The sequence below is a fragment of the Azospirillum argentinense genome (assembly GCF_000632475.1).
Lineage (GTDB): Bacteria > Pseudomonadota > Alphaproteobacteria > Azospirillales > Azospirillaceae > Azospirillum > Azospirillum baldaniorum.
Genome location: NZ_CP007794.1, coordinates 1090165 through 1202685 on the forward strand (window position 1 = coordinate 1090165; position 112521 = coordinate 1202685).

Annotated in this window: 102 protein-coding genes and 1 riboswitch (2 of these 103 cut by a window edge); of the genes, 52 read left to right on the plus strand and 50 right to left on the minus strand. The window is 69.6% G+C overall.

The features are described from left to right. Positions 1 to 1535, minus strand: partial view of a Ppx/GppA family phosphatase gene (locus ABAZ39_RS19130; RefSeq protein WP_081863165.1) — the 5' portion only. It extends 31 nt beyond the left edge of the window; 1535 of the gene's 1566 nt are visible here — the first part of the coding sequence; the start codon lies at positions 1533 to 1535; the stop codon falls past the left edge of the window. A gap of 19 nt (positions 1536 to 1554) precedes the next feature. Further along, positions 1555 to 3702, minus strand: a complete 2148-nt coding sequence (locus ABAZ39_RS19135) for an RNA degradosome polyphosphate kinase (RefSeq protein WP_040134397.1) — start codon at positions 3700 to 3702, stop codon at positions 1555 to 1557. 216 nt (positions 3703 to 3918) lie between these two features. Here ABAZ39_RS19135 and ABAZ39_RS19140 point away from each other — a divergent pair, with 216 nt between their 5' ends. Together ABAZ39_RS19140 and ABAZ39_RS19145 are read left to right on the plus strand one after the other, a co-directional pair. Next, positions 3919 to 4437 carry a SixA phosphatase family protein gene (locus tag ABAZ39_RS19140; protein ID WP_040134398.1) on the plus strand — a complete coding sequence of 173 codons (519 nt, stop codon included), beginning with the start codon at positions 3919 to 3921 and terminating at the stop codon, positions 4435 to 4437. Positions 4438 to 4508: 71 nt separating this feature from the next. Beyond that, complete coding sequence (locus ABAZ39_RS19145; protein WP_040134399.1) at positions 4509 to 6107, plus strand: CYTH and CHAD domain-containing protein; 1599 nt, start codon at positions 4509 to 4511, stop codon at positions 6105 to 6107. 75 nt (positions 6108 to 6182) lie between these two features. On the opposite strand, the gene ABAZ39_RS19150 is transcribed toward ABAZ39_RS19145, so the two are convergent. After that, positions 6183 to 7088 (minus strand): LysR substrate-binding domain-containing protein, encoded by a 906-nt coding sequence (locus tag ABAZ39_RS19150; RefSeq protein WP_040135586.1) that lies wholly within the window; start codon positions 7086 to 7088, stop codon positions 6183 to 6185. 81 nt (positions 7089 to 7169) lie between these two features. Here ABAZ39_RS19150 and ABAZ39_RS19155 point away from each other — a divergent pair, with 81 nt between their 5' ends. Next, complete coding sequence (locus tag ABAZ39_RS19155; RefSeq protein ID WP_040134400.1) at positions 7170 to 7652, plus strand: DMT family transporter; 483 nt, start codon at positions 7170 to 7172, stop codon at positions 7650 to 7652. A gap of 40 nt (positions 7653 to 7692) precedes the next feature. Next, positions 7693 to 8292, plus strand: a complete 600-nt coding sequence (locus ABAZ39_RS19160; protein WP_040134401.1) for an FMN-dependent NADH-azoreductase — start codon at positions 7693 to 7695, stop codon at positions 8290 to 8292. 78 nt (positions 8293 to 8370) lie between these two features. Here the strand turns inward: ABAZ39_RS19160 and ABAZ39_RS19165 are convergent, their stop codons facing one another. From ABAZ39_RS19165 to ABAZ39_RS19185, 5 genes are all read right to left on the minus strand, one after another. Beyond that, positions 8371 to 9150, minus strand: coding sequence for an SDR family oxidoreductase (locus ABAZ39_RS19165; RefSeq protein ID WP_040134402.1), 780 nt, complete (start codon positions 9148 to 9150; stop codon positions 8371 to 8373). Next, the gene (locus tag ABAZ39_RS19170) at positions 9089 to 9853 is read right to left on the minus strand and encodes an HdaA/DnaA family protein (RefSeq protein WP_051658264.1); all 765 of its coding nucleotides are present in this window, start codon (positions 9851 to 9853) and stop codon (positions 9089 to 9091) included. Before ABAZ39_RS19170 ends, ABAZ39_RS19165 begins: the two co-directional genes overlap by 62 nt. After that, the gene (locus tag ABAZ39_RS19175; RefSeq protein ID WP_040134403.1) at positions 9850 to 10914 is read right to left on the minus strand and encodes an AI-2E family transporter; all 1065 of its coding nucleotides are present in this window, start codon (positions 10912 to 10914) and stop codon (positions 9850 to 9852) included. Before ABAZ39_RS19175 ends, ABAZ39_RS19170 begins: the two co-directional genes overlap by 4 nt. Beyond that, complete coding sequence (locus tag ABAZ39_RS19180) at positions 10911 to 11471, minus strand: CDP-alcohol phosphatidyltransferase family protein (RefSeq protein ID WP_040134404.1); 561 nt, start codon at positions 11469 to 11471, stop codon at positions 10911 to 10913. Before ABAZ39_RS19180 ends, ABAZ39_RS19175 begins: the two co-directional genes overlap by 4 nt. 103 nt (positions 11472 to 11574) lie before the next feature. After that, entirely contained in the window at positions 11575 to 13014 is a 1440-nt protein-coding gene (locus ABAZ39_RS19185; protein ID WP_040134405.1) for a DUF2066 domain-containing protein, read from the minus strand. A gap of 156 nt (positions 13015 to 13170) precedes the next feature. Between ABAZ39_RS19185 and purM the strand changes: the two genes are divergently transcribed. The 3 genes from purM (at position 13171) to ABAZ39_RS34470 (ending at position 15110) form a co-directional block, all read left to right on the plus strand. After that, a complete protein-coding gene (purM, locus tag ABAZ39_RS19190; protein WP_372684160.1) occupies positions 13171 to 14205 on the plus strand; it encodes a phosphoribosylformylglycinamidine cyclo-ligase in 1035 nt (344 codons plus the stop codon). Further along, positions 14193 to 14861, plus strand: coding sequence for a phosphoribosylglycinamide formyltransferase (gene purN / locus ABAZ39_RS19195; protein WP_040134407.1), 669 nt, complete (start codon positions 14193 to 14195; stop codon positions 14859 to 14861). The genes purM and purN overlap by 13 nt, the downstream gene beginning before the upstream one ends. Positions 14862 to 14960: 99 nt before the next feature. Next, positions 14961 to 15110: an aa3-type cytochrome c oxidase subunit IV gene (locus tag ABAZ39_RS34470; RefSeq protein WP_081863166.1), complete on the plus strand. Its 150-nt coding sequence runs from the start codon at positions 14961 to 14963 to the stop codon at positions 15108 to 15110. A gap of 57 nt (positions 15111 to 15167) precedes the next feature. On the opposite strand, the gene ABAZ39_RS19200 is transcribed toward ABAZ39_RS34470, so the two are convergent. Further along, entirely contained in the window at positions 15168 to 15647 is a 480-nt protein-coding gene (locus ABAZ39_RS19200; protein ID WP_040134408.1) for a hypothetical protein, read from the minus strand. Between the two features lie 183 nt (positions 15648 to 15830). Next, a complete protein-coding gene (ndk, locus tag ABAZ39_RS19205) occupies positions 15831 to 16253 on the minus strand; it encodes a nucleoside-diphosphate kinase (protein ID WP_014197473.1) in 423 nt (140 codons plus the stop codon). Positions 16254 to 16455: 202 nt separating this feature from the next. On the opposite strand from ndk, the gene ABAZ39_RS19210 reads away from it, so the two are divergent. From ABAZ39_RS19210 to ABAZ39_RS19220, 3 genes are all read left to right on the plus strand, one after another. Next, positions 16456 to 18351 carry an ABC-F family ATP-binding cassette domain-containing protein gene (locus tag ABAZ39_RS19210; protein ID WP_040134409.1) on the plus strand — a complete coding sequence of 632 codons (1896 nt, stop codon included), beginning with the start codon at positions 16456 to 16458 and terminating at the stop codon, positions 18349 to 18351. Continuing rightward, complete coding sequence (locus ABAZ39_RS19215; protein ID WP_040134410.1) at positions 18348 to 19049, plus strand: exopolysaccharide biosynthesis protein; 702 nt, start codon at positions 18348 to 18350, stop codon at positions 19047 to 19049. The genes ABAZ39_RS19210 and ABAZ39_RS19215 overlap by 4 nt, the downstream gene beginning before the upstream one ends. A 143-nt stretch (positions 19050 to 19192) precedes the next feature. Further along, positions 19193 to 19807, plus strand: coding sequence for a class I SAM-dependent methyltransferase (locus ABAZ39_RS19220; protein ID WP_014197477.1), 615 nt, complete (start codon positions 19193 to 19195; stop codon positions 19805 to 19807). A gap of 10 nt (positions 19808 to 19817) precedes the next feature. Here ABAZ39_RS19220 and ABAZ39_RS19225 read toward each other — a convergent pair whose 3' ends face one another. Then, on the minus strand, positions 19818 to 20579 hold the full coding sequence (locus ABAZ39_RS19225; protein WP_040134411.1) for an SDR family NAD(P)-dependent oxidoreductase: 762 nt from the start codon (positions 20577 to 20579) through the stop codon (positions 19818 to 19820). A 124-nt stretch (positions 20580 to 20703) separates the two neighbouring features. Here ABAZ39_RS19225 and ABAZ39_RS19230 point away from each other — a divergent pair, with 124 nt between their 5' ends. Next, positions 20704 to 21570 (plus strand): YicC/YloC family endoribonuclease, encoded by an 867-nt coding sequence (locus ABAZ39_RS19230; RefSeq protein WP_040135591.1) that lies wholly within the window; start codon positions 20704 to 20706, stop codon positions 21568 to 21570. A 36-nt stretch (positions 21571 to 21606) separates the two neighbouring features. Beyond that, entirely contained in the window at positions 21607 to 22242 is a 636-nt protein-coding gene (gmk, locus tag ABAZ39_RS19235) for a guanylate kinase (RefSeq protein WP_040135593.1), read from the plus strand. Positions 22243 to 22371: 129 nt separating this feature from the next. Here the strand turns inward: gmk and rsmA are convergent, their stop codons facing one another. The 5 genes from rsmA to ABAZ39_RS19260 form a co-directional block, all read right to left on the minus strand. Beyond that, entirely contained in the window at positions 22372 to 23220 is an 849-nt protein-coding gene (gene rsmA / locus ABAZ39_RS19240) for a 16S rRNA (adenine(1518)-N(6)/adenine(1519)-N(6))-dimethyltransferase RsmA (RefSeq protein ID WP_040135596.1), read from the minus strand. An 82-nt stretch (positions 23221 to 23302) separates the two neighbouring features. Next, the gene (locus ABAZ39_RS19245) at positions 23303 to 23869 is read right to left on the minus strand and encodes a hypothetical protein (RefSeq protein WP_040134412.1); all 567 of its coding nucleotides are present in this window, start codon (positions 23867 to 23869) and stop codon (positions 23303 to 23305) included. A gap of 119 nt (positions 23870 to 23988) precedes the next feature. Then, positions 23989 to 24834 (minus strand): alpha/beta fold hydrolase, encoded by an 846-nt coding sequence (locus ABAZ39_RS19250; RefSeq protein WP_040134413.1) that lies wholly within the window; start codon positions 24832 to 24834, stop codon positions 23989 to 23991. A gap of 35 nt (positions 24835 to 24869) precedes the next feature. Further along, complete coding sequence (locus ABAZ39_RS19255; protein WP_040134414.1) at positions 24870 to 25679, minus strand: lytic transglycosylase domain-containing protein; 810 nt, start codon at positions 25677 to 25679, stop codon at positions 24870 to 24872. 76 nt (positions 25680 to 25755) lie between these two features. Next, on the minus strand, positions 25756 to 26313 hold the full coding sequence (locus ABAZ39_RS19260; protein WP_051658265.1) for a hypothetical protein: 558 nt from the start codon (positions 26311 to 26313) through the stop codon (positions 25756 to 25758). A 168-nt stretch (positions 26314 to 26481) separates the two neighbouring features. On the opposite strand from ABAZ39_RS19260, the gene ABAZ39_RS19265 reads away from it, so the two are divergent. Both ABAZ39_RS19265 and ABAZ39_RS37410 read left to right on the plus strand, forming a co-directional pair. Beyond that, positions 26482 to 28785: a hybrid sensor histidine kinase/response regulator gene (locus ABAZ39_RS19265; protein WP_040135600.1), complete on the plus strand. Its 2304-nt coding sequence runs from the start codon at positions 26482 to 26484 to the stop codon at positions 28783 to 28785. Positions 28786 to 28918: 133 nt separating this feature from the next. Continuing rightward, the gene (locus ABAZ39_RS37410) at positions 28919 to 29041 is read left to right on the plus strand and encodes a hypothetical protein (protein ID WP_257722160.1); all 123 of its coding nucleotides are present in this window, start codon (positions 28919 to 28921) and stop codon (positions 29039 to 29041) included. Positions 29042 to 29059: 18 nt separating this feature from the next. Here the strand turns inward: ABAZ39_RS37410 and pdxA are convergent, their stop codons facing one another. The 3 genes from pdxA to lptG form a co-directional block, all read right to left on the minus strand. Then, entirely contained in the window at positions 29060 to 30097 is a 1038-nt protein-coding gene (gene pdxA / locus ABAZ39_RS19270) for a 4-hydroxythreonine-4-phosphate dehydrogenase PdxA (protein WP_040134415.1), read from the minus strand. Then, a complete protein-coding gene (locus ABAZ39_RS19275) occupies positions 30097 to 31542 on the minus strand; it encodes a peptidylprolyl isomerase (protein ID WP_040134416.1) in 1446 nt (481 codons plus the stop codon). Before ABAZ39_RS19275 ends, pdxA begins: the two co-directional genes overlap by 1 nt. A 139-nt stretch (positions 31543 to 31681) precedes the next feature. Then, the gene (gene lptG, locus ABAZ39_RS19280; RefSeq protein ID WP_040134417.1) at positions 31682 to 32776 is read right to left on the minus strand and encodes an LPS export ABC transporter permease LptG; all 1095 of its coding nucleotides are present in this window, start codon (positions 32774 to 32776) and stop codon (positions 31682 to 31684) included. A 226-nt stretch (positions 32777 to 33002) separates the two neighbouring features. Here lptG and ABAZ39_RS19285 point away from each other — a divergent pair, with 226 nt between their 5' ends. The 3 genes from ABAZ39_RS19285 (at position 33003) to ABAZ39_RS19295 (ending at position 36452) form a co-directional block, all read left to right on the plus strand. Further along, positions 33003 to 34505 carry a leucyl aminopeptidase gene (locus ABAZ39_RS19285; RefSeq protein ID WP_040134418.1) on the plus strand — a complete coding sequence of 501 codons (1503 nt, stop codon included), beginning with the start codon at positions 33003 to 33005 and terminating at the stop codon, positions 34503 to 34505. A gap of 48 nt (positions 34506 to 34553) precedes the next feature. Further along, complete coding sequence (locus tag ABAZ39_RS19290) at positions 34554 to 35003, plus strand: DNA polymerase III subunit chi (protein WP_035676752.1); 450 nt, start codon at positions 34554 to 34556, stop codon at positions 35001 to 35003. Positions 35004 to 35204: 201 nt separating this feature from the next. Then, positions 35205 to 36452, plus strand: coding sequence for an ATP-binding response regulator (locus ABAZ39_RS19295; protein WP_040135602.1), 1248 nt, complete (start codon positions 35205 to 35207; stop codon positions 36450 to 36452). A 48-nt stretch (positions 36453 to 36500) separates the two neighbouring features. Here ABAZ39_RS19295 and ABAZ39_RS19300 read toward each other — a convergent pair whose 3' ends face one another. The 5 genes from ABAZ39_RS19300 to ABAZ39_RS19320 all read right to left on the minus strand — a co-directional run bounded on the left by ABAZ39_RS19300 (position 36501) and on the right by ABAZ39_RS19320 (position 43416). Beyond that, positions 36501 to 37817: an MFS transporter gene (locus ABAZ39_RS19300; protein WP_040134419.1), complete on the minus strand. Its 1317-nt coding sequence runs from the start codon at positions 37815 to 37817 to the stop codon at positions 36501 to 36503. Positions 37818 to 38035: 218 nt separating this feature from the next. Then, the gene (gene spbR, locus ABAZ39_RS19305) at positions 38036 to 39151 is read right to left on the minus strand and encodes a SpbR family protein (protein ID WP_040134420.1); all 1116 of its coding nucleotides are present in this window, start codon (positions 39149 to 39151) and stop codon (positions 38036 to 38038) included. Between the two features lie 164 nt (positions 39152 to 39315). Further along, on the minus strand, positions 39316 to 39579 hold the full coding sequence (locus tag ABAZ39_RS19310; RefSeq protein WP_051658266.1) for a hypothetical protein: 264 nt from the start codon (positions 39577 to 39579) through the stop codon (positions 39316 to 39318). 618 nt (positions 39580 to 40197) lie between these two features. Beyond that, entirely contained in the window at positions 40198 to 42336 is a 2139-nt protein-coding gene (uvrB, locus tag ABAZ39_RS19315; RefSeq protein WP_040134421.1) for an excinuclease ABC subunit UvrB, read from the minus strand. 207 nt (positions 42337 to 42543) lie between these two features. Further along, positions 42544 to 43416: a branched-chain amino acid aminotransferase gene (locus ABAZ39_RS19320; RefSeq protein WP_040134422.1), complete on the minus strand. Its 873-nt coding sequence runs from the start codon at positions 43414 to 43416 to the stop codon at positions 42544 to 42546. Positions 43417 to 43556: 140 nt separating this feature from the next. Here ABAZ39_RS19320 and ABAZ39_RS19325 point away from each other — a divergent pair, with 140 nt between their 5' ends. Next, positions 43557 to 44069, plus strand: a complete 513-nt coding sequence (locus tag ABAZ39_RS19325) for a MarR family winged helix-turn-helix transcriptional regulator (RefSeq protein ID WP_035676767.1) — start codon at positions 43557 to 43559, stop codon at positions 44067 to 44069. 56 nt (positions 44070 to 44125) lie between these two features. Here the strand turns inward: ABAZ39_RS19325 and ABAZ39_RS34480 are convergent, their stop codons facing one another. Both ABAZ39_RS34480 and ABAZ39_RS19330 read right to left on the minus strand, forming a co-directional pair. Continuing rightward, positions 44126 to 44380, minus strand: a complete 255-nt coding sequence (locus ABAZ39_RS34480) for a hypothetical protein (RefSeq protein WP_081863168.1) — start codon at positions 44378 to 44380, stop codon at positions 44126 to 44128. Between the two features lie 153 nt (positions 44381 to 44533). Beyond that, positions 44534 to 44740 carry a cold-shock protein gene (locus ABAZ39_RS19330; RefSeq protein WP_014197503.1) on the minus strand — a complete coding sequence of 69 codons (207 nt, stop codon included), beginning with the start codon at positions 44738 to 44740 and terminating at the stop codon, positions 44534 to 44536. 324 nt (positions 44741 to 45064) lie between these two features. Here ABAZ39_RS19330 and ABAZ39_RS33180 point away from each other — a divergent pair, with 324 nt between their 5' ends. The 7 genes from ABAZ39_RS33180 to ABAZ39_RS19360 all read left to right on the plus strand — a co-directional run bounded on the left by ABAZ39_RS33180 (position 45065) and on the right by ABAZ39_RS19360 (position 51683). Beyond that, positions 45065 to 47254, plus strand: a complete 2190-nt coding sequence (locus tag ABAZ39_RS33180) for an ATP-binding protein (protein WP_051658267.1) — start codon at positions 45065 to 45067, stop codon at positions 47252 to 47254. Between the two features lie 99 nt (positions 47255 to 47353). Continuing rightward, a complete protein-coding gene (locus ABAZ39_RS19340; protein ID WP_035676932.1) occupies positions 47354 to 48052 on the plus strand; it encodes a response regulator in 699 nt (232 codons plus the stop codon). A gap of 30 nt (positions 48053 to 48082) precedes the next feature. Then, positions 48083 to 49444, plus strand: coding sequence for an ATP-binding protein (locus ABAZ39_RS19345; protein ID WP_081863169.1), 1362 nt, complete (start codon positions 48083 to 48085; stop codon positions 49442 to 49444). A gap of 35 nt (positions 49445 to 49479) precedes the next feature. Continuing rightward, positions 49480 to 49812 (plus strand): HNH endonuclease, encoded by a 333-nt coding sequence (locus tag ABAZ39_RS19350; RefSeq protein ID WP_040134423.1) that lies wholly within the window; start codon positions 49480 to 49482, stop codon positions 49810 to 49812. 117 nt (positions 49813 to 49929) lie between these two features. Continuing rightward, complete coding sequence (locus tag ABAZ39_RS19355) at positions 49930 to 51108, plus strand: NAD(P)/FAD-dependent oxidoreductase (protein WP_040134424.1); 1179 nt, start codon at positions 49930 to 49932, stop codon at positions 51106 to 51108. A gap of 65 nt (positions 51109 to 51173) precedes the next feature. Then, positions 51174 to 51329 (plus strand): hypothetical protein, encoded by a 156-nt coding sequence (locus tag ABAZ39_RS36565; RefSeq protein ID WP_167555917.1) that lies wholly within the window; start codon positions 51174 to 51176, stop codon positions 51327 to 51329. A gap of 102 nt (positions 51330 to 51431) precedes the next feature. After that, positions 51432 to 51683 carry a hypothetical protein gene (locus tag ABAZ39_RS19360; protein WP_040134425.1) on the plus strand — a complete coding sequence of 84 codons (252 nt, stop codon included), beginning with the start codon at positions 51432 to 51434 and terminating at the stop codon, positions 51681 to 51683. A 47-nt stretch (positions 51684 to 51730) separates the two neighbouring features. Here ABAZ39_RS19360 and ABAZ39_RS36570 read toward each other — a convergent pair whose 3' ends face one another. Both ABAZ39_RS36570 and ABAZ39_RS19365 read right to left on the minus strand, forming a co-directional pair. Continuing rightward, positions 51731 to 51871, minus strand: coding sequence for a hypothetical protein (locus tag ABAZ39_RS36570; protein ID WP_175428789.1), 141 nt, complete (start codon positions 51869 to 51871; stop codon positions 51731 to 51733). Positions 51872 to 51925: 54 nt separating this feature from the next. Further along, positions 51926 to 52360 (minus strand): DUF983 domain-containing protein, encoded by a 435-nt coding sequence (locus tag ABAZ39_RS19365; protein WP_040134426.1) that lies wholly within the window; start codon positions 52358 to 52360, stop codon positions 51926 to 51928. A gap of 352 nt (positions 52361 to 52712) precedes the next feature. Here ABAZ39_RS19365 and ABAZ39_RS19370 point away from each other — a divergent pair, with 352 nt between their 5' ends. The 5 genes from ABAZ39_RS19370 to ABAZ39_RS36575 all read left to right on the plus strand — a co-directional run bounded on the left by ABAZ39_RS19370 (position 52713) and on the right by ABAZ39_RS36575 (position 62447). Next, on the plus strand, positions 52713 to 53027 hold the full coding sequence (locus ABAZ39_RS19370; protein WP_040134427.1) for a hypothetical protein: 315 nt from the start codon (positions 52713 to 52715) through the stop codon (positions 53025 to 53027). 80 nt (positions 53028 to 53107) lie between these two features. After that, positions 53108 to 58759 carry a malto-oligosyltrehalose trehalohydrolase gene (gene treZ / locus ABAZ39_RS33185; protein ID WP_051658268.1) on the plus strand — a complete coding sequence of 1884 codons (5652 nt, stop codon included), beginning with the start codon at positions 53108 to 53110 and terminating at the stop codon, positions 58757 to 58759. Positions 58760 to 58856: 97 nt separating this feature from the next. Then, positions 58857 to 61625 carry a malto-oligosyltrehalose synthase gene (treY, locus tag ABAZ39_RS19380; RefSeq protein WP_040134428.1) on the plus strand — a complete coding sequence of 923 codons (2769 nt, stop codon included), beginning with the start codon at positions 58857 to 58859 and terminating at the stop codon, positions 61623 to 61625. Between the two features lie 5 nt (positions 61626 to 61630). Next, positions 61631 to 62110, plus strand: coding sequence for a cupin domain-containing protein (locus ABAZ39_RS19385; RefSeq protein WP_207197870.1), 480 nt, complete (start codon positions 61631 to 61633; stop codon positions 62108 to 62110). Positions 62111 to 62288: 178 nt separating this feature from the next. Beyond that, positions 62289 to 62447 carry a hypothetical protein gene (locus tag ABAZ39_RS36575; RefSeq protein ID WP_176025325.1) on the plus strand — a complete coding sequence of 53 codons (159 nt, stop codon included), beginning with the start codon at positions 62289 to 62291 and terminating at the stop codon, positions 62445 to 62447. Between the two features lie 66 nt (positions 62448 to 62513). On the opposite strand, the gene ABAZ39_RS19390 is transcribed toward ABAZ39_RS36575, so the two are convergent. Next, entirely contained in the window at positions 62514 to 62999 is a 486-nt protein-coding gene (locus tag ABAZ39_RS19390; protein WP_040134430.1) for a response regulator, read from the minus strand. A 214-nt stretch (positions 63000 to 63213) separates the two neighbouring features. On the opposite strand from ABAZ39_RS19390, the gene ABAZ39_RS19395 reads away from it, so the two are divergent. Next, positions 63214 to 63432: a hypothetical protein gene (locus ABAZ39_RS19395; protein WP_040134431.1), complete on the plus strand. Its 219-nt coding sequence runs from the start codon at positions 63214 to 63216 to the stop codon at positions 63430 to 63432. 24 nt (positions 63433 to 63456) lie between these two features. Here the strand turns inward: ABAZ39_RS19395 and ABAZ39_RS36225 are convergent, their stop codons facing one another. Further along, entirely contained in the window at positions 63457 to 63633 is a 177-nt protein-coding gene (locus tag ABAZ39_RS36225; protein ID WP_014197549.1) for a hypothetical protein, read from the minus strand. Between the two features lie 168 nt (positions 63634 to 63801). Between ABAZ39_RS36225 and ABAZ39_RS19400 the strand changes: the two genes are divergently transcribed. Further along, positions 63802 to 64503 carry a glutathione binding-like protein gene (locus ABAZ39_RS19400; RefSeq protein WP_014197550.1) on the plus strand — a complete coding sequence of 234 codons (702 nt, stop codon included), beginning with the start codon at positions 63802 to 63804 and terminating at the stop codon, positions 64501 to 64503. A gap of 157 nt (positions 64504 to 64660) precedes the next feature. On the opposite strand, the gene ABAZ39_RS19405 is transcribed toward ABAZ39_RS19400, so the two are convergent. From ABAZ39_RS19405 to ABAZ39_RS19435, 7 genes are all read right to left on the minus strand, one after another. Further along, the gene (locus tag ABAZ39_RS19405) at positions 64661 to 65446 is read right to left on the minus strand and encodes a 3-hydroxybutyrate dehydrogenase (RefSeq protein WP_040134432.1); all 786 of its coding nucleotides are present in this window, start codon (positions 65444 to 65446) and stop codon (positions 64661 to 64663) included. Positions 65447 to 65514: 68 nt separating this feature from the next. Further along, positions 65515 to 67494 carry an acetoacetate--CoA ligase gene (locus ABAZ39_RS19410; protein WP_040134433.1) on the minus strand — a complete coding sequence of 660 codons (1980 nt, stop codon included), beginning with the start codon at positions 67492 to 67494 and terminating at the stop codon, positions 65515 to 65517. A gap of 47 nt (positions 67495 to 67541) precedes the next feature. Further along, entirely contained in the window at positions 67542 to 68528 is a 987-nt protein-coding gene (locus ABAZ39_RS19415) for a branched-chain amino acid ABC transporter permease (protein WP_040134434.1), read from the minus strand. 3 nt (positions 68529 to 68531) lie between these two features. Beyond that, positions 68532 to 69419, minus strand: a complete 888-nt coding sequence (locus tag ABAZ39_RS19420) for a branched-chain amino acid ABC transporter permease (protein WP_040134435.1) — start codon at positions 69417 to 69419, stop codon at positions 68532 to 68534. Between the two features lie 126 nt (positions 69420 to 69545). After that, a complete protein-coding gene (locus ABAZ39_RS19425) occupies positions 69546 to 70748 on the minus strand; it encodes an ABC transporter substrate-binding protein (protein ID WP_040134436.1) in 1203 nt (400 codons plus the stop codon). 58 nt (positions 70749 to 70806) lie between these two features. Beyond that, positions 70807 to 71529, minus strand: a complete 723-nt coding sequence (locus ABAZ39_RS19430; RefSeq protein ID WP_040134437.1) for an ABC transporter ATP-binding protein — start codon at positions 71527 to 71529, stop codon at positions 70807 to 70809. After that, on the minus strand, positions 71522 to 72286 hold the full coding sequence (locus ABAZ39_RS19435) for an ABC transporter ATP-binding protein (RefSeq protein WP_040134438.1): 765 nt from the start codon (positions 72284 to 72286) through the stop codon (positions 71522 to 71524). The genes ABAZ39_RS19430 and ABAZ39_RS19435 overlap by 8 nt, the downstream gene beginning before the upstream one ends. A gap of 290 nt (positions 72287 to 72576) precedes the next feature. Then, positions 72577 to 72792: riboswitch (cobalamin riboswitch) on the plus strand. 39 nt (positions 72793 to 72831) lie between these two features. Here ABAZ39_RS19435 and cobW point away from each other — a divergent pair. The 6 genes from cobW (at position 72832) to cobJ (ending at position 80968) form a co-directional block, all read left to right on the plus strand. Beyond that, entirely contained in the window at positions 72832 to 73905 is a 1074-nt protein-coding gene (cobW, locus tag ABAZ39_RS19440) for a cobalamin biosynthesis protein CobW (RefSeq protein ID WP_040134439.1), read from the plus strand. Between the two features lie 156 nt (positions 73906 to 74061). Beyond that, positions 74062 to 77448, plus strand: a complete 3387-nt coding sequence (cobN, locus tag ABAZ39_RS19445; protein ID WP_040134440.1) for a cobaltochelatase subunit CobN — start codon at positions 74062 to 74064, stop codon at positions 77446 to 77448. Beyond that, positions 77445 to 78821, plus strand: coding sequence for a precorrin-3B synthase (cobG, locus tag ABAZ39_RS19450; RefSeq protein ID WP_040134441.1), 1377 nt, complete (start codon positions 77445 to 77447; stop codon positions 78819 to 78821). Before cobN ends, cobG begins: the two co-directional genes overlap by 4 nt. Continuing rightward, positions 78811 to 79452, plus strand: coding sequence for a precorrin-8X methylmutase (locus tag ABAZ39_RS19455; protein ID WP_040134442.1), 642 nt, complete (start codon positions 78811 to 78813; stop codon positions 79450 to 79452). The genes cobG and ABAZ39_RS19455 overlap by 11 nt, the downstream gene beginning before the upstream one ends. Next, entirely contained in the window at positions 79452 to 80192 is a 741-nt protein-coding gene (locus ABAZ39_RS19460) for a precorrin-2 C(20)-methyltransferase (protein ID WP_040134443.1), read from the plus strand. Before ABAZ39_RS19455 ends, ABAZ39_RS19460 begins: the two co-directional genes overlap by 1 nt. Then, entirely contained in the window at positions 80189 to 80968 is a 780-nt protein-coding gene (cobJ, locus tag ABAZ39_RS19465; RefSeq protein ID WP_040134444.1) for a precorrin-3B C(17)-methyltransferase, read from the plus strand. The genes ABAZ39_RS19460 and cobJ overlap by 4 nt, the downstream gene beginning before the upstream one ends. A gap of 104 nt (positions 80969 to 81072) precedes the next feature. On the opposite strand, the gene ABAZ39_RS19470 is transcribed toward cobJ, so the two are convergent. After that, entirely contained in the window at positions 81073 to 81807 is a 735-nt protein-coding gene (locus tag ABAZ39_RS19470) for a cobalt-precorrin-6A reductase (protein ID WP_040134445.1), read from the minus strand. A gap of 23 nt (positions 81808 to 81830) precedes the next feature. Between ABAZ39_RS19470 and ABAZ39_RS19475 the strand changes: the two genes are divergently transcribed. Genes ABAZ39_RS19475 through cobM form a run of 3 tightly spaced genes read left to right on the plus strand, consistent with a single transcriptional unit; the run spans position 81831 to position 84222 of the window. Next, positions 81831 to 83057, plus strand: coding sequence for a bifunctional cobalt-precorrin-7 (C(5))-methyltransferase/cobalt-precorrin-6B (C(15))-methyltransferase (locus ABAZ39_RS19475; RefSeq protein ID WP_051658269.1), 1227 nt, complete (start codon positions 81831 to 81833; stop codon positions 83055 to 83057). Further along, positions 83054 to 83464, plus strand: coding sequence for a cobalamin biosynthesis protein (locus tag ABAZ39_RS19480; protein ID WP_040134447.1), 411 nt, complete (start codon positions 83054 to 83056; stop codon positions 83462 to 83464). The genes ABAZ39_RS19475 and ABAZ39_RS19480 overlap by 4 nt, the downstream gene beginning before the upstream one ends. After that, complete coding sequence (gene cobM, locus ABAZ39_RS19485) at positions 83461 to 84222, plus strand: precorrin-4 C(11)-methyltransferase (RefSeq protein WP_040134448.1); 762 nt, start codon at positions 83461 to 83463, stop codon at positions 84220 to 84222. Before ABAZ39_RS19480 ends, cobM begins: the two co-directional genes overlap by 4 nt. Before the next feature lie 185 nt (positions 84223 to 84407). On the opposite strand, the gene ABAZ39_RS19490 is transcribed toward cobM, so the two are convergent. After that, positions 84408 to 85559 (minus strand): cobalt-precorrin-5B (C(1))-methyltransferase, encoded by a 1152-nt coding sequence (locus ABAZ39_RS19490; protein ID WP_201043547.1) that lies wholly within the window; start codon positions 85557 to 85559, stop codon positions 84408 to 84410. Here ABAZ39_RS19490 and cobA point away from each other — a divergent pair. Genes cobA through bluB form a run of 3 tightly spaced genes read left to right on the plus strand, consistent with a single transcriptional unit; the run spans position 85558 to position 88359 of the window. After that, positions 85558 to 86364: a uroporphyrinogen-III C-methyltransferase gene (gene cobA / locus ABAZ39_RS19495; protein WP_051658271.1), complete on the plus strand. Its 807-nt coding sequence runs from the start codon at positions 85558 to 85560 to the stop codon at positions 86362 to 86364. The genes ABAZ39_RS19490 and cobA overlap by 2 nt on opposite strands. Continuing rightward, positions 86357 to 87703: a cobyrinic acid a,c-diamide synthase CobB gene (locus tag ABAZ39_RS19500; RefSeq protein ID WP_247874833.1), complete on the plus strand. Its 1347-nt coding sequence runs from the start codon at positions 86357 to 86359 to the stop codon at positions 87701 to 87703. Before cobA ends, ABAZ39_RS19500 begins: the two co-directional genes overlap by 8 nt. Beyond that, positions 87700 to 88359 (plus strand): 5,6-dimethylbenzimidazole synthase, encoded by a 660-nt coding sequence (gene bluB / locus ABAZ39_RS19505; protein ID WP_040134449.1) that lies wholly within the window; start codon positions 87700 to 87702, stop codon positions 88357 to 88359. The genes ABAZ39_RS19500 and bluB overlap by 4 nt, the downstream gene beginning before the upstream one ends. 10 nt (positions 88360 to 88369) lie before the next feature. Here bluB and bdcA read toward each other — a convergent pair whose 3' ends face one another. After that, positions 88370 to 89083, minus strand: a complete 714-nt coding sequence (gene bdcA, locus ABAZ39_RS19510; RefSeq protein ID WP_040134450.1) for an SDR family oxidoreductase — start codon at positions 89081 to 89083, stop codon at positions 88370 to 88372. Positions 89084 to 89156: 73 nt separating this feature from the next. On the opposite strand from bdcA, the gene ABAZ39_RS19515 reads away from it, so the two are divergent. Both ABAZ39_RS19515 and ABAZ39_RS19520 read left to right on the plus strand, forming a co-directional pair. After that, the gene (locus tag ABAZ39_RS19515; RefSeq protein WP_040134451.1) at positions 89157 to 89756 is read left to right on the plus strand and encodes a TetR/AcrR family transcriptional regulator; all 600 of its coding nucleotides are present in this window, start codon (positions 89157 to 89159) and stop codon (positions 89754 to 89756) included. 126 nt (positions 89757 to 89882) lie between these two features. Further along, positions 89883 to 90332 carry a carboxymuconolactone decarboxylase family protein gene (locus tag ABAZ39_RS19520; RefSeq protein WP_040134452.1) on the plus strand — a complete coding sequence of 150 codons (450 nt, stop codon included), beginning with the start codon at positions 89883 to 89885 and terminating at the stop codon, positions 90330 to 90332. A gap of 15 nt (positions 90333 to 90347) precedes the next feature. Here ABAZ39_RS19520 and pdxR read toward each other — a convergent pair whose 3' ends face one another. Then, positions 90348 to 91793: a MocR-like pyridoxine biosynthesis transcription factor PdxR gene (pdxR, locus tag ABAZ39_RS19525; protein ID WP_040134453.1), complete on the minus strand. Its 1446-nt coding sequence runs from the start codon at positions 91791 to 91793 to the stop codon at positions 90348 to 90350. Between the two features lie 441 nt (positions 91794 to 92234). Here pdxR and ABAZ39_RS19530 point away from each other — a divergent pair, with 441 nt between their 5' ends. Beyond that, a complete protein-coding gene (locus tag ABAZ39_RS19530) occupies positions 92235 to 93770 on the plus strand; it encodes a bifunctional metallophosphatase/5'-nucleotidase (RefSeq protein WP_040134454.1) in 1536 nt (511 codons plus the stop codon). A 7-nt stretch (positions 93771 to 93777) separates the two neighbouring features. Continuing rightward, the gene (locus ABAZ39_RS19535; protein ID WP_040134455.1) at positions 93778 to 96249 is read left to right on the plus strand and encodes an ATP-binding protein; all 2472 of its coding nucleotides are present in this window, start codon (positions 93778 to 93780) and stop codon (positions 96247 to 96249) included. Positions 96250 to 96274: 25 nt separating this feature from the next. On the opposite strand, the gene ABAZ39_RS19540 is transcribed toward ABAZ39_RS19535, so the two are convergent. Beyond that, on the minus strand, positions 96275 to 96607 hold the full coding sequence (locus tag ABAZ39_RS19540) for a DUF1491 family protein (protein ID WP_014197577.1): 333 nt from the start codon (positions 96605 to 96607) through the stop codon (positions 96275 to 96277). 66 nt (positions 96608 to 96673) lie between these two features. Between ABAZ39_RS19540 and ABAZ39_RS19545 the strand changes: the two genes are divergently transcribed. Continuing rightward, entirely contained in the window at positions 96674 to 98128 is a 1455-nt protein-coding gene (locus ABAZ39_RS19545) for a tetratricopeptide repeat-containing glycosyltransferase family protein (RefSeq protein WP_040134456.1), read from the plus strand. On the opposite strand, the gene ABAZ39_RS19550 is transcribed toward ABAZ39_RS19545, so the two are convergent. Continuing rightward, complete coding sequence (locus ABAZ39_RS19550) at positions 98101 to 98319, minus strand: hypothetical protein (RefSeq protein WP_247881659.1); 219 nt, start codon at positions 98317 to 98319, stop codon at positions 98101 to 98103. The genes ABAZ39_RS19545 and ABAZ39_RS19550 overlap by 28 nt on opposite strands. Before the next feature lie 328 nt (positions 98320 to 98647). On the opposite strand from ABAZ39_RS19550, the gene ABAZ39_RS33190 reads away from it, so the two are divergent. The 3 genes from ABAZ39_RS33190 to ABAZ39_RS19565 all read left to right on the plus strand — a co-directional run bounded on the left by ABAZ39_RS33190 (position 98648) and on the right by ABAZ39_RS19565 (position 105636). Continuing rightward, positions 98648 to 102076: a flagellar hook-basal body complex protein gene (locus tag ABAZ39_RS33190; protein WP_051658272.1), complete on the plus strand. Its 3429-nt coding sequence runs from the start codon at positions 98648 to 98650 to the stop codon at positions 102074 to 102076. Positions 102077 to 102154: 78 nt separating this feature from the next. Continuing rightward, positions 102155 to 103561 (plus strand): flagellar hook-associated protein FlgK, encoded by a 1407-nt coding sequence (gene flgK / locus ABAZ39_RS19560; RefSeq protein WP_040134458.1) that lies wholly within the window; start codon positions 102155 to 102157, stop codon positions 103559 to 103561. Then, on the plus strand, positions 103558 to 105636 hold the full coding sequence (locus tag ABAZ39_RS19565) for a flagellin N-terminal helical domain-containing protein (RefSeq protein ID WP_040134459.1): 2079 nt from the start codon (positions 103558 to 103560) through the stop codon (positions 105634 to 105636). The genes flgK and ABAZ39_RS19565 overlap by 4 nt, the downstream gene beginning before the upstream one ends. 103 nt (positions 105637 to 105739) lie before the next feature. Here the strand turns inward: ABAZ39_RS19565 and ABAZ39_RS19570 are convergent, their stop codons facing one another. From ABAZ39_RS19570 to ABAZ39_RS19600, 7 genes are all read right to left on the minus strand, one after another. Then, a complete protein-coding gene (locus ABAZ39_RS19570; RefSeq protein WP_040134460.1) occupies positions 105740 to 106216 on the minus strand; it encodes a flagellar biosynthesis regulator FlaF in 477 nt (158 codons plus the stop codon). A 92-nt stretch (positions 106217 to 106308) separates the two neighbouring features. Continuing rightward, complete coding sequence (locus tag ABAZ39_RS19575) at positions 106309 to 107307, minus strand: glycosyltransferase family 9 protein (protein WP_040135623.1); 999 nt, start codon at positions 107305 to 107307, stop codon at positions 106309 to 106311. Between the two features lie 16 nt (positions 107308 to 107323). Continuing rightward, positions 107324 to 108445: an LPS export ABC transporter permease LptF gene (gene lptF, locus ABAZ39_RS19580; protein WP_040135625.1), complete on the minus strand. Its 1122-nt coding sequence runs from the start codon at positions 108443 to 108445 to the stop codon at positions 107324 to 107326. Positions 108446 to 108579: 134 nt separating this feature from the next. Further along, a complete protein-coding gene (locus ABAZ39_RS19585; protein ID WP_051658273.1) occupies positions 108580 to 110292 on the minus strand; it encodes a methyl-accepting chemotaxis protein in 1713 nt (570 codons plus the stop codon). Positions 110293 to 110444: 152 nt separating this feature from the next. Then, complete coding sequence (locus ABAZ39_RS19590) at positions 110445 to 111170, minus strand: ABC transporter ATP-binding protein (RefSeq protein WP_040134461.1); 726 nt, start codon at positions 111168 to 111170, stop codon at positions 110445 to 110447. Further along, a complete protein-coding gene (locus ABAZ39_RS19595) occupies positions 111170 to 112159 on the minus strand; it encodes a branched-chain amino acid ABC transporter permease (protein ID WP_040134462.1) in 990 nt (329 codons plus the stop codon). Before ABAZ39_RS19595 ends, ABAZ39_RS19590 begins: the two co-directional genes overlap by 1 nt. Next, on the minus strand, positions 112156 to 112521 hold the final stretch of the coding sequence (locus ABAZ39_RS19600) for a branched-chain amino acid ABC transporter permease (RefSeq protein ID WP_040134463.1). The gene runs 504 nt beyond the window's last position; only the last 366 of its 870 coding nucleotides appear in the window; the start codon falls outside the window, past its right edge; the stop codon is at positions 112156 to 112158. The genes ABAZ39_RS19595 and ABAZ39_RS19600 overlap by 4 nt, the downstream gene beginning before the upstream one ends.

The following is a 112521-nucleotide window of genomic DNA, read 5'->3' on the forward strand; positions in this document are numbered from 1 at the left end:
ACAATCTCGCCCTTGCGGTTCAGCGCCTTCGCCAGCGCGTCCAGGCGCCGCTGCACCGTCTCGCCGGCCGGCACGCTGAAATCGTCCGGCAGGGTCAGCACCAGCCGCTCCCCCGACACCTTCAGCGCCGTGCGCTGCAGCAGCGCGGTGGCCCCGCCGGTCAGCGTGTGGGCCAGCCGCAGCGCCAGCCCCAGAACCAGCGCCTTGCGCGCCTGGGCGTCGCTGAGCAGCGACCGCGGCCCCGCGGTGACCGCGTTGGGCGTGCCCGGACCGTCGATGGAACCGGCGTAGCGGGCGTAGACGGCCAGCGCCAGGAAGGCCCGCTCGTCATGGTCGATGCCGGGGAAGGGATAACGCAGGATGCGCAGGCAGGCGTGCTCCGCCCGGTAATCGGGATGCTCGGCCCAGCCCACGTCGCTCAACAGGCAGGCGGCTTGCCGCAGCCGCAGGGCCGCGTCGTCCTCCCCGGCGAAGAGGTTGCCGGTCCAGGACACCAGAAGGGCCGGGTCGCCGATGCGGACGAAGCGCTGCGCCCAATCCTCCACCGCGGCGATCAGCGGGTCCTGCCGCTGCGCCTCGGGATCGAGCAGCGCGTACAGATGCCCTTCCCGCAACCCGAAGGCCGAGAACACCACGCTGGACGGCTGGACCATCCGCAACAGCCGTTCGAACACCAGCGCCGCGTAGGGCAGCGTGTCGATGCGGCGGCGGGAGCCGGACATCTTCTCCAGCGAGGAGCGGCTCTGCTTGGCGATCAACGCGGCGAAGTCCCGCGCCTCGGCGAAGGGCACCGTGTAGTGATGGATGATGTGCAGCGGGTGCTTCACATGCTCCATGTGCAGCTTGGCCAGGGCCCGCCAGCCGCCGCCCACCGGGTAGAAGGGCTTCCCGCGCATCTGGGCCAGCCAGTCCAGCTTCTCCAGATGCTGGTCGATGGCGCGGACCAGCCCGTTCGGCTTGGCGGGGTTCAGTTCCATCAGGCGCAACGGCCCCAGCGGCATCGTCAGATGCTCGCCGATCACGCCGCGTTCCAGCCGCACCAGTTCCAGGCTGCCGCCGCCGAGGTCGCCGACCAGTCCATCGGCGGCGGGGGTGCCGGACAGCACGCCCATGGCGGACAGCCGCGCCTCCTCCTCGCCGCTGATGACGCTGACGTCGAGGCCGGTGCGGTCCTTCACCCGCTGGATGAAGGCCGGGCCGTCCGTGGCGTCGCGCACCGCCGCCGTGGCGATGACGTCCAGCCGCCCGACGCGCATGCCCGCGACGAGCAGGGCGAAGCGTTCCAGGGCCTCCAGGCCCTGGATCACGCCGTCCGGGTTCAGGCAGCCGGCCTTCTCCACCCCGCGGCCGAGCCCGCACAGGACCTTTTCGTTGAAGACCGGCAGGGGCGACCGCTTCAGAGCGTCATAGACGACGAGCCGGATCGAGTTGGACCCGATGTCGATGACCGCGATCCGCTCGCCCCTGTCGGCGACCTTCTCGATGGCCTTCTCGACGGCCTTGGTGGCAACCGTGTGTTCCTGCGCCGGCGTCATAAGCAACCGATGTCCTCAATCAGATGACCGTACGCAGCTTCAACCGCGGCGGCGTCTTTTTGCTGCTGAGCGCGCTGCCGCGGCCCGACAGGCTGGGGTTCGTCATGAAATAGTTATGGGCGCTGAACGCGTCCGGACCAGCCTCCACCCGATGATAAACGCCATCCGGGCCCAGTTTCCAGGTGTTCGCCTCGTCCTTCAGGTTGGCGACCATGATCTGGTCCAAAACCTGCTCGTGCACCGTCGGGTTCTCGATGGGCACCAGCGTCTCGATGCGGCGGTCCAGGTTGCGCGTCATCCAGTCGGCGGAGGAGATGAAGACCTTGGCCTGCGGGCTGGGCAGCGCTTGGCCGTTGGCGAAGCAGATCACGCGCCCGTGCTCCAGGAAGCGCCCGACGATGCTGCGCACCCGGATGTTCTCCGACAGGCCCTTGACGCCGGGGCGCAGGCAGCAGATGCCGCGGATCACCATGTCGATCTGCACGCCCTTCTGCGACGCCTTGTAGAGCCGGTCGATGATCTCCGAATCGACCAGGGAGTTCAGCTTCACCCAGATGTGGGCGGGCTTGCCGGCGGCGGCGTTGGCGACCTCCGCGTCGATCAGCTGGCCCAGCTTCTGGCGCAGCGTGATCGGGGCGATGGCGATCTTCTCCAACAGCTTCGGCGTGGCGTAGCCGGTCATGTAGTTGAACATCACCGCCGCGTCGTGGCAGAGCGCCGGGTCGCAGGTGAAGAAGGACAGGTCGGTGTAGACCTTCGCCGTGATCGGGTGGTAGTTGCCCGTCCCGAAATGGACGTAGCTGCGCAGCGCCTTGTTCTCGCGCCGCACCACCAGCGACACCTTGGCGTGCGTCTTCAGATCGACGAAGCCGTAGACGACCTGGGCGCCGGCGCGCTCCAGGTCGCGCGCCCAGCGGATGTTGGCCTCCTCGTCGAAGCGGGCCTTCAGCTCGACCAAGGCGGTCACCGACTTGCCGGCCTCCGCCGCCTCGATCAGCGCGGCGACGATCGGGCTGTCCTTGCTGGTGCGGTAGAGCGTCTGCTTGATGGCGACCACCTGCGGGTCGCGCGCCGCCTGCCGGATGAACTGCACCACCACGTCGAAGCTCTCGTACGGGTGGTGGACGACGATGTCCTTGTCGCGGATGGCCGCGAAGCAGTCGCCGCCGAAGTCGCGGATGCGCTCCGGGAAGCGGGCGTTGAAGGGGCGGAAGACCAGATCGGGCCGCTCGTCGACGATCAGCTGGCGGGTGTCCGACAAGCCGATCAGCCCGTCCAGGACGAACACGTCGTCGTTCGACACGCGCAGCTCGTGGCGCAGGAACTCGCGCAGGTCGGCGGCCATGCCGGCGTCGGTGGCCAGCCGGATGACGCTGCCGCGGCGGCGGCGCTTCAGCGCGCTCTCGAAGGTGCGGACCAGATCCTCCGCCTCCTCCTCGATCTCCATCTCGCTGTCGCGCAGGACGCGGAAGACGCCGTGCGCCTTGACCTGGAACGGCGGGAAGAGGCGGTCGATGAACAGCATCACCAGCTTTTCCAGCTGGATGAAGCGGATTTCCGATCCCGGCAGGCGGATGAAGCGGTCGAGCTGCGCCGGCAGCGGGACCAGCGCGTCGAGATGCCGCCCCTTCACCGGCTCATGCAGTTGCAGCGCCAGCGAGAAGCCCAGGTTGGGCAGGAAGGGGAACGGGTGCGCCGGGTCCACGGCGATGGGGGTCAGTATCGGGAAGATGTCGTCGAGGAACTTGGCCTCCAGCCAGTCCTTCTCCCCCTCGGTCAGGTCCTCGGCGTCGACCACCATGATGCCGGCCTCACGCAGATCCTGCTTCAGGCTGCGCCACATGGTCTGCTGCGCGTTCATCAGCTCGACGATGCGCTGGTTCACCGCGGTGAGCTGCTGGGCCGGGGTCAGGTTCTCGGCGCTGGGGGTCTTCACCCCCGCGGCCACCTGCCCCTTCAGGCCGGCGACGCGGACCATGTAGAATTCGTCGAGGTTGCTGGAGGAGATCGACAGGAACCTCAGCCGCTCGAGCAGCGGGTGGTTCGGGTTGGACGCCTCATCCAGGACGCGCTGGTTGAAGGCCAGCCACGACAGTTCGCGGTTGATGAAGCGCTCCGGCGCGTCCGCTTCGATGCAGGTCGCTTCCAAGTCCTGAAGTTCGGTCACAGCAGCCTCGGGCTTTTGCGTGATGGGTGGTGCCGCTACAGTCCGGTCGGGCCGGACCGCCCGCCGCGGTCGGCGGGCCAAGCAACCTACCCCAACTACGTTACGGTTTTGAGTCAGACAGCATAATACTGCCGTCACGATAATACCGCTGCGAAAACAGTCGCACCCCCGGCGCATCCCGCCGGACCGCGATCCGGACAGGAAGGGACCGCCTCGATGAAGACCCTGTATCTCATGCGCCACGGCAAGTCCGCGTGGGACGATCCCTCCCTGGACGACCACGACCGCCCGCTGGCGCCGCGGGGCAGGAAGGCGGCCCGGCTGGTCGGGCACGAGCTGAAGGACCGGGGCGCGCGCATTGGGCTGGTGCTGTGCTCGACCGCCCGGCGCGCGGCGGACACCGCCGACCGTCTGCTGGAGGTGATGGACGCGCCGGACATCCCGGTGGAGCGCGAGCGCGGCCTCTACCTGTGCGGCGCCGGGGTGCTTCTGGAACGGCTGCGCGACGCGCCCGACTCCGCGTCGTCGCTGATGCTGGTCGCCCACAACCCGGACCTCCACGACCTCGCCCGCGAGCTGACCGGCAGCGGCGACGAGCGGCACCGCGCGGCGCTGGCGGAGAAGTTTCCGACCGGTGCCTGCGCCGTCATTCTGTTCGAAGCGGCCCGCTGGGCCGACCTGGACAGCGGGGCGGGACGGCTGGCCGATTTCATCCTGCCGCGGAAACTCTCTTAACGCCCTTTTGCCAAATGGGGTATTTCAACCCTTAACAGAGCAGGCCCGGAACCGAGCAGGAGTCGCCCCCCGTGTCTTCCGCGCCCCAGAATGCCGCACCCACCGCGGTCTCCGCCGTGCGCGAGGTGGAGATGAAGCTCCATCTCGATCCGCGCGATCTGTCCCGCGTTGCCGACCTGCCCGCGCTGAAGGAGAAGGCGGAGGGCGCGCCGGCCGTCCGCGACCTGCGCACCGTCTATTATGACACGCCGGACCGGCGGCTGTTCCTGGGGGGCGTGGCCCTGCGGGTGCGGCAGGACGGCGACCGCTTCGTCCAGACGCTGAAGACCATCAACGCCGCCACCCCCGGCGATTCGGCCGCGGTGGCCATCCGCAAGAAATGGGACTGGACCATCCCCACGGCCGCCCCCGACATGACGCCCCTCGACGCCGAGGGCGTGGCCGCCCTGGTGCCGGAGAACGCGCGGGCGGCGCTGGTTCCGCAGTTCACGACGGAGTTCCGGCGCACCACCCTGCTCGTCCGCCCGGACGCCCTGACCTCCATCGAGGTGGCGGTGGACGACGGCCAGATCACCGCCGGCAACGCCTGCGCCCGGATCAGCGAGGTCGAGCTTGAGCTGAAGTCGGGCCGCATCGGCCGCCTGTTCGACATCGCGCTGACGCTCCAGCGCCGGGTGCCGGTGCGCATCGGGACGGAGAGCAAGGCGGAGATCGGCGACCGTCTCGTCACCGGGCGCCTGCCCGCTCCCGTCCTGCCGGAGCCGCTGGGCCTCACCCCGGTCACCACGGTGGCCGAGGCCTACCGCCACATCCTGCGGCACGGTCTGCGCCTGCTGCTCGCCAACGAAGCCTGCGCCCTGGCCGGTGGCGACGTCGAGGGGCTGCATCAGATGCGCGTCGCGCTGCGCCGCCTGCGCACCGCGATCCGCCTGTTTCGCCCCCTCGCCGGGGCGCCGGACGCCTGCCGAGCCGGGAACGACATCCGCTGGTTCTCCCGTCAACTTGGCCCGGCGCGCGATTGGGACGTGCTGCTGTCCCATGGGATCATGCCCTTCGCCGCGACGGAGAAAGCCCCCGCTGACGGAATCGCCGCGCTGACCGCTGCGGTTCGGGAAGCCCGTCGTGCACCCGCGCTGGCGGCGGTGGAAGCGATCCAGTCGCCGCGCTGCACTGGGCTGATCCTGGCCCTCGGCGCCTGGCTGGAGGACGGGGCGTGGCAGTCCGGCGCCGCGCCGGAGGTCCGCGCCCAGCTCGACCGCCCGATGGCCGAGCTGTCCGGCCCCTGGCTGGCCGCCCAGCACGCCAAGGCCCTGAGGGCCGGAGCATTGAAGGCGGGGCGCGACCTGGACGGTGCCGACGCCGCGGCGCGCGACCGGCTGCGCCGCCGCCTGCGCAAACTGCGCCACACGGCGGAGTTTTTCCGTGGCCTCTACGCCGAAACCGCAACGGTGCCCTTCATCGCCGCGCTGGACGCCCTGTTGGGCGCGTTGGACGCCGAGCACGACGCCGCGGTGGCCGGCGATCGTCTGCGCGGCCTGTCGGCGGACCGGCCGGAGCAGCGGCCCGCTGCCGAAGGGACCACCCGCTGGCTCGCCAAGCAGGCCGACAAGCGCCGCAAGGCACTGCCGGGGTTGTGGAAGGCGTTCCGCGACAAGCCGGTGTTCTGGTGACGGTCTTGCCCCCACCCTAGCCCTCCCCCGCTTCGCACACGTGCGTGGGCAGCCCCGACGTTGGATAGCTACCGACTACACGGCCATCGACACGCCCGCGACCGCGTTGCGCAGCCACAGGTGCGCGGGATCGCCGCCGCGCCGTTCATGCCAAACCTGAACGAAGGGAAATGGCGGTATCGGAAACGGCGGCTCGAAGACGACGACGGCCGGGTCATGCTCGCAGAGCGCAAGGGCTTTCCGGGCCACGGTCAGAACGAGGTCTGTCCCTTGGATCAGCCGTGGCGCATTTCCCCAATGCGGCAGCGTGACAGCGATGCGGCGCGTGTGGCCGACGGCGCGCAAGGCCGCGTCGATCTCGGTGTTTGCTTCGTCCTTCAGCGCGACGAGCATGTGTGGCCGGGCAAGGTAGGCTCCAATATCCAGACGGTCATGGCTCGCCATCCTCTCCCGATCCGCAAGGCACGCAAAGTGCTCGACGAAAAGCTGCTCCGCTCCGATCCGCTCGGGAAGATCGGGAAACACGCCGACCGCCAGATCGCAGTCCCCATCCAACACCTGCCGAAGCATCGTTTCTCGGCTCGATTGGGTTATCACCACGTCGATTCCCGGCGCTTCGAGGCGCAACATCTTCAGCAAACCGGGGAGGACGACAGCGGAGCCGTAATCCGACATCGCAAGGCGAAACGTCCGTTTTTCCTTGGCTGGGTCGAAGCCTCCCGGCCCTAGAACCTCCCGCACCTGCCGCAGGGCTTCGGTCAACACCGGAGCCATTTCAAGCGCCCTTGCGCTCAGCACGAGCTGCCCGTCGCGGCGTATCAACAGGGGGTCATCGAACAGATGCCGCAGACGCCCGAGCGCGTGGCTGACCGCCGGCTGGCTCATGTTCAGCCGGGATGCCGTGCGCGACACATGCCGCTCGGCCAGCAGTGCATCGAGGACCACCAGCAGGTTGAGGTCGATGCCACGAAGAGTATTCATGTCGTGCATGAGCAAGATACTACATAAGAATTTCCATCCATGAAGTCAATGCGTCATCTGGTGATGCATGGAGGCTCAACCATGCAAACCAATGCGCTGTTTCTCATCCTGGCCGCGGTCATCACTGGTGCGGTTGTACCGTTTCAGGCCGGAGCCAACGCCGTCCTGGGACGGACGCTCGGTCATCCCCTATGGGGGACGGTCGTATCCCTGTGCGTCAGCTTCGCCTGCATCCTGCCCGTTCTGGCGTTGGCGAAGGTGGAAGCGCCGACCCTCTCGACTCTGGCGCAAGCCCCCCGCTGGGTATGGATCGGCGGTGTTGTCGGCGTCGCCTACATTACCGGCGCGCTCATGCTTGCGCCGAAACTTGGCGCCGCCGGCTTCATCATGGCGGCCATCGCCGGGCAAATGCTGGCGTCGATCATCATCGACCACTGGGGTCTTGTCGGCCTGCCTCGAAAGCCCGTCGCCCTGTCGCGTCTTGCCGGTCTTGGCCTGATTTTTCTCGGGCTGATCGTGATGCAGTTGCCGGGGCTCGGTGTGAAGCCGCCCGCCGGTTCATGACGGCACGACGCTCTCGCCAACATTTCAAGAAAGATCACCCATGAAACTGCTTCATATCGACTCCAGCATTCTCGGTGAGCAATCCGTAAGCCGCATGCTGTCCAGAGCCACCGTCCAACGACTGAAGGAACACAATCCGGCGATCGACATCATCCATCGTGATCTGGTCGCTGTTCCCGTTCCACATCTGACCGGCGATCATCTGGCGGCGTCCCCGGCCGTGATGGACGAGATCGCGTTTGGTGAAAAGCTTTTGGACGAGTTCATCAATGCCGATGTCATCGTCATCGGCGTCGCGCTCTACAACCTGACCATTTCCAGCCAGCTCAAGGCGTGGATCGACCGGATCGTCATAGCGGGGAAGACGTTCCGCTACACGGAGAACGGCTCGGAAGGATTGGCGCAGGACAAGCGGGTGATCCTTGCCGTGGCGCGGGGCGGTCAGTATCGACAGGTCATGTCCCTGGCGTCGTCCGAACACGCCGAAGCCTACCTTCGGTCGATGTTCGCGTTCATCGGCGTGACGAGGCTCGATGTGATCGTCGCGGAAGGTCTTGCCATCAGCGAAGCGCACCGGGAAAGCGGCATGCAGGCCGCGTTCGAGGCCCTATCGGCCCTCGATCCGTGTTGCGATTTCTAACGGGCGCTTTGCCGGGGCCTGTCCGACGGCCCTGGGATGGCAGTCGGACAGAACCCATCGGAATCCTCGACCCGTCGCCTACAGCGTCCCCGCGTAGGCACCCCCGTCCAGCAGGACGTTCTGCCCGGTCATGAAGCCGGCGTGAGCCGAGCAGAGGAAGGCGCAGGCCGCACCGAACTCCGCCGGGTCGCCGAACCGGCCCGACGGGTTGTCGGCACGGCGAAGGTCCATCTCCTCGTCCAGGCTGCGGTTGTTGGCCTTAGCCCCGCCCTCCATGGTGGTGCGCAGGCGGTCGGTCTCGAAGGGGCCCGGCAACAGGTTGTTGATCGTCACGTTGTGACGCACGGTCTGGCGCGACAGCCCGGCGACGAAGCCGGTCAGCCCCGCCCGCGCCCCGTTGGACAGGCCGAGGATCGGAATCGGCGCCTTCACCGCCGCCGAGGTGACGTTGACGATCCGCCCGAAGCGGCGGCCGATCATGCCGTCCACCGTCGCCTTGATGAGGAAGATCGGGGCCAGCATGTTGGCCTCGACGGCGCGGACCCAGTCATCGCGTTCCCAGTTGCGGAAATCGCCCGGCGGCGGGCCGCCCGCGTTGTTGACAAGGATGTCCGGCTCCGGACAGGCGGCCAGCGCGGCGGCGCGCCCCTCCTCCGTAGCGATATCGCCGACGGCGGTGGTCACGGTGGCGCCGGTCTCCTTGCGGATCTCCTCGGCGGCAGCCTCCAGCAGGTCGCGGCCGCGGGCGGTGATGGTGACCGCCACCCCCTCGCGCGCCAGCGCCAGGGCGCAGGCCTTACCCAGTCCCTTGCTGGCTGCGCACACGATGGCGCGGCGTCCGGCGATTCCCAGATCCATCCTCGTCTCCTCCCTTCCCGGCCTCCAGACCGGCCAGCACCTCGCGGGCCAGCGGCACGGTCAGAGGACGGTGCGCGGCCAGCGAGGCGCGGTCAAGCGCCGCGACCACCCGCCCCGCCGCCTCCAGCGACCGTTCCATCCGGGTCAGCAGGTAGGTGATGAGGTCCATGCCCGGCCGCAACTGCCGGTCGGCGAACAGCTTGACCAGCACGGCGGCGAGCAGGGCGTCGTCCGGCGCCTCCACCCCCACCGCGGGAGCCGCCTTGATGCGGGAGCGCAGGTCGGCCAGCTTCATCCGCCAGCGCGACGGCGGGCGGCGCGACAGCAGGAGCAGATGCCCGCCCGAGTCGCGGGCGAGGTTGTAGAGATGGAACAGCGCCTCCTCCCGCGCCGGGGCGCCGGCCACCCGGTCCGCGTCCTCCACCACCACGGCGTTGGCGCGGGCCAGCAGGGCGTGCGGGTCGATCTGGTCGAGCGCCTCGCCCAGGGCGATGGGAGCGTGGCTGCGCGCCCGCCAGACATGGCCCAGATGCGTCTTGCCGCAACCGTCCGGCCCGTACAGCGTCAGGGCCGGCGCCGGCCAGGACGGCCAGCGGTCGAGCCACGCCACCGCCTCGCCGTTGCTGGGCGCCACGAGGAAATCCTCGCAGCCCATGGCGGCGCGGTGTCCGAGGTCGAGCGGTATCTGGGCCGCCAGTGTCATGAAGAGGGGGTACCACGGTAGTAGGGGCTCTCAAGATAGCGCCCCAACGCGAAGCGTGTCAGCACCCCGATCACAGCCGCCACCGGAACCGCCAGCAGGACGCCGACGAAGCCGAACAGCGACCCGCCGGCCAGCAGGGCGAAGATCACCCAGACCGCATGCAGCCCGACCTTGTCGCCCACCAGCTTCGGAGTCAGGACGTTGCCCTCCACCGCCTGCCCGAACAGAAAGATCGCAATGACGATGGCGACTCGCCATGGGTCGTCGAACTGCAGCAGGGCCAGCCCGGTGCTCGACACGAATCCAAAGAGCGAGCCGACATAGGGGATGAAGGACAAAAGCCCCGCCATCAGCCCGATCACCAGCCCGAAGTCCAGCCCCGCCAGCGACAGCGCCACCGCGTAGAACACGCCCAGTACGAGGCAGACCAGCGCCTGCCCGCGGACGAATCCGGCCAGCGTCTCGTCGACCTCGCGCGCCTGCTCCCGAATCGTCGCGGCGTGGTGCAGGGGCAGCCAGCCGTTCACCTTGGCGACCAGGATGTCCCAGTCGCGCATCAGGTAGAAGGCGACGATGGGCGTGATGAACATCACCGACAACACGTCGAACAGCGCCAGCCCGCTGGACAGGATGTGCTTCAGCACCTTGCCGACCCAGCCGACGACGTCCCCGGCGTAGTTGCCGGCAGCACCACGCAGCCGCTCGACATCCTCCGGCGACAGGCGGTGGATCAGCCGGTCGAGCATCGGCAGCAGCCGGTCCCGCGCGGCGTTGGCGTAATTGGGAAGCACCTCGATCAGGTGGGACACCTGCGACTGCACCAGCGGCAGCAGCAGCAGGACCATCAGCACCAGAACCAGGACGAAGGACAGCAGCACCAGAGTCGTCGCCAGCCAGCGCGGCAGGCGCCAGCGCTCCACCCGGTCGACCACCGGATCGAGCAGATAGGCGACCGCCAACCCCACCACGAAGGGCAGCAGCATGCCGGACAGAAGCCACAGAACCAGGACGAACAGGCCAAGGCCGATCAGCCAGAAGCGGATCTGCTTGCCCGCCGTCACGGCACCCCTCCGTGCCGGCTGAACAGAAGGCCGCCGCGGTAGACGTAGGCCAGCCCCGACAGCACCGTGGTTCCGGCGCAGACCCAGATCAGCAGGGGCACCAGCTCCCGCCCGAACAGGTGGAAGTCGGGCAGGCCCAGCCCCGCCGGGGCCAGCACCGCCGCCGCCAGCGCAAGCTGCACCGCCGTGTTGATCTTGCTGACATAGAGCGGCTGCATCGCCAGCGACTCCTTCAGCGTGTAGAGCAGCATCACCCCACCGACGATCATCAGGTCGCGGAACACGACCAGGATGACCAGCCACAACGGCAGCACGCCGATGTGGCCCAGCGAGACGTAGACGCTGACCAGCAGCGCCTTGTCGGCGATCGGGTCAAGATAGGCGCCGAGCACCGTGCGGGCGCGAAACATGCGGGCCACGGCGCCATCCACGGCGTCGGACACCCCCGCCCCGACGAACAGCCAGAAGGCGACCCCCAGCTCCCCGGCCAGGATGAAGTAGACGGCGACCGGCACCACCAGGATGCGGCCGAAGGTGATGATGTTCGGGATGCTCACCGCGGTGCCTTCTGCCGTTGTCCCTTGCGCCGACGCCCCGTCAAGGGCCGGTTCCGGCCCGTCTGTAACGCCGTCACGCCTTCTACCGTCACGCCTTCAGCTGTCACTGGCGCGCCGTGCCAGCCGGCAGCGTGCCCAGAATGCGCGGCGGCGCCCCCGGTGCCGCCTGCGGTGCGCCGACCGGAGCCGGCGCCACGCCGGGATAGGCCGACGGCACGGCGGTGGCCGGCGAGAAGGCGGACGGAGTCACCGGGACGGATGCCGGAGACGCCGCGGCGGGCTGCGCCAGGGACGACGCCCCGGCGCCCTTCGCCAACACCTGGAGCTGCCATTCCGGCGTGGGCGCGACCGGCGGAAGCGGCTGGCCCGGAACAGGAGCCGGCATCGGTGCTGCGACCGCCCCGGTGCGGGCGAGGCCGAGGTCGCGGCGGGCCAGCGCCTGGCGCAGCCGCTCGACGTCGCCGCGGTGGGTCAGCGCGACCAGCGCCTCGTAACGGCTGATCGACAGCACGTCGGTGCGGGTGACGGCGTTGACCATGCCCAGCCGCTTGCGCGTCTCCACCCAGTCGTTGAGGCTGGCCAGCGGCACGCGCACCAGCGTCGACTGCTCCGGCCCGCTCGCCACGGTGTTGTCGCGGCGGTAGGATTCGTCGATGGCGGCCGACACGAAGGTCGTCGCGCGGGTCAGGAAGTCGCCGGCCCGGTCGGCCATGTCGGCCTTCACGTTGACCGTCTGCTGGTCCCGCGCGCCGTCGGGGGTGTAGTGGGTCACCTCGACCGCCAGCGGACGGCCAAGATCCAGCCCGCCCGCCGGCAGGTCGGTCTTGGCGACGACCACGCCGCCGGCGTTGTAGCGCTGGGCGATGCGGGCCAGCGCCTCGGGATCGCCGGACAGCGCCTCGTTCACGCCGATGGCGGAGATGTCGGCCAACTCGCCGTCCGGAACGACCAGCGGCACCAGCGAGGCGCCGGTTTGCCGGCCCTCCCAAGCCTCGCGCCAGTCGGTGCGGTCCTCCCACAGGACGGGGCGCCCGTCCACGACGGTGACCGGCAGGATCACGTAGGGCCGGGCCGGCGGCTCGACATACTGCTGGCCACCGCCGGCCAGCGTCTCGCGCACCGGGTTGGGGCGGAAGCGCACGGTGATGCTGCCCACATAGCGCGTGGCCGACACCTTCTCGTCGTCGATCTCGAAGCCCTGGACCAGCCGGGCGAGTTCGATGTCCGACACCCGCGGCACGCTGCTGGCGGTGGGGACGAGGCGCTTGTACAGCTCCGCCCAGGCCTTCACCTGCGCGTCGCGGATCGCCTGATCGCGGGCGGCGTTGGCGTTGGCGGCGCTGACGTCCACCTTCACGCCCGACACGGTGAAGGGGTCCGCCGCCGGAACCGTTGCGGGAGCCGTCCCAGGCGTTACCGGGGCCGCCACCGCGGGTGGAGCGGCGCCGGTCACCTGCGCGTCCACGGGGCCGGCCGGAACGGCCAGGGCCACGGTGATGGCGGCGAAGCCCGCAAACAGCGGCGCATGGCGGCGGTGGAGCATTGCAAAGCCTTCCGATTCGAGTATGTTCGGCCCGTTCCCTTATGACCCGGCCCAAAATGACCCGGTTCAGGTGGCCCAGGTATATAGCTCAGCCCAAGCGAGGATACCATCAGCACCCAGTCTAATAACACGTCCGACGCCTACAAGCAGGCCGGCGTGGACATTGATGCGGGCAACGCGCTCGTTGACGCGATCAAGCCGCTCGCCCGTTCCACCGCGCGCCCGGGCTCCGACGCCGGGCTGGGCGGGTTCGGCGCCCTGTTCGACCTGCGCGCGGCCGGGTATCACGACCCGCTGCTGGTCGCCACCACGGACGGCGTCGGCACCAAGCTGAAGGTCGCCATCCTGGCGAACCGGCACGACACGGTGGGCATCGACCTCGTGGCGATGTGCGTGAACGACCTCGTCGTTCAGGGCGCGGAGCCGCTGCTGTTCCTCGACTATTACGCCACGGGCAAGCTGGACGTCGCCGCGGGCCGCGCCATCGTCGCCGGCATCGCGGAGGGCTGCCGTCAGGCCGGCTGCGCGCTGGTCGGCGGCGAGACGGCGGAGATGCCGGGCATGTACGCCGAAGGCGACTACGACCTCGCCGGCTTCTCGGTCGGTGCCGTCGAGCGCAAGGACGCGCTGACCGGCGCCACCGTGCAGGACGGCGACGTCGTGCTCGGCCTCGCCTCCTCCGGCGTGCACTCCAACGGCTACTCGCTGGTCCGCAAGCTGGTCGAGACGTCCGGCCTCGGCTACGACTCGCCCTGCCCCTGGGACGCCGGGAAGACGCTGGGTGAGGCCCTGCTGACCCCGACCCGCATCTATGTGAAGAGCACGCTGGCCGCGGTGCGCGCCGGCACGGTGCGGGCGATGGCCCACATCACCGGCGGCGGCCTGATCGAGAACATCCCGCGCGTCCTGCCGGACGGGCTGGGCGTCACGCTCGACGCGTCCAAGTGGCCGCTGCCGCCGGTGTTCAATTGGCTGATGAAGACGGGCGGGCTGACGCCGCTGGACATGGCGCGCACCTTCAACACCGGCCTCGGCATGGTCGTCGTGGTCCCGGCGGACAAGGCGCAGCAGGCGACCGAGATCCTGGCCCAGGGCGGCGAGACGGTCTTCACCGTCGGCATCGTGCATGCGGTCAAGGACGGTGACGCCCGCGTCACCGTCACCGGCATGGACACGGCATGGTCGGCCTGACGCCCACCGCTCTGAAGGTTGGAGTCCTGATCTCCGGGCGCGGCAGCAATCTGCAGGCGTTGATCGACGCCTGCGCCGCCCCGGACTTTCCGGCGGAGATCGCTCTGGTGCTCTCCAACAAGGCCGACGCCTACGGGTTGGAGCGCGCCACCGCCGCCGGGGTCCCGGTCGCCGTGGTCAGCCATCGCGACTTCCCCGGCGACAAGCGCGCCTTCGAAGAGGCCATGGACGCGCGCCTGCGCGAGGCGGGGGTCGAGCTGGTCTGTCTGGCCGGCTTCATGCGGCTGCTGTCGCCCTGGTTCGTCGAGCGCTGGCACGACCGGATGATCAACATCCACCCGTCGCTGCTGCCGTCCTTCAAGGGGCTGGACACCCACCAGCGGGCGCTGGACGCCGGGGTGCGCTTCCACGGCTGCACCGTCCATTACGTGCGCACGGAGATGGACGAAGGGCCAATCATCGCCCAGGCCGCGGTCCCGGTCCTGCCCGGCGACAACGCCGACCGGCTGTCCGCCCGCGTGCTGGAGGCCGAGCACCGGCTCTACCCCCAGGCGCTGCGCCTGATCGCCGAGGGCCGCGCCCGTGTCGAGAATGGCCGTGTGACCCTGTCAGGCCCGGCGGCGGACCTGCCGACGCTCATCAACCCGCCGGCCTGAGCGCCCCAAAGGCGCCCATCGGCCAAGCGGGACCCTTGCCGCAACCGTCTGCGCTCCCCACATTCTCCGCCGGAACCATAACAGGGGAGGCAGAGGGCGATGGCGGTTACGGAACACGGCCACAATCCGGTCAGCGAGGATGTCGTCCGCCGCCACGAGGCGGGCTGGCACGCCTTCACCCGCTTCTTGACGCTGGCGACCGCGGGCGTGATCGCCGTGCTGGTCTTCATGGCGATCTTCCTGGCCTGACGGCCCATTCAGGCGGCCAGCCGGAAGCCTGCCAACCAAAACGCCGTGGCGGGGCGCTTACGCCCCGTCCGGCAGACGGCCGAGCAGCAGGTCGCGCATTTCGCCGACCAGCGCGTCAACCTGCTGCTCCCACGCCTCGGTGCCGCCCTGGATGGCGTGCATGACGTGGGTGGCGAGGTGGATCAGGGCGGCGCGCACGCAATCCTCCGCCGGGAAATCCAACCCCACCGTGTCCTGAAGGAACTGGCCGAGCTGATCGGCGGCGTTCCAGGGATGGACGACCACCGTGTCGAATCCGCTGGTCCCCAGAAACACCGCGTTCAGGGCGGTGGCCTGCGCGTTGATCGCGTCGATGGCCGCGTCCTGTTCGACGTTGCCGCGCAGCACCTCCTGGAAGGCCGCCAGGCATTGGTCGACGTAGCCGCGCACCAGCAGTTCCACCACGCCCGGATCGCTCAGGTCGTTCCTGCCCTTCACGAGAGGCGGCAGCGGTTCCAGCAGGGCCGCGACGATCGGCTTGACGTCCGGATTTTCCATGGCGGGGGTACTCCTAGCGGTAGAATCCCCGAATACTCGACTTCGCCACGCCTGTCCACGACGCCGTGACCCGGCGCGGGCGACAAGTTGCGGGCGGAAGCCCCTGAGAAGCCCCTGAATCGAAAAGGGCCGCCCCGGTCGGGACGGCCCTTCGCGCAAGACTGCGAAGCGGACGGGCCGCGATCAGCCAACCAGCTCGATGCCGGCGAAGAAGAAGGCGATCTCCTGGGCGGCGGTCTCCGGAGCGTCCGAGCCGTGCACCGAGTTGGCTTCGATCGACTCGGCGAACTCCTTGCGGATGGTGCCCTCGGCGGCGTTGGCCGGGTTGGTGGCGCCCATGATCTCGCGGTTGCGGGCGATGGCGTTCTCGCCTTCCAGAACCTGAAGCACGACCGGGCCGGAGATCATGAAGGAGACGAGGTCGTTGAAGAACGGACGCTCGCGATGCACGCCGTAGAACTGCTCGGCCTGGGCCTTGGACAGCTGGACGCGCTTCTGCGCGACGATGCGCAGGCCACCGTCCTCGAACTTGGCGTTGATCTTGCCGGTCAGGTTGCGGCGGGTGGCATCGGGCTTGATGATCGAGAGGGTGCGTTCGACGGCCATGGCGGTGGGCTCCTGCTGGAAATGCGTTATGGGCGCCGCTGGTTTGGCCGGGGCGCCGATTGCGCGGGGTTATATAGGCGCTTTTCGGCCACGGCAACCGCTTCGTGAGGCCGCTTCGCCCGCCTTCGCGCGGCTGCCATGAAGGGTTGCCCCGCGGGTCCCGCTTCAAATCGCGGTTTCCCCGTGGTAAACCGGCGCCGATATGCTGCACATCAACGACCTGACGTTCCGCTACGGCGGACGTGTGCTGTTCGACCGCGCCACCGCGGTCGTGTCGAAGGGCCACCGCGTGGCGCTGGTCGGCCGCAACGGCACCGGAAAATCCACTCTCCTCAAGCTCATCGCCGGCCAGCTCCAGACGGACGCCGGAGCCATCGGCGTGCCGACCGGCACCAAGATCGGCATGGTGGCGCAGGAGGCCCCGAGCGGCGCCACCACCCTGATCGACGCCGTCCTGGCCGCCGACACGGAGCGCACCGCCCTGCTGGCCGAGGCCGAAACGGCCACCGACCCCATGCGCATCGGCGAGATCCACGCCCGGCTGGCCGACATCGAGGCGCATTCGGCGCCGTCGCGCGCCGCCCAGGTGCTGTCCGGACTGGGCTTCGACGCCGACGCGCAGTCCCGGCCCTGCTCCGACTTCTCGGGCGGCTGGCGGATGCGCGTGGCGCTGGCCGGCGTGCTGTTCGCCCGGCCCGACCTGCTGCTGCTCGACGAGCCGACCAACCACCTCGATCTGGAGGCGACCATCTGGCTTGAGGGGTACCTCAAGAACTACCCCCACACGATCCTGCTGGTCAGCCACGACCGCGACCTCTTGAACTCGGTCCCCACGACGACCATCCATGTGGACCAGGGCAAGCTGGTGACCTACGCCGGCAACTACGATCAGTTCCTCAAGCAGCGCCGCGCCAACATGGAGCGGCTGCAGGCCATGGCGACCAAGCAGGAGGCCAAGCGCAAGCACATGATGGCCTTCGTCGAACGCTTCCGCTACAAGGCGACCAAGGCCCGGCAGGCGCAGAGCCGCCTGAAGGCCCTGGAGAAGCTGGAGACCATCACGCTGATGGAGGACGACGCCGAGGTCGTCTTCAACTTCCCCCAGCCGGACGAGATGGCCCCGCCGCTGATCGCGCTGGACGGGGTGACCATCGGCTACGGCGACCGCGCCATCCTGCGCCGCGTCAACCTGCGCATCGATATGGACGACCGCATCGCCCTGCTCGGCGCCAACGGCAACGGCAAATCGACGCTGGTGAAGCTGCTGGCCGGGCGGCTGGAGGCGATGGCCGGCGAGGTGAAGCGCCCGACCAAGCTGCGCGTCGGCTATTTCGCCCAGCACCAGCAGGACGAGCTGGACCTGTCGCTGACCCCCATCCAGCAGACCCAGCGCATCATGCCGCTGGCGCCGGAGGAGAAGGTGCGCGCCCATCTCGGCCGCTTCGGCTTCCAGCAGAGCAAGGCGGAAACCCGCATCTCCGACCTGTCCGGCGGCGAGAAGGCCCGGCTGCTGCTGGCGCTGATGAGCCGCGAGACGCCGCACATCCTGATGCTCGACGAACCGACCAACCATCTCGACGTGGACAGCCGCGAGGCGCTGATCGAGGCGATCAACGGGTTCGAGGGCGCCGTCATCCTCATCAGCCACGACCCGCACCTGATCGAGCTGACCGCCGACCGGCTGCTGCTGGTCGCCGATGGCACGGTGCAGCCCTACGACGGCGACCTCGACGACTACCGCCGCTTCCTGCTGGACCGCGCGCGGGCCGAGCGCGCCGCCGCCAAGGGCGGCGAGGCGACGGACGCCGGGGCCAGCCGCAAGGACCAGCGCCGCGCCGCGGCGGAGGCCCGCGCCACCCTGGCCCCGCTGAAGAAGAAGGCCACCGACGCGGAGTCGCAGGTCAACAAGCTGACCGAGGAAAAGCGCAAGATCGAAACAAAGCTGGCCGATCCCGCCCTCTACAGCGGTCCCAGCGACAAGCTGCAGAAGCTCCAGATCGACCTCGGCGTCGTGGACAAGAAGCTGTCCGCCGCCGAGGAGGCGTGGCTGGAGCATCTCGAAGCCTATGAGTCGGCGGCGGCGGAGGCCGGCGTATGAGCGTGCCGCGCAACGTGGCCTTCACCGGAGCGGCCTCGCTCCCCGCGACCGTCGCCCGACGTGGGCGGCAGGAGCATGGGGAGGAGCGGACCTCCGACGTCCTGGCCGCCTTCCGCGCCAACCTGCCGGAGGGGCGGGTGTCGCTGGGTGACCTGATCCAGGCGCTGGGCGACCGCTCGCTGGGCACCATTCTGCTGGCCCTGTCGCTGCCCACCATCGCGCCGGTGCCGCTGGGCGTGTCCTGCCTGTTCGACCTGCCGATCCTCCTCTTCTCCGCCCAGATGGCTTTCGGCAAGCGCGGCGCTGCCCTGCCCGGCTGGATTCTGCGCCGCTCGGTCAGCCGGTCGCTTGCCGCCCGGATGATCGACAAGGCGATGCCGCGGCTGACCGCCATCGAGAAAATGCTGAAGCCGCGCCACAGCCGCTTCGCCAGCATCGACGGGGAACGCTGGTTCGGCGTGCTGGTGCTGCTCCTGTCGCTGACCTGCGTGGTCCCGCTGCCGCTGACCGGCTGGCTGCCCGGCTTCGCCCTGGTCCTGCTGTCCCTCGGGCTGATCGAGCGCGACGGGGCCGCCGTCGCGGTCAGCCTCGCCCTCACCGTGGCCGCCCTGGTCTTCTTCGCGCTGGTCGCCAGCAGCCTGTCCTACGCCGGCCAGACCCTGCTGGCCGCCACGTCATATCCCGCGTTTATGGCATAGCTCCCGCCGCTTCGGCCGGTTGCGGGGGAACCCGGGATGCGACATAAGTGCGCTCTGGGATTGTTAGGTTCGGGACCCCCTGAGGCTCCAGCTTGTTTAGCCCCGGGGTAAAACGCTCAACAGCCAACGGCGAAAGGCCGATCATGACACCAACGGAAATCACCGTCGCGGAGAAGCAGAAAAGCGGCAAGACGCCGCCGGCCGCGTGGCTTTTCTTCCAGCGTTGGTTGGCAAATCCCCTTTCCATGGGTTCCGTTACCCCATCCTCGGGCGCGCTCTGCCGGCTGATCGGAGAGCAGGTGCTGTGCGGGCCGGATCAGGTCGTCGTGGAGTTCGGCGGCGGCACCGGCGCCATCACCAAGGCCCTGCTTCAGCGCGGCATCCCGGGCAACCGCATCTTCACCTTTGAGATCGACGACCATCTGTCGCGCTTCCTGCGCGGCCATTACCCGGACGTCAACGTCGTCCATGACGACTGCCGCAAGGCCGCCGACATCCTCGGTCCGGAGCTGGTCGGCAAGGTCGGCACGGTGGTGATCGGCATCCCCATGCTGAACCTGCCGATGCGCGCCCAGAAGGAGGTCGTCGAGGCCTGCTTCCGCATCCTGCCCGAAGGCGGGCGTTTCGTTCTCTACACCTACGGCCTCGTGTCGCCGCTGAACCAGCGCGCGCTGGGCGTCAAGGGCAAGCGGCTGGGCTTCACCCCGCTGAACGTCCCGCCCGCCTCCGTCTGGGGCTATTGGAAAGCCAAGCCCTAATCCTCCCACCTCATTCCTTGCGCGGCGCCTGCCGCAGCAGGACATCGGTCAAGGCCACCGGCAGAGCCGCCAGCAGCCACACGGTGGCGGCCATTGGCCAAGGGAAGGCGATGCGCGCCTTGTTGCGGGCAAGCCCGCTCTTGATGACCTGGGCGGCGCGGTCCGTCTCCATCAGGAAGGGCATGGGGAAGCGGTTCACCGCGGTCATCCGGCTTTTCACGAAGCCCGGACAGATCACCGTCACGCCGATCCCCTGCCCCGCCAGATCGCCGCGCAGCGACTCGCCGTAGACCCGCACCGCCGCCTTGCTGGCGCAATAGGCGGGCGCGCCGGGCATGCCGCGGAAGCCGGCCAGCGAGGCCATCAGGGCGATCTGCCCGCGCCGCCGCGCCTGCATGCCGGGCAGCAGCGGATGAACGCTGTTCAGCACGCCGTCGACATTCACCTGGAAGATGCGCCGCGCCTGCTCGGCGCTCTCCACCCCGCCCCCGGTGCCGGCGGAGATTCCGGCGTTGGCGATGACCAGATCGACCGGCGCGCGAGCGTCCAGCGCGCTCAGCCACCCCGTCATCGCCGCGCGGTCGGCCGCGTCGACGAGCGCCGTTTCCACCGCCGCCCCGGCGGCGCGGCAGCGCTCCGCCACCGCCTCCAGCCTTGCGGAGTCGCGCCCGCTCAGGGCCAGCGCGACTCCGGGGGCGGCGTAGGCGCGGGCCAGTTCCTCCCCGATGCCGCTGGACGCCCCGGTGATGACGATCGAGCGCGGATCGCGCATGCCCCTTTCCCCCTTGTCCCTGACGCTTGTTGCCTTGGCCGCCCGACGCTATAACGTGAGCCTCCCGATCCCACAAATACTCGTCGAGGCCGCTTTGCCCGCCAAACGCTCCGCCGTTTCCAGCATGACCGGTTTCGCACGCGTGGATGGGCATGCCGACGGCTACAGTTGGACCTTCGAGGTGAAGAGCGTCAACGGGCGCAACCTCGACATCCGCTGCCGCCAGCCCGCCGGCTTCGACACGCTGGAGGCCGCCGCCCGCGCCGAAATCCCCAAGCGGCTGGCACGCGGCAGCGTCAACCTGAACCTGACCGTCACCCGCAGCCAGTCGGTGTCGCAGCTCCGCATCAACCGCGAGCTTCTGACCCAGGTGCTGGAGCTGGCGCGCGAGATCGAGGGCGCCGGGGCCGCCGCGCCGCGGCTCGACTCGCTGCTGTCCGTCCGCGGCATCATCGAACCGGTGGAGGAGGACGAGGGCGACGCGCGGGAGCGGGTGGAAGCCGCGCTGAAGGCCGACCTCGGCCGGCTGATCGGCGAGCTGGTCACCGCCCGCCTGTCGGAAGGGGCGCGTCTGGTCACCGTTCTGAACGGCCATCTCGACGAGATCGAGCGGCTGATCACCGCCGCCGCCGCCTGCGCCAGCACCCAGCCAGAGGCTTTGCGCGAACGGCTGCGCAGCCAGGTCGCCGCCCTGCTCGACGCCGCCCCGGCCCTGCCGGAGGAGCGGCTCGCCCAGGAGGCCGCCATCCTGATCGCCAAGGCCGACGTGCGCGAGGAGATGGACCGGCTGCGCGCCCACATCCAGGCCGCCCGCGACATGCTGGCGGAGGGGGGCGCCATCGGCCGCCGCTTCGATTTCCTGTGCCAGGAATTCAACCGCGAAGCCAACACCCTGTGCTCCAAGTCCGCGGACGTGGAGCTGACCCGCATCGGCCTGTCGCTGAAAGCCTCCATCGAGCAGCTCCGCGAGCAGGTCCAGAACATCGAGTGATACCCGCCCCATGCCCGAGACCATATGCCTGAGACCATGAACACGAAGATCGCCCGGCGTGGCCTGATGCTCGTGCTGTCCTCCCCCTCCGGGGCGGGCAAGACCACCATTTCGCGCCGCCTGCTGGACCGCGACCCCGGCATCACCCTGTCGGTGTCCGTCACCACCCGGCCGATGCGCCCCGGCGAGCAGCCGGGCGTCCATTACTACTTCGTCGACATGCCAGAGTTCGACCGCATGGCCGGCCAGGGCGAGCTGCTGGAGCACGCCCGCGTGTTCGGCAACTGCTACGGCACGCCGCGCCACGCCGTGGAGACGGCGCTGAGCGCCGGGCGCGACGTGCTGTTCGACATCGACTGGCAGGGCATGCAGCAGCTGGCGGCCAACGCCCGCGCCGATCTGGTCAGCGTCTTCGTCCTGCCACCCTCGGGCACCGAGCTGGAGCGCCGCCTGCACTCCCGCGGCCAGGACTCGGCGGAGGTGATCGCCCAGCGCATGGCCAAGGCGTCGGACGAGATCAGCCACTGGGGCGAATACGATTACGTGATCGTCAACAACGACGTGGACGAGAGCGTCACCGCGGTTCAGGCCATCCTGCGCGCCGAGCGGCTGCGCCGGACGCGGCAGGTCGGGATGCCGGCGTTTGTGGAGAGCGTGCAGGCGGCGCTGTAAGGCGGCGGCGCACTGCCCCCACCCTTCCCACGACTTCGCCGCGGGCCCCTTCCCTCCCCCGCTTCGCAAGGGAGGGAGTTCAATCCCCTCCCCTGCGAAGCGGGGGAGGGTCAGGGAGGGGGAAAGAACCTATCGCGCCCTGAACGCCCGCGCCAGCGCCGCGAACCCCGCCACATCCACCTCCTCCGCCCGCGCGGTCGGCTCGATGCCGGCGGCGGCCAGCAGCGCCTCCGCGTTCCCCAGGCTCTTCAGGCTCTGGCGCAGCATCTTGCGGCGCTGGCCGAAGGCGGCGGCGGTCACCTGCTCCAGAGCCTTCCACTCCGCCGGCTCCGGGTTGGCGCGCGGGGTCAGGTGGACGATGGTGGACTCCACCTTGGGCGGCGGGGTGAAGGCCTTGGCCGGCAGGTTGAACAACACCCGCGCGTCCGACCGCCACTGCGTGATCACCGACAGGCGGCCGTAGGCCTTGCTGCCCGGCTTGGCGACCAGACGGTCGGCGACCTCCTTCTGGAACATCAGCGTCAGGCTGACGAACTCCTCGATCCGCCCCAGCCAGCCAATCAGCAACGGCGTCGCCACGTTGTAGGGCAGGTTCGCCACGATGGCCCGCGGGGCCGGGGCGATCTGGATGGGATCGACCTCCAGCGCGTCGCCCTCGACGATGGACAGCCGCCCGTCCGCCGCCTGGATCACGTCCTGCAACGCCTCGATGAAGCGGTGGTCGCGCTCGATGGCGATGACCTGCTTCGCCTTGGTCGCCAGAAGCGCACGGGTCAGCCCGCCCGGACCGGGGCCGATCTCCACGACCGTCACGCCGGTCATGTCGCCCGCCGAGCGCGCGATGCGGCCCGTCAGGTTGAGGTCGAGCAGAAAGTTCTGCCCCAGCGCCTTGCGGGCATCCAGCCCAAAGCGGGCGATCACCTCGCGCAGCGGCGGCAGGGCCTGCGGGTCGAAAGCGGTGGGCATGGGGCCAGACATGGGGGCGGGATCGGGCGTGGCGTCGGTCATGGGCGCACTTATAGGACGGCGCAGGCCCGCCGTCATCTGCCGCGCGTCACCGTCACCCTTCGCTTTTGAGCGCAATGTTCTCCGGCGTGGCGTCGAGACGGCCCGTGCAGGTGATGCGGCGCCCATCGTCGAAGGCCTGGGACGGCTTCGGCCCGATGGTCACCTGCAGGACAACCGTGTCGGCCAGTTGGTCGCCGAGATCCTGGGGCCGGTCGCCGCCCTGGGAGTCGTGGCTGAACACGCTCTCCAGATACCACGCCGCCCCGCCCGCCCCCTGAGGCCCGCCGCGGACCAGCGCGCCGGCCAGCCGGGTGTAGACGTCCTTGCACACCTCCTCGGTCCGGTTGCGCGGCAGATCGACGAAGTTGGCGTAGGCGACGATCCGCCGGTCCTGGAAGCGGTAGAAGACGCCGCTGCGCGACACCTCCGTCCGCAGATCGCGGGACAGCCCGTCCACCGTGTCGTGCAGGTCGCCGCGCAGCCGGGTCATGCCCCAGTCGAGCAGGGTCACCGGCTCCCGCGCCAGCCAGTCCAGCGCGTCGCGGGCCTGGGCCGGACCAGAGGCCAAGGACAGAAACATGAAGGACGGCAACAGGACGAGCGCGGCGAAACCCCTCATGGCGTCGGGCCTCCGGACCATCGTTGCGGCGCAACCGTATCGGCGATGCTAAGCCAGGAGCACGGCCATAGCCAGCCGGATTCCGGGCCGCATGCCGGACCCAAGCCGGGGTACCCCCGTCAGTCCTCCAGCAGAAAGTCGCGCACCGCGGCGATCTGGTCCGCCGTCATCAGCGCCGGGGCGTGGCCGGTGTGGGCGAACTCCACCAGACGGGCCTCGGGGCCGCGGCGGGTCATCTCCTCCGCCGTCTCCGCCGAAAGGATGTCGGAGGTGGCGCCGCGCAGCACCAGAACCGGGCAGCGGATGCCGTCCCAGACGGCCCACAGGTCCACGTCCTCCATCGGCTGCGCCTTGAAGGCCTCGGCGATGGCCGGGTCATAGGCAAGGCCGTAGCAGCCGTCCGGACGCAGCCGCGCGCTGTGCTCGGCCATGTGGCGCCACGCCTCGTCGGAAAGCTGCCCGAAGCCCATCAGGACGAAGCGCAGGTAGGACTCGACCGCCGCCAGATCCTCGAACACCGGGTCCTTGCCGACGTAATCGGCGATGCGCTGCAAGCCCGCCTTCGGGATGAAGGGACCGATGTCGTTGATCACCAGACGGCGGATCGGGCTGTCCGGCTGGGCGGCCAGCAGCATGCCGATCAGCCCGCCCATGGAGGTGCCGACCCAATCCACCGACTCCACCCCCAGCCGGGCGATCAGCGCCGCCATGTCGGCGCAGTATTGCGGGTAGCCGTAGAGCGTCGGGTTGGCCAGCCGGCCGCTCTTGCCGCGCCCCACCACATCCGGGCAGGCAACGCGGTAGCGGTCGGCCAGATCGAGGGCCAGCGCGTCGAAGTCGCGGCTGTTGCGGGTCAGGCCATGCACACAGACGGCGGTACGGGCCGCGTCCTCGCGCCCCCACTGGGTGTAGGCGACGCGGTGGAACCCCGCCGCGCTGAGGCCGAGAAAGCTGCGTTCGGACATCGGCACGGGTGGCCCCTCCCCTTGTTGGTTCGTCCTCAGCCCTTGCCGGGCTTCGCCAGTTCCGCCGCCTGCCGGACGACCATGGGCGACGGGTCCGCCGCCGCCGCGTCGAAAGGATGCCGCGGCGCGTCGTACAAGCGGCGGATGGCGCGCACGTAGTTCCGCGTCTCCTCGTAGGGCGGAACGCCCCGGTAGCGGTCTACGGCCCGCTCCCCCGCGTTGTAGCCGGCAAGGGCCAGCGTAACGTCCCCCTGGAAATAGGCCAAGAGCCAGCGCAGATAGCGCACCCCGCCGCGGATGTTCTGGGCGGGGTCGAAGACGTCGGACACGCCGAACCGCTCCGCCGTGTCGGGGATGAGCTGCATCAGCCCGGCCGCCTCCTTGGGCGACACCGCGTCGGAGCGGAAGGCGCTCTCCACCCGGATCACCGCCATCACCAGCGCGGGGTCCAGCCCGTACTGAGGCGCGGTCTTGTGGACCAGCGCGATGATTTCCGGCGGCGGGGGCGACGCCTCGCGCAGCGGAGCCGCGCCGGGGCGGCACCAGGGGCGGACATGGCCCATGCGGCCCGGCACATAGGCGACCAGCCGCCGCGCCTCCTTGTGGCCGCGCGACGCCGCGGCGCGCAGCCACGCCGTGCCGACCCGCTGGTCGCGCTTCACCCCGACGCCGAACAGGAAGCGCCGCGCCATGCGGTAGGACGCCTCCGGATCGCCCTTCTCCGCGGCCTCGCAGTCGGCCATGCGCGACTCGCGCGAGGAGACGGAACCGGACTTGCCCGCGGCGAGGGCGGGGGGGGGCGCCAAGGCGACGAAAAGGGCGAAGGTCAGGGGGAGGAAACGCACGGGTTGGCCTTGGAACGGTCTGCAAAACCGCATTGATATGAGGCTGCCCGCAGGACACGGCAAGCGCAGGGCAGGGTTACCCTCTTTTCGACACAGCGCGCAGGCGGTCGTGCAGCGACCGCGCCCAGCCGCGGACCACCGTCAGCGCCGGGCGAATCGCCGCGCGCACCCGCCCCACCACCCGCTTGGCGGCCTGCCAGGGCGGCAGGGCGGTCAGCCAGGCCAGCCAGCGCACCACCCGGACGTAGCACCAGGCGAAGGCCGGGATGGTCAGCAGCTTGTCCTTGCCGATGTGGAACAGCCGCTCCACCAGCGTGACCTTGACCAGTTCCACGGCCCCCAGCAGCAGCGCGCCCTGGACCGCGTGCCCGGTCCCCATCAGGTACAGGCCGACCGGCTTCAGCGGCTCCAGAATCACCAGCGGAATCACGAACAGCGCCAAGGTCGGATAAGGGCCGAGCCGGCGGATGCGCGCGGCCAGCCGCTCGGCGAAGCGCTGCCGCCCGATCCAGGCGGCCAACGGGCGCAACGCCTCCAGCGCCACCGCGTCGATCAGGAAATAGACCAGCGCCGCGACGGTCAGCAGGGGGCGCAGCACGAAGCGGCGCAGCAGCCCCGCCAGCCTCCGCCCCAAGCTCCGGTCCAAAGTCCGAGAGGAGGAATTTCCGTTCGAGGTAGCCATTAGGTCTTTCGTCAGGCGTACAGGGGCGTTTCGCCGGCTTGGGTTCGCTGCGGATTTCCACTATCTAACGTTTCTGCCATTGCGCGTCCGTCCCCTCGTCCACTCTCGGTGCGCCCCATCGTGCTCGGCCATTACGATCCTTACCTCGTTGCGCTGTCCGTTGTCGTGGCCTCTTTCGGCGGCTATGTGGCTCTGGACCTCGCCTCCCACGCGCGGGATGCCGGGCGGGGACGGAACGGCTGGCTGGGCGCCGCGGCGCTCGCGCTCGGGGCGGGGATCTGGTCGATGCATTTCATCGGCATGATGGCGATGCGCATGCCCGTGCCGGTGTCCTACGACATCCTGCTGACCGCGTTATCCTTTCTCCTGGCGGTCGGGGTGTCGGGGACCGGCCTCTTCGCCGTGGCGCACGGCGGGGGCGGCCGGACGACCCTGGCGGCGGCGGGTCTGCTGACCGGTTTCGGAATCGTCTCCATGCATTACGTCGGCATGGCCGGCATGCGGCTGCCGGTGCCGCTGGTCTACGACACGCTTCTGGTCGTTGCGTCGGTGGTCATCGCCGTCGCCGCCTCCACCGCCGCGCTCTGGCTCGCCTTCCGCACGGCCAGCCCCCTGCAGCGCCTGTCCGGCGCGCTGGTGCTCGGCGCCGCGGTGGTCAGCATGCATTACGTCGGCATGGCCGCCGCCAGCGGCGCCGAGAACGCTGTTGGGCATACCGCCGGTCCGAACGCCGCAGCCGGCGACGACCTCGGCTTCGTGCTGTCCACCCCGTCCCTGGCGGTGGGGACGGGCATCGGGACGCTGCTGATCCTCTCGCTGGGGCTGCTCTCTGTCCTGATCGACCGGCGCCGCTCGGCGGAGCGTGCGGCAGGGCAGGAGGCGCGCTACCGCGCCGTCGTCGACTCCGCCGTGGACCCCATCGTGGTGATCGACGAGACCGGCACCATCCAGTCCTTCAACCGGGCGGCCGAGACGACCTTCGGCTACGGCGCGGAAGAGGCCGTCGGCGCCAACGTCCGCATCCTGATGGCGGAGCCGCACCACTCCGCTCATGACGGCTACATGGCGCATTTCCGCGAGACCGGCGAGCGGCGGATCATCGGCGTCGGCCGCGAGGTCGAGGGCCGGCGGAAGGACGGCTCCCTCTTCCCTCTGGAGCTGTCGGTGGCCGAATGGCACGACGGGCGGCAGCGCCTGTTCACCGGCATCATGCGCGACATCACCGCCCGCAAGGCGGCGGAGGACGCCCTGCACCGCGCCAAGGCGGAGGCGGAGCGCGCCCGCGAGGAGGCCCTGGCCGCCCGCGACAACGCCGAGCGGGCCGACATGGCGAAGACCAAGTTCCTCGCCGCGGCCAGCCACGACCTGCGCCAGCCCGTGCAGTCGCTGTTCTTCTTCGCCCACGCCCTGTCCGACCGGCTCGACGGCCATCCCGCCTCGCCCCTGCTGGCGAGCATGAGCGAGTCGCTGAACGGCCTGCGCACGCTGCTGGACAGTCTGCTGGACGTGTCGCGGCTCGATGCCGGGGTGGTCACCCCCGCGGTGACGGAGTTCGCGCTGGGTCCCCTGCTGCAGCGTCTGGCCGACGAGTACCGGGGCCGCGCGGCGGAGGTGGGGATCGCCTTGCGCTACGTCCCCACCGAAGGCTGGACGCGTAGCGATCCGGCGTTGGTCGAGCGCATCCTGCGCAATCTCGTGGAGAACGCCATCCGCTACACGGAGAGCGGGCGGATCCTGATCGGCTGCCGCCGCACCGGCAACAGCCTGCGGGTCGAGGTGCTCGACACCGGCATCGGCATCCCCGAAGACAAGCATGACGAGGTGTTCGTGGAGTTCGCCCAGCTCGCCAACCCCGAGCGCGACCGGCGCAAGGGGCTGGGGCTGGGGCTCGCCATCGTGCGGCGGCTGGCCGGGCTGCTCGGCCATGAGGTGACGCTGCGCTCCCGGCCGGGACGGGGCAGCGCCTTCGGCCTGACCGTGCCGTCGGTCGCGCCGCGCCAGGTGATGAAGACCTGCCGACCGGCCCCCCAGTCCGGCGCTCAGTCCCCCGCCAACGGCGGCAAGGGTTTGGTCGTGGTGGTGGACGACGACGCCATCATCCTGCTCTCCATGCGGACCATGCTGGAGGAGTGGGGGTACGAGGTGGTGGCTGCCGTCTCCGCCGACGAGGCGGTGGGCACGCTGACCAGCCTCGGCCAGCGCCCCGACATGATCGTCGCCGACTACCGCCTGCGCGAAGGACGGACGGGGCTTCAGGCCATCCGCGACATCTACGGCGTCTGCGGGGTGCGCGTGCCCGCGCTGGTGCTGACCGGCGACACCGACCCCGCGCGCATCGCCGAGGTCCAACAGAGCGGCCACCGCCTGCTGCACAAGCCGGTGGCCCCCGAGGTGCTGCGCAGCGCCTTGACCTCCGCGGCTTAGGGGCGTTTTCCCCGGCCGCTCCCGGTCGAGTCCCAAGTGTGGTTGAAAGCGCGCTCCGCCCCGCTTATGGTCTTGGAAAAAAGCGCGTTTGCGCCAAAACCACGACCAGAATCCGGTTCCAGGAGCGCCCCCCATGAAAGCCATGCTGCTCGGCTTCGCCGCCGCCATCGTCATCGCCGTCGGCGCGTCGGTCGCGCTGACCTCCATCGACCACAGCTCGGCCAGCCGCTTCTCCAGCAGCTCGGTCCGCCTCTGACGCCTACGCCGGCGAAGGTCAGGCGCGGCGGCTGGCGGCCATGGCCGCCGCCGTCGTCAGGGCGGCGATCAGGCTCGACGCGCCGGCCTTGCCCGTACCGGCGATGTCCAGCGCCGTCCCATGGTCGGGCGAGGTGCGGACGAAGGGCAGCCCCAGCGTGATGTTGACCCCCGTGTCGAAGTCGATGGTCTTCAGCGGGATCAGCGCCTGATCGTGGTACATGCACAGCGCCGCGTCGTAGCCGCGCCGCGCCGCCGCGTGGAACAGCGTGTCGGCGGGCTTCGGCCCCACCGCGTCGATGCCCTCCGCCCGCAGGTCGGCGACCGCCGGGGCGATGATGTCGATCTCCTCCCGTCCCATGGCGCCGCCCTCCCCCGCGTGGGGGTTCAGCGCGGCGACGGCCAGCCGGGGCCGGGCGATGCCGAAATCGCGGACCAGCGCCGCCGCGGTGACCCGCCCGGCATGGAGGATCGCCTCGCGCGTCACCAGCGGCACGGCGTCGCGGACGGAGACATGGATGGTCACCGGCACGACGCGCAGATCCTGCGCGGCCAGCATCATCACCGGCTCTTCGGTGAGCCCGGCCAGATGGGCCAGATACTCGGTGTGCCCGGGATGGCGGAAGCCGGCGGCGTAGAGCGCCGACTTCTGGATCGGGTTGGTGACGACCGCCGACGCCTCGCCACGGCGAACCAACTCGACCGCCCGGTCGATGCTGGCGATCACCGCCGCCCCGTTGGCCGGGTCGGGCCGGCCCGGCGTGACCGGCGCCGCCAGTGGCTGGGGCAGCACCGGCAAAGCCGCGCCGAACAGCGCAGCCCCCTCGGCCATGCTGCCCACCGCCTTCACCGGAACCGGCAGGCCGAGCCGGGCGGCGAGCGCCTCCAGGCGGGCGGGATCGTCCAGAAGGACAAAGGGCGGCACCGCGCCGTCCGCGCGGGCCGCCCCGGCCTTCGCCCGAGCTTCCGCCCAGGCCTTCAGTGCGATCTCCCCGCCGATCCCCGCCGGCTCGCCCATGGTCAGGGCGAGCGGCGGACGGACGCCGGACTCGGTCATCAGTTGCGGATCTCCACGAAGGCGGTGCGGCGCAGGTCGCGCAGGTAGCGGCGGGCCAGCAGGTCGGCGCGCTCGTTGATCAGGTCGCGCTCGATCTCCTCGCGCGGCGGCATCTTGATGTCCTTCGGGTCGATCGGCGGCGGGGCCGGGGCGGCCACCGGCTGCGGCTCGGCTTCCGGCGGCGGCTCGATCATCGGCACGTCGCGCTTGCAGACGATCAGGATCACGGCGCCGCCCGGGCTCATCAGCACCGGGCTCGGCTGGCCGAGCGGAATGCCGACGGCGAGCTGCTGAAGGCCCGGCGCGAGGTCCTTGACCCGCAGTGTGCCCATGTCGCCCGATTCCGGAATACCCATGGCGCGGGCCTTCTCGTCGAAGTCGCCGCAGCTCTTGATCGACTTGCGCAGCTTCTCCGCCTGGGCCTGGACCGCCTTCAGCTCCTCCTTCGAGGGGGCCGGGATGACGATCTGCTTCATGTTGACCTTGGCCTTGGCCAGATCGGGCTTCGGCTGGGCGCGCGGGCGCGGCGGCGGGGCCGGCGGCGGAGCGGTGGAGGCGGTGCTGCCGAAGGGCCGCTGGTCGCGCACCAGCAGGACGTGATAGCCGGTCGCCGTGCGGACCGGCGAGGAGAGCTGGCCGGCGCGCATGGTGGACAGGGTCTTGTCCAGCTCCGCGTTCAGCTCGCCCGTACGGACCCAGCCCATGTCGCCGCCCGAGGCGGCCCCGGCGGACTGCGAGAACTGGCGGGCCAAGGCGGCGAAGTTGCCGCCGCGGCGCACCTCCTCGACCAGCCGGTCGGCGTTGCGCCGCACCTCCTCATCCTGGTCGGGGCTGTCGACGGCCAGGAAGATCTCGGCCACCAGATACTCCGGCTTGCCGATGTTGGCCTTGATGCGCTGCATCACGGCGTCGATCTCCTCGTCGCCGATCACCACCTCCTGGCGGATGCGGCGCTGCATCACGCGCTGCCAGGACAGCAGCGCCCGCACCTGCTCGCGCAGGGTGGAGAGCGGGACGTTCTGGGTCTTCAGCAGGGCTTCGAGCTGCGGGCGGCCCATGCGGTTCTGTTCGGCGATGCGCCCGATGGCCTCGTCGATCTCCTTCGACGGGATCGAGACGCCGAGACGCTTGGCCTCCTGAAGCTGGAGCCGCTCGTCGACCAGCTGGCGGAGCACCTGCGGGGTCAGGCGCTGGCGCGTCTCCGCGCTGTCCTGGGCACCGGCGTTCAGCAGGGCGAGGCGGATGCGCGCGTGCACGTCGGACAGCGAGATGACCTCGTCGTTGACGACGGCGGCGATGCGTTCCGCGGGGCCTTGCGTGCCCGCAGCAGGGCTGTTTGGAGCGTTGGGAGCCCGCGTCTGGGCCGCGGCGGGCGCGCCGGCGGCAAGAAGGGCGCAGGCGGTCGCCACGGCGAAGGCAGACCGGACGGCTCGCAAACTCTGCATGGTGCTCCAGACTCCAGAGGTGGTTGCCGTTTAATACGGCCCCCCCGGGCGCGTGTAAACGGAATCGTGGACCGCATCCTGGAACGGAATTGTGTCCAAAGACCGGGCGGTCGATGTCGGCCCTGCTCCGGATCCGGCGTCAGCCGTCTTCCAGATGCAGCAGCGCCGCGGTGCCCAGCAGCACGCTGACGCAGGCCGGACTCCAGGCCGCCATGGCCAGCGGGATGGTTTCGGAGATGCCGAAGGTTCGGATCACGTCGGTCATCACAAACAGCACGAAGCCGGTCAGCACGCCGCCCGACACCATCGTCATCGTGCCGCCGCGCCGCGGCAGCCGCAGCGAGAAGGCCGCGGCGAACAGCACCATCGCCACATAGAGCAGCGGCTGCGACAGCAGCGACTGGTAGTGCAGACGGTGCCGGACCGCCGGGAAGCCGGTGGCCTCCAGCGTGCGGATGAACTGCGGCAGCTCCCAGAAGGAGATCGTCTCCGGCGCGGCGAAGCTCTCCTCGATGGTGGTCCGGTTCAGCTCCGTCGGGATGACGTAGGCCGGGACCGTCTCCGATTCCTTCTTGCCGAGGTTGATCGTCGCGTCCTGCAACTCCCACTTCCGGTCGCGCAGCACGGCGCGCGGCGCGTCCACCCGGCCGATGTAGGTCATGTCGGTGTCGAAGCGCAGGACGATGACCTGCGACATCTCGAAGGACAGCGGATTCACCCCGTCGGCGTGGATGAAATACTGCTCCCCCGCCTCCTGCTGGCGCAGCCAGAGGCCGCTGCGCGAGACGTCGAAGCTGCTCGACTTCAGTTTGAGGTACCGGTCCTGAAGCTGGTTGTACTTGGCGATGAAGACGGCGCCGACCGGGTTGATCATCGTCACCTTCACCGCGCCGATCATCAGTGCTGCGATCAGCACCGGGGTCAGGAACTGCCACGCCGAGACGCCGACCGCGCGGGCCACCACCAGTTCCGCGCTGCGCGTCAGCCGCCAGAAGGTGAACATGCCGCTGAACAGGATCACGAAGGGGAAGATCTGCTGACCGATCTCCGGCAGCTTCAGCAGGGCCATGCGCAGGACCAGCCAGAAAGTGATGTCCGGCTTGGTTCCGGCGCGGCGCAGCAGCTCCACGACGTCGAGCAGCAAAATGATCGACAGCAGGATGCCGAGCAGCAGCAGGAACCAGGTGACGAACTGGCGCCCGATGTAGCGCGACAGCGTGGCGGATGAATACATGGGCTCCGGCCTCCCCGGCCGATCGACGGGCGGTACGCGGCGCGCCGGGGGTTTCCACCACGGCGTGCCGGGGCTATGTACTGCGGACGGGCGCGGGAAACAACCGGTCCGCGCCTTGACAGGGCGCACGGGAAGGTCTTTATCCCAGGGTGGTTGCGGATCGATCCCACCCGCCCCGGCGCCCGCGCGCCGGCCGTCCCAGCCGAGAGGAGCCCGAGAGGAGCCGATGAAGTTCGCCTTTGCGAAGCCCGCGCTGCCCAAGTCCGGCACCGTCGCCGTCACCGTCGCCACCGATCGCGCGCTCGGCGCCGCGGGGCGGGATCTCGACCAGAAGACGGGCGGCACGCTGTCCCGCGCCATGAAGGCCAGCCGCTTCACCGGCAAGAAGGAGGAGACGCTGGCCATCCTCGCCCCCGCCGGGGTCGAGTTCGACCGCATCCTCCTGGTCGGCATCGGCAAGGGCGAGGATCTGTCCGAGGCCACCCTCCAGGCCGTCGGCGGCGCCATCGTCGCCGCCCTGGACAAGTCCGGCGAAACGGAGGTCTCCGTCCTGCTCGACCTGCCGGACGGCGGCACCGTGTCCCCCGACGCCGCGGCGGCGGAACTGGCCTTCGGCGCGCAGCTCCGCTCCTACCGCTTCGACAAGTACCGGACGACCGAGAAGAAGGAGACCAAGCCCTCCCTCAAGAAGATCATCGTCCTGACCGCGGAGCCGGACACCGCCAAGCGCGCCTACGGCCGTCTGGAGCCGCTGGCCGAGTCCGTCGCCTACACCCGCGACCTCGTGTCGGAGCCGGCCAACGTCCTGAACCCGGAGAGCCTGGCCGACCGCTGCCGGGACCTGACCGACGTCGGCCTGCAGGTCGAGGTGCTGGACCTCAAGAAGCTCAGGAAGCTCGGCATGGGCGCGCTGATCGGCGTCGCCCAGGGCAGCGCCTTCGAGCCACGCGTCGTCGTGATGCGCTGGGATGGCGCCCCCGACGCCGAGGACCGCCGCCCGCTCGCCTTCATCGGCAAGGGCGTGACCTTCGACACCGGCGGCATCTCCATCAAGCCCGCCGCCGGGATGGAGGACATGAAGTGGGACATGGGCGGCGCCGCGGTGGTCATCGGCACCATGCGCGCGCTCGCCGCCCGCAAGGCGAAGGTCAACGCCGTCGGCATCGTCGGTCTGGTCGAGAACATGCCGTCCGGCACCGCGCAGCGGCCCGGCGACGTGGTGACCTCGCTGTCCGGCCAGACCATCGAGGTGATCAACACCGACGCCGAAGGCCGCCTCGTCCTGGCCGACTGCCTGACCTACGCGCAGGAGACCTTCAAGCCGCGTCTGCTGGTCGACCTCGCCACCCTGACCGGTGCGGTCATCATCGCTCTGGGCCATGAGCACGCCGGCCTGTTCGCCAACGACGACTGGCTGGCCGAGAACCTGCTGGCCGCCGGCCGGTCGGTGGGCGAGCCGCTGTGGCGGCTGCCGATGGGCGACGCCTACGACAAGGACATCAACTCCGACATCGCCGACATGAAGAACGTCGGATCGGGCCGCGGCGCCGGCAGCATCGTCGGCGCGCAGTTCCTCAAGCGCTTCGTCGAGGATCTGCCCTGGGCGCACATCGACATCGCCGGCGTCGCTTGGTCGAAGAAGGACACGGCCACCGTCCCGAAGGGCGGCACCGCCTTCGGCGTCCGTCTGCTCGACCGCTTCGTCGCGAGCTATCACGAGGGCAAGTAAGCTCCAGCCCTCTCCCCTCCAGGGAGAGGGCCATCTCGACGAGGGGCCATGACCGAGGTCCGTTTCTATCACCTCCAGCGGCGCACGCTCGAACAGGCGTTGCCGAAGATCCTGGAAAAGGTTCTGGAGCGCGGCTGGCGCGCCGTCGTCCTGGCCGGCTCGCCAGAGCGGGTGGACGCGCTCAATCAGCATTTGTGGACCTACGACCCCTCCTCCTTCCTGCCGCATGGCGCGGCGCGTGACGGCTTCGCCGCGGAACAGCCGGTCTGGCTGACCGCCGAGGAGGAGAACCCCAACGGGGCCACCGTCCTGGTTCTGGTGGACGGGGTGACCAGCGACGCGATGGGGTCCTTCGACCTCGTCTGCGACCTGTTCGACGGCAACGATGGGGAGGCGGTGCTGGCCGCGCGCGACCGTTGGAAAGTCTGCAAGGCCGCCGGGCATTCCCTTACCTACTGGCAACAAAACGACCGCGGCGGCTGGGAAAAGCGCGCCTAAAACCGACTAATTTTATATGCTTTGAAGCATTCTCCGAGTGATACCGCTAACGCGGCACAATAATGCATTCATTTGTCTCAACCGTTCTTGACGGGCCTCCTGTGCACAAGGTTAATCTAAAACCCGTAAAATCCCGCGGGGCGGCGCACAGGTGGAGGGCAGTATGCAATGGTGCGTCCGACGGGCCGGGACGGCTCCGCCATGACCCGCAGCGCTCTCGACCCGACCTTGGCGCGGGAGGTCAAGGACGCCGCCATCCTGATCGTCGATGACAACGCTTCGAACGTCGAGCTGGTTCGCGACATCCTGATCCACGAGGGCTACACCGCCGTGCGGGGGGAAACCGACCCGCGCCGGGTTCCCGCCCTCTGCGAGGCACAGCGCTTCGACCTTCTGCTGATCGACATCCGCATGCCGCACATGAGCGGCTTCGATCTGATGGAGCGCGTCAACGCCCTGTACGGCGACGATGTCGTGCCCATCCTGGTGCTGACCGCCCACACCGACCAGGAGACGCGGCGGCGCTCGCTGGAGCTGGGGGCCAACGACTTCCTCACCAAGCCCTTCATCGCCTGGGAGCTGCTGCACCGCGTGCGCAGCGTGCTGGAGATCCGTAAGCTCTACCAGCGTGCGGCCGAGCAGAACCGCGGGCTGGAACGCCGCGTGTCGGAGCGCACGGCGGAGCTCAGCGCCGCCCTGGAGGCCGCCCGGCAGGCCGACCGGGCCAAGCTCGACTTCCTCTCGGTGACCAGCCACGAGCTGCGGACCCCGCTGAACGCCATCATCGGCTTCGCCGAGGTGCTGTCCAGCGAGGCGCACGGGCCGCTCGGCCATCGCGACTATCTGGACTATGTCCGGCTGATCGAGGAGAGCGGCAAGGCGCTGCTCGGCATGGTCAACAACATCCTGGACTTCACCCGCGGCTCGGGCGGCATCGACCTCGCGGAGTCGACCATCGACCTGCCCACCCTGCTGATCCACTGCATCGACCTTCTCGGCCCCAAGGCGCAGGCCAAATCACAGACCATCACGCTTCAGCCGGGGCCGCCCGTCACCTTGCGCGCCGACCAGCGCCGCCTGGGGGAAATGGTCGTCCATCTGCTCGACAACGCGGTGAAGTTCGGCCACCGCAACGGGCGCGTCGCGGTGCGGATCGCGCTCCACGGCGGGATGGTCGCCATCACGGTCGCCGATGACGGCCCCGGCGTCCCGCCGGAGATCGTCGATCACCTCTTCCGCCCGTTCATCCAGGGCGAACGCTCCCTCGTGCGCCAGCATGAAGGGATCGGGCTGGGCCTGCCCATCGTCCGCCGCTTCGCCCAACTGCACGGCGGCAACGTGGAGCTGGACAGCGCGCCGGGACGCGGCACGACCGTGACCATCCTGCTGCCCGCCGCCCGCCTGACCGCCCCACCCATTGCGGGCCTGAAGGAATCGCGGGCGCAGTAAAGACGTCAGGGCCACCCCTTACAGGATGCGCCCCCGGCTTCGGCCCGCCTATTCGGCGAGGCCGGGCTCCGGCAAGGCTCCCGGTTCGGCTTCGGCGGGGCTGGACGGCGCGGTTTCCGGCAGCCCCAGGAACAGGGCGGCCAGCGCGATCAGCGCCATCGCCCCGGCGGTGAGGAAGGCGGCGGAATAGCCGAAACGGTCCACGATCACGCCGGTGACGAAGCCGCTGGTCGCTGCGCCCACCCCCTGCATCGTGGCGACCGCCCCGAAGGCGAGGTTGTAGCGCCCGGTTCCGCGCATCAGGTCGGCGATCACCAGCGGCGTCAGGGCGGTGAAGATCCCGGCGCCCACCCCGTCCAGAAGCTGGACGCCGATCAGCCAGGCGCTGTTGTCCGACAGGGTGTAGAGGACGGCCCGCAACGGCAGGATGGCGAAGCCGACCAGCAGGATCGGCTTGCGGCCCAGACGGTCCGCCGTCCGTCCCACCAGGATGGCGATGGGAAGCATGACGAGTTGGGCGGCGATGATGCAGGACGACATCATGACCGTCGCCCATTCCGGATGCGCCGCGGCCAGCTTCTGCCCGACCAGCGGCAGCAGGGGGGCGTTGGCGAAATGGAACAGCAGGGCGCAGATGCCGAAGATCATCAGGGGCCGGCAGTGGACGAGGATGCCCATGCCCGACACCGTCTCCCCGTCGCCCACGCCGCCATCCGACCCGCCGCCCGCCGCCGCCTCCACCCCGCGCGCGCGGCGCTGGTCGATGGCGGAGGCCGGGATCGACAGGACGGCCAACGACGACAGAACCGCGAACACTGGCACCAGCAGGAACACCGCCTGCTGGGAGAACAGCCAGCCGACCAGCCCGGCGAGCGCCGCCACGGCGACGTTGCCCGCATGGTCGAAGGCGGCGTTGCGCCCCATCCGCCGGGCGAGCAGGCGCTGCGGGACGAGGCCGAGGGTCAGAGCCGCCACCGCCGGGCCGAACACGTCCCCGACCACCGCGATCAGCGTGTTCGCGATCAGGACGGGCCAGAAGTTGGGGAACAGGTAGATGCACAGCGCCCCAGCGCCCAGCACGACCAGCGCCAGGACGATGGCCTCGCGCTTGCGGTGAGTGGCGTCGATGGCCGCGCCGATCGGCGTCTGCACGGCAAGCCCGAGCCAGCCGGCCAAGCTCGTCACCAGACCGACTTCCGACTGGCTCCAATGCTGCTGGGTCACCAGAAAGACGTTGAGGTAGGGACCGAGCGCCCCCCGCACATCCGCCAGCAGGAAATTCACGGCATCCAGCGAGGCCGGCCGGAAGCCCCGGCCGGTTTCGCCCGAAGGCGCCGGCTCCCCTCCATGTCCGTCAGCAGGCAACGCGCTCTCCCTTCCAAGGTTCTGGCAGAAAGACCGCGGCCAGACGCAAAGGTTAGGAACAGCGGGCACCGCAAAACGGCACCACGGGGTGGCTCGCTCAAGGTGATCGTGGCGGGGCGATCAGATCACGTCAAAGCTTCGGCAAATGAAAAGTTGCCAGAACCGCTTACAAGCGCAACCGAAAACAGCGCATTACGCAATCTTCGAAGCTGCCGACGTTATTTTGTTTCCACGCGCATGAGATCGCCCAGCTTGTCGAGCAGGTAGTCCAGATCTTCCGCCGCCAGATCCTCGTACTGGGTCAGGATGCGCTCGATCACCCGGCGGCGGTGGCGTTCGATGTCGTGCGCCTCGCCGTCGTAGGGGGTTTCCTTCAGCACGTCCAAGGCGATCCGGCAGGCCGGCAACAGGGCCGGCGGCTGCTTGGCCTTGTCGTAGATGGACTTCAGGCCCAGCCGCCCGGCGTCGTGGATCAGCAGGCGGGCATTGGTCAGCGGCACGTTGGCCAGATGGGACAGCGCCGTCTCGAAGAAGGCGCTGTCGCCCATGCACAGCGCCCGCACCAGCAGCGACGGGGTCAGGCGGCCGCTGCGCGACAGCTGAGCGACCAGCCGCTCCAGCGCGCCCTCGTCGCTTTCCCCGGAGAACAGGGCGACGGTGGCGCGTTCGCGGCTTTGCAGGATCAGGTCGGCGGCGACCTTGGCCGGAAGGTCGTGGTTGGCCACCAGATGCTGCTGGAGCTTTTCCGAGACCACGGCGACCAGCCGCTCGGCGATGGTGATCGGCAGGCGGGCGCGCTGGACCAGCGGCTCCTGCACGGTTTCGCTGTCGGCGAAGCGCTCGATGACCCGGCCGAGCGTCTGCTCGCCGAGGTCCGCGCTCTCGTTGGCGACCAGGACCGCCACGGCCCCTTCCGACGCCGTGTCGATCAGCGCGTCGGCGACGCTGGCCGACAGGGCCGGACGCTGCGCGATGGCGGTGTGCTTGGCGTCCGTGCCCGTCCGCACCAGCTCGACGAGGTCGGCGTCGGTCAGCACCGTGGAGACGCTGAGCACCGGGATGGCCACGGCCTCCACATCGCGCGCCAGCATCAGCGCGACGTCGCGCGGCAGCGCCGGGTTGGCCTTCAGGTTCTCGGCCAGCGACTGGCGCACGCGCACCACGGCGTCGCGCGCCATGAAGCGGATGATGTCCTCGGCGAGCCGGCGCTCGCTGTCTGACAAGGTGGTTGCGGAAAACTGCTTGGCGATCTTGACCGCCAGTTCGGAACGGCTGTTCGGCGACGGGTCCGACAACAGCCGGGACACGTCGTCCTTGGTGAGTTGATCGCTCATGGGTCCCGGACCCTTTCCTGCCCTTCTTCGCTCCCTGCGCCTCGGATTCGTGCATCAGCGAGAACGAATGTATTCAGGTCATGATCGGACCAAAGCATTGAGCCTTTGTTAACGACGATTGCCTGCCCCGGGCTGGGCTGGGCCGCGCTTCACCAGCCGCCCCATCACCAGCCGCCGTGCCGGTGATGATGACGGGGGCCGCCATGGTGACCGCCGCGATGCCCCCCGTAATAGCCACCGTAATAGGGGCGGCCATACACGACAGGCGGCGGCGCGTAATAGCGATACTGCGGGCGCTCGTAATAGCCGTAGCCATAGGACCGGTGTCCGTAGCCGTAAACGGGACCGGGAGTCCCGGCGGCGACGTAGCAGCCGGAGAGCAAAAGGGCGGCAAAGGTCAGAAGGGACAGCGAGCGGAGCGTCGACATGGGCGTTCCTGTGCCAGGGGTCGTACCGTACTGACAGGATGAACGCTCGATTTGGGGAAATTATTCCGGTGGTGGCGGAGGTGAGAGCATCCCGACATCATCCGATGGCGCTGATCGTTCGCAGAGCGGACAGATATCAGCAGAGAGGGACAGTCACTTTTGACAAGACCCATAAGCGGTGACTTTGGCCCCCTCCCTAACCCTCCCCCTCTTCGAGGTGGAGGGGACTGCCGCCGCTTCGCGGAAGGCACCCTCTCCCAAGGTTTCACAAAGACAGGGCCAATGCAAAAAGACAGGAATGCCAGTCTATTCAGGGGCCTATGTAGACAGCTTCTGAAGTTTCACCTTACCAGCAGCGAGGACGCGGCATGGAAACGGGTGGATGCCCTGACCGCACGGGCCGAACATGTGCCAGCGCGTTCCCTGCGTGGGATCGTGGTGAAACTCACCGTCGCGGTGGCGCTCCGCGAAACCTACGGCGCGGAAGAGACGGAGTTTCCCTGGCCCATCCTCGGGGCGGCGCTGAAGGATTTGCAGACCATGACGGGGGCCTAGGGAAAGAGGAAAGCCTCGCCCCACCCTCCCCCACGACGGAGGGAGAGGGTGGTGATGTGGCGATCAGCGCCGTCCCCGGCGCCCCTGCTTCTTCGGAGCCCCCTCGGGAATGCCGCGGCCCTGGCGGGCGGAGCTGATGCCGATGCTGCCCGGCTGTTCCAGCCCGAGGTCCATCGCCTCCAGCCGGCGGAGTTCGTCGCGCAGGCGGGCGGCCTCCTCGAACTCCAGATCGGCGGCGGCGGCCTTCATGCGCTTCTCCATGTCGGCCATCACGGACTTCAGGTTGTGGCCGACCAGTTCCGACGCGTTCAGGCCGGTCTTCACGGTGACGTGGTCGCCGCGCTCGTACACGCTCTCCAGAATGTCGCCGATCGCCTTCTTTACGGATTCCGGCGTGATGCCGTGCTCCAGATTGTACGCCCGCTGCTTCTCGCGGCGGCGCGCCGTCTCGTCGATGGCGTACTGCATGCTGCCGGTGATCTTGTCGGCGTAGAGGATCGCCCGCCCTTCGACGTTGCGCGCGGCGCGGCCGATGGTCTGGATCAGCGAGGTCTTGGAGCGCAGATAACCCTCCTTGTCGGCGTCCAGGATGGCGACCAGCGAGCATTCGGGGATGTCCAGCCCCTCGCGCAACAGGTTGATGCCGACCAGCACGTCGTAGGCGCCGAGCCGCAGGTCGCGGATGATCTCGATGCGCTCCAGCGTCTCCACGTCGGAGTGGATGTAGCGCACGCGCAGCCCCGCTTCGTGCATGTATTCGGTCAGCGCCTCGGCCATCTTCTTGGTCAGCGTGGTGACCAGCACGCGGTTGCCCTTCGTCACCACCTCCTTGCACTCGTGGATCAGGTCGTCCACCTGCGTCTCGGTGGGACGGATGATCACCTCCGGGTCGATCAGGCCGGTCGGGCGGACCACCTGCTCGGCGAAGACGCCGCCGGTGCGCTCCATCTCCCAGGGGCCGGGGGTGGCCGAGACGAAGACCGTCTGCGGGCGCATGCCCTCCCACTCCTCGAACTTCAGCGGGCGGTTGTCCATGGCGCTGGGCAGGCGGAAGCCGTATTCGGACAGCGTCTCCTTGCGCATCCGGTCGCCGCGGTACATGCCGCCAATCTGCGGCACCATGACGTGGCTCTCGTCGACGATCAGCAGCGCGTCGCCCGGCAGATACTCGAACAGCGTCGGCGGCGGCTCGCCCGCCGCGCGGCCGGTCAGATAGCGGGAATAGTTCTCGATGCCGGCGCAGGCGCCGGTGGCCGCCATCATCTCGATGTCGAAGGTCGTGCGCTGCTCCAGCCGCTGCGCCTCCAGCAGCTTGCCCTGAGCGTTGAACTCCTCCAACCGGAGCTTCAGCTCGCGCTTGATCTGCTCGATGGCCTGATTGAGCGTCGGCTTGGGCGTCACATAGTGGCTGTTGGGATAGATGCGCACGGCCTCCAGCGAGGCGATCTTCTCACCGGTCAGCGGATCGATCTCGTGGATGCCCTCGATCTCGTCGCCGAACAGCGAGATGCGCCACGCGCGGTCCTCCATGTGGGCGGGGAACAGCTCCACCGTGTCGCCGCGCACTCGGAACAGGCCGCGCCCGAAGGCCGCGTCGTTGCGCTTGTACTGAAGCTCGGTCAGCTTGCGCAGCAGGTCGGGCTGGGCGACCACCTGGCCCTTGCGCAGATCGACGGTCATCTCCGAATAGGTCTCGACCGAACCGATACCGTAAATGCAGGACACCGACGCCACGATGATGACGTCGTCCCGTTCCAGCAGCGCCCGCGTCGCCGAGTGGCGCATCCGGTCGATCTGCTCGTTGATCGAGGATTCCTTCTCGATGAAGGTGTCGGTGCGCGGAACGTAGGCTTCCGGCTGATAGTAGTCGTAGTAGGAAACGAAGTATTCCACCGCGTTGTTCGGGAAGAAGGACTTCATCTCTCCGTAGAGCTGCGCCGCCAGCGTCTTGTTCGGGGCGAGCACCAGGGTGGGGCGCTGGACGTGCTGGATGACGTGCGCCATGGTGAAGGTCTTGCCGGACCCGGTGACGCCGAGCAGCACCTGATCCTTCTCGCCGGCGCGCAGCCCCTCGGTCAGTTCCCCGATGGCGCGCGGCTGGTCGCCGGAGGGTTTGAACTCCGACACCAGTTCGAACTTCTTGCCAGCCTCCAGCTTGGGCAGGGACTTCTGCGGGAGGGCGGTCAGGACGGGATGGGACATGCGGATGCGCTCGCGCCAGGGGTACGGAACGGGAACCGAGTATATGGCCCACCCCACCCCCGCTGTCGAGCGTGGGCTTGTCCGGAAAGTCTGCTCGCGCTTGCCCCTCCCTGGCCCTCCTCCGCTCTCGGCGGACCTATGGTCCGCCTGCGCGCAAAACTTTGGTTTGCGCGAGAGCTGCGCAGGGGAGGGAAAGAAGGGCGTTCCTTACCCGCGCACCAGCGCGTCGTAGTCCTTCACCAGCGTTTCGCAGACGCGGCCCGGCGTGAAGCGGTGGTCGCCGATCTGGCCGACCGGGGTCACTTCCGCGGCGGTGCCGGTCAGGAAGACCTCCTGGGTGTTCGCCAGTTCGTCGGGCTGGATGTGGCGTTCGATCACCTCGATGCCGCGGGCCTTGGCGAGGTCGATCACCGTGCGGCGGGTGATGCCGTCCAGGAAGCAGTCGGGCTTCGGCGTGTGGATCTTGCCGTCCATCACCAGGAACAGGTTCGCCCCGGTCGCCTCGGCCAGATAGCCGCGGTAGTCGAGCATCAGCGCGTCCTGGTAGCCCTCGGCCTCCGCCTCGTGCTTGGAGAGCGTGCAGATCATGTAGAGGCCCGCCGCCTTCGACGCCGTCGGCGCCATGTCCGGAGCCGGACGGCGCCAGCGCGACCAGGTCAGCTTGATGCCGGCCATCTTCGCCTCGGGGCTGAAATAGCTCGGCCACTGCCAGACGGCGATGGCGACGTGGATGCGGCTGGCCTGCGCCGCTACGCCCATCATCTCGCTGCCGCGCCACGCCACCGGGCGGACATAGGCGTCGGTGAAGCCCATCGCCTTCACCGTCTCGTTGGTCGCCGCGTCGATCTCCGCCACGGAATAGGGCAGCTCGAAGCTCAGGATGCGGGCCGAGGCGGCCAGACGCTCGCTGTGCTCGGTCAGCTTGAACACCGTGCCGTTGTAGACACGCTCGCCTTCGAACACGCAGCTCGCGTAGTGGAGGCCGTGCGACAGGACGTGCAGATTCGCGTCGCGCCACGGCACCAGCGCGCCGTCGTACCAGATCACGCCGTCGCGGTCGTCGAAGGGAAGGATGGACATGGCGGTTCCCACCTTGGTCTTTGGCCCGTTGCTCGGGACTTGGAATGGAAATGTCGAAAGCCGCGCTTGTCTCGCGGGCTTTGTTCGTTTATGTCTGGCTTATTGACCCATTTGTAACGAATCGCACCGATCACGTCAACATGGCTGACATAAAAGCGGGCGTGAACCAGCTTTTCCTGCGCGAAGAGGAACTTCGCACGGGCATGGAGCTGCTGTTCTACGCCTATCGGGAATTCACCGCGGAGCCGGACGAGATCCTGGCGCAGATCGGCTTCGGCCGGGCGCACCACCGCGTCATCTATTTCGTCGGGCGCTACCCGAAGATCACCGTGTCGGAGCTTCTGGCGATCCTCAAGATCACCAAGCAGAGCCTGTCGCGCGTGCTGGGGGAGCTGGTCCGGCAGGAATTCATCCAGCAGCAGACGGGCGTGCGGGACCGGCGGCAGCGTCTGCTGGAACTGACCGAAAAGGGTGTGGAGCTGGAACGCCAGCTTTCCGAAACGCAGCGGCAGCGGATCGCCCGCGCCTACCGCATGGCCGGGGCGGAGGCCGTGGAGGGCTTCCGCAAGGTGATGCTGGGCATGATGGACGAGGAGGACCGGGTGAAGTTCGCCCCCCCGGTGCCGGCCCGGCTCGCCGCCGTGAAGCGGTAGGAACCGGACCGAAAACCCGTCGGGTCAATCCCCGGCCAACTCACTCTCCGGTCAACTCAATCCTTGGCCGGTGTCGGGGCCGGCTCGGCGGCGGCGGGAGCCGCATCCGCCGGCGGCGTGCCGGCCGTGCCCTCCGCCCCGTCCTTGCCCGCGGCGTTCGCGGCGCCGCGGCGGCGGAAGGACGTGCGCTTGTACACCACGCTGTCCGAGGACCCCGGCGGGCACTGAACGATTTTACCCCCCTTCGCAAGAAACTCGCGGGTCATGGAGTCGAGATCATTCCGATCCGCGCTGCGGTTATCGGATGCCATGCATGCCTCCTGTGATCGTCATCGTGCCCCATGGCACCACCCGGGCGGTCCCGGCGGTCCATGGAGCATGCGTTTCTTTTGTGAAGCGGCTGTTACAGGATTGGGGGCAACCGGCCCCTGAAGAGCGGCCCCGACAAAAATCGGAGCTGAAAATCACGCTTCCTTCAGGTTGGCCGCGGCGCTCTTGCCCTTCTTGGGGTCGCGCTGGAGTTCGTAGGACAGCTTCTGGCCTTCATGAATGTTGATGCCCGACCGCTCAACGGCGGAGATGTGGACGAACACGTCGGCCGTCCCGTCATCCGGCTGGATGAAGCCGTAGCCCTTGGTGGTGTTGAACCATTTCACGGTTCCAGTAGCCATCTGGTAGTTCCTTGAACGAGGTTTCCCATGGCGCTCGTGCCACGGGTTCACATCAAATCACCGAGGGGAAGGACCAGACGCAGCGATCTGCAAGCGGACCGTAAACCCAAAGAAATTCGACTCTTTTCATGTGGGGATCGAAAGGCCCGGATGCAACCCGAACCCTTCGGACAAAGCCCCGCGCACTTGTTTCGACTCACGACTCTTGCCTCGTTCGTCGGTGTCGGCCCTGCCCTTCGGCAGAGTTGTCCCCGGCTTGTTGCTTAGCCCATAGTTTTTTCGGCCCGATTCTTTTGCCTTAGCTTTCCTGAAGGAGCCGGCGGCATGCAGCGTGCCCATCTCGTGGCCGCGTTCCTGACCTTTGCCGCTCTGTGCGTCGGCGTGTCCGCCCTGTCGGTGTCGCGCGACCGCCACGTCACGCTGGAACAGGCCCGCCGCGAGTTCGCCGCGACCGCCCATCTGCTCGACGAACACGCCAGCCGTGCCATCGAAGCGGGGGACGCCCAGCTGCGCATGCTGCTCGACGCGCTGGAACGGTGGGACCGCCGCGACCCCGACGAGGGGCGGCGCATCCAGGCCGCCATGCACGCCCGCGCCGAACGCCTGCCGCAGGTCGGCGGCGTCTGGGCGCTCGGTGCCCAGGGCCGGCTGCTTCTCGACAGCGCGGAACACCCGCCGCCGCCCCGCGACCTGTCGGAGCGGGATTATGCCCAGGCCCATCTGGGCGTCACCCAGGGACCGCCGCCGGCGCTCCATGTCGGGTCCTACCTGCCCGGCCCCGAAATCCCTGGCCCCGGCATCCGCCAGGGACGTTTCACCATCAGCCGCGCCCTGCGCGACGAGGAGGGAACCCTCCAGGCCATTGCGGTGGCGGGCATCCAGAACACCTATTTCTCGCAGATGTACGGGGAGGCCGGCTGGGGCGAGGGCGCCCGGCTGGCCTTGTTCACCAGCGCCAAGGAGAAGCTGGCGGAATGGCCGCCGGACAGCGCCGTCGAGCCCCCCACCACCGCCTGGCCCCAGCCCTGGGACCCGCCGGACGGCCCGGCAATCATTGAGGGCACGCAGATCACCGCCGCGCGGATGCTGACCGGCTTCCCGATCGTGGTGGTGGCCAGCCGTCCCCTGTCCGAGGTGCTGGCCCCCTGGCGGGAACGCGCGCTGTGGACCACGACGGTCAGCGGCGGCATCCTGACCGGCGCGTCCCTGCTGTTCGCCTTTGCCCTGGCCGGCGCCCGGCGGGAGGAGACGGTCCGGGCGGAGCTTCTGCGCGCCAACCAGAGCCTGGACGAGCGCGTCCGCCAGCGCACGGCGGACCTGGAGAAGGCCCTGCGCAGCGCGGAGATGGCCAGCCTCGCCAAGATGAAGGTGCTGGCGACCGTCAGCCACGACCTGCGCCAGCCCCTGCAAGGTCTGGCCGCCTTCCACGAGTTGCTGTTGAAGGAGGCGCCGAACCCGACGCTCCAGCAGCTGGGCGCCATGGCCTCGGCGTCGCTCCAGGCCGGGCAGCGGCTGCTCGACGATCTGCTGACCCTGTCGCGGCTGGAGGCCGGGGTGGTGCCGGTGGAGGTCGGCGCCTTCCCCCTCGCCCCGCTGCTCGACCAACTCGCCGCCGAACTGCGGGCGGAGGCCGAGGGCAAGGGCCTGCGGCTGACCGTGATGCCCACCAAAGCCTGGGTGCGCAGCGATCCGGCGCGGCTTCAGCCGATCCTGCGCAACCTGCTGTCCAACGCCGTCAAATACACGGCGCGCGGCGGGGTGGTCGTCGGGGTGCGGCCGCACGGCGACGGCCTGCGGGTGGAGATCTGGGACAGCGGCCAGGGCATCGCCAAGGCGGAGCTGGGCACGATCTGGGAGGAATTCTACCAGATCGGCAATCCTGCCCGCGACGGGTCGCGCGGCGCCGGCCTCGGCCTCTCCATCGTCGAGCGCACCGCCCGCCTGCTCGGCCATCCGCTTGAGGTCCGGTCGCGGGTCGGCCGCGGCTCGGTCTTCGCCGTTACCCTGCCCCGCGTCGCTGCCCCCGCCGTCCCGCTGGCCGTGGAGGTTTCCCGGCCGGAGTTGACGCCCCCCGCGGCGCCCCCCATCCCTCCGGAGCGCACTGCCGAATCCTCTCCGGGGCGCCTGTCCGGACGGCGGGTGCTGGTGGTCGAGGACGATCCGTTGCAGCGCAGCTCCCTGACCCTGCTGCTGGAGCAGGCCGGGGCCGGTGTGATGGCGGCCGACAGCTTCGATTCCGCCCTCGCCGCCGCCCAGGCAACCCTCCAGGCGCCCTCGGCGATCCTCAGCGATTACCGGTTGCCCGGCGGCACCGACGGGCTGAGCGGCATCCAGACGCTTCGCGGCGTGTTGGGACGGGACGTTCCGGCCATCCTGCTCACCGGGGAACTCTCCGCCGACCTCGTGCGCGCCGCCAAGGATGCGGGCTGCCTCGTGCTGACCAAGCCCGCCCCGCCCAACCGCATCCTGACCACCCTGGCGGAGCTGACCGCGGGCGCCGACGCGGCCGTCTGAAGCGGGGCCTGAAGCGGGACCTGACGTGCGGCCCGATGCCCTGTCCCGCCGCTGCCGCTTCCCTTGGTGCGCGGCGCCCGCTTGCGCTACAGTCGCGCCATGACCGAAGAAGACCAGCCCCATATTCTGGTCGTCGATGACGACACCCGCCTGCGCGAGCTGCTGCGCAAGTATCTCGCCGGCAACGGCTTCCTGGTGGCCACCGCGAAGGACGCGGCGGAGGCGCGGGCCAAGCTGGCCGGGCTCGCCTTCGACCTGCTGGTTCTCGACATCATGATGCCGGGCGAGACCGGGCTGGAGCTGACCGAATCGCTGCGGCGGGAGCGCGACCTGCCCATCCTGCTGCTGACCGCGCGGGGCGAGCCGGACGACCGCATCGCCGGGCTGGAGGCCGGGGCCGACGACTACCTCGCCAAGCCCTTCAACCCGCGCGAGCTGCTGCTGCGCATCAATTCGATCCTGCGCCGTCAGGCCAGCCGCCCGGCGGACCCGGTGCCGCCGCAGCCGGTCAAGCTCGGCCCGATGATCTACCTGCCCGACCGCGACGAGCTGCGGGCGGGCGAGGAGGTGGTCCGACTGACCACGGCGGAGGCCGGGCTGCTGCGCGTGCTCGCCGCCTCCCCCGGCACCATCTTCTCGCGCGAGGAGCTGACGGAGCGCAGCAAGGTCGCCGGCAACGCCCGCACCATCGACGTGCAGGTGACCCGGCTGCGCCGCAAGATCGAACCCGACCCGCGGGAGCCGCGCTACCTCCACACGGTGCGCGGCGAGGGCTATGTGTTGAGGCCGGACCCGTAACGGGTCCGGCGAAAAGCCAGGACCAGGACCATGACCACCGACACCGCCGCCGCTCCGATGCCGATGCCGCGCCGCGAGCAGACGGGGCTGCTGAAGCGGTTCCTGCCCCGGACGCTGTTCGGCCGCTCGCTGCTGATCATCGTGACGCCGGTCATCCTGGCCCAGGCGGTGGCCACCTGGATCTTCTACGACCGGCACTGGGACACCATGACGAACCGGCTGGCCTTCGCGGTGGCCGGCGACATCGCCATGGTCATCGGCATGCTGGAGCACGACCCGACCCCGGAAGGGCGCAACTGGACGCTGGCCGCCACCGCGCGCAGCACCGACCTGATCGTGACGCTGGAGCCCGGCAGCACCCTGCCGGACCACCCGCCGAAGCTGCGCGGCATGCTGGAGAACACGCTCAGCAAGGCGCTGCACGAGCGGGTGCGGCGGCCCTTCGCCATCAACACCCGGATCACCCGCGAATGGTACGAGATCCGCGTGCAGATGCCCGACGGCGTGCTGTCGGTGATGTCCCCGGAACGCCGCCTGTTCAGCCCGACCAGCTACATCTTCATCCTGTGGATGGTCGGCTCGGCCCTGGTGCTGTTCACCGTCGCCATCATCTTCATGCGCAACCAGATCCGCCCCATCAAGCGGCTGGCCGCCGCTGCGGACGCGCTGGGCAAGGGCCGCGACGTGCGCAACTTCAAGCCGGAGGGCGCGACCGAGGTGCGGCAGGCCGCCGTCGCCTTCCTGCGCATGCGCGAGCGCATCCACCGCCAGATCACCCAGCGCACGGAGATGCTGGCCGGCGTCAGCCACGACCTGCGCACGCCGCTGACCCGCATGAAGCTGGCGCTGGACATGCTGGGCGACGGGCCGGAGGTCGAGGAGCTTCTGACCGACGTCACCGAGATGGAGATGATGATCGAGGGCTATCTGGCCTTCGCCCGCGGCGAAGGGACGGAGACCGTTCAGCCGACCGACCTGACCCGCATCCTCAACGAGGTGGTCTCCGGCGTCCGCCGCGAGGGGGCGGAGGTGGCGTTGGCAGCACCGGACGGGCTGACCCTGCCGCTGCGCCCCAACGCGACGCGGCGCTGCCTCGCCAATCTGCTGTCCAACGCCCGGCGTCACGGCGACCGCATCTGGGTGCGAGCGGAGCGCGAGGACGGCTTCATCGACATCCTGGTGGACGACGACGGGCCGGGCATCCCGCAGGCGTCCCGCGACGATGTGTTCAAACCCTTTTTCCGGCTGGACAGCTCCCGCAACCAGGCGACCGGCGGCGCCGGGCTGGGGCTGACCATCGCCCGCGACGTCGTCCGCAGCCACGGCGGCGACATCACGCTCAGCGACAGCCCCTACGGCGGCCTGCGCGTGCTGATCCGCCTGCCGGTGTAAGCCTTACAGGAGGCCCCCACCCTGGAGACCCTGCCATGCCCGTCAGCCCCGACGAATACCGCCTCATGGACGTCCAACAGGGCGGGTGCTGCTTCTACTGCGGAGAGCCGGTGGGGGCCAAGGCGACCTTCGACCATCTGATTCCGCTGGCCTACGGCGGACTCGACGCGGCGCCGAACGTCGTGCTGGCGCACCGCCGCTGCAACCAGCGCAAGGCCGACCGCCTGCCGACGCCGGAGGAGATCGACCGCTTCGTCACCCAACGCCGCCGCAGCCAACTGGGCGTCTGGCCGCCGCTTCTGGCGCTGCGCGACGCCGAGCCGGGCGACGAGTGGATGACGGTCGCCCGCGCCATCGCCGGGCTGTGAGCGCTGGGCCATGAGCGCTGGACTGTGAGCGCTGGGCCTCCTGAGCCCTCTTGACGGCGGCCCCGCCTTCTGGCCCGATCACCGGAACGATAAACAAGGTTAATTCGGGAGCGTTCGATGGCGGATCGGTACGACGTCGTGATCGTCGGCGGTGGTGTGATGGGCTGCGCGGTCGCCTATTTCCTGGCGAACGACCCCGGCTTCGGCGGCACCGTGGCGGTGGTGGAGCGGGACCCGACCTACCAGCGCGCCTCCTCCGCCCTGTCGGCCAGCTCGATCCGGCAGCAGTTCTCGACGCCGGCGAACATCGCGCTGTCGCAGTTCGGCCTGTCCTTCATCCGCAACGCGACGGAACATCTGTCCGTGGACGGCGATCCGGTGGATCTGGGCCTGCGCGAGCCGGGCTATCTCTATCTGGCGACCGGGGCCGGGGCGGACATCCTGCGCCGGAACAACGCCATCCAGCTGTCCTGCGGCGCCGACGTGGCGCTGCTGTCGCCGGAGGACCTGACCGCCCGCTTCCCCTGGCTGTCGGTGGAAGGGATCGCGCTCGGCTCGCTCGGCCTGTCCGGGGAGGGCTGGTTCGACGGCTACAGCCTGATGCAGGCCTTCCGCCGCAAGGCCAAGGCGCTGGGCGTCGCCATGATCGCCGGGGAGGTCGCGGGCATCGACACCGCCGAGGGCAAGGTCACCGCGGTGCGTCTGGCCGACGGGCGGCGGCTGTCCTGCGGGGTGGCGGTCAACGCCGCCGGGCCGCAGGCCCGCCGCGTCGCCACCATGGCCGGGGTGGACCTGCCGGTGTCGGCGCGCAAGCGCTGCGTCTTCGTGTTCGACTGCCGGGAAGAGCTTCCCGGCTGCCCGCTGGTCATCGATCCGTCCGGCGTGTGGTTCCGGCCCGAGGGCAAGCAGTTCATCTGCGGCGCTCCACCGCCCGCCGACCGCGACCCGGACACCGACGACCTGACGGTCGAGCACGACCTGTTCGAGGAGATGATGTGGCCGGCGCTGGCCGAACGCGTCCCCGCCTTCGAGGCGATCAAGGTCACCAACGCCTGGGCCGGCTTCTACGAATACAACGAGATCGACCAGAACGCCGTCATCGGGCCGCATCCGGAGCTTCGCAACCTCCTGTTCTGCAACGGCTTCAGCGGCCATGGCCTGCAACAGGCGCCGGGCGCCGGGCGCGGGCTGGCGGAGTTGATCACGACCGGCGCCTACCGCAGCCTGAACCTGTCGGCCTTCGCCTATGACCGTCTGGTGGAGAACCGCCCCCTGCTGGAGACGAATGTGATCTGAGGGAACGGGCGCGAGCCTGACCGGTTGATGGGGTGACCATTCCGAACGGAGCATGAGGCCCCGCGATGAAGCAGCCCCACACCGAAGAAACCGTCAAGCACACCGACGACCAGCAGAACACCGGCAACCACAAGAAGCCGGATGCCCCTGACGCCAAGGGCGCCGACCGTTTCGGCGGCACCCGCAAGGGCGCGGAGAATGTGGAGCCGAGCAAGGACTGAGGCTGGGGACTGATCCCGGCCCGAAAGGCTTGCAGCGATGGAGCGGACGTGCCACATCCCCTGGCGCGTCCATCTCCATTCCGCAGGTCGGGAGCCTCTCCCATGGCTCACGCCATGTTCAAACGCTACAAGGTCCTGTTCACCCGCCCCCTGCCCGGCCTGCGTCCGGGACGGCCCGAGCGCGACGCCATGGTGGAGCGGCTCAAGCGCTTCGCCAGCCAGAACGGCATGGCCGGCGATCTTCACGCGATCGCGCCCAACGCCGGCTTCGGCATCCTGGAAATCCAGTGCACGGACAAGCTGGCCCGCCGCCTGAGCGACCTGTCCGAGGTCGAATCCGTCCTGGAGGCGTAAGTCCTGTCCGATGCCTTGCGATGGCGGCCGCTGTTTTCGGCGGGCGCCTACGATGCGTTGGCTTCGTTGTCCTTCTTCGCTTTCTCCTGCTTCGCCTTATCGTGATGCCACTTGATGGCGAAGAACATGCCCGTTCCCAACACGATAATTTTGAATGGGAAGAAGACCAAAGGGAACCAGTCGTACATTTTGAACATCTCCAGGCTATGACACCGTCTATCGTCAAGGAAACCTGACGACAGTCAGGTCGAGCGTGAGATTTTGTCTGCGGGCGGAGCCGCAGACGGGTGGGTTGGTGGGGCGGCAACGAAACGGGCTTCCTCAGCCTTGTAGACGTACTGGCTGGCCACTAGCCACCCCTTCAACGGCCGCAAGGGCGGCACACAGGTCAGCAACAGGAACGGCAGGGTCGTGACGAGGTGCACCCAGTAAGGGGCCTCGAACTTTACCTCGATCCAGAGCGCCAGGATGACCGTGGGAATGGAGGCGAAGCAGATGACGAAGAAGGCGGGGCCGTCGGCCGGGTCGGCGTAGGAGTGGTCCAGACCGCAGACCTCGCAGTGGGAGCGCAGCGCCAGGAAGCCGTTGAACAGATGACCCTGGCCGCAGCGTGGGCAGCGACCACGCGCGCCGGTGCTGAACGGGGGAAGAGGCGGCCACTCCTGTTCGGATGACATCGCGTGTTCCTTCGAGGGCAATGGCAAGCAATGCCTGCATGCAATGCGTGATCGTATGCACCATCAAGGCTGACAATGTCAATTTGAATGCATCCAATACGCCGCCGGAATTCATACAAAATGGGAGATGCGGCCGGAGACAAGGCAAACGGCGGTGCGCCGGTTCAGGCCTGCCTGCGCCTTCCCAGCCGTCAGACAGGATTCAGGGCCCCTCTCCCCTCCGGGCGGTGGAATTTGGGAAGCGCAAGCGCCTCTACCTCCCGTTCAGTTGACGGAGCATCGGCTTGCGGCGGCGGCACAACGGGCCATCTTCAGTGTTTTAAAGCACAGATGCCGTCAGGAGCGTGCCTTCATGAATCCCCGGTTGCTCGCCGAGGTGCTGGAACCCGTGCTGAACGCCGCGGAGAAGGACGACGCGGCGATGCTCGACGCCGTGAATCTGTCGGCGGAGGCGCTGGCCGCGCTCGGTGCGGTCATCCTCGACCGTGAGGGACGCCCGGCCGATGGCGTGTCCGACGAACGCGCGGTGGTCGCCGCGCTCAACACCCACGCCCACACGCTGATGCAGTGCGGGCGGCTCGACGACGTGGTCGAAGCGTTGCAACTGGCCGAACGGATCGGCCGGCTGGGCCGCCTGCCCCACCATCCGCGCATGTCCGACGGCTAGCCACCTACGGTTAGGCGGGAGGAACACCGCACCGCCCCGGTTGTTGTGCGAGCCGTGCCGCCCAACAGGGGAGACGTGTCTTGCCGACAGCGCCCAAATCGAACGCTTTTTCCGGCCCCATCGAGGGCGAGGCCCTGTCCCTGCTTCAGGACAAACTGCTTCCCGGCTTCCTGACCGGACGGCGTTGGTACGCCGCCAAGGATGCCGGCACGCCCACCGTGCGCATCGTCGATGCGCTGCCCCTCCCGCTGGCCTCCGGTTCCGCCCAGCTCTGCCTGCTGCGGGTGGAGGCACCGGGGCGCGAGCCGCAGCTCTACCAGCTTCCCCTGGTGCTCGACCGCGACGACAAGGCCGACGGCGCGGACCCCTTCGTCATCGCCGGTCCCGATGCGCTCCCCTGGACGGGCAGCCTGCGCGACGGCTATGGCGACGAGGAGGTGGTTCGCGCCCTGCTCGACGGCATCCGCAAGGGCGGCGAGAACGGCGGCCTGCGCTATGGCCGCAGCCGCGCCTTCGACACCGTAAAGGGCGCGCTGGACGGCGGCGCCCCGCTGCGCTGGACGGGGGCGGAGCAATCCAACACCTCCGTCCGCGTCGGCGATGCGGCGATCCTGAAGGGGCTGCGCAAGCTGGAGTCCGGCACCCATCCGGAGCTGGAGGTCGGGCGCTTCCTGACCGAGGTCGCCAACTTCCGCAACACCCCCGCCCTGCTCGGCTGGGTGGAGCGCACGGGCGACGGCGAGGCCGCCACCCTGTGCATCCTGCAGGAGCTGGTCCCCGACGCCCGCGACGCCTGGAGCCATGTCACCGCCGAGCTGGCGAAGCGCGTCGCGCGCTTCAACGACGACACGGCGGACGACGTCGCCCTGATGACCTTCATGCGCCGGCTGGGCCGCCGCACGGCGGAGATGCACCGGGCACTCGCCACCCCCGGTGGCGGCGACGCCTTCACGCCGGAACCCGTTACCCCCGCTATGCTGAAGGGCTGGGCGGATGGGGTGCGCAGCCTCGCCCGCCGCGTGCTGGGCCAGTTGCGCGAAGCCGCCCCGCGGCTGGACGCCGACCTCGCCCCCTACGCCGCATCCCTGGCCGACAGCGAGGCGACGGTGATGCGGCAGATCGAGACGCTGACGCCGCCGCGCGGCACCTTCCACGCCATGCGCCTGCACGGCGACTATCACCTGGGGCAGGTGCTGGCTGGCAAGGACGACCTGTTCATCGTCGATTTCGAGGGCGAGCCGATGCGCCCGCTGGCCGAGCGGCGGGCCAAGCACTGCATCCTGCGCGACGTGGCGGGGATGCTGCGCTCCATCACCTACGCCGCCGCCGGGGCGCGGGCCGCCCTGCCCGCCGACCTGCCCAACACCCTGGACGAGACGGCGCGCGGCGCCCGCACCGCCTGGCTGAACTGGTGGGAGGGGGAGGCGGCGTCCGCCTTCGTCGCCGGCTACCGCGAGGCCATCGGCGATTGCCCGGGCTGGCCCGCCGACGCGACCACCGCCACGCAGCTTTTGAAACTCTTCCTGCTGGAGAAGGCGCTCTACGAGATCGGCTACGAGCTGGCGAACCGGCCTGACTGGCTGGCCATCCCGCTGGCCGGGGCCATCGGGATCCTGGGCGCCGACGCCGGGCCGGAGGTGGCCGACCGCGCATCCGGCCCGGTCGGGCTGGCCGCCCCCGGCGCCACTCGCCTCGGCGAGGCGCGCGCCCACACCATGCCCTTCGGCGCTCAGGTGCAGCCCGACGGCTCCGTCCGCTTCACCCTGTGGGCGCCGGGCACCGAGCAAGTCTCGCTGTGGCTGGAGGACACCCAGGCCCTGCTGCCCATGGTGCGGCGGGCCGACGGCTGGTTCGAATGGACCACCGCCCAGGCCCAGGCGGGCAGCCGCTACCAATTCGAGCTTCCGGACGGGCTGCGCGTGCCCGACCCGGCCTCACGCCACCAGCCGGAGGACGTGCACGGACCGAGCGAGGTGATCGACCCCACCGTCTTCCGCTGGTCCGACGCCGCCTGGACCGGGCGCCCCTGGCACGAGACGGTGCTGTACGAGCTTCACGTCGGCACCTTCACCGAGGAGGGCACCTTCCGCGCCGCCATCGACAAGCTCGACCACCTCGTCGAGCTTGGCGTCACCGCCATCGAGCTGCTGCCGGTGGCCGATTTCCCCGGCGCCCGCAACTGGGGCTATGACGGGGTGCTGCCCTACGCCCCGGACGCCGCCTATGGCCGCCCGGAGGATCTGAAGGCGCTGGTCGACGCCGCCCACGCCAAGGGGCTGATGGTCTTCCTCGACGTCGTCTACAACCATTTCGGGCCGGACGGGAACTACCTCCACGCCTACGCCAAGGCCTTCTTCACCGACCGGCACAAGACGCCCTGGGGCGACGCCATCAACGTGGACGGGCCGCGCAACGCCACGGTGCGCGACTACTTCATCCACAACGCGCTCTATTGGATCGAGGAGTTCCACATGGACGGGCTGCGCTTCGACGCGGTCCACGCCATCCTCGACGACAGCGACAAGCTGTTCCTCCAGGAGCTGGCGGAGCGCGTGCAGGACGCCGTGCGCTGCCGCCGCCACGTCCATCTCGTGCTGGAGAACGACGAGAACGAAGCCCACCTGCTGGAACGCCATCCGGAGGGGGACCCGCGCTGGCACACCGCGCAGTGGAACGACGACCTGCACCATTGCCTGCACGTCTGGGCGTCCGGCGAGGACGCCGGCTATTACGCCGACTACGCGGGCGACGCGGTGAAGCTGGCCCGCGCCATGGCCGAGGGCTTCGCCTTCCAGGGGCACGCCTCCTCCTACCGCGGCGGCGAGGCGCGAGGCGAGCCGTCGGCGCACCTGCCGCCGACCGCCTTCGTCACCTTCATCCAGAACCACGACCAGATCGGCAACCGCGCCTTCGGGGACCGCATCACCCGCTTCTCGCGGCCCGAGGCGGTACGGGCGGCGAGTTCGCTCTATCTGCTGGGGCCGGGCATCCCGATGCTGTTCATGGGTGAGGAATGGGCGTCTGACCGCCCCTTCCCCTTCTTTTGCGACTTCGCCGACGAGTTGGCCGAGGCGGTGCGCAACGGCCGGCGGGAGGAGTTCGCCAAGTTCCCCGAATTCCAGGACCCGGCGGTGCGCGACCGCATCCCCGACCCGACCGCGCCGGAAACCTTCCAGTCGGCCAAGCTCGACTGGGACGACCGCGAGACGGGCGAGCACGGGGAATGGCTGGACTGGTACCGCCGCATCCTGGCGGTGCGCCGCAAGGAGATCGCGCCGCGGCTGGAGAACGCGCCCGGCGGGGCGGCCGCCCACGAGGTGATCGACGGGCGGGGCATCCGCGTCTCCTGGCGGCTGGGCGACGGCAGCCGCCTGCATCTGCTCGCCAACCTGTCCGACGCGCCCGTGACGGGCATGGGCGAGGCCGTGGGCCGCGCCCTGTGGACCGAGGGCGACGGGCTCGACGGTGGAACCATGGCGCCGTTGTCCGTCCTGTGGACCATCGAGGAGACGACGGCGCTCGACCGGCTCGGCGAGCGGATGGGGATCGAGACGCACTACACCGGCGCGTCGGGCGAGACCGTCCAGGCGTCGGAGGGCACCATCCGCGCCCTGCTCGCCGCCATGGAGGTGGACGCCGACGATCCGGAAGAGGCGCTGGCGGCATTGGAGCGGCGCGAGTTGGCCCGTCCCCTGCCCCCGGTGGCGGTGCTGCGCATCGACCGTCCGCCCTTCTCCGTCACCGTCACCCTGCCGGAAGGCAGCGGGACGCTGCGCTGGACCCTGACGCTGGAGGGCGGGGGCGACCGCAGCGGCGAGGCCGATTTCGGCGACCTGCCGCTGGTCCGCAAGGCGGGCGTGGGTGGGCAACACTTCGAGGTGCGCCGCCTCGACCTCGGCACAGCTCCGGCGCCCGGCTACCACCGGCTGCGGCTGGACGTCGACGGCTTGCGGGCGGAGCATCCCGGCCTGGAGACGACGGTCATCGCCGCCCCCGCCACCTGCCATCTGCCCGCCCCGCTCCAGATGGGCGAGCGGATCTGGGGCCTGTCGGTCCAGCTCTACGCCCTGCGCTGCGCCGGGGACTGGGGGATCGGCGACTTCGGCGACCTCGTCAATGTCGCGGAGATGGCGGCGGCGCGTGGGGCGGGCATCGTCGGGCTGAACCCGCTGCACGCCCTGTTCCTCGACCAGCCCGATCAGGCCAGCCCCTATTCCCCGGCCAACCGCCTGTTCCTCAACCCGCTCTACATCGACGTGCTGGCGGTGCCGGAACTGATGGGCTGCGCCGAGGCCCGCGCCATGATCGCGGATGAGGCGTTCCTGCGGGACGTCAAGGCGGCGGAGGCCGCGCCGCTGGTCGATTACGCCACCGTGGCGGCGCTGAAGCTGCCGGTCCTGGAACGTCTGTTCGCCCATTTCCAAAGCGAGGGCAGCGCGGAGCGGCGTCGGGCGCTCGCCGCCTTCCGGGCCGAGCTGGGCGAGGGGCTGGAGCGCTTCTGCACCTTCCAGGCCCTGCGCGAGCGGTTCGCCAAGGACGGCACACCCGACTGGCGCCGCTGGCCGGAGGAGTATCGGGACGCCACCTCCCCCGCCGTCCGCCGCTTCGCCGAGGAGCGGCGGGAGCGCATCGACTTCTTCGTCTGGCTGCAATGGCTGGCCGACAGCCAGTTGCAGGCGGCGGCGGAGAGGGCGCGGGAGCGCGGCATGGCCGTCGGCTTCTTCCGCGACCTTGCCGTCGGGGCGGACAGCGGCGGGGCGGAGACCTGGGCCGACCCGCATGTGGTGGTGGCGCAGGCCCATGTCGGCGCCCCGCCCGACCTGTTCAACCCGGCCGGGCAGGACTGGGGCCTGCCGCCCTTCCACCCCCACGCGCTGCGCGAAGGCGGCTACGCCCGCTTCATCGAGCTTCTGCGCGCCAACATGCGCCACGCCGGGGCGCTGCGCATCGACCACGCCATGGCGCTCCAGCACGTCTACTGGATACCGGAGGGGCACCCGCCCTCCGAAGGGGCCTACGTCGCCTACCCGATGGACGACCTCCTCGGAATCCTGGCCCTGGAGAGCCAGCGCAACCGTTGCCTCGTGGTCGGCGAGGATCTGGGCACCGTGCCCGAGGGATTCCGCGAGCGCATGGCGGAGGCGGGTGTCCTGAGTTACCGGGTGATGTTCTTCGAATGGACCGAGGACGGCGGGTTCCGCGGCCCCGACGACTACCCCTACGCGGCGCTCGCCACGGTGGGCAGCCACGACCTCGCCACGCTGCGCGGCTGGTGGGAGGGGCACGACATCACACTGAAGGAGGAGCGCGGGCTCTACCCCGCCGAAGGCGAGGCGGAGCGCCAGCGCGACCGCCGCATGGCCGAACGCGCCCGCCTGCTGGAGGCCCTGGCCGACGCCTTCCTGCCGCTGCCCGCCAGCTTCGGCCCCGACAGCCCCTACAGCGAGGCGCTGGGCCACGCGGTGCACGCCTTCCTGGCCCGCACCGGCTCGGCCATCGCCATGGTCCAGATGGACGACCTGACCGCCGAGCTGGAGCAGGTGAACCTGCCCGGCACGGTGGACCAGTACCCCAACTGGCGCCGCAAGCTGCGCCTCGCGCTGGAGGACATGGCCGACTGCCCGCAGGCCGGGGCAATCGCCGCCATCATGGCCGCCGCCCGGCCGGCCGCGGTGGCCGATGGGAGACGCGACGATAACCCCCTCTCCCCTCCGGGGAGAGGGTTGGGGTGAGGGGGTCCCGCAACTCCCGAACGTCCGGCACACGCGCAACCCCCTCACCCTCCCCTCTCCCCAGAGGGGAGAGGGCATATTTTCAGGAGACCAACCCATGGCGGCGGACGCCGATAAGCCGATCCCCCTGGCCACCTACCGCGTGCAACTGCGCGCCGAGTTCGGCTTCGACCGCACCGCCGGAATCGCCGACTACATGGCGCGGCTGGGGGTCAGCCATCTCTACGCCTCGCCCTACATGAAGGCGCGGCCGGGCAGCACCCACGGCTACGACATCGTCGACCACAACGCCCTGAACCCGGAGCTGGGCAGCGAGGAGTCCTTCCACGCCATGGTCGAGGCGCTGAAGCGCAACGGGCTGGGCCAGATCCTCGACTTCGTGCCGAACCACATGGGCGTCGGCGGGGCCGACAACGGCTGGTGGCTGGACGTGCTGGAATGGGGGCCAGACAGCCCCTACGCCGGCTACTTCGACATCGAGTGGGAACCCGACCGCCGCTACCTGCACGGCAAGGTGCTGGTGCCGCTGCTCGGCGACCAGTTCGGCGCGGTTCTGGAATCCGGCGGGCTGGAGCTGCGCTTCGACAAGGAGGCCGGCGGCTTCGCCGTCTGGGCCTACGGCACCCACAAGCTGCCCATCCGGCCCGCCGACTACGGCACGATCCTGGGCGACGACCAGCCGGACCTGGAGCGCATCGGCGACGCCTTCCGCCATCTCGATCAGGTGCGCCCGCACCAGATCCGCCGCGCCAACGCCCTGAAGGCGGAGCTGGCCGCTCTGGTCTCCGAGAAGCCCGATGTCGCCGAGGCCGTGGAGCGCCGGCTGAAGCGCTTCCGTGGCGCGGAGGGCGAGCCGGAGAGCTGGCGCCGGCTGACCGAGCTGATCGCCGCCCAGAACTGGCGCGCCGCCTATTTCAAGGTGGCGGCGGACGACATCAACTACCGCCGCTTCTTCAACATCAACGAACTCGCCGGCCTGCGCATGGAGGAGCGGGAGCTGTTCGACGTCGCCCACCGGCTGGCCTTCAAGCTGGTCGACGACGGCACGCTGGACGGGCTGCGCATCGATCACATCGATGGCCTCTACGACCCCAAGGGTTATTGCGAGCGGCTGGCCCAGGCGACCGAGCGGCCCTTTTATCTGGTGGTCGAGAAGATCCTGGCCCGCCACGAGCGACTGCGCGAGGACTGGCCGATCGACGGCACCACCGGCTACGAGTTCGCCAACCTGATGGGCGGGCTGTTCGTCGACCCGCGGGGAGAGGAGGCCTTCACCAAGCTCTACGCCGACTTCACCGGACGGCGCGAGAGCTTCGACGAGGTGGTGCGGACCAGCAAGATCCGCATCATGGAAAGCGAGATGGCCAGCGAGCTTCACGTGCTGGCCCGGCAGGCCTCGCGCATCGCCCGCGCCAACCCGCGCACCGCCGACTTCACCGCCAACATCCTGCATCAGGCGCTGAAGGAGACCATCGCCCGCTTCCCGGTCTACCGCACCTATGTGGACTGGCGCGGCGTCAGCGAGCTGGACCGGCGGAGCATCGACTGGGCGATCACCCAGGCGCGCAAGGCCGACCCGAACACCGACGGCTCCGCCTATGATTTCCTGCACAGGCTGCTGACCACCGATCTGGTGGCCCAGCCGCGCAGCGGCTACAGCCGCCAGCAGGTGCTGCGCTTCGCCATGCGCTTCCAGCAGTACAGCGGTCCGGTGATGGCCAAGGGGCTGGAGGACACCGCCTTCTACCGCTACAACCGGCTGGCCGCGCTGAACGAGGTGGGCGGGCATCCCGAGCATTTCGGGGTCGGCACCGCCAACTTCCACCACGCCAACGCCGAACGGGCGGAGCGCTGGCCGCACGCCATGCTGGGCAGCACCACCCACGACACCAAGCGCGGCGAGGACACCCGCGCCCGCCTCTACGCCCTGTCGGAGATGCCGGAGGAGTGGGAGCGCCAGATCCAGACCTGGAGCCGCCTGCTGCGCGCCCGCCGCGGCGACGTGGAGGGCACCGCCCCGCCCGACCGCAACGACGAGTATCTGTTCTATCAGCTCCTCGTCGGCGCCTGGCCGGCGGAGCTGACCGGAGCGGACCCCGCCAGCCTCGACCCGCAGGCGATGACGGAGTTCGCGGAACGCCTCGCCGGCGCCATGACCAAGTCGATGCGCGAGGCCAAGGTCCACAGCACCTGGGCCGCCCCCGACGAGGCGTACGAAAGCGCCATGACCAGCTTCGTCCACGACGCGCTGGACGTGTCGCGCAGCACCGCCTTCTTCGACGCCTTCCTGCCCTTCCAGGAGCGGCTTGCCCGCATCGGCATGGTCAACGGGCTGACCCAGACCCTGCTGAAGCTGACCAGCCCCGGCGTGCCGGATATCTACCAGGGCTGCGAGCTGTGGAACTTCAGCCTCGTCGATCCCGACAACCGGCGCCCGGTGGACTACGACGCCCGCCGCCGCCTGCTCGACGAGGTTGAGGGGGCGGAGATCGGCAGCCTGCTGAGCCGCTGGCAGGACGGCGCGGTGAAGCTCTCCCTGACCCGGCGCGCCCTGGCTCTGCGGGCGGCCATGCCCGACCTGTTCGCCAAGGGCGAGTACCTGCCGCTGGAGGCAACGGGCGAACGGGCGGAGCATGTGGTGGCCTTCGCCCGGCGCCTCGGCGACGACACCGTTGTGGTCGCCGCCCCGCGTCTGGTGGGCGCGCTGGGCGAGACCCCGGACTGGGGCGACACCTCCGTCCCGCTGCCGCGCGGACAGCGCTGGCGCAACGCGCTGACCGACGGGACGCTGGAGGCCGCGGACGCGGTGACCGCCGCCGACCTCTTCCGGGACTTCCCCGTCGCCCTGCTGGTGCGGGAGGGGTGACTTCCATGGACCGCAACCCGCCGCCGCGCCGCGCGCTCGTTCCCATCGACCAGCGGCTGATCGGGAGTGACCCCGGCAAGCCCGCCGTCTTCGGGACCGTGCTGTCCGGCGATCCTCAGGAAAGTTTCCTGAACCTCTACGACGGCGGCGGGGGGCGGTTCGCCTGCGGGGTCTGGCAATGCACGCCGGGCACCATCGCCATGACCGACTGGCCCTATGAGGAGTTCTGCGTGCTGCTGGCCGGGCGGGTGGTCATCACCCCCCGGGACGGCGCGCCGCAGGAGCATGGGGAGGGCGACGCCTTCGTCATTCCCAGGGGCTTCACCGGTGTCTGGGAGGTGCGGGAGACGATCCGCAAATACTACGCGATCGAGAAGCCGCTCGGTCCCCGCGCCGCCGTGAAGCGGATGCTGCGCGCCCCGCTGTCGCTGGCCCGGCGGCTGTTGCGGCGGGGCGAGCCGGCCCTGGCCCGCGGCGGCTTTTAAAAGAACCCCCTTGACAGGGTTGCCTCACAAAATACCCGATTTCTTCGCTCGGGATTGATCGAATCCCTTCGCCACGCGTTATTCCAAAGGACAGGCGCCCGATCCGAGAAACGAGAGGCACCTCATCGGACCATTCCTGCACCACGGGACGCGACCACAGACGGACGGGAGACAAGTCATGAGCGATCATCGCCAGTGGGTCGAGCTGGACCCCAGCAACGGCTCCGAAAACATCAAGCCGCAGGACGGTCCATCCGCCGCGGCCCCCGCGCAGAACTCCGCTCAGCCGGCGGAATCCCCCGCGGCGGGCGGTCCGGAAGACGCTCCGGACCGCTGACCAACGGTCATTGTCTAAGGATACTGTTTAAAGCATGCGAAAACGGCAGGGCGGGGCCTCAGGGCCTCAGCCCTGCCGCCGCATGGGCTGTTGCGCGGGTTGGGGTGCGGTCTGCGGCGCCGGCTGCGGTGCGGCGTTCGCACGCTCGGGCCGCCCGAACAGTTCCAGCGCCGGGGGGATGGAGGACGGGCGCAGCCCCGCCAGGATTTCCCCGACGGCCCCGACCGCATCGACCAGCGCGTCGGGCATCACCGGCTTGCGCAGCAGGCCGACCGCGAAATCGCGCGCCTCCTCGCCGCGGTGGTCGAAACCGGTGATCAGCAGGGAGGGGATGTTGTGCTCCTCCCACAGCTTGCGGGCCAGCGTCAGCCCGTTCTCGCCTCCGGCCAGATAGACGTCCACCAGGGCAAGATCCGGCTGTTCCCGGACCCCCAGCCGCGTCGCCTTGGCGGCGTCGCGCAGAGGGCCGACGACCGTGTATCCGGCATTCTCCATCACGGCCTTGATGGCGGGCCCGATCAACGGGTCGTCTTCGACGACGAGCAACTTCACGGCATCTGTTCCTTGTTGGCAGACGGCGCGGGCCGACGTGGCCCGCAGCGCCCATGTTTGTCGATGCGGTGCATCAATCAAGGGGCTGATTGCGCGCAATGGAGCGAGCCGAGGGGGCACCGAACGGGCAGTGCCATCCGGAGAAGCGAACCCGCCGCCCTCTTTGCGTGTTTGAGACAGTCCAAGCGTGATGCAACCTCCGTGGGAGTCCTGCATGAAGTTCATCGAATTCACCGACCACGCCGGGGCGCCGGTCCTGATCAACGCCGCGGGCGTTCTGTACCTGCGTGGGATCGAAGGGGAGCGGACCGAGATCACCTTCGCCGGACGCTCCGAACCGCTGGTGGTCGCCGCCCCGCTGGACGAGGTGGCCCGGACGTTGGAAGATGCCACGCCGATACCGCCCGACCCCACCCTGGCGCTCGTCTCGTAAACGGTTGGTCGTCAGGGCCCGGCCTCACACGTCGTAGATCGGCCCCGGCGTGGACTTGTTGGCGCCCCCGCGCTTCTGCTCCTCCTTCTCGGTCAGTTCGGCCTCGCCGCCCTGGTCGGGCTTGACGGTGCCGTCCCGGGCCTCGTCGATCCGGTCGTCCTTGCGCTGGGGCTGGGTGGCGGGTGTCCGGTCGTCGCTCATGACGGTCCTCATGATGATTGTCGGTTCAGCGTATTCAACATTTCGGGGGCCGCGACGTTGCGCCCGTCGCCTGCCCCTTCCGGAGGGCTGATCCGCGCACGGCGCGGGTTGCCTGAAACCGTTCGCTCCATCACTTTTCGGGGCTGGAGACAAACCGGAAGGACCGCCATGATCGACCTTCACTATTGGCCGACCCCCAACGGGCACAAGATCACGCTGTTCCTGGAAGAGGCCGGGCTGGATTACACGATCCATCCCGTGGACATCTCCGCCGGGGACCAGTTCAAGCCGGACTTCCTGGCGATGTCCCCGAACAACCGCATGCCGGCCATCGTCGACCGCGCTCCGGCCGACGGCGGGGAGCCGGTGTCGGTCTTCGAATCGGGCGCGATCCTGACTTATCTGGCGGAGAAGACCGGCAAGTTCCTGCCCGCCGACCTGCGGGGCCGCAAGACGGTTCTGGAGTGGCTGTTCTGGCAGGTGGGTGGCCTCGGCCCGATGGCCGGGCAGAACCACCATTTCGTGCAATACGCGCCCGAACAGATCCCCTACGCCATCGACCGCTATGTGAAGGAAACCAACCGCCTCTACGGCGTCCTGAACAAGCGTCTGGCCGGCCGCGCCTTCATCGCCGGGGACGAGCTGACCATCGCCGACATGGCCTGCTACCCCTGGGTCGTCCCGCACGAGCGGCAGCGCCAGAACCTCGCCGACTTCCCCGAGTTGAAGCGCTGGTTCGAAGCGATCCAGGCCCGCCCGGCGACCGTCCGCGCCTATGAGAAGGGTGCGGAACTGGCCAAGCGCCCGTCGGTCACCGACGAGGGCAAGAAGATCCTCTTCGGCCAGACCGCCGCCAACGTCCAGAAGTGACTTGGAATCCCTCTCCCGCCCCGGGAGAGGGTGGCCCGAAGGGCCGGGTGAGGGCCGTGCGAGGATCAAGACACTGATCCTTGCTGGCACCCTCACCCTCCCGCCGCTTCGCGGCGGGTCCCTCCCTCTCCCGAGGCGGGAGAGGGCAACAACGCCCTTACTGCGCGGTCCAGCCGCCGTCCATCAGCAGGCTGGCGCCGGTCATCTGCGCCGCCGAATCGGAGCACAGGAAGACCGCCAGCCCGCCCAGCTCGTCCGGCGTCACGAAGGCGCCGGAGGGCTGCTTGGCGCCGAGCAGCTCCGCCTTCGCCTGCGGCTCCGGGATGTTCTTGGTCGAGGCGATCGCGTCGATCTGCTTCTGCACCAGCGGGGTCAGCACCCAACCCGGACAGATGGCGTTGCAGGTGACGCCGGTGCCCGCCGTCTCCAGCGCCACCGTCTTGGTCAGCCCGACCACGCCGTGCTTGGCCGCAACGTAGGCCGATTTGTTGACCGACGCGACATGGCCATGCACCGAGGCGATGTTCAGGATGCGCCCCCAGCCGCGCCGCTTCATGCCCGGCAGGGCGTGGTGGGTGCCGTGGAAGACGGCGGACAGGTTGAGCGCGATCACCGCGTCCCAACGGTCGGCCGGGAAGTCCTCCACCGGGGCGACGTGCTGGATGCCGGCGTTGTTCACCAGCACGTCGACGGAACCGAACGTCTCCTCCGCGTGGCCGATCAGCGCGGCGATCTCCGCCGGCTTGGACAGGTCAGCGCCGTGATAGCCGACGCGCACGCCGAACTCCGCCACCAGACCGGCGCGCAGTTCCTCGATGGCGGCCGCGTCGCCGAAGCCGTTCAGCACCACGTCCGCCCCGGCCCCGGCCAGCGCCCGCGCGATGCCCAAGCCGATCCCGCTGGTCGAGCCGGTGACCACCGCGACCTTCTGAGTCAAGGTCATGGCTTATCCTCTGTTGTCGTGTTGGTTTGGGTGCCCTCCCCCCGTCCGGGGAGAGGGCGGAACGGCGGTCAGCCTTCCAGTTCCGGGCGCTCGCGGAACTCGTCGAGCGCCATGGGATTGGCCAGCGCCTCGGTGTTCTTGATCGGGCGGCCGTGCACCGCGTCGCGCACCGCCAGTTCGGTGATCTTGCCCGAGCGCGTGCGCGGGATGTCCTTGACCGCCACGATGCGCGCCGGGACGTGCCGTGGCGAGCAGTTCTCCTTGATGCGCTTGCGGATCGTGTCCTCCAGCGCCTTGTCGAGCGTCAGCCCCTCGCGCAGCACCACGAACAGGATGACGCGCACGTCGCCGTCCCACTCCTGGCCGATGCACACCGCCTCCAGGATCTCCGGAAGCTGCTCCACCTGCCGGTAGATCTCCGCCGTGCCGATGCGCACGCCGCCGGGGTTGAGCACCGCGTCCGAGCGCCCGTAGATCACCCAGCCGCCATGCACCGTGCGCTCGATGAAATCTCCGTGCGTCCACACGTTGGGGAAACGCTCGAAATAAGCCGCGCGATACTTGGCCCCGTCCGGGTCGGCCCAGAAGCCCACCGGCATGCAGGGGAAGGGCCGCGTGCAGACCAGTTCGCCCTTCTCGCCGCTGACCGCGTGGCCGGAGTCGTCGAAGGCCGCCACCGCCATGCCGAGCCCCGCCGTCTGCAGCTCGCCCGCCCACACCGGGGCCGTCGGGTTGCCCAGCACGAAGCAGGACACGATGTCCGTGCCGCCGCTGATCGAGGCCAGATGGATGTCCGTCTTGATCGCCCGATAAACGTACGCGAAGTTCTCCGGCATCAGCGGCGAGCCGGTCGAGGCCAGCGCCCGCAGCGTGTCGAGCCGGTGCGTGCGGATCGGTTCCAGCCCCGACTTCTCGGCCTGCTGGATGAATTTGGCCGAGGTGCCGAACAGGGTCATGCCCTCGGCGTCGGCGTAGTCGAACAGGATGTTGCCGTCCGGTGCGAAGGGCGAGCCGTCGTAAAGCAGCAGCGTCGCCCCAGCGGCCAATCCGGAGACCAGCCAGTTCCACATCATCCATCCGCAGGTGGTGTAGTAGAACACCCGGTCGCCCGGCTTCACGTCGCTGTGCAGCCGGTGCTCCTTGACGTGCTGGAGCAGTGTGCCGCCGGTGCCGTGGACGATGCACTTGGGCTTACCGGTGGTGCCCGACGAATAGAGGATGAACAGCGGATGGTTGAAGGCCACCCGCTCGAAGCTCGGTTCCGCCGCCGCGAAGGGGGCGATGAAGTCGCCCCAGGTGACGCCGCCGCGGATGGCCGAGACATCCGGCGTCTCGTTGACGTAGGGGATGATGACCGCGGCCTTGACGGTGGGCAGCTCGGTCAGCACCTGGGCGATCTTCGCACGGATGTCGTGGCTCTTGCCGTTGTACCAGTAGGCATCGGGAGCAAAGAGGACCGTCGGCTCGATCTGGCCGAAACGGTCGGTGATGCCCTGGGCGCCGAAGTCGGGGGAGCAGGAGGACCAGATGGCCCCCAGGCTGGCCGTGGCGAGCATGGCGGCCAGCGTCTCGGGCATGTTGGGCACGACGGCGGCGACGCGGTCGCCCTTGCCGACGCCGGCGGCCTTGAGCGCCTGCTGGAGGCGGGACACCTCGGCCTTCAGCTCGCCGCCGGACCAGCGGCGCTTGACCTTGTCCTCGGCCCAGAAGACGACCGCCTCGCCATCCGGCGCGTTGGCGAGCATGTTCTCGGCGTAGTTCAGGCTGGCCTCGGGAAACCAGCGGGCGCCGGGCATCCTGTCGCCATCGGCCAGCGCCACGCCGCCGAGATCGCCCTTGAGTCCGGCCCACTCCCACAGGAAGCGCCAGAAATCCTCCTTGCCGGCGACCGACCAGTCGTAGAGCGCATCGTAATCGTCCAGCCGCAGCCCGAAGCGGGCGCTCGCGGCCTGCCGGAAAGCCGTCAGGTTGGAGGCGGCCACGCGCGCCTCCGACGGAGTCCACAACGGCTGATCAGAAAGCAATTGACCAGGGGACGGTTGATCCATCTTGCGGTTCCTGATGTTGGCTTTTTATGCCGTTCGGTTCTTGAGGTTCAGCGGCGGCCGAAGCGGGCCTGGAGTTCGCCCACGATGCCACGGCGGAAGACCAGCACGCAGACCACGAAGATGGCGCCGATCACCACCGGAACCGGCATGCTGGTGGCTGCCAGATAGCTTTCCAGCGTGACGACGATGGCCGCCCCCACCACCGGGCCGAGCAGCGTGCCCATGCCGCCGAGAAGGGTCATCAGCACCACCTCGCCCGACATCTGCCACGTCACGTCGGTCAGCGAGGCGAGCTGGAAGACCAGCGCCTTGGTGCCGCCGGCCAGACCGGCGAGGCTCGCCGACAGCACGAAGGCCAGCAGCTTGTAACGCTCCGTCCGGTAGCCCAGCGACACGGCGCGCGGCTCATTCTCGCGGATCGCCTTCAGCACTTGGCCGAAGGGCGAATGCACCGCGCGCCAGACCACCGCGAAGCCGACCAGGAACACCGCCAGCACGAAGTAGTACATGGACAGCGAGTTGTTCAGGTCGATCACCCCGAACAGATGCCCGCGCGGCACCGCCTGGATGCCGTCCTCGCCGCCGGTGAACTTGAGCTGCAGGGCCATGAAGAAGACCATCTGCGACAGCGCCAGCGTGATCATGGCGAAGTAGATACCCTGCCGGCGGATCGCCAGCGCGCCGAAGGCGAGGCCCAGCAGGGCGGAGAAACCCATGCCGAGCAGGATGCTGACCTCCGGCCCCAGCCCCCAGACCTTGGCGGAATGGGCGGTGATGTAGGCCGCCCCGCCGAAGAAGGCGGCGTGGCCGAAGCTCAGCAGGCCGGCGAAACCGATCAGCAGGTTGAAGGCGCAGGCGAACAGCGCGAAGCACAACACCTTCATCACGAAGACGGGATACAGCACGTAGGGCGCGGCCAGCGCGATCAGCAGACCGATGCCGAGGATGATGGCGTTTCGGGTGCTGTCCTGCCCCGGACGGCGCAGCGCGATGGTCGTCGTCTGAGAGTCGGTCGTCTTGATTTGGGCGGCCATGGCTCAGCGCTCCCGTCCGAAGAGGCCCGCGGGCTTGATGAGAAGGACGATCGCCATCACGACGAACACCACGATGTTGGAGGCTTCGGGGTAGAAGACCTTGGTCAGGCCCTCCAACAGACCCAGCCCCAGGCCGGTGACGATGGCGCCGAGGATGGAGCCCATGCCGCCGATCACCACCACCGCGAAGACGACGATGATCAGGTTGGAGCCCATCAGGGGCGACACCTGATAAATGGGTGCCGCGAGCACGCCGGCCAGCCCGGCCAGCGCGACGCCGAAGCCGTAGGTGGCGGTGATCATCACCGGCACGTTGATGCCGAAGGCCTGGACCAGCACCGGGTTCTCGGTGGCCGCCCGCAGATAGGCGCCGAGCCGCGTCCGCTCGATGGCGAACCACGTCCCGAAGCAGACGATCAGCGAGGCGACGACGACCCAGCCGCGGTAGTTGGGCAGGAACATGAAGCCCAGGTTCTGCCCGCCCTTGAGCGCGTCCGGGATCGGATAGGGCTGGCCCGACACGCCGTAGAAATGGCGGAAGGCGCCCTCCATGATCAGGGCGAGGCCGAAGGTCAGCAGCAGGCCGTAGAGATGGTCGAGCTTGTAGAGCCGCGACAGCATGGTTTTTTCCAGCACCACGCCCAGCAGCGCGACGATCAGCGGCGACAGGCCCAACGCCCACCAGTAGCCGAGGCCGAGCTTCGTCAGCAGCAGCCACGCCACGAAGGCGCCGATCATATAGAGCGCGCCGTGGGCGAAGTTGATGACGTTCAGCATGCCGAAGATGACCGCCAGCCCAAGGCTGAGCAGCGCGTAGAAGGACCCGTTGATGAGGCCGAGCAGAAGCTGGCCGAACAGGACCTGGGGCGGCACCCCCAGCAAGTCGAACATGACCGTCCCTCCCTGTGTATCGGACTTTTGATTTTTTGATTGATGTCAGAAGGAGGCCCCCACCCAACCCTCCCCCTGCGAAGCGGGGGGAGGCCGGGAGGGGTGCCCGTCTAAAAACTCAGACCCTTACTTCACCAGCGCGCAGCCGCTCTTGGCCGGGTCGAGGAACGCCTGCTCGGCCGGGATCGTCTTCACGATCTTGTAGTAGTCCCAGGGGGCCTTGGACTCGTCCGGGGTCTTCACCTGGGCCAGATACATGTCGTGGAACATGCGGCCGTTGGCGGCGATCTTGCCGTTCTTGGTGAACATGTCGGCGACCGGGGTCTCGCGCATCTTGGCGGCGACCTTGTCCGGATCGTCGGAGCCGACCGCCTCGACCGCCTTCAGGTAGTGGCGGACGGCGGAGTAGACGCCAGCCTGGACCATGGTCGGCTTGCGGCCGGCCTTGGCCTCGAACTTCTTCGTCCACTCGCGGGTCTGCTCGTCCATGTCCCAGTAGAAACCGGTGGTCAGCAGCAGGCCCTGGGAGGCCTGGAGGCCCAGCGCGTGGACATCGCTGATGAACAGCAGCAGGCCGGCGAGGCTCTGGCCCGACTGGGTGATGCCGAACTCCGACGCCTGCTTGACGGCGTTGGTGGCGTCGCCGCCCGCGTTGGCGAGGCCGATCACGTCGGCCTTGGAGGCCTGGGCCTGGAGCAGGTAGGACGAGAAGTCGGCGTTGCCCAGCGGATGGCGGACGTTGCCCGCGACCTTGCCGTCGAGCTGCTTGACCATCTTCGAGGTCTCATCCTCCAGCGAGTGGCCGAAGGCGTAGTCCGCGGTGATGAAGTACCAGTTCTTCTTGCCCTGCTCGACCAGCGCGCGGGCGGTGCCGGCGGCCATGGCGTAGTTGTCGTAGGTCCACTGGAAGCCGTAGGGGCTGCAGGACTTGCCGCTGAGGTCGGTCGAGCCCGGACCGGACATCAGGAAGATGCGCTTCTTGTCCTTGGTGATGCCCTGGACGGCCAGCGCGGCGGCGGAGTTCGGCACGTCGGCGATGACGTCCACGTTGCCGGCGTCGATCCACTCGCGCGCCGTGTTGGCGGCGATGTCGGCCTTGTTCTGGTGATCGGCGACGACGATCTCGATCGGCGCGCCGGCGATCTTGCCGCCGAACTCCTCGGCCGCGAGACGGGCGGCGATGGCCGAGCCTTCGCCGGCGAGGTCGGCGTAGATGCCGGACCGGTCGTTCATCACGCCGATCTTGATCACGTTGTTGGAGACCTGGGCGTGCGCGGCCCCGGCGGTCAGCGCCAGCAATGCGGTCCCGCAAAGCAACGTCTTGAGCATTTCGAACTCCCTTCGATTGGCTTTGTTTTGCGTGTTTTCGGCAGAGGGGGTGATTTGGTCAGACACCCAGATAGGTGTGGAGCTTGTCCATGTTCTGGGCGAGCTGGTCGTTGGGGATCATGTCGACGACATGGCCTTCCTCCATCACGTAATGGCGGTCGGCGATGGTCGCGGCGAAGCGGAAATTCTGCTCCACCAGCACGATGGTGAAGCCGCGCTGCTTCAGCTTGCGCACCGCCACCCCGATCTGCTCGATGATGACGGGGGCAAGCCCCTCGGTCGGCTCGTCGAGCAGGATCAGGTCGGCGCCGGTGCGCAGGATGCGCGCGATGGCCAGCATCTGCTGCTCGCCGCCCGACAGGCGCGTGCCCTGGGTGGTGCCGCGGCCCTGCAGGTTCGGGAACAGCTCGTAGATCTGCGGCACCGTCATGCCGCCCGACTTGACCACCGGCGGCAGCATCAGGTTCTCGTCCACGCTGAGCGAGGCGAAGATGCCGCGCTCCTCCGGCACGTAGCCGATGCCGAGGCGGGGAATCTTGTGCTGCGCCATGCCGATCAGCTCCTTGCCCTGGAAGCGGATCGAACCGTTGCGTTTGCCGACGATGCCCATGATCGAGCGCATGGTCGTCGTCTTGCCGGCGCCGTTGCGGCCCAGCAGGGTCACCACCTCGCCCTGGCGCACGTCGATGTTGACGCCGTGCAGCACGTGGCTTTCGCCGTAGAAGGCCTGGAGGTCGCGGATCTCCAGCATGGCCGTTTTCACATTCGCGCCGTCAGGCATGGCCCACCTCACCCGTCCCCATGTAGGCTTCCATGACCTGCGGGTTGCGCGATACGACGTCGTATGCGCCCTCCGCCAGGATCTCGCCGCGGCGGAGCACGGTGATGGTGTCCGACAGGTGGGCGACGACCGACAGGTTGTGCTCCACCATCAGGATGGTGCGGTCGGCGGAGACGCGCTTGATCAGCGCGGCGGTGCCTTCGATGTCCTCGTGGCCCATGCCGGCCAGCGGCTCGTCGAGCAGCATCACCTCCGGGTCGAGCGCCAGCGTGGTGGCGATCTCCAGCGCGCGCTTGCGGCCGTAGGGCAACTCGGCGGCGGTGTGGCCGGCCCAGGGGGTCAGGTTCACCGCCTCGATCAGTTCCTCGGCGCGGTCGTGCAGGTCGTGCAGGCTGGCCTCGGGCTTCCAGAAATGGAAGCTGGTGCCGCGCGGGCGCTGCAGCGCGACGCGGACATTCTCCAGCACGCTGAGGTGCGGGAAGACCGCGGAAATTTGGAACGACCGCACCATGCCGAGCAGCGCCACGTCGGCGGGCTTCATGGCGGTGATGTCGCGCCCCTTGTACAGGATCTGGCCACGCGTCGGCGTCAGGAACTTGGTCAGCAGGTTGAAGACCGTGCTCTTGCCGGCGCCGTTCGGGCCGATCAGCGCGTGGATGGTGCCGCGGCGGACCTGGAGATTCACCTCCTTCACCGCGATGAAGCCCTTGAACTCCTTCGAGAGTCCACGCGCTTCCAGAATGATGTCGTCGGCCATGGGTGCCGTTTTTCCCTCCCTGTTCGTCCGCGTCGTCTGCCGGTCCGCGTTTTTGGTTAGGCTGATATAAGCACAGAACATGCCAACTGCGGAAGATTCGAACAAGCCCTTGAAATCGTTTATTTCCCCCTATGAGACCGTGGGCGTCCCATACCGTCCGGAGTGTCAGCTTTCCAGACAGACTGTACCGATCTTCCGACACACCGACGGCGGCATGGGCGAAGCGCTCCGGGTTCGGCGACACGGTTTCCGGGCGCCAAATGGCCGCTTGCAAATCGGGGGTCCGCCTGCAATTCTGCGCCTCCGACGGTGCCCCGGCCGCCGTGAAGGCGCGGGGATAATAGGGAATGCGGTGCGGACCCGGATGGGGTCCAAGGCCGCGGCTGCCCCCGCAACTGTGTGCGGCGAGTCGGCCTCCGGACATGCCACGGGCCGACAGGCCGGGAAGGCGGGAGGCGCGACGACGACCCGCAAGCCAGGAAACCTGCCGCCGGACCGACACTCATCCAATCCGCCGGGTGTGGCGGAGACAAGGAAGCCAGATCATGACCACCGGCCCGCTGACCGCCGGAAAGACCCCGGCCACCGTCATCACCGGCTTTCTCGGCGCCGGGAAGACGACGCTGATCCGCAGCCTGCTGGAGCAGGCCGGCGGGCGCCGTCTGGCGCTGATCATCAACGAGTTCGGCGACGTCGGCATCGACGGCGAAATCCTGCGCGCCTGCGGCGATCCGACCTGCACCGAGGATGACGTGATCGAGCTGGCGAACGGCTGCCTGTGCTGCACCGTCGCCGACGATTTCGTCCCGGCCATCGAGAAGCTGCTGTCCCGCCCGCAGCCGCCGGAACACATCATCATCGAGACCAGCGGCCTCGCCCTGCCGAAGCCACTCGTCCAGGCCTTCCATTGGCCGGCGATCAAGACCCGGGTGACGGTGGACGGGGTGGTCGCGGTGGTCGACGCCGCCGCCGCCGCGGAGGGCCGCTTCGCCCCCGATCCGGCGGCGCTGGCCGCCCAGGCCGCCGAGGCCGGGCAACTCGACCACGAGACCCCGGTGGAGGAGGTGTTCGAGGACCAGCTCCTCTGCGCCGACCTGATCGTGGTGAACAAGACCGATCTGGTGGATGCCGCCGATCTGGCCAAGGTCGAGGACCTGATCCGCGCCGCCATGGCCGAGGGCGGCATGGCTGAGGGCGGGGCTGGGCGCGAGGCCAAGATCCTGCGCGCCAGCAACGGCAGGGTCGATCCGGTGGTGCTTCTCGGCGTCGGCGCCGGGGCCGAGGACGACCTCGCCAACCGCCCCAGCCACCATGACGAGGAGGAGGGCCACGACCACGACGACTTCACCAGCTTCGTCGTGGAACTCGGCCCGCAACCCGACCCGGCGGCGCTGGCGAAGACGCTGGAGCGGGTCGCCGCCGCCCATGGCGTGCTGCGCCTGAAAGGTTTCATCGACGTGCCGGGCAAGCCGATGCGCCTTCTGGTGCAGGGCGTGGGAACGCGCATCCAGACCCATTTCGACCGCTTCTGGAAGCCCGACGAGCCGCGCCGCAGCCGTCTGGTGGTGATCGGCGAGACGGGCCTGGACCGCGACGCCGTGTCCGCGGCGCTGGGGTGATTTTTAGCCTTCACAACCCTCTCCCCTCTGGGGAGAGGGTGGCCCGCAGGGCCGGTGAGGGGGTTGCGCTTACGCCGGGCGTTCCGCCACGCGCAACCCCCTCACCCTAACCCTCTCCCCAGAGGGGAGAGGGGATTTTCGTAAAGCACTTTCGCCATGCACCTACTCGCCGCCCGCCAGGAAGACCTCGACGCCGGCCCCCAGGCCGTGGATCTGGGGCAGAGCCCGGCGGACCTCGTCGTCCTGTCCTTCTCCGACAGCGATCTGACGGCGCTCGCCGCCTGCTGGAAGCGCCATCGCGACACGTTGCCCACCCTGCGGCTGGCGAATCTCGCGCGGCTGGGGCACCCGCTGTCGGTGGACCTTTACGTCGAGTCCGTGATCCGCAAGGCGAAGCTGGTCGTTCTGCGGCTGCTCGGCGGGGCGGGCTATTGGCGCTACGGGCTGGACCATGTCGCCGCCGCCTGCCGGGAGTCCGGGGTGGCGCTGGCCGTGCTGCCCGGCTGCGCCCAGCCGAACCCCGCCCTGGAGGGCTACGGCACCGTTCCGGCGGAGGCGGCGCAACGGCTGTGGCGTGGATTCACCGAAGGCGGGCCGGACAACATGGCCAACCTGCTGGCCTACGCCGCCACGCTGGCCGGGCAGGACCGCCCTTGGCGCGAACCGGCGCCGGTGCCGCGCTTTGGCGTCTATGAGGGCTGGTCCGGCCACGTCACCGGCCCCTGCGCGCCGGTCGTATTCTACCGCTCCCACCTGCTGGCCGGCGACCTGGAGCCGGTGCACGCGCTGTGCGACGCGCTGGCCGCGCGCGGCCTCGCCCCGCTGCCGCTGTTCGTGGCGAGCCTGAAGGAACCGGACTGCGCCGCCTGGATGCGCGCCACCCTGACCGCCCGCGACGCCGCCGTCGTGATGAACCTGACCGGCTTCTCGGCGGCGCGCGAGGACGGGTCGCCACTGGAAGCCAACGGCACGCCGGTGCTTCAGGCCGTGCTGTCCACCACGCCCGAGGAGGGCTGGCGCGGCTCCGCCCGCGGCATGGGGCCATCCGACCTCGCCATGAACGTTGTGCTGCCGGAGATGGACGGGCGCATCCTGACCCGTGCCATCGCCTTCAAGGCCGAAGGGGCGCTGGACCCCGACCTGGAGTTCGCTCCGACGCTGATCCGCCCGGTGCCCGACCGGGTGGCCTTCGCCGCCGATCTGGCCGCCGCCTGGGTGCGGCTGGGCGCCACGCCAAGGGCCGGGCGCAAGCTGGCGCTGGTGCTGTCCGACTATCCGGGGCCGGGCGGCGGCATCGGCCACGCGGTGGGCCTCGACACCCCGGCGAGCGTCGTCGGCATTCTGGAACGGCTGCGCGCCGAGGGCTATGGGCTCGACGGGCTTCCCGACGGCCCCGCCGCCCTGATGGAGACGCTGACCGGCGGGAGTACCGCCGCGCTGAGCTTTGAGGACTACCGCCGCCTCGTCCCCGCCGAGACCCGCGCCCGCATCGCCGCCACCTGGGGCGACGAGGAGGCCGACCCACGTTCCGACGGCACCGCCTTCCGCTTCACGGTGCTGGCCTGCGGCAACGTCGCCGTCGCCGTGCAGCCGAGCCGCGGCCACGGTCCGCTGACCACCACCCAGCACCACGACCCGGAGACGCCGCCCAGCCACGGCTACTTCGCCTTCCACCTCTGGCTCCGCCATGTCCTGGGCATCCACGCGCTGGTGCAGGTGGGCGCGCACGGGACGCTGGAATGGCTGCCGGGCAAGGCCGTCGCCCTGTCCGCCGACTGCTGGCCGGAGATCGTCGCCGGTCCCTTGCCCTGCCTCTACCCCTTCATCGTCAACAACCCCGGAGAGGGGGTGCAGGCGCGCCGCCGGTTGGGCGCGGTCCTGATCGGCCACCTGACCCCGCCGCCGGTCGAGGCCGGGCTGCACGGCGACCTCGCCGCACTTGAAACGGCCATCGACGAATATTCGATGGCGACCGGGCTGGACCCGCGGCGGCTGGGCACGCTGCGCCAGACCATCCTCGATCTGGCCTGGACATCCGGCGTCGCCGCCGACTGCAACCTGCGGCCCGACGACGACCCCGACGCCATCCTCAGCCGCCTCGACGCCCATCTCTGCGACATCAAGGAGATGCAGATCCGCGACGGGCTGCACGTCTTCGGCACCACGCCGGAGCCGGAGCGCCGCGCCCGCCTGCTCGCCGCCGTCGCGCGCTTCGCCACGGCCGAGGACGTCGCCCCGGCGCTGGACGCCTGCGGCGAGGCGGAGATGATCGCCCTGCTGGCCGGGCTGGACGGGCGCTTCGTCAAGCCCGGCCCCGGCGGCTCCCCGGCGCGGGGGCGGGCGGATACGCTGCCCACCGGGCGGAACCTCTACGCGCTCGATCCGCGCGGCGTGCCCACGCCGACCGCCTGGACGCTGGGCTGGCAGGCGGCGGACGCGCTGATCACCCGCTATCTGCAGGACCACGGCGACTGGCCGAAGCGGCTGGTGGTGGATTGCTGGGGCACCCCGGCCATGCGCACCGGCGGCGACGAGCTGGCTCAGGCCATGGCCCTGCTCGGCGTGCGCCCGCTGTGGGAGAACGGCTCCGGGCGGGTCACCGGCTTCGAGGTGATGCCGGCCTCCGTCCTCGGCCGGCCGCGGGTGGACGTGACGCTGCGCATCTCCGGCCTGTTCCGCGACGTCTTCCCGCAGCAGATCGCCCTGTTCGACCAGGCCGTCCGCGCCGTGATGGCGGAGGACGAACCGGAGGACGTGAACCCCATCGCCGCCGCGCTCCGCACCGACCGAGCCGAGCTGGAAACCGGCGGCACCCCGGCGGCGGAGGCCGAGCGCTGGGCCAGCGCGCGGGTCTTCGGCGCCGCACCCGGCGCCTACGGCACGGCGCTGCCCGGCATGATCGCGCGCGGAGACTGGAGCGTGCGGGCCGACTTCGGCGCCGCCTATCTGGAGGGAAGCTGCCACGCCTACGGCAAGGGGCTGGAGGGCGTTCCGCTGCCCAGCCTGTTCCGCCGCCGCATCGGCGGGGCCGACGCGCTCATCCACCACCAGGATCAGCGGGAGCACGACGTCCTCTCCACCGACGGCTTCATGCAGTATGAGGGCGGCTTCTCCGCCGCCGCCGCCCTGGTCGACAACGACCCGGCGCTCTACCATCTCGACAGCTCGGAGCCGGAGAGCGTGACCGTCCGCACACTGGGGGAGGAGATCGCCCGCGTGCTGCGCGGCCGGGCGGCCAACCCGCGCTGGATCGACGGCATGATGCGCCACGGCTACCGCGGCGCCGGGGAGCTGGCGGCGAGCGTGGACACGCTGTTCGCCTTCGCCGCGACCACCACGGCGGTGCGGCCCCACCATTTCGACCAGTTGTACGACGCCTATGTGGACGACCAGCGGGTGTGGGACTTCCTGGCGCAGTCCAATCCGGCCGCCGCCCGGCATATCCTGGACCGGTTGACCGAAGCCCTGGAGCGCGGTCTCTGGCACCCACGCCGCAATTCGACGGGCGACGATCTGCGCCGCCGCAAGGAGATGTCCGCATGAGCGCGATCACCCAACGCCGCAACCCGCCGCGCCGGCGCGGCATGTGCCCCGGCGTTCTGGCCCCCATGGAGGTCGGCGACGGGCTGCTGGTCCGCGTGCGCGTCCCCGCCGGGGTGCTTCCCGCCGCCTCGGCGAAACGGATCGCGGAGCTGGGGCGGCGTTACGGCAACGGTCTGGTCGACCTCAGCCACCGCGGCAACCTGCAACTGCGCGGCGTCGCCGCTACGGACATGGCCGCGCTGATCGAGGAACTTCGCGCGCTCGGCTACGTCTCGGAGGACGCGGAGAGCGAGGCGGTGCGCAACGTGCTGACCTCCCCGACTGCCGGCCTGGACGGGACGGCGGTGCTGGACGTGCGCCCCTACGCCCTGGCGCTCGACGCCCGGCTGGCGGCCGACCGGGACCTCCACCGGCTGCCGCCGAAGTTCGGCTGGCTGGTCGATGGCGGCGGGCAGGCCACCCTGTTCGACAGCAGCACCGACGTGCGCTTCGACGCGGTGGCAGGAGCGGTGGACGGGCCGCTGTTCCGCGTCGGGCTGGGCGGGGCGGTCGAGGGAGCCACAGTGCTGGGTCATTGCCGCCCCGACGATCTGGTGGAGATTGCGGCGGCGCTGGCGCGGACCTTCCTGGAGCTTCGCCAGACCCTGGCCGAGCCGCCGCGGCGCATGGCCGTTCTGGTCAAGGCGCTGGGGGTGGAGGTGTTGAGGGAACGGGTGGCGGGGATGCTGACCGGCCCCGCGCTGGCGCGCGGGTCCCTCCCTCCCCCGCCGGTGGCGGTGGAGGGCGAGGCGGCGGCAGTTCCCTCTCCCTCGCAGAGGGGGAGGGTTAGGGAGGGGGCAACATCGCCCACCCGGCTCTTCCTCGGCCCCCAACCCTTCTGGCTGGGCGTCGCCTTCCCCTTCGGCCGCCTCGACGTCGACCGGCTGGAGGCGCTCGCCGCCCTCACCCACGAGATCCGCATCACGCCCTGGCGCGCGCTGCTGCTGGCCGCCCCCCAGGACGGCGCCGCGGAGACAGCCACCGCCCTCGGCGGTATCCTCGACCACCACGACATTCGCCTGAAGCTCACCGCCTGCAGCGGGGTCACCGGCTGCGACGTCGGCACCACCGACACCCACGCGGACGGCCTCGCCATCGCCGGGCGCGCGGCGGGCTTGCTGGAGGCGGTGCGGATGGTGCATGTCTCCGGCTGCGCGAAGGGCTGCGCCTATCCCGGCGCGGCGGATGTCACGCTCACCGCACGGGAAGGCGTCTACGACGTCGCGCTGAACGCCGCCCCCGGCGGCACGCCCTGGCGGTCCGGCCTGACACCGTCCGAGGCCGTCACCGCCGTGGCCGATCTGTCTGTTGAGGAGTTGTTCCGTGTCCGCTGAGCCGCTTTACGACTACATCCGCGATGGAGCGGCCATCTACCGCCAGTCCTTCGCCACCATCCGGGCGGAGGCCGACCTGTCGGCGATCCCCGACGACCTGAAAGCGGTGGCGGTGCGCGTCATCCACGCCTGCGGCATGGTGGACGCGGCCAAGGACCTGATGTTCTCTCCCAACGTGGGGACGGCGGCGCGAACGGCTCTGCGTAATGGCGCGGCGATCCTCTGCGACAGCGAGATGGTCGCCCACGGCATCACGCGGGCGCGTCTGCCGGCCGACAACGCCGTCGTCTGCACGCTGCGCGACCCGGCGGTGCCGGAGCTTGCCAAACAGGTCGAAAACACCCGCTCCGCCGCCGCGCTGGAGCTGTGGGTGCCCCGGCTGGCCGGATCCGTCGTCGCCATCGGCAACGCGCCGACCGCCCTGTTCAAGCTGCTGGAGATGATCCGCGACGGCGCGCCGAAGCCGGCGGCGGTGCTGGGCTTCCCGGTGGGCTTCGTGGGTGCGGCGGAAAGCAAGGATGCGCTGGCCGAGGTGCCCTTTGGCCTGCCCTTCCTGGCGATCAAGGGCCGCCGCGGCGGCAGCGCCATGGCGGCGGCGGCGGTCAACGCCCTGGCGAGCGACGTGGAATAATGAGCAACGCATCCAAGACCACCGGCACCCTCTACGGCGTCAGCGTCGGCCCCGGCGATCCAGACCTGATGACCGTGCGCGCCATGCGCACCATCGGCGCCTGCCCGGTGGTCGCCTATTTCTGCAAGCGTGGCACCTCCGGGCAGGCCCGGCGCATCGCCGACGGCTGCATCACGGCGGAGCACATCGAGCTGCCGATGGTCTATCCGGTGACGGTCGAGCTGCCGCCCAGCCACCCCGACTACGGCCGCCAGATCGAGGCCTTCTTCGACGAGTCCGCCGAACGGCTGGCCGAGCACCTCGCCGCCGGGCGTTCCATCGCCGCGCTGAACGAGGGCGACGCCTTCTTCTACGGCAGCTTCATGCACCTGTTCCTGCGGCTGGCCTCGCGCTTCCCGACGGAGGTGGTGCCGGGCGTGACGTCGATGATGTGCAGCGCCTCGCTGCTGCCGCGCCCGCTGACGCTGCGTGACGACGTGCTGTCGGTCATCCCCGGCACGCTGGGGGAGGAGGCGCTGCTGCGCGCGCTGCGCAACGCCGACGCCGCGGTGATCATGAAGCTGGGCCAGAACCTGCCGAAGGTCCGCCGCGCCGTGGAGGCCGCCGGGTTGGCCGACCGCGCCTGGTACATCGAGCGGGCGAGCATGGCGGACCAGCGCGTCATGCCCTTCCGCGAGGCGCCGGAAACCGCCCCCTACTTCTCGCAGATCGTCATCCCCGGCGAGGGGCTGCGGCGATGACCGCCGATCCTCAAACCGGATGGTTGAAGGTCGTCGGGCTCGGCCCCGGCACCGAGGACTGGCTGACCCCGGAGGCCCGGCGCGATCTGGCGGAGGCGACCGACCTCATCGGCTATTTCCCCTATGTGGACCGCGTGCCGCCGGGGCCGCAGGTGCGCCACGCCTCCGACAACCGGGTGGAGCTGGACCGCGCCCGCCACGCCCTTGAACTGGCGGCGGAGGGCCGCCGGGTGGCGGTGGTGTCGGGCGGCGACCCCGGAATCTTCGCCATGGCCGCCGCAGTGTTCGAGGCGCTGGACGATCCGGCGGCGCCCGCGGCGTGGCACCGCGTGCAGCTGTCCGTCGATCCCGGCATCTCCGCGATGCAGGCGGCGGCGGCGCGGGCCGGCGCGCCGCTCGGCCATGATTTCTGCGCCATTTCGCTGTCCGACAACCTGAAGCCGTGGGAGGTGGTGCTGAAGCGCCTGCATCTGGCGGCGGAGGCGGATTTCGTCATTGCGCTCTACAACCCGATCAGCCGCGCCCGCCCCTGGCAGCTCGGCGCCGCCTTCGACGCGCTGCGCGATCTCCGCTCGGCGGAGACGCCGGTGATCCTCGCCCAGGCGGTCGGCCGCCCCGACGAGGCGCTGACCATCACGACCCTGGGTGCGGTGGACGCGGCGCAGGCCGACATGCGGACCTGCGTCATCATCGGCGCCTCGCACACCCGGCTGGTGCCCCGCGAGGGTGCGCAGCCGTGGGTCTACACACCGCGCAGCTACGGGGTGCGGGGGTGAGGACGGTGTCGAAACGGGCCCCCACCCTAACCCTCCCCCGCTCCGCAGGGGAGGGAATCTCCTCCCCCTGCGAAGCGGGGGGAGGTCGGGAGGGGGGCCCGACTCTACAGCCCTTCCAACCACCTGAGTGCCGCCTCAGCATCGTGCACCTCAGCCACGCCATTACCCTTTGGTCGCTCGACCATCACCACGGGAATGCCCCGGCGCCGCGCCGCCTCCAGCTTCGCTTCCGTGGCGCTCCCGCCGCTGTTCTTGCTGACGATGACATCCACCCGATGCTTCTCCAGCAAGGCGGTCTCCCCCGCCAGCGTGAAGGGGCCGCGGTCGAGGATCAGGCGGTGGTCCGGCAGCGTCGGTGCCGGCTCCGGCGGGTCGACGGCGCGGATCAGGTAGCGCTTGTCCGGCACCGCCTCGAAGGCCGCGACTTCCTGCCGGCCGATGGTCAGGAAGACGTTCCCGCCCAGCGGGCGCAGCGCCTCGGCGGCGGCGGCCATGTCCGGCACGCCGATCCAGCGGTCGCCCTCGCCCGGTTCCCACGGCTTGCGGGTCAGCACCAGCAGCGGCACGCCCACCCGCGCGCAGGCCGCGGCGGCGTTGGCGGAAATCTGGTCGGCGAAGGGATGCGTGGCGTCCACGACCGCACCGATGCCGTCCTCCACGAGATGCGCCGCCAAACCGTCCACGCCGCCGAAGCCGCCGATGCGGGTCGGCAGAGGCGGCAGCACCGGCTTCCTGGTGCGCCCCGCCAGCGACACCGTCGCGTCGATGCGCGGGTGGCCGCTGAGCAGGCGGGCCAGCGCCGTGGCCTCGGTGGTGCCACCCAGAATCAGCGCCTTCATGCTTGTCCTCCTTGGGGTGCGCCATGATTAGCACAGGACCGGGCCGTTGGCTGAGCGTCGTCGGCATCGGCGAGGACGGGTGGGACGGTCTGTCGCCCGCCTCCCGCGCGCTGGTGGAAAGCGCAGACCTGCTGGCCGGCGGCGCCCGCCATCTGGCGCTGGTGCCGGAAACGGGCGGACAGGAGCGGCTGCCCTGGCCCTCCCCCCTGTCAGACGCCTACCCCGCCCTGCTGGAGCGGCGCGGCCAACGGGTCTGCGTTCTGGCGAGCGGCGATCCATCCTGGTACGGCATTGGCGCCACCCTGTCGAAACTCGTTCCGGCTGAGGAACTGTCGATCGTTCCGGCTCCGTCCTCCTTCAGTCTTGCCGCCGCCCGCCTGGGGTGGCCGCTGCAGGATTGCGGCACCCTGACGGTGCACGGACGCCCGCTGGAGCTGATCATTCCGCATCTGCAACCGGGCGCACGGCTTCTCATCCTTTCCTGGGACGGAACGACCCCGGCCAAGCTGGCGGCGCTGCTGACGGCGCGCGGCTTCGGACCGTCGCGCCTGACCGCCCTGGAATCCATGGGCGGACCGCGCGAGCGCTGCAGCGTTGCGACGGCGGAAGAGTGGTCGGCGGAGCGGGTGGCCGACCTGAACACGCTGGCCGTGGAATGCCTCGCCGCGCCCGGCGCCCGCGCCCTGCCCCGCGCGCCGGGCCTGCCCGACGACTGGTTCGAGCATGACGGCCAGATCACCAAGCGGGAAATCCGCGCCGTCACCCTGTCCTGGCTGGCGCCGCGCCGCGGCGAGCTGCTGTGGGACATCGGCGCCGGCTCCGGTTCCATCGGCGTCGAATGGATGCTGAGCGACCCGACGAACCGCGCCATCGCCGTGGAGCACAAGGCCGACCGCGCCGCCCGCATCCCGGCCAACGCCGCCGCCTTCGGCGTGCCGGGGCTGGAACTGGTGCGCGGCAAGGCGCCGGAGGCGCTGAGCGGGCTGCCGACGCCGGACGCCGTGTTCATCGGCGGCGGGCTGACCAACGACGGGGTGCTGGACGCCTGCTGGTCGGCGCTGAGGCCCGGCGGGAGGATCGTCGCCAACGCCGTGACGCTGGAGAGCGAGGCGATGCTGATCGCCACCCACAAGCGGCTGGGCGGGCAGTTGTCGCAGATCGCCGTCAGCCGCGCCGCGCCCATCGGTGGCTTCACCGGCTGGCGCCCGCTGATGCCGGTCACGCTGTGGCTGGCGGAGAAGCCGCTGTGACGGCGGATCGTTTCATCGCGGCGGGCATCGGCTGCCGGGTGGGGTGCCCCGGTGACGAGATTGCCGGGCTGGTCCGCGCCGCCTTCGACGAAGCCACACTGGACGAGGCCGTTCGCCGCTCCGTTCAACTGGCGGCACCGATGCGCAAGCGCAACGAAGCCGGCATGGCGGAGGCGGCGCGCCTGCTCGCCCTGCCGCTCCGGTTCGTTGATGATTCAGCGTTGGCCGCGGCGCAGGACCGGACACAGACCCGCTCCGCCCGCGTCGAGGCCGCCGTGGGTGTCGCCTCGGTCGCGGAGGCTGCGGCGCTGGCCGCCGCCGGGCCGGGCTCCACCCTTCTGCTGCCGCGCCGTTCCACCCCGCGCGCCACCTGCGCGCTGGCGATTTCTGGGGAAGTTTCCGCATGACCGTGCATTTCATCGGCGCCGGACCGGGCGCGCCCGACCTGCTGACCCTGCGCGGGCGCGACCTGATCGCGTCCTGCCCGGTCTGCCTCTACGCCGGGTCGCTGGTGCCCAGGGAGATCATCGCACACGCCCCGCCGGGCGCCCGGATCATCGACACCGCCCCGCTGACGCTCGACCAGATCGTCGCCGAGTTCAAGGCCGCGCACGCGGCCGGGCAGGACGTGGCGCGGCTGCATTCCGGCGACCTGTCGGTCTACAGCGCGCTCGGCGAGCAGACGCGGGCGCTGCGCGAACTGGGCATTCCCTACGACATCACGCCGGGCGTGCCAGCCTTCGCCGCGGCGTCGGCCGCGCTGGGGCGGGAGCTGACCCTGCCGGAGGTCAGCCAGACGCTGATTTTGACACGCACGGAAGGCCGCGCCTCGGCCATGCCGGCGAACGAGACGCTGGAGGTGCTGGGGCGGTCGGGCGCGACGCTGGCCATCCACCTGTCGATCCACGTCATCGACCGGGTGGTGGAGCGGCTGACCCCGCTCTACGGCGCGGACTGCCCGGCGGCGGTGGTCTACCGGGCGACCTGGCCGGACGAGCGCGTGCTGCGCGGCACGCTGGTCGACATCGCCGCGCAGGTGGCCGACTCGCCGATGGAGCGCACCGCCCTGATTCTGGTCGGCCCGGCGCTGGGGGTGGATGATTTCCGGTGCAGCGCGCTCTACGACGGGTCGCACGTGCGCCGCTACCGGGGGCTGGGGGAGTGAGGAGGCTCTTTTCTCCCTCTCCCCTCCGCTTACGCGCAAACGAAGTTTGCGCTGACGCGGCAGGCGGACCTTCGGTCCGCCGAAAGCGGGGAGAGGGGCGGGGTGAGGGGGTCCGGCGGTTGCCGAACGTTCCGGTCCCCCCTGAACCCCCTCACCCTAACCCTCTCCCCAGAGGGGAGAGGGAACTAAAGGGCGCTCCAGCCGGACGTTCCGACGATGTTGCCCTGGCGGTCGGTGACCAGCACCTCGACCGCCACGGGGGCGCCGTCAAGCGTCTCAAGCGCCGTGCGTTGCGCCAACGCCGCCACGCGGTCGGCCAGCGGCAGGCCGGCGCCTCCGGCGATGCCCAGGACCTGCGCGGCGGTGTTGGCGGCGCGGGCCTCGGCCACGGTGTCGGGAGCAGCGCCCAGTTCGGCCATGCGGTCGGCCAGCCAGTCGAGATCGACGCTGCCGCGCTTGGAATGCAGATCAAGCAGGCCGCGCGCCAGCTTGCCGAACTTGGCGAAGCCGCCGCACAGGGTCAGGCGCGGGATCGGGTGGCGGCGCAGGTACTTCAGCGTGCCGCCTGCGAAATCCCCCATGTCGAGCAGCGCGTGCTCCGGCAGGCCGTAGCGCGCGACCACCGCCTTTTCCGAGGTGTCGCCGGTGCAGGCCGCGACGTGGTCCAGCCCGGCCGCCCGTGCCACATCGACGCCGCGCTGGATGGAGGCGATCCAGGCAGCACAGGAATAGGGCACGACGATCCCCGTCGTCCCCAGGATCGACAGGCCGCCGAGGATGCCCAGCCGCGGGTTCATGGTGCGGCGGGCCAGCGCCTCCCCGTTCTCCACCGAGACCTCGACAACGACGTCGGGGGCCTCGCCGGCCAGCGCCGCGGCCTCCGCGACCGCTTGGCGGATCATCGCACGGGGCACCGGGTTGATGGCCGGTTCGCCGACCGGGACCGGCAGGCCGGGGCGGGTCACCATGCCCACCCCCTCCCCCGCGCGGAAGACGACGCCCTGGCCCGGCTCGGCGCGGCTGACGCGGGCGCGGATCAGCGCGCCGTGGGTGACGTCCGGGTCGTCGCCGGCGTCCTTCACCACCCCCGCCGCCGCCCAGCCCTCGCCACGCTCCGTCCAGGCGAGCGCGAAGGCTGGCGTCTGGCCGCCGGGCAGGGTTACCGTCACCGGATCGGGGAAGTCGCCGGAGAACAGCGCCCCGCAGGCCGCCCGCGCGGCGGCGGTGGCGCAGGCGCCCGTCGTCCAGCCCCGCCGCAGCGCCTTGCCGTCGCCGCTTCCGTCGCCGTTCCCCTCTCCGCCGTCCACACCGTTTTCCGTCGCTGAGTGCTCGTCCATGACCGCAGAGCCGTCGCCCGACTCCCTTTCTCTTCCTCTGGAACTGGCCGACTTCCGGCCCGGCAGCGTGTGGCTGGCGGGGGCCGGTCCCGGCGATCCCGGCCTGCTGACCCTGCTGGCCCTGCAAGGTCTAAGGCAAGCCGACGTGATCGTCCATGACGCGCTGGTCGGTGAACGGATCATGGCGCTGGCGGCGCCCTCGGCAAGGCTGGAGTTCGCCGGCAAGCGCGGTGGCAAGCCCTCCGCCCACCAGGACGACATCACCAACCGCCTGATCGAGCTGGCGCGCGAGGGGCACCGCGTGCTGCGGCTGAAGGGCGGCGACCCCTTCGTCTTCGGGCGCGGCGGCGAGGAGGCCCAGGCACTGGCCGAGCGGGGCATCCCCTTCCGCATCATCCCCGGCATCACGGCGGGCATCGCCGGTCCGGCCTACGCCGGCATCCCGGCCACCCACCGCACGGCCAACCAGGCGGTGATCCTGGCGACCGGCCATTCCTGCGCGGGTGGGCCGGACTGGAAGGCGCTGGCCGCGACGGGCGCGCCGCTGATCCTCTACATGGCCTGGAAGGGCCTGCCCGGCATCGCGGCGGCGCTGATGGAGGGCGGGCGGTCCGCCGACACGCCGGTCGGGGTGGTGACCGACGCGACGACCGAGCGGCAGCGCGTGCTGGTGACCTCGCTCGGCGCCTGCGTCGCCGATCTGGAGGCCAGCGGGATGGAGCCCCCGGCCATCATCGTGATCGGCGAGGTGGTGCGGCTGCGCCCCGTGCTCGACTGGCTGCCCAAGGAGCCTCCCCATGGCTGAGCCCACCATGTCTGAGGCCGCGCCGCGCGGGCTGATCGTCGGGGCGCCGGCGTCGGGCACCGGCAAGACCACCGTCACGCTGGGGCTGCTGGTCGCCCTGAAGGCGCGCGGCCTGCGCGTCGGCGCGGTGAAGGCGGGGCCGGACTACATCGACCCGGCCTTCCATCAGGCGGCGACCGGGCGGCCCAGCGTCAACCTCGACAACTGGGCGATGGGGCCGGACCTGCTGGACTCGCTGGCCCGCCGCGCCGGGGAGGGCACCGACCTGCTGGTCTGCGAGGCGCTGATGGGCCTGTTCGACGGGGTGGCGGGCGTCGGGGCGACCGGCACCGGGGCCACGTCGGAACTGGCCGCGCGCACCGGCTGGCCGGTGATCCTGGTGGTCAACGCCAAGGGCCAGTCGCAGTCCGCCGCCGCCCTGGTCAAGGGCTTCGCCACCTACCGCGACGATGTGCGGGTCGGCGGGGTGATCCTGAACAACATCGCCAGCCCGCGCCACCTCGCCTTGGCCGGTGGCGCCATCGAGGCGCTGGGCATCCCCGTCCTCGGTTCGCTTCCCCGCACCCCCGACGTGATCCTGCCCGAACGCCATCTCGGCCTGATCCAGGCGGAGGAGACGGCGGACCTTCAGGAGCGTCTGGCGGCGCTCGGCCGCTTCATCGCGCAGCATGTCGACCTCGACCGGGTGGCGGCGCTCGCAACCCCCTCCCGCGCGCCGGAGGGGAGTTTCGCGCCCGCCCTGCCGCCGCTGGGCCAGCGCATCGCCATCGCGCGCGACGCCGCCTTCACCTTCGTCTACCCGCATCTGCTGGAGGGCTGGCGCGCGGCGGGCGCCGAGGTGACGCACTTCTCGCCCCTGGCCGACGAGGCGCCGCCCGACGACGCAGACGCCGTCTATCTGCCCGGCGGCTATCCCGAACTGCACGCCGGACGACTCGCCGCCGCCGGACGCTTCCGCGACGGCATGCACCGCGCCGCCACCCTCGGGCGCCCGGTCTACGGCGAGTGCGGCGGCTACATGACGCTGGGCGAGTCGCTGGAAGACGCGGCGGGCACCACCCACCCGATGCTTGGACTGCTCGGGGTGCGGACCTCCTTCGCCAAGCGCAAGCTGCATCTGGGATACCGCCGCGCCGTCCTGCTCGGCGACACGCCGCTGGGCCGGGCGGGCACCGCGCTGCGCGGGCACGAGTTCCACTACGCCTCGATCCTCGACCGCGGCGCCGACGAGCCGCTGGTCACCGCCACGGCGGCGGACGGGTCGGACCTCGGCCCACTCGGTGGGCGGCGCGGCAGCGTCTTCGCCTCGTTCTTCCACGTCATAGCGGCAGACCGATGAGCGACCACGCCTTCGCACCGGAGGAGCGCGACGCGCTCTACAAGGCGATCTTCTCGCGCCGCGACGTGCGCGGGCAGTTCGTCCCCGACCCGGTGCCGGAGGAGGTGCTGACCCGCGTGCTGACCGCCGCGCACCACGCGCCGTCGGTCGGCTTCATGCAGCCCTGGAACTTCATCGTCGTCCAGGACCCGGCGGTGAAGGCCCGCGTGCACGCCGATTTCTCCCAGGCCAACGAGGAGGCCGCCGCCCTCTTCACCGGGGAGCGCAAGGCGCTCTACAGCCGCCTGAAGCTGGAAGGCATCCGCGAGGCGCCGGTCAACCTGTGCATCACCTGCGACCGGGAGCGCTCCGGCCCGGTGGTGCTGGGTCGGACGCACATTCCGACCATGGACCTCTACTCCTGCGTCTGCGCGGTGCAGAATCTCTGGCTGGCCGCCCGGGCGGAAGGGCTGGGCGTCGGCTGGGTCAGCATTCTGCACGAGGACAAGCTGCGCGAGGCGCTGGGCATTCCGGAGCGGATCGTCCCGGTGGCCTATCTCTGCCTCGGCTACGTCTCCCACTTCCACGAGACGCCGGAACTGGAGAAAGCCGGCTGGCGCAGCCGGCTCCCCCTTGAGGACCTCGTCTTCCGCGACCGCTGGGGCGGGACGACGTAACCGGCGGTCGTCAGGCCCCGAAACCGCCATCGATGGTTTGGAACGAGCCGGTGATCATCGCGCCGTGCGGGCCGGCGACGAAAGCGGTCAGTTCGGCGACCTCGCTGGCGTGGGCGTGGCGCTTGATCGCCATGAAGCCGTGCATGGCCGCGGCCATCGGGCCGTCGGCCGGATTCATGTCGCTGTCGGTCGGCCCCGGCTGGATGGCGTTGACGGTGATCCCGCGGTCGCCGAAGTCGCGCGCCAGACCACGCACCATTCCCTGGACCGCCGCCTTGGTGAGCGCGTAGGCCGCCCCGCCCGCGAAGGGCATCCGGTCGCCGTTGACCGACCCGATGACGATGATGCGCCCCGGCCCGGTCATGTGGCGCGCCGCCTCGACCGCGGCGTGGTAGGGCCCGCGCACGTTGATGTCGATCATGCGGTCAACCTCGTCGGGGTCGAAGGTCAGCGGATCGCCGATCATGGCAACCCCGGCGTTGACGACCAGCACGTCCAGCGCGCCCCGCCCGGCCACCGTGGCGATCACCGCGTCGCGGTCCGCGCTGTCGGTGCGGATCGCCTCGGACCCGGTCTCGGCGGCCAGCGCCGCGGCGGCCTCCGCCGAGCCGGCGTAGGTGAAGGCGACCTGCCCGCCGCCCGCCGCGAAACGCTGGACGATGGCCTTGCCGATGCCCCGGCTGCCGCCCAGTACCAGGATGTTCTTGCCCGCGAAGTCGCTCATGATCGGTTCCTTGAATTAATGTAGTGACCGCTATATAAAATCTCTCCAGGGCATCGCGCAAGGATTTTTTATAGTGACCGCTACAAAAAGATCGGAGCCGCGTGGACGGCGGCGTTCCTTCGACGTGGACGAGGCGGTGGAGACGGCGATGCGGCTGTTCCACGCCCGCGGTTACGACGCGGTCGGCGTGGCCGAGCTGGGCGCCGAACTGGGCATCAAGCCGCCGAGCTTCTACGCCGCCTTCGGCAGCAAGGCCGGGCTGTTCGAACGGGCGCTGCGACGCTACGCGGCGGGCGAGGCGAACATCTTCGCGCGGGCTCTGGCGGAGGGCGGCGACGTGGCGACGGTGATCGGACGGACGCTGGCGCTCGCCGCGGCGCTCTATCCTGGCCAGAATGGGACGGCGGGCTGCCTCGTGCTCGACGGCGCGCGCAACAGCGCCGACCCCGAGGCTCAGGCCCTGGCCGACGCGGCCAAACGGGAAGGCCGCGCCGCGGTTCGCGACTTCATCGCCGCCGAAGCGCCGGACCGCGCCGACGCGCTGGCCGACTTGGTGGTGGTCGCGATGATGGGGATGTCGGCCGCCGCCCGCGACGGCGCGGACCGGGACAGGCTGGAGCGGGTGGCCGCCATGATGGACCGCGCCTTCCGCCGCGAGTTGGCGGGCGCCTGACCAGTCCCCCCTGCGGAGGATGGTACAGGATTTCCGTCACGTCTTGGTCCTTACGGCTGACCGGCGGGCGATGCAGGATCAGCGGCAGCCGGGAACTTCCCGCATCCCCATTGAGGACCAACCGCCATGTCCCCGCGTCTCGACTACCACGCCACCACCCCCGCCGGCATGAAGGCCCTCGCCGGCGCGCATGGCTACATCGGCCAGTGCGGGCTTCCGGTCACGCTGATCGACCTCGTGTATCTGCGCGTTTCGCAAATCAACGGCTGCGCCTATTGCATCGACCTGCACAGCCGCGATCTTCTGAAGAACGGCGTCACCATCGACAAGCTGGTGCTGGTGCCGGTCTGGCACGAGGCCGAAGCGCTGTTCACCGACCGCGAGCGGGCCGCGCTGCGCTGGGCGGAGACGGTGACGCGGGTGGCCGAAACCGCCGTCCCGGACGCGGAGTTCCAGGCGGTGTCGGCTCAGTTCTCCGAGAAGGAGGTGGCCGACCTGACGATCGCCATCGGCCTGATGAACCTCTACAACCGCCTCGCCATCAGCTTCCGCACGGTTCCCTCTGCGGCGCGCTGAGCGCGGTCCGCTGCGTCATCCATGCCGGGACACCAGTTCGGCCAACCGGCGGCAGTCGTCGGACAGGCGCCGTTCCAGGATGTTGGTGATGCCCAGCAGCAGGCCGCGGGGACGAGCGGCTTCCGAGCCATCGGCGTACCAGGGCGACAGCGGCACCGGAGCGAGGCCGTCCGCCTGCGCCGCCGCGGCGATGGCGATGTCGCGGCTGCCCGGTGGCAGGACCAGCCGGACCGACAGGCTTCCCGACGCCTCCACGGCCATCGGCGACCCCACCCCCGCGGTGTCGCGCATGGCGGCCAGAAGCGCCTGCTGGCGGACGGCGTAGAGCCGCTTCATCCGGCGCAGGTGCCGGAAATAATGCCCGCCCGCCATGAAGTCGGCGACCGCCCGCTGCATCGCCGCCGTCGGGGCCGGGCACAGGCAGGCGGCGACCTCGCCGAACAGGCCGGCCAGCCCCGGCGGCACCATCAGGAAGCCGAGCCGCAGCGCCGGGGTGATCGTCTTGCTGAAGGTGCCGGCGTGCAGCACCCGCCCATCCCGGTCGAGGGAGGCCAGCGCCGGAGCGGCCCGGCCCTTCAGTTGCAGTTCGCTGAGATAGTCGTCCTCGATGATCCACGACCCGGCCCGCGACGCCCAGTCCAGCAAGGCGAGGCGGCGTTGCAACGTCATGGTCACACCGAGCGGCGCCTGCTGGCCCGGCGTCACCACGGCCAAGCCCGCCGCCGGCGCCCGTGCGAGTCCCGCATCCACGTCGATCCCGGCGGCGTCCGCCGGCACGGGCACCACGGTCATGCCGGCGAGGTGAAGGGCGCGGCGGGTCAGAGGAAAGCCGGGCTCCTCCATCCAGGCGGTGGCGCCATCCAGCCGCAAGGCCCGAATCACCAGGCCGAGCGCGCCGGAATAGCCGGCCGTGACGAAAATCTGCTCCGGCGTGCAGCGGATGCCGCGGGCGATGGCCAGCACGGCGGCGATCTCGCGCCGCAGATCGGGATGGCCGCGAGGATCGGGATAGCCGACGGGGGCCGCCGCCGCGGCCCGCGCCGCCCGCCCGACGATCCGGGACCACAGGGTGAAGGGGAAGGCGTCTTGCGCCGGCACGCCCATCTGGAAGGGCAGCGGCGCCCGCTCGACACTGGAGAACAGCTCCAGGACCGACGGGGCCTTGACCGGCCCGTCGGGGGACGGCCCCGCCATGGCCCCCTCGGCGACCCGCGTCCCCGCGGCGCCCAGGCCGACCGCGAGCTGTTCGTCGATCAACCGCTCATAGGCGTCGCGCACCGTGCCGCGGGACACCCCGAGCTGCACGGCCAGATCCCGCCAGGACGGCAACCGCGCCCCTCCGGCCAGCCGGCCATCGCGGATGGCGTCGCGCAAGGCGGCGTGGATTTGTGCGGACAGCGGAACCTTCGCGGTCCGACTGAGGGCGATGTCCAGAGTTTCCGGAGGCGGCAGGGCGGGCATGGGCCGCAGGATACCGCAACCCTGACCGTCCGCAATCCACCGCAAGCCTTCCCGATTTCCCGCCGGACGACTCTCGGCGTCCGGCGCATCGCGGACGAAAAAAAGGCCGGAGCAATCGCTCCGGCCTTGAGTCTAGGGAGGAAACGCCCCGAGAATGGGCTGGCGGAGAATAGGGGCACCCCTTTCGAACTGGTATTACCAATCTGGAATGGGTGCGGTGCAGCACCCGCATAGGCCGACAATTCCCTGTAAATACTATGGCCTTTTGGCATTTCCATTCCACCGCGGCGTCCGGGTACCGTCCCGTCGCGGAACAGGGGCGATTTGTCATCCTCGGTACAGCTTCACCACCGACGCGCGAACGCGCATAATCCGGCGCGGAACTGGGGGTGCGGCCCGCAGCGGCAACGGCCGTGCGGGCACTGGATGGGGAACGACGGCATGGGATTCGGCAGGGGCGTCTGGCTGCGCCCGGTGGTCGCGCTGGTTTTCGGGATTCTGACCAGCGGGATTTTGGCCGGCGGACCCGCGTGGGCGGACCCCACCCGCTTCACCATCCTCTACGCCCACAGCACGACCGAGCTGGAGGACGTGCAGGGACGCGGCGGCATCGCCCGGCTCGCCACGCTGGTCCGCCAGGAACGGGCGGCGGGCGGCACCGTGCTGGTTCTGCACGGCGGGCAGGCGCTCGCCCCCTCCGTCCTGTCCTTCTACGACCAGGGGGCGCACGTCATCGACCTGCTGAACGGGGTCGGCATCGACGCCATGGCGGCGCTGAACCGGGAATTCCATCACGGCGACGACGTGCTGATGACCCGCGCCTTCGAGGCGAGCTTCCCCATGGTCGTCTCCAACGCGGTGGACCGCCAGACGGGCAAGCCGCTGGACGGGCTGGAGGACCGGGCGATGCTCAACGCCGGGCCAGTGCGCGTCGGGGTGCTGGCCGCAACGCCGGCGCGTACCGGGGAGATCACCCGCTCGCCGCGCACCGACTTCCTGCCGCCGGGTCCGGTGCTGGCCCAGAAGGCGAAGGACCTGCGCAACGCCGGCGCCGATCTGGTGGTGGCGCTGACCGGCGATTCCGGCGGCACCCACCGCGAGGTGATCGCCTCCGGCGCCGCCGACATCGTGCTCTACCAGGACCGCGGGCGGGTGGTCGCCGTGGATTACGACGGCAAGACCCTGAACGCGACGGTCGAGCCGCAGGCCGCCTGGGTGCTGGCCCTGGACATCACCGCCGAGACGGTGACCAAGGGCGACGCCACGCGCACCGTGTGGAGCAGCGGCGTGCGCGCCATCGACACCGCCACCGTTCTTCCCGACCCCGCCCTCGACGCCCAGGCCAAGGCCTACCGCGCGCGGCTGGACAGCATGCTGGGCATGCAGGTGGGCCGGCTGGATGCCGCCATCGACACGCGGCGCGAGGCGGTGCGCGCCAGCGAGAACGCCTTCGCCAACACCGTCGCCGATTCGCTGCGCGAGGCGATGGAGGCAGACGTGGCGCTGATCAACGGCGGCTCCTTCCGCGGCGACCGCGCCTACGCGGCGGGCACGGTGTGGACGCGCCGGGACATCCAGACCGAATTCCCCTTCCACGACACCGCCGTGCTGATCGAGGTCACCGGGCAGCAGCTCCGCGACGCGCTGGAGTTCGGCTTCTCCGGGATCGGGCAGTTGCAGGGCCGCTTCCCGCACCTGTCCAACGCCCGCGTCACCGTCGACGCGTCGCGCCCGCCCGGCCAGCGGGTGGTGGCGCTGACGGTGGGCGGCAAGCCGGTGGAGCCGATGGCCCGTTTCCGGCTCGCCACCGGCAGCTACCTCGCCAACGGCGGGGACGGCTATGCGATGCTGTCCACCGCCCCGCGGCTGGTGGACGACCGGGACGCCGATTTCGTCTCGACCATCCTGGCCAGCCGGATCGCCCGCACGGGCAGCTTCGCGCCGCGGCTCGACGGCCGCCTGACGGTCCAGCGGTAGCCGCGGAATGGACGCCACGCCGCCTTCCACCGACCGCACCGATGCCGCCGCGCCCCTGCGCCGACGCCGTGGGGCGCGCGTCGGCATCGTGCTGCGCATCTCCATCGGCCTGACCATCATGACAATGCTGGTCCTGCTGGTCGGCGTCGTGTCGCTGTCCTCCTTCCAGCTGTTCCGGGGGGAGGTGTCGGTGCTGTCCACCACCACCCTGCCGAAGGTCATCACCAGCGCGGAGCTGCGCGGCTCGCTCCAGAAGCTGGTCGCCCGCCTTCCCGTCCTGGCGGGAGCGGCCACCACCCCGCAGCGCCGGGCCATCTACGACGAACTCATCAGCGAACTGGAGTTCCTGAGGAAGCTGGTGGAGCGCATGCGCGACCTCCACCAGCAAGGGGAGCCGGGCGGCGATGGCGAAAGCGACGAGCTGCGGCTTCTGGAACAGGCCCAGTCCACCCTGCTGATCCTGGCGGCGACGGTGGCCGACCTGAACGCCGAGGTCGGGCGGCAGATCGAGGCCGGCGCCCGTCAGGCGGAGGCGATCCGCGCGCTGGCCCAGCTCGCCGACGCGCTGGAACGTCTGCCGGGGGCGGAGCCCGGAACCGGTCCGGCCGTGTCGGCACCCGGCGGGGGCGGGATGCTGGGCGCCTGGGCGGTGCGGGCGGGGGCGCTGATGGCGCGGGCCGCCGGGGCGATGCAGACCGACCATCTGAACCGGCTGCGGGTCGAGCGCCGCAACGCGGAGAACACGCTGGCCGAGTTGGGCCGGCTGGCGGCCGCCACGCCAGAGCCGGAGGGCTCCGCCATGGAGCGCATCCGGGCCGATCTCGCCACGATCCTGGTGGCGCCGGGGGCGCTGTTCGACAGCTCCGCCGAACGGCTGCAGGCGCGCAACCGCGCCCAGGCGCTGTCCGGCCAGTCGCGCGTCCTGGTGGAGACGGTGGACCGCTTCACCCTGGCCCTGTTCGACGCCATCCACGACCAGTCCACCGACCGCACCGGCGATCTGGCGGCGATGATCCAGGAGCGCTCGCGCCTGGTGATGGTGCTGGGCGGCGCCTCCATCCTGCTGGCGATCCTGGTCCATCTCTTCTTCCGGCGCTTCCTGACCTCGCGGCTGGTCGCGCTGAACGGCGCGGTGCTGGCCCGCCTGTCCGGCAGCGACGCGACGGTGCCGGTGGAAGGCAACGACGAGATCACCGACATCGCCGCCTCAATCCGCTACTTCATCGACGAGATCGACCGGCGCCAGATGGATCTGGCCGACAACGAGCGGCGCTTCCGCGACCTCGTCGAAGGCTCCATCCAGGGCATCATCATCCACCGCGATTTCCGCCCGCTCTACGCCAACGACGCCTTCCTGCAGATGCTGGGCGGCAGCCTGGACCGGACGCTGCGGGTGCGCTCGGTGCTCGACTTCATCGCCGAGGACAACCGGCCGCTGGTCGAGGACAACTACCGGCACATCGTCGCCACCGGCCTGCCCAGCGAACGGCGGCGGCTGCGCGCCCGCCGGCTCGACGGGTCGGAGCGCTGGATCGAGCTGACCAGCCGCCGCATCGACTGGAAGGGCGAGACCGCCGTCCAGTCCATCGTCGTCGACGTGACGCGCGAGGTCGAGGCGGAGGCGGCGCTGCGCCGGTCGCGCGACGCGGCGGAACAGGCGTTGCGCGAGCTGAAGGAGACCCAGGCCAGCCTGATCCAGGCGGAGAAGATGGCGTCGCTCGGCCAGCTCGTCGCCGGGGTGGCGCACGAGGTCAACACGCCGATCGGCATCACCATCACGGGCGCCTCGCAGCTCGCCCTCCAGTTCGAGGAGCTGACCCGCCAACTCGCCGCCGGGGCCATCAAGAAGTCGGAGTTCCAGCGCTTCCTGGCCGACGGCGGGGAGATGGCCCGGCTGATCCTGTCCAACAGCACGCGCGCCGCCGATCTGGTGCAGAGCTTCAAGATGGTCGCGGTGGACCAGTCGAGCGACGAGCGCCGCCGGTTCGAGCTGAGGACCTACATCGGCGAACTGCTGCGCAGCCTGCGCCCGGTTTACAAGGATGTGGCCGGTCTGGACATCGGCGTGGACAGCCCCGACGAGCTGGAGCTGGACGGCTATCCCGGCGCGCTGTCGCAGATCCTGACCAACCTCGTCCTCAACGCGCTGACCCACGCCTTCACGCCGCACCATCCGGGCCGGCTGACCATCGCCGCCCGCCTGCTGCCGCAGGATCAGGTGGAACTGACGGTGGCCGACGACGGGCTTGGCATCCCGTCGGACATCCTGCCGAAGATCTTCGACCCCTTCTTCACCACCCGCCGCGGCAGCGGGGGCAGCGGGCTGGGGCTGCACATCGTCTACAATCTCGTCACCGGCACGCTGCGCGGCACCATCACGGTGCAGAGCATCCCCGGCGAAGGCACCCGCTTCACCCTGCGCTTCCCGCGCGTTACCCCGACCGCGGGGATAACGGTGGGAAAGGCGGAGTTGGTGTGAGCCGGCATCGTTCTAGAGAGCGGGGTCAGCGCACCTCGCCCTCGAACCAGTGACGGCCCTTGCGGTCCTCGACCTCAATCACCCAGACGTCGGGGTCGTAGCGGGTCTGGCGGGCGATGTAGGCATCGGCGGTGGCCTCGTCCACCGGTTCGGCGCCGGTGCCGCGCGACCAGCGCAGCCGTTCCTCGTCGCGCACCTGGACCAGCACGCTGAAGGTCCGGTCCAGCCGGTTCAGTTTCAGGATGACCGTGCCGCGGCTGGGGTCCCCCTTGCGCAGAACCATCATCGTGACGCCCTCGGCATCGGCGGCGCGGATGTGCGCCATCACCCAGAGGTGCGTCGGCAGACGGTCGTCCATGGAAATCCTCGTTCCGGGAAGGTCCGGGGGCTCGCCTTCGGCATGGCCCCGGTGTAGACAACGGGCATGGCGACACTCCTGGACGTTCTCGACGCCGCCGTCAACCACCACATGGCCGGGCGCCTCGCCGAGGCGGCGCAGGATTACCGCGTCGTGCTGGATGTGGAGCCGGCGCAGCCCGACGCCCTGCATCTGCTCGGCGTGGCGGAGGCCCAGCGCGGCGCCCACGCCGCGGCGGCGGCGCTGATCACCCGATCGCTGCGGCTCCGCCCCGACGCGGCGGCGCCCTGGGCGAATCTCGGCGGCGCCCTGCGCGTGCTGGGCGACGCGGAGCGGGCCGACGCCGCGCTGACCCGCGCCCTGGCCCTCGACCCGGCCTTGGCCGACGCCCTGACCAACCTGGGTTCGGTGCGCCACACCCTGGCCGACCATCCCGCCGCGCTGGCGTGGCTGGAGCGCGCGGAGCGGCTGCGGCCCGGCCATCCGGACACCGCGCTCAACCGTGGCGTCGTGCTGCGCGACGCGCGCCACTTCGCGGAGTCCGACGCCTGCCTGGACGCCCTGCTGGCCGCACGACCCGACCACGCCGACGCGCACTTGGCGCGCGCCGTTAGCCGGTTGGTGCGGGGCGACCTGCGCGCCGGATGGGACGAGTTCGAGTGGCGCCCGCGCCGCCTGCCCGCACCGCCCTGGACCGGCGAGCCGCTGGAGGGCCGGCGCATCCTGCTGCACGCCGAGCAGGGGTTCGGCGACACCATCCAGTTCGCCCGCTATGCCCCGCTGGTGGCGCGCGCCGGCGGTCGGGTGATCCTGGACGTGCACCCGCTGCAGTTTCGTCTGCTGCGCTCGCTGGGACCGGAGATTCAGGTGCTGGTGCGCGGGCCTGCCCCGGCGCCGCACGATCTCCACTGCCCGCTGATGAGCCTGCCGCGCGCCTTCGGCACCGATCTGGCGAGCATTCCCGCCCCTCCCGCCTACCTTTTCGCCGAGGCAGACGAGGTGGCGCGCTGGGGCCGCCGGATCGCCGAAGTCGATACGGCAACGGGGTTTGGACCGCGCGTCGGCCTCGTCTGGGCGGGCAACCCCAATCACCGCAACGACCGCAACCGCTCCATCCCCGTCGAGCGGCTGGCCCCGCTGCTCGACACGCCGGGGCTCCGTCTGTTCAGCCTGCAGACCGGCGATGCCAAAGCGGCCCGCCCGGCCGCCCTGCCCGACCTGACCGCGGGCATCCGCGACTTCGCCGACAGCGCGGCCATCCTGGCGAATCTGGACCTCGTCATCGCGGTCGACACGGCGACCATCCATCTGGCGGGGGCGCTCGGCGTGCCGGCGTGGCTGCTGCTGCCCTACGCGCCGGATTGGCGCTGGCTGCTCGACCGTGCGGACAGCCCCTGGTACCCGTCGCTGCGCCTGTTCCGCCAGCCTCGCCCCGGCGACTGGGACAGCGTCCTGCGCGTCGTCGCCACGGAACTGGAACGGTTCGCCGCCGCTCAGTTGGCGCCGCAGAAGCAGTCGTAGGGATCATTCCCGCTCCAGGCCGGGCGGGAGCTTGCAACGGGCAGCGCCGGCATCTCCGCCGCCAGCAGGGTGGCGTTGAAGGTGGCCACGTCGAAGGGCCGCGGGTCCGGCGGATCGAAGCGGAGCGGCGCGTTGCTCAGCGCGTGCCCCAGCAGGGCCGCCCCCAGCACCGGTATCAGAAGTTGCTCCACACGATCCAAGCAGCCCTCCTCCGGCGGCGCCACCGCCGGCCTGCATCCCGTTTCCCCTCCCCCGTTCTACCGCAGCCCCCGACCGGCCACGCCCCATCTTTTGGTCATATGGATTGGCTGGACGGATTGGACGGGAGCTTTCTTCCCTCTTCCCGTCCGGGACGCTAGGCCAATTTTTCCCAGCGCGCGGCAAAAAGGGGTCCCGCGCGTTCTCTCGTCGGCCTTCTCCATACGAAACAACACGTTAAACAGGGCCGCGCGGTTGGCATCGTCCTTGCTTACCCGAATGGCAACGAATTCTGCCCTTTCCGTTTGGAGATCCCTGGCCATGAGCATCTTCGGTTCGATGACCACCGCCGTCCTCGGCCTGAGCGCGCAGTCGAAGGCCCTCGGTCACATCTCTGACAACATCGCCAACGCCTCGACGGTCGGCTACAAGCGGGTCAACACGGCCTTCGAGACGCTGGTGCTCCAGTCCAACGAGCGGTTGCACGCGCCGGGCGGCGTGACGGCGGCGCCGATCTTCATGAACAACATCCAAGGCAACCTGACCCAGGTACAGAGCCCGACCAACGCCGCCATCCAGGGCCAGGGCTTCTTCAGCGTGTCCAAGCTCAGCCGCGGCCTGACCGGCCCCGGCCAGCAGGGCGAGACGGTGCAGACCCAGACCGGCACGCTGAACGCCGACAACGTCTACTACACCCGGGTCGGCGACTTCGAGCTGGACAAGAACCGCTATCTGGTGAACAGCGCCGGCTTCGCGCTGAACGGCTGGATCGTCGACGACGTGACCGGCCAGTTGAAGAAGGACGTGGTGCAGCCGCTCCAGGTCAACACCCTGACCGACAAGCCGCAGTCGACCAACAGCATCACGCTGGGCGCCAACCTGCCGGCCACCCCGACGCCGGGCGTGCCGATCCCGTCCTCCAGCATCCAGGTCTATGACACCCAGGGCAACGCCCGGACCATCCAGTTCGACTGGCGCCAGGACGCCTCCAACGCGTGGCGCCTGGGCATCGTGGCACCGGGAAGCTCGACCCAACCGGTCGCCGGTTCCTTTGCCGGCGGCGCCGCCTCTACGGCCACAGGCGGCAAAGTGGCAGGCGTGACTCCGGTGGCTCAGGTCAGTCAGGTGCGGGTCGACGGAACAACTTCCGTTCCGGCTTCGTCGGTCACCATCGGTGGCCGTACCAATTATTATCCGGACGGTACGTCTCAGGACAACATCCGGATTGGCGACACTTATACTCTGAACATCAACGGCAGCGCCCCCATTACGGTCACGGTAACCGCAGCGAACATCGGAACTCTTTCAACTTACGACGATGTCGCGGCCGCCCTGATGAGCCAGATCAATTCGATGTCTCCTACCCCCTATCAAGCAACGTTGGACGACAAAGACAAACGCAGGATCATCGTTACAACGTCGGGAAACCCACCTGCGCCGGTCGAGATCTCTGGGACTTTCGCCAACGCCTCGCCACAAACCAGCACGATCAGCGGCCCCTCGACCAACCTGACCGGCTCGGTCAGCGGCGACCAGCGCAGCACCTTCACCTTCTCCACCGCGGCCATCGATGTGGGCGACGAGTTCCGCATCACCGTGGCGGGCAAGGAGTTCAAGACGCGCGTCACCTCGGCCAACATCGGCACGTTGGGCAACATCAACGGCGTGGTCGCCGATCTGGCGACCCAGATCAACGGCGCCGTACCGCCCCTGGGCATCAACGCCCTGATCGGCACAGCCACGGTGCCGGCGGGAACCGCCAACCAGCTCGTGCTGGACGGGACGGCAGTGACAGAAACCTTTGCCGCCACTTACGGCGTGACCAACGCCGACAGCCGCAAGAACACCATTACCGCTTCCACCCCGGTGGACTACTCGGTGATGACGGCAACCATTACCCAGGCAGCCACCCCTGCCCTGGCCGAGATCAGCCAGGTCGCCTTCCCAATGACGACGGCCCTGAAAGTTCCAGACCAGTATGTCGTCAACGTGGCGGGGCAAGAATTCAAGACCACCATCTCCTACGCGAACATCAACGCGCTTAAGGATATGGAAGGCGTCATGAATGATCTGATGAGTAAGATCAACGAGGCCAATTTGGCCGTCAGCGCCTCAGTCAACCCAGCTTCGGGCGCCATGGTCCTGACGGGTACGATGCCCAACGCGGCCTTGAACGTCAGCGCCAACAAACTGGACATCACCGGCACGGACAACGTGCGGGTTGGCGACAGCTACACCGTACGGGTGGATGGCGTTCCTTACGCGGTCTCGGTGACCGCCGACAACATCCTGACTATGGGAACCTATGGCGGCATCGCCAACGCGCTGGCAGCACAGATCAACTCAGCCCGGCCACAGGCGCCGGTCATCGCATCGGTCGTAAATTCGCAACTCCAGGTTACAGCCCGCAACCCTGGAACAGCGTTTAAGATCGATCAGGAATACACCTCCGGTACGGCCACCAACAACCAAGTGAACGGCCCAACGACCAGCGCGCCGACGGACTCCCGTGGCCAGCGCCAGGAATTCTCCTACCCGCAGACGCAGATCGACATCGGCGACGTCTATTCGGTGTCGATCGACGGTACGCCGATCTCGGTGACGGTGGACAAGTCCAACTACGGAAACTTCCAGGACATCAACGGCGTCCTGCAAGAACTGGCCAACCGCGTCAATGCGGTTAACCTAAACGTCGTCGCCACGGCGAGCGGCGGCCGGCTGACCCTGACCCACAACACCTCGACCACCGGCAAGTTCGAGGCGAAGGCCAGCATCCAGAACGCCTCCGGCAGCTCCGGCACGCTGACCGCGTCGACCACCACCTCCAACGTGGCGGGCGTTCGGCAGTCGGAAACGGTGACGCTGACCGGCACGCCGGGCGACAAGGACGCCGAATACACGGTCATCGTCAACGGCTCGCCCATCACCTACAAGACGACGGGCGAGGAAACCTCGATGGAAACCATCGCGGCCAGCCTCGCCAATCTGGTGAACAAGAACACCTCGCTGCCGGTGACCGCCAGTGCGGAGGGCAGCGTGCTGAAGCTGGTCGCCAAGTCGGCGAGCGGCACGGTGGCCGACCAGTTCACGCTGGAAACCGCCGCCCAGGCCGGCACCACCCCCGCGCACGTCTTGCTGAACTTCGGCACCGATCCCGGCAACGTCGGCACCATCACCAGCGTCAGCACGGCGAAGGTCGGCACCGGCACGGCGGTGACCTCCGCCAACCAGGGGGTTGGGGCGGACGCCAACGTGACCTTCACGGTGGACTACGGCTTCGGCCCGCAGCAGATCACCCTGAACCTCGGCCAGATCGGCAAGTCGGGCGGCGTCACCCAGTTCGCCGGCAACGAGATCAACGTGCGCGAGCTGGTGCAGGATGGCGCCTCGCGCGGCCAGTACAAGGAGGTGGTCTACGGCGACAACGGCGACGTGATCGTGAACTACGACAACGGCCGCAGCCGCGTCATCGGGCGCATCCCGGTGGTCACCTTCAACAACCCCAACGCCCTGCAGCGCGAGGCGGGCGGCGTCTACATCGAGACCGACGACGGCGGCCGGCCGAACTTCAACGATCCCGACACCAACGGGGCCGGCGCGGTGGTCGCGAACAGCGTGGAGTCCTCCAACGTGGACATCGCGGACGAGTTCACCAAGCTGATCGTCACCCAGCGCACCTACTCCGCCAACACCAAGATCGTCACGACCTCCGACGAGATGCTCCAGGAAGTCCTCGGCCTGAAGCGCTAAGCGCGGTCCTGACCACGCGGGCGGGCGCCTGATCCGCGCCCAGCCCGGCCTATCCCGCAGACGAAAGGTCCAACGACCATGTCCCTCTTCGGCGCCCTCGGCAGCGCGACGGCCAGCCTCCGTGCGGTCCAGGCCCAGGTGAAGCTGGTCTCGGACAACGTCGCCCGCGCCGACGATCCCACCCGCACCCGGCACACCGTGTCGAACGTGCTGGATTCCAACGGGTTCGTCCTCACCTCCCAATACCGTCGCGAGGTCGATTCCGCCCTGCTCAGCCAGGTGCAGGACCTGACCGCGCGCGAGGGCTCCTCGGCCACCAAATCCTCCTACATGCAGCAGCTGGGCGACCTGCTGCGCACGACCAGCGGCAAGCCGCAGCTGAACCAGTACGCCGAGGCCTTCCAGACCGCCTGGAAGGCGGTGGAGACCTCTCCGGAAAGCGAGGTTGCGCAGTACCAGCTGATCCAGGCCGCCGACACCTTCGCCCGCGAGATCAATCGCGTGTCCCAGGGCGTCGAGGACATGGACCGGGAGATCCAGGGGGACCTCAGCCAGTCGGTCGGCGAGGTGAACCGGCTGCTGAAGGAAATCGAGAGCATCAACAACAACATCGTGTCGCTGCAGGGCTACGGCTCCGCCGGCAACGAGGTGGCCGACAAGCGCGACGGGCTGATCCGCGAGCTGAGCACCTATGTCGGCGTGCGCACGATGGCTCGCCCGGACGGCCGCATCGCCGTCTTCACCCCCACGGGGCTGGCGCTGGTCGACAGCCAGGCGGCAAATCTTTCCTACGAGGGCGGCAATATCAACCTGACGGTGGGCAATCAAGTCACCAACGTCAACCAGCACCTGAAGGAGGGAAAGGTCGCCGCGCTGATGAACCTGCGCGCCGACGGCTCCACCGCCAACCCGCCGCAGGCGGCCAGCGCCGACCCGACCACCGAGGTGATCCGCAAGCTGCGCTCGCAGCTCGACGCCTACGCGCAGATGTTCACCGGTTCGACCAAGCCGGGCGAGCCCACCAGCTTCCGCGACGCCTACGACCAGGCGAAGACGGTGCCGGGCGAGGAAGGCACGCAGTTCTTCATGGGCAACGACCGCTTCACCATCCACGTGAACGAGAACCTGCTGAACAACACGAAGAAACTGAAAAGCGCGGCCGTCAAGGACGTGGTCACGGCGCTCAGCGCGACGGGCCGCAGCTTCCAGTCCGACGGGCTGAAGCTGGAGGGCGCGTCCTTCAGCTCCATCACCAGCAACATCACCGGCGGCTGGATGTCCGCGGCCAAGACGGCGATGGACAAGTCCTCGCTGGACAAGGACTCCCGCCAGATCCTGGAGGAGCGCTACCACGCGACGACCGGCGTCAACATCGACGAGGAAATCGCGAATCTGCAGCAGCTCCAGACCTCCTACGCCGCGTCGGCACGGGTCATGCAAGTGGCCAATACGATGTTTGACGCGCTGGAGGCGATCGTCCGATGAGCTCCGTCACTCAAGTCAGCAGCTACGCCAAGTATCTTGGCCTGGTTCGCAACCTGACCAACGGCCAGAACAAGGTGGACACGCTCTCGGAGCAGTTGACCACCGGCAAGAAGTCCACCGACCTGAACGCCTACGGGGCCGAGACGCAGAAGCTGCTCGCCCTGCGCGCCGAGCTGACCCAGCGCGAGTCCTACGTCCAGAACATCAACACCGCGTCGCCGCGCGTGAAGGCGGCCGACACGGTGCTGAACAGCCTGGAGAAGATCGCCACGGACTGGCAGAGCAGCAACCTGATGCCGTTCCAGCCGGGGCCGGCCACCGTCACCTCACCCTTCAACAGCAACCCCGACGCGCTGAAGCTGACGGTCAACGGCGACAAATCCACCTTCACCCAGAACGCCCGCTACACCGTGACCTCCACCCCCTCGAAGGACGGGGTCAACGGATCGTTCGACGTGACGGTGACCGACGGGCTGGGCGGCAAGACCACCCGCACCATCAATCTGAAAACCGTGCCCCCCAGCGACGGCGGCGGCTACAACTTCAAGATCGACGGCGGGCCCGGCGGGGGCGCGGTGCTGAACCTCAGCTTCGACCAGCTCACCGCGGCGTCGAGCAGCACCTTCAACGTGAGCTGGCCCCAGGCCAACGACATGCGCGACCGGGTCGAGGGCGCGCTGCGCGACATCCAGCAGCTTCTGAACGAGCAGTTCGGCGACCGCTACCTGTTCGCCGGATCGCGCTACGGCACCGAGCCGGTCGGCGACCTGCTGGCCCAGCCGCAATCCACCCGTGTCACGCTGAACGGGTCAATGGTCAACACCGACGACTACTTCGAGGTGTCGATCGACGGCAAGCCCTTCGGCTATCAGGTCCAGCCAGGCGATCCGAAGACCGTCACCTTCGTCGCCAGCACGCTGAACAGCCTGATCCAGTCGGCCAATCCGAAGCTGCCGATCATCGCATCCGCCGCCAACGGGGTCATCTCGTTGATCAGCGAGGACCCGAGCCAGAAGTTCGACGTGCAGGCGCGCGTCCAGAACTCGATGAGCATCGACAATTCGATGACGGCGCCGACCACCACCCAGGCGGCCACCCTGCCGGCGCCCGCCGGCACCGGGCTGAAGCAGATCGACAGCTTCGCGCTGACCGGCGACGGCGTGGACATCGGCGACACCTACGAGATCAACGTCACCGTCGGCGACCCGGACGACCCCTTCAACCGGAAATACTATTCGGAACATCCGGATGAGCCGGAGGATCTGCCGCCCTACCAGCAATACACGGTCCGCTACACGGTCACGGAGAAGGACTACAACAACGGCGTCACCGACGTGTCGAAGGTGGCCGACATGCTGCGCACCGAACTCACGAAGACCAGCCCCGTGCCGCCGCTGGACATGAGCGCGGTCCTCGGCGACCTCGGCAAAGGGCCGACCATCACGTTGACCGGCAACAGCACGATGGACCCGAACCATCCGTCGCGCGTGCAGCAGTTCACCACCTCGGTGCGGGCGGTCAACGGCCAGATCGACAACACCATCTCGGTCGCGACCTTGCCGTCGCAGGCCGACGCGCTGACCGACCTGCCCTATGTGGACCCGCCGGACCTGCCCTTCTACGATTCGGAATACATGTCGAACCGGAAGAACAGCAAGGCGTGGGACAAGGCCGCGGTCACCATCGACGACGGCCAGACGCTGACCTACGGCGTCACCAGCGACGACCGCGCCTTCCAGAAGCTGGTCGCCGCCTTCCGCATGGCCCACGTCGCCGCGTCCAACCCCGGCAAGTACGAGGAGTACATCACCAAGTCGCGGGAGCTGATGGCCCAGGCCAAGGACGAGGTGCGCTCGGTCCACTCCAAGGTGGCGTCCGACCTCGCGACGCTGGAGGAGAAGAAGACGGCCCACACCACGGCCTCGGCCACGGTGGTCGAGCGCATCGCCGGCATCGAAGGCATCGACGAGACCGAGGTGGCGGCCCGCCTGCGCACCTCCATGAACGCCCTGGAGGCCGCCTACACGGTCGCCGGCCAGCGCCAAAAGCTGTCGCTGCTGAATTACATCGCCTGAAGCGGCGATGGCTCCCTCCCCTTCGACGAGGGGAGGGAACGGCCGCCAAACAAAAAACCGGCGCCCCGAAGGGCGCCGGTTTTTCTTTTGAAGCGCGTGGCTCTCAGATCGAGATCCGCAGCGACTGGCGCGGCGGCTGGCCGTCCGGGGCGGAAACCGGCGGAGCCATCGGCGCGCGCGCCGCCATCTGCGGAGCCGGCGCAGCCTGACCCTGCGCTGGCGCGTCGGGACGGGCGGTCAGGCCGCTGGCCACCGACCGGTTGATGCTGATGAGGGTGTCCAGCTTCGACACGTCGAGATCGACCAGGCGGGCCATCGTCTCGCGGTCAACCAGCAGCGACAGCGCGGCGATGTTGGTCCGCACCTCCGGCGGGTGGCCGCAATCGTCCTCGGTCATCGCGGCCTGGAAGATCGTCCAAAGGCGCTGGTTCAATTGCAGGGCACCGCGGAGCGTCTCTTCGTTCACGGGGCTGCGCCCGGCATCGATCAGGCGTCGCGACGCCTCCGCCAAAGCCCAGGCCTCGACATCGCGGGGATTGTCGGAGGTCGGCTTGTTCGCGTATGTCGGTGTCGGCTTCATTCCAAACCCTCGGGACAGGCCGCCGGACAGAGCAATGCTGAATCAGGTCCGGACCAAAAGGATTGTCAGCGATCCTTCAATCCTTGTCAACTTTAGGGACCTGTCTCCGGTGATTTGCAAGGATTTGTCACGACTTCGCACCGTTCCGGCGCTGCCGGCCCAAGCAGTTCACCGGCCGCTTGTTCGACCGCGTCCACGGAAATTCCGTCCATCAGGCCGGTGGCCTGCGGATCGGCCTTCTGGCGGGCCAGAAGCTCGGACCGCGGAACCCGGCTGATCACGGTGCGCGCCGCCACGCCCCACGGGCCGTAGGTTTCCGGGAAGCCCGGCCCGAACAGCCCGACGGTCGGCGTGCCGGCGGCGGCGGCGATGTGCATCAGCCCGGAATCGTTGCCGATGTAGAGCGCCGCCCGGCGCACGGAGGCCGCCGCGGCCATCGGATCGGTGCGCCCGGTCAGGTCGATGGCCCGCTCGCCCAGCGCCTCCAGGACCGGCCGGGCGCGCTCGCGCTCCGGACCGGCGGCCAGGACGGCGACACGCCGGCCCGACAGCCGGCCGCCGGGACCGGTCAGCCGCGTTGCAAGGTCGGCGAAGCGGTCCGCCGGCCATTCCTTGCCGGTCCAGTTGGCGGTTGGGCCGATCGCCAGGAACGGCTCCGCGCCGCCGGGCAGCAGCCGGTCGGCCTCGGCCTCGGCCGCCGCGTCGATCCACAGGCGGGGCGACGGCGGCGGGGACAGGCCGAGCACCCGCCCGATCTCCTCCACCTTGTGGAGATGCGGGGCGCGGGCGTGGAAGAAGCGGCGCTTCGCCAGGACGAGCCGGCCGACCGCGGAGTTGCGCAGGTCCACCACCAGATCCCAGCGCGTGCCGACGCAGGCCCGCCACAGGTCGACCCAATGCCGCGCCCAGGCCCGCTTCGGCATGGGGATCAGCCGCTCCAGCCCCGGAACGGAACGGAACAGCGGCGCCGGCAGGGGACCGCAGGCGATGGTCAGCGCGGCGTCCGGATGCCGTTCGCTCAGATGGGCCAGCAGGCCGGTGGAGAGGACCGCGTCGCCCAGCCGGTTGGAGGTGATGAACAGGATGCGCAAGACCCGGCCCGCCCCCTCAGCCTGCCGCCGCTTCGCCACCGGGCGGCACGCGCCGCCGCAGGTTGCGCGACAGGATCCAGGCCGCCGGGGCCAGGGCCGCCACCGGCAGAACATACATCAGCGGCACCAGCACGGTCACCTTGGCGGCAAGGCTGGACAGGCCGAGGACGGCCGACTGGATGGCCATCACCACCAGCACCGCGGTGGTCACGCGCACCGACTGGCCGCGCCGGTTGAATTCGCCCGACAGCAGGCAGGCCAGCGCCACCATGGTGTAGGCCAGCGCCAACAGGGGCGAGGACAGCCGGTGGTGCAGCTCCGCCAGCAGGTCCCGCATCATCTTCGGGTCCTCCGCCATCTGGGGCGACGGGTGCAGCAGCTCGTCGGTGGAGCGTTCGCGGGCATCGGGATAACGCTCGGCGCTGGCGCTGCTCAGCACCTTCAGGTCCACTGCGTAGCGTTCGAAGAAGAGCTGGGACAGCCGGTTGGTCTTGCGGTCCAGCTCCTGCCGGTTGCCGTTGTAGACCACGAAGCGCGCGCCCTCCGACCCGGTCAGCATCACCGCCCGCTCACCCATGATCGTCACCGGCTTCTCCGGAACGCGCCCGTCATGGATGATCACGTTGTGCAGGTTGGCCTCGCTGTCGCGCTCGCGCACGAAGACGCTGAAGCGGTCGCCCACCTCGTTGAACACGCCCTCGCGCAGGAACAGCTGAGAATAGTCGCTGCGCACGGCGTATTCCATGCGCACCAGCTCCTGGTGGGCGGCGGGCGTCAGCCACAGGTTCAGCACATAGACGACCACCGTCACGCCGAAGGCCAGCACCATCGCCGGCGCCGCCAGGGCGAAGGGGCCGACGCCGGCGGCGCGCATCACCACCAGTTCGCTGTCGGTCGCCAGCCGGTTGTAGGTGAACAGCACCGCCCCGACCAGCGCCAGCGGCAGCACGATGCCGAGGAAGGTCGGCACCGTCAGGACGAGCAGCCACAGGAACACCCGCATCGGCGCCCCGGCTTCCACCACCATCTCGATCAGCCGCAAGGACTGGCTCAGCCAGATCGTCAGGGTCAGGCCGGCCGTGGAATAGAGAAGGGCGATCAGGAGATTGCGGAAGAGATAGCGTTGCAGTCGGTTCATGTGCATGCGTCACGGGGGAGCCCGGCGAGAAGCTGACGGGCTCGGGCGTCCGGGTCAAGCCCTGATCTGGAAACCGACCCGGCGCACCGAACTTTTGCGCCCGGGCACACCTTCTCCCGCGTCAGGCCCCCGCGTCAGGCGGTGCGCACCGCCGACAGGAACACCTCCACCTTGCTGCGCAGCCCATCCGCTTGGTCGGACAGCGATCCCGCGGCCTCCAGCACGTTGCGGGCGGCGCTGCCGGTCTCGCTGGCCGCCCGGTTCACGTCGGCGATGTTGGAGGTCACGTCCTGCGTGCCGGCCGCGGCCTGCTGGATGTTGCGGGCGATCTCCCGCGTCGCCGCCTGCTGCTGCTCCACCGCCGCGGCGATGGTCGAGGCGACCTCGCTGATTCGCCCGATGGTGCCCATCACGTCGCCGATGGAGGCCACCGCCCCCTCGGTCTCGCTGCGGACGGAAACGATCTTCGCGGCGATCTCATCGGTGGCGCGGGTGGTCTGGTCGGCCAGCGCCTTCACCTCCGCGGCCACGACGGCAAAGCCCTTGCCCATCTCGCCGGCCCGGGCCGCCTCGATGGTGGCGTTCAGCGCCAGCAGCCGGGTCTGCGAGGCCACCTGGGTGATCAGGTCGATCACCGCGACGATCTCCGCCGAGGCGGTGGCGAGGCTGCGCATCGCCTGATCGGCGCGCTCGGCCTTGTGCACCGCCTCGTCGGCGATGGCCGTGCTGCTGGCGACCTGCCGCCCGATCTCCTGCACCGAGGCGGCCAGCTCCTCCGTCGCGGTGGCGACGGTCTGGACGTTGGCGCTGGCCTGCTCCGACGCGCCGGCCACGGTCACCGACTGGCGGGTGGTCTGCTCCGCCGTGGCGGCGAGCTGGCTCGCCGTCGCCTTCATCTGCACCGCGGCGGCGGAGACCGAGCCGAGCACGGCCGCCGCCTCGCGGTCGAAGCGGCCGGTCAGCTCCTCGATGGCGCGGGCGCGGCGGGCGCGCACGTCCTGCTCCGCGTGCTCGCGCTCCGCGGCCTGCCGCGCGGCGATCATGTTGTCCTTGAAGACCAGCACGGCCTTGGCCATCTGCCCGATCTCGTCGCCCCGCCCGGTGGCCGGCACGGGAGTCGCGGAGTCGCCGTCGGCCAGCCGCCGCATCGCCTCGGTCATGGCGCCCAGCGGCCGCACGATGGAGCGCGAGGTCAGCAGGATCGCCGCCGCCGCGATCAGCAGCCCCAGGGTCAGCAGAATCGCCTGGATCATCACCAGACGGTCGGCGCCCTGGATCATCCCCTCCGTGTCGGCCTGCAGCAGGGCGCGCTGGCGCGGGATCAGGCCGCTGGCGTCGTTGGAGCGGGCGTCGCCGACCAGCAGGCTCATCACCTGGTTGGCGCGCGGGATCGCGTCGTCGTTCAGCGAGTTCAGCGCCCCCATCTGGTCGCCGATGGTGCCCAGCGATTCCGCCATGTCCTGATCGCGGCGCAGATGGTCGAGCAGCGGCTTCACCGCATCCCAGGTGGCCCGCACCTGCGGATCGGTCCAGCGCGGCGACAGGCCGTCCATCTCCTGGCGCAGGGCGTCGATGCGGTCCCAGGCGACGTTGCGTTCCTGCTTCAGGTCCTCGCGGTTGGTCAGCAGATAGCCCTGCATGGCCGCGTTGGTGGCGGTGACGGACGCGACGATGCCCTGCCCGGCCAGCGCCGTCGGCATGCGGACATCGGCCACCAGACGGCTGAGCGTCTTCCCGTTGTCAGTCAGCAGCAGGCCGGTGCCGACCGTCACCACCAGCACCGCGATCACCGCCGCGAAGCCGATGGACAGCCGCTGGCCAATCCGCAGATTGCCGAGTGCCTTCATTCGTTCCTCCCGTGCAGCACCCTTGTCGGACGCTGGTTTTCTCGACCGGACGTTGTCGTGTCGGTCGCTGCCCTTATCTGGGAACGAATGATGGGCCAACAAACATTAAAGGAGTGTTTCCAGCGTGGAGGCCGCCTGTTGCGAACGCCCGCTCAGATATCCTCGGCGCCCAGGTAGGATTCGATCACCTTGGGGTTCTCTACAACTTCAACGGGCAGTCCGTCGGCGATCTTCTCCCCGTGGTCCAGCACGACCACCTGGTCGGACAGGGCCATCACGGCGCGCATCACATGCTCGATCATCAGGATCGTCATGCCCTCGCGCCGGTTCAGGTCGCGCAGCACCTCGACCATGCGGTCGACCTCGGTCGGGCGCAGGCCGGCCAGCACCTCGTCCAGCAGCAGCAGGATCGGGCGGGTGGCGAGCGCGCGGGCGACCTCCAGCCGCTTGCGGTCCGGCAGGGTCAGGCTGCGCGCCGGGCGGTTGGCCTGATCGGCCAGCCCCAGCCGGTCCAGCACCCGCCGGGCGTGGTCGCGCGCCGCCGTCACGGACCGTTCGCGGGCCAGCGCGCCGACGATCACGTTCTCCTCGACCGACAGCTGCCCGAAGGGCTTGACGATCTGGAAGGTCCGGCCGATGCCCGCCGTGCAGATGCGGTTGGGCTTCAGCCCGGTGATCGGCGCGCCCTTCAGATGCACCCGCCCCTCGTCGGGCGGAAAGACCCCGGCGATCAGGTTGAAGGTGGTCGTCTTGCCGGCGCCGTTCGGGCCGATCAGCGCGACGATCCGGCCCTCCGGCACGGAAAAGCTGACGTTGGAGACGGCCTTCAGCCCGCGGAACCGCTTGGACAGGCCCTCGACCTCCAGAAGCCCGGCCATCACGCATCCTCCCCGGGGCGGCGGACGAGGCCAAGCCGGTCGGCCAGCCATGGCCACACCCCGTCCGGGCGGTAGACGACGATCACCACCAGCGCCACCCCGTAGAACAGCTGCTTCAGGCCCGGCAGGTCGAAGCCGGTCGCCTCGATCAGGAAGGTCAGCAGCTCGCCCAGCGGGGTCAGGATGAAGGCCCCGAGGATCGGTCCGATCAGCGTGCCGATGCCGCCGACGATGGCCGGCAGGATGATCTCGATGGAGCGGCCCATGGAGAAGACCTGCTCGGGGAACAGGTTGTTGAAGTAGAAGGCCTGGAACACCCCGCCCAGCGCCGTCAGGGCGGAGGACACGGCCACCGCCGCGATGCGGGCGCGGAACAGGTCGACGCCGACCGCCTCCGCCGCCTCCGGCTCCTCGCGCACGGCCAGCCACTGGTAGCCGAGGCGGCTGTGCAGCAGGACCCGCGACAGGGCCAGCGCGGCCAGCACCAGCGCCAGGATCACGTAGTAGAACAGCTCCGGCGAGCCGCGCAGGTTCAGCACGTCGTTGCCGACGTCGCCTGCCACCGGGATGAAGAAGCCGCCCGAACCGCCGAACCATTGCAGATGGTCGAAGCCGATGCGCGCGACCTCGGCGAAGGCGATGGTCAGCAGCGCGAAATGCACGCCGCGCACGCCGAAGCGGAAGCCCAGGAAACCGATGAAGCAACCGGCAGCGGTCGCCGCCAGCATGGCCACCCACATGCCTGCCCAGGGACCGATCCCGAAATGCACGAACAGCGCCGCGCTGACGTAGGCCCCCAGCCCGACATAGAGCGCGTGGCCCAGCGACAGCAGGCCGGAGAAGCCCATCATCACGTTCCACGCCTGCCCGACATAGGCGAACCACAGCACCGTGGTCAGCACCGACAGGACGTAGCGGTCGGCGATCATCGGCGCGGCCAGCAGCAGCGCGCCGCACAGCGCCAGAAGGACGATCCCGCGCCCCGTCACGACCGTTTCCCCAGCAGGCCCTGCGGGCGCAGCAGCAACACCACGATCAGCACACCATAGCTGAAGAGGGATTTGAGCGAGGGGTCCAGCAGGAAACCGGCCATCGCCTCCGAAAAGCCGATCAGCATGCCGCCGAGCAAAGCGCCCGGCAGGCTGCCCAACCCGCCGACGATGACGATGATGAAGCTCAGCAGCGTGTACTCCGGCGCCAACTGCGGCCGGGAGTCGACCAGCAGCGTCATCAGCGCCCCGGCGATCCCCACCACCGCGGCGCCGATGCCGAAGGTCAGCGCGTAAAGCCCGTCGATGTTCAGCCCGACGACGCGGGCGCCCAGCGGGTTGTCGGCGCAGGCGCGAATGGC

Bases quoted from the DNA above. Each gene is read 5' to 3' on its own strand.
- ABAZ39_RS19285 (WP_040134418.1), top strand. From the start codon at position 33,003: ATGAAGTTCGCCTTTGCGAAGCCCGCGCTGCCCAAGTCCGGCACCGTC.
- ABAZ39_RS19165 (WP_040134402.1), bottom strand. From the start codon at position 9,150: ATGGATCTGGGAATCGCCGGACGCCGCGCCATCGTGTGCGCAGCCAGC.
- pdxR (WP_040134453.1), bottom strand. From the start codon at position 91,793: ATGCCCGCCCTGCCGCCTCCGGAAACTCTGGACATCGCCCTCAGTCGG.
- ABAZ39_RS36565 (WP_167555917.1), top strand. From the start codon at position 51,174: ATGAAGCAGCCCCACACCGAAGAAACCGTCAAGCACACCGACGACCAG.
- ABAZ39_RS19470 (WP_040134445.1), bottom strand. From the start codon at position 81,807: ATGAAGGCGCTGATTCTGGGTGGCACCACCGAGGCCACGGCGCTGGCC.
- lptF (WP_040135625.1), bottom strand. From the start codon at position 108,445: ATGAACCGACTGCAACGCTATCTCTTCCGCAATCTCCTGATCGCCCTT.
- ABAZ39_RS19185 (WP_040134405.1), bottom strand. From the start codon at position 13,014: ATGCTCCACCGCCGCCATGCGCCGCTGTTTGCGGGCTTCGCCGCCATC.
- ABAZ39_RS19425 (WP_040134436.1), bottom strand. From the start codon at position 70,748: ATGCTCAAGACGTTGCTTTGCGGGACCGCATTGCTGGCGCTGACCGCC.
- ABAZ39_RS36225 (WP_014197549.1), bottom strand. From the start codon at position 63,633: ATGAGCGACGACCGGACACCCGCCACCCAGCCCCAGCGCAAGGACGAC.
- treY (WP_040134428.1), top strand. From the start codon at position 58,857: ATGGCGGCGGACGCCGATAAGCCGATCCCCCTGGCCACCTACCGCGTG.
- ABAZ39_RS36575 (WP_176025325.1), top strand. From the start codon at position 62,289: ATGAGCGATCATCGCCAGTGGGTCGAGCTGGACCCCAGCAACGGCTCC.
- ABAZ39_RS19520 (WP_040134452.1), top strand. From the start codon at position 89,883: ATGTCCCCGCGTCTCGACTACCACGCCACCACCCCCGCCGGCATGAAG.
- ABAZ39_RS19490 (WP_201043547.1), bottom strand. From the start codon at position 85,559: ATGGACGAGCACTCAGCGACGGAAAACGGTGTGGACGGCGGAGAGGGG.
- ABAZ39_RS19170 (WP_051658264.1), bottom strand. From the start codon at position 9,853: ATGACACTGGCGGCCCAGATACCGCTCGACCTCGGACACCGCGCCGCC.
- ABAZ39_RS19430 (WP_040134437.1), bottom strand. From the start codon at position 71,529: ATGCCTGACGGCGCGAATGTGAAAACGGCCATGCTGGAGATCCGCGAC.
- cobA (WP_051658271.1), top strand. From the start codon at position 85,558: ATGACCGCAGAGCCGTCGCCCGACTCCCTTTCTCTTCCTCTGGAACTG.
- lptG (WP_040134417.1), bottom strand. From the start codon at position 32,776: ATGTATTCATCCGCCACGCTGTCGCGCTACATCGGGCGCCAGTTCGTC.
- spbR (WP_040134420.1), bottom strand. From the start codon at position 39,151: ATGAGCGATCAACTCACCAAGGACGACGTGTCCCGGCTGTTGTCGGAC.
- ABAZ39_RS19250 (WP_040134413.1), bottom strand. From the start codon at position 24,834: ATGTCCGAACGCAGCTTTCTCGGCCTCAGCGCGGCGGGGTTCCACCGC.
- ABAZ39_RS19200 (WP_040134408.1), bottom strand. From the start codon at position 15,647: ATGGAAAATCCGGACGTCAAGCCGATCGTCGCGGCCCTGCTGGAACCG.
- ABAZ39_RS19210 (WP_040134409.1), top strand. From the start codon at position 16,456: ATGCTGCACATCAACGACCTGACGTTCCGCTACGGCGGACGTGTGCTG.
- ABAZ39_RS19395 (WP_040134431.1), top strand. From the start codon at position 63,214: ATGAAGTTCATCGAATTCACCGACCACGCCGGGGCGCCGGTCCTGATC.
- ABAZ39_RS19150 (WP_040135586.1), bottom strand. From the start codon at position 7,088: ATGAATACTCTTCGTGGCATCGACCTCAACCTGCTGGTGGTCCTCGAT.
- ABAZ39_RS19155 (WP_040134400.1), top strand. From the start codon at position 7,170: ATGCAAACCAATGCGCTGTTTCTCATCCTGGCCGCGGTCATCACTGGT.
- ABAZ39_RS19535 (WP_040134455.1), top strand. From the start codon at position 93,778: ATGGACGCCACGCCGCCTTCCACCGACCGCACCGATGCCGCCGCGCCC.
- ABAZ39_RS19360 (WP_040134425.1), top strand. From the start codon at position 51,432: ATGGCTCACGCCATGTTCAAACGCTACAAGGTCCTGTTCACCCGCCCC.
- ABAZ39_RS19460 (WP_040134443.1), top strand. From the start codon at position 79,452: ATGAGCAACGCATCCAAGACCACCGGCACCCTCTACGGCGTCAGCGTC.
- ABAZ39_RS33180 (WP_051658267.1), top strand. From the start codon at position 45,065: ATGCAGCGTGCCCATCTCGTGGCCGCGTTCCTGACCTTTGCCGCTCTG.
- ABAZ39_RS19590 (WP_040134461.1), bottom strand. From the start codon at position 111,170: ATGGCCGGGCTTCTGGAGGTCGAGGGCCTGTCCAAGCGGTTCCGCGGG.
- ABAZ39_RS19320 (WP_040134422.1), bottom strand. From the start codon at position 43,416: ATGTCCATCCTTCCCTTCGACGACCGCGACGGCGTGATCTGGTACGAC.
- ABAZ39_RS19475 (WP_051658269.1), top strand. From the start codon at position 81,831: ATGATTAGCACAGGACCGGGCCGTTGGCTGAGCGTCGTCGGCATCGGC.
- cobJ (WP_040134444.1), top strand. From the start codon at position 80,189: ATGACCGCCGATCCTCAAACCGGATGGTTGAAGGTCGTCGGGCTCGGC.
- pdxA (WP_040134415.1), bottom strand. From the start codon at position 30,097: ATGACCGAGTCCGGCGTCCGTCCGCCGCTCGCCCTGACCATGGGCGAG.
- ABAZ39_RS19295 (WP_040135602.1), top strand. From the start codon at position 35,205: ATGACCCGCAGCGCTCTCGACCCGACCTTGGCGCGGGAGGTCAAGGAC.
- ABAZ39_RS19400 (WP_014197550.1), top strand. From the start codon at position 63,802: ATGATCGACCTTCACTATTGGCCGACCCCCAACGGGCACAAGATCACG.
- ABAZ39_RS19365 (WP_040134426.1), bottom strand. From the start codon at position 52,360: ATGTCATCCGAACAGGAGTGGCCGCCTCTTCCCCCGTTCAGCACCGGC.
- ABAZ39_RS19160 (WP_040134401.1), top strand. From the start codon at position 7,693: ATGAAACTGCTTCATATCGACTCCAGCATTCTCGGTGAGCAATCCGTA.
- ABAZ39_RS19545 (WP_040134456.1), top strand. From the start codon at position 96,674: ATGGCGACACTCCTGGACGTTCTCGACGCCGCCGTCAACCACCACATG.
- ABAZ39_RS19420 (WP_040134435.1), bottom strand. From the start codon at position 69,419: ATGTTCGACTTGCTGGGGGTGCCGCCCCAGGTCCTGTTCGGCCAGCTT.
- ABAZ39_RS34470 (WP_081863166.1), top strand. From the start codon at position 14,961: ATGGCGGTTACGGAACACGGCCACAATCCGGTCAGCGAGGATGTCGTC.
- ABAZ39_RS19275 (WP_040134416.1), bottom strand. From the start codon at position 31,542: ATGCAGAGTTTGCGAGCCGTCCGGTCTGCCTTCGCCGTGGCGACCGCC.
- ABAZ39_RS19140 (WP_040134398.1), top strand. From the start codon at position 3,919: ATGAAGACCCTGTATCTCATGCGCCACGGCAAGTCCGCGTGGGACGAT.
- ABAZ39_RS19350 (WP_040134423.1), top strand. From the start codon at position 49,480: ATGCCCGTCAGCCCCGACGAATACCGCCTCATGGACGTCCAACAGGGC.
- cobM (WP_040134448.1), top strand. From the start codon at position 83,461: ATGACCGTGCATTTCATCGGCGCCGGACCGGGCGCGCCCGACCTGCTG.
- ABAZ39_RS19225 (WP_040134411.1), bottom strand. From the start codon at position 20,579: ATGCGCGATCCGCGCTCGATCGTCATCACCGGGGCGTCCAGCGGCATC.
- ABAZ39_RS33190 (WP_051658272.1), top strand. From the start codon at position 98,648: ATGAGCATCTTCGGTTCGATGACCACCGCCGTCCTCGGCCTGAGCGCG.
- cobG (WP_040134441.1), top strand. From the start codon at position 77,445: ATGAGCGCGATCACCCAACGCCGCAACCCGCCGCGCCGGCGCGGCATG.
- ABAZ39_RS19245 (WP_040134412.1), bottom strand. From the start codon at position 23,869: ATGAGGGGTTTCGCCGCGCTCGTCCTGTTGCCGTCCTTCATGTTTCTG.
- ABAZ39_RS19340 (WP_035676932.1), top strand. From the start codon at position 47,354: ATGACCGAAGAAGACCAGCCCCATATTCTGGTCGTCGATGACGACACC.
- uvrB (WP_040134421.1), bottom strand. From the start codon at position 42,336: ATGTCCCATCCCGTCCTGACCGCCCTCCCGCAGAAGTCCCTGCCCAAG.
- ABAZ39_RS19310 (WP_051658266.1), bottom strand. From the start codon at position 39,579: ATGTCGACGCTCCGCTCGCTGTCCCTTCTGACCTTTGCCGCCCTTTTG.
- ndk (WP_014197473.1), bottom strand. From the start codon at position 16,253: ATGGCCGTCGAACGCACCCTCTCGATCATCAAGCCCGATGCCACCCGC.
- ABAZ39_RS19230 (WP_040135591.1), top strand. From the start codon at position 20,704: ATGACCGGTTTCGCACGCGTGGATGGGCATGCCGACGGCTACAGTTGG.
- ABAZ39_RS19325 (WP_035676767.1), top strand. From the start codon at position 43,557: ATGGCTGACATAAAAGCGGGCGTGAACCAGCTTTTCCTGCGCGAAGAG.
- ABAZ39_RS19370 (WP_040134427.1), top strand. From the start codon at position 52,713: ATGAATCCCCGGTTGCTCGCCGAGGTGCTGGAACCCGTGCTGAACGCC.
- ABAZ39_RS19345 (WP_081863169.1), top strand. From the start codon at position 48,083: ATGACCACCGACACCGCCGCCGCTCCGATGCCGATGCCGCGCCGCGAG.
- ABAZ39_RS19220 (WP_014197477.1), top strand. From the start codon at position 19,193: ATGACACCAACGGAAATCACCGTCGCGGAGAAGCAGAAAAGCGGCAAG.
- ABAZ39_RS19565 (WP_040134459.1), top strand. From the start codon at position 103,558: ATGAGCTCCGTCACTCAAGTCAGCAGCTACGCCAAGTATCTTGGCCTG.
- ABAZ39_RS34480 (WP_081863168.1), bottom strand. From the start codon at position 44,380: ATGGCATCCGATAACCGCAGCGCGGATCGGAATGATCTCGACTCCATG.
- flgK (WP_040134458.1), top strand. From the start codon at position 102,155: ATGTCCCTCTTCGGCGCCCTCGGCAGCGCGACGGCCAGCCTCCGTGCG.
- gmk (WP_040135593.1), top strand. From the start codon at position 21,607: ATGAACACGAAGATCGCCCGGCGTGGCCTGATGCTCGTGCTGTCCTCC.
- ABAZ39_RS19585 (WP_051658273.1), bottom strand. From the start codon at position 110,292: ATGAAGGCACTCGGCAATCTGCGGATTGGCCAGCGGCTGTCCATCGGC.
- ABAZ39_RS19290 (WP_035676752.1), top strand. From the start codon at position 34,554: ATGACCGAGGTCCGTTTCTATCACCTCCAGCGGCGCACGCTCGAACAG.
- ABAZ39_RS19500 (WP_247874833.1), top strand. From the start codon at position 86,357: ATGGCTGAGCCCACCATGTCTGAGGCCGCGCCGCGCGGGCTGATCGTC.
- ABAZ39_RS19530 (WP_040134454.1), top strand. From the start codon at position 92,235: ATGGGATTCGGCAGGGGCGTCTGGCTGCGCCCGGTGGTCGCGCTGGTT.
- ABAZ39_RS19215 (WP_040134410.1), top strand. From the start codon at position 18,348: ATGAGCGTGCCGCGCAACGTGGCCTTCACCGGAGCGGCCTCGCTCCCC.
- bdcA (WP_040134450.1), bottom strand. From the start codon at position 89,083: ATGAGCGACTTCGCGGGCAAGAACATCCTGGTACTGGGCGGCAGCCGG.
- rsmA (WP_040135596.1), bottom strand. From the start codon at position 23,220: ATGTCTGGCCCCATGCCCACCGCTTTCGACCCGCAGGCCCTGCCGCCG.
- ABAZ39_RS19355 (WP_040134424.1), top strand. From the start codon at position 49,930: ATGGCGGATCGGTACGACGTCGTGATCGTCGGCGGTGGTGTGATGGGC.
- cobW (WP_040134439.1), top strand. From the start codon at position 72,832: ATGACCACCGGCCCGCTGACCGCCGGAAAGACCCCGGCCACCGTCATC.
- ABAZ39_RS36570 (WP_175428789.1), bottom strand. From the start codon at position 51,871: ATGTACGACTGGTTCCCTTTGGTCTTCTTCCCATTCAAAATTATCGTG.
- bluB (WP_040134449.1), top strand. From the start codon at position 87,700: ATGAGCGACCACGCCTTCGCACCGGAGGAGCGCGACGCGCTCTACAAG.
- ABAZ39_RS19415 (WP_040134434.1), bottom strand. From the start codon at position 68,528: ATGGCCGCCCAAATCAAGACGACCGACTCTCAGACGACGACCATCGCG.
- ABAZ39_RS19330 (WP_014197503.1), bottom strand. From the start codon at position 44,740: ATGGCTACTGGAACCGTGAAATGGTTCAACACCACCAAGGGCTACGGC.
- ABAZ39_RS19435 (WP_040134438.1), bottom strand. From the start codon at position 72,286: ATGGCCGACGACATCATTCTGGAAGCGCGTGGACTCTCGAAGGAGTTC.
- ABAZ39_RS19410 (WP_040134433.1), bottom strand. From the start codon at position 67,494: ATGGATCAACCGTCCCCTGGTCAATTGCTTTCTGATCAGCCGTTGTGG.
- ABAZ39_RS19570 (WP_040134460.1), bottom strand. From the start codon at position 106,216: ATGAAGCCGACACCGACATACGCGAACAAGCCGACCTCCGACAATCCC.
- ABAZ39_RS19540 (WP_014197577.1), bottom strand. From the start codon at position 96,607: ATGGACGACCGTCTGCCGACGCACCTCTGGGTGATGGCGCACATCCGC.
- cobN (WP_040134440.1), top strand. From the start codon at position 74,062: ATGCACCTACTCGCCGCCCGCCAGGAAGACCTCGACGCCGGCCCCCAG.
- purN (WP_040134407.1), top strand. From the start codon at position 14,193: ATGGTCGGCCTGACGCCCACCGCTCTGAAGGTTGGAGTCCTGATCTCC.
- ABAZ39_RS19405 (WP_040134432.1), bottom strand. From the start codon at position 65,446: ATGACCTTGACTCAGAAGGTCGCGGTGGTCACCGGCTCGACCAGCGGG.
- ABAZ39_RS19385 (WP_207197870.1), top strand. From the start codon at position 61,631: ATGGACCGCAACCCGCCGCCGCGCCGCGCGCTCGTTCCCATCGACCAG.
- ABAZ39_RS37410 (WP_257722160.1), top strand. From the start codon at position 28,919: ATGAAAGCCATGCTGCTCGGCTTCGCCGCCGCCATCGTCATCGCCGTC.